The sequence below is a fragment of the Rhodosalinus sp. K401 genome (assembly GCF_041365735.1).
Taxonomy (GTDB): domain Bacteria; phylum Pseudomonadota; class Alphaproteobacteria; order Rhodobacterales; family Rhodobacteraceae; genus Rhodosalinus.
The window spans coordinates 161842-270641 of the sequence record NZ_JBGFSI010000004.1 but is presented as its reverse complement, the minus strand read 5'-3'; the positions used below and the strand labels follow the sequence as shown (position 1 = coordinate 270641).

The 108800-nt window shown below is 69.9% G+C and carries 103 protein-coding genes, 1 tRNA gene, 1 pseudogene and 1 riboswitch (2 of these 106 only partly in view); of the genes and pseudogenes, 54 read left to right on the top strand and 51 right to left on the bottom strand.

From position 1 onward, the window contains the following. Positions 1 to 1531, bottom strand: partial view of a transglycosylase SLT domain-containing protein gene (locus tag AB6A66_RS07225; RefSeq protein ID WP_371055354.1) — the 5' portion only. It extends 422 nt beyond the left edge of the window; only the first 1531 of its 1953 coding nucleotides appear in the window; it begins with the start codon at positions 1529 to 1531; its stop codon lies beyond the left edge, outside the window. A gap of 108 nt (positions 1532 to 1639) precedes the next feature. On the opposite strand from AB6A66_RS07225, the gene dapA reads away from it, so the two are divergent. Then, positions 1640 to 2515, top strand: a complete 876-nt coding sequence (gene dapA / locus AB6A66_RS07220; RefSeq protein WP_371055353.1) for a 4-hydroxy-tetrahydrodipicolinate synthase — start codon at positions 1640 to 1642, stop codon at positions 2513 to 2515. A 37-nt stretch (positions 2516 to 2552) separates the two neighbouring features. Here dapA and AB6A66_RS07215 read toward each other — a convergent pair whose 3' ends face one another. From AB6A66_RS07215 to AB6A66_RS07185, 7 genes are all read right to left on the bottom strand, one after another. Further along, positions 2553 to 3869, bottom strand: coding sequence for a M16 family metallopeptidase (locus AB6A66_RS07215; protein ID WP_371055352.1), 1317 nt, complete (start codon positions 3867 to 3869; stop codon positions 2553 to 2555). Continuing rightward, the gene (locus AB6A66_RS07210) at positions 3866 to 5224 is read right to left on the bottom strand and encodes a M16 family metallopeptidase (protein ID WP_371055351.1); all 1359 of its coding nucleotides are present in this window, start codon (positions 5222 to 5224) and stop codon (positions 3866 to 3868) included. Before AB6A66_RS07210 ends, AB6A66_RS07215 begins: the two co-directional genes overlap by 4 nt. A gap of 89 nt (positions 5225 to 5313) precedes the next feature. Then, positions 5314 to 5850 (bottom strand): DUF3035 domain-containing protein, encoded by a 537-nt coding sequence (locus AB6A66_RS07205; protein ID WP_371055350.1) that lies wholly within the window; start codon positions 5848 to 5850, stop codon positions 5314 to 5316. Positions 5851 to 5882: 32 nt separating this feature from the next. After that, entirely contained in the window at positions 5883 to 6371 is a 489-nt protein-coding gene (gene lspA / locus AB6A66_RS07200) for a signal peptidase II (RefSeq protein WP_371038023.1), read from the bottom strand. A gap of 30 nt (positions 6372 to 6401) precedes the next feature. Further along, a complete protein-coding gene (purH, locus tag AB6A66_RS07195; RefSeq protein ID WP_371055349.1) occupies positions 6402 to 7991 on the bottom strand; it encodes a bifunctional phosphoribosylaminoimidazolecarboxamide formyltransferase/IMP cyclohydrolase in 1590 nt (529 codons plus the stop codon). A gap of 34 nt (positions 7992 to 8025) precedes the next feature. After that, positions 8026 to 9777 carry a heparinase II/III family protein gene (locus AB6A66_RS07190; RefSeq protein WP_371055348.1) on the bottom strand — a complete coding sequence of 584 codons (1752 nt, stop codon included), beginning with the start codon at positions 9775 to 9777 and terminating at the stop codon, positions 8026 to 8028. A gap of 105 nt (positions 9778 to 9882) precedes the next feature. Further along, on the bottom strand, positions 9883 to 11184 hold the full coding sequence (locus tag AB6A66_RS07185) for an RsmB/NOP family class I SAM-dependent RNA methyltransferase (protein ID WP_371055347.1): 1302 nt from the start codon (positions 11182 to 11184) through the stop codon (positions 9883 to 9885). Positions 11185 to 11250: 66 nt separating this feature from the next. On the opposite strand from AB6A66_RS07185, the gene AB6A66_RS07180 reads away from it, so the two are divergent. Continuing rightward, positions 11251 to 11454: a DUF1674 domain-containing protein gene (locus tag AB6A66_RS07180; protein ID WP_371038027.1), complete on the top strand. Its 204-nt coding sequence runs from the start codon at positions 11251 to 11253 to the stop codon at positions 11452 to 11454. An 86-nt stretch (positions 11455 to 11540) separates the two neighbouring features. Then, positions 11541 to 12536 carry a type I glyceraldehyde-3-phosphate dehydrogenase gene (locus AB6A66_RS07175; RefSeq protein WP_371055346.1) on the top strand — a complete coding sequence of 332 codons (996 nt, stop codon included), beginning with the start codon at positions 11541 to 11543 and terminating at the stop codon, positions 12534 to 12536. A 6-nt stretch (positions 12537 to 12542) separates the two neighbouring features. Here AB6A66_RS07175 and AB6A66_RS07170 read toward each other — a convergent pair whose 3' ends face one another. Continuing rightward, positions 12543 to 12896: a dihydrodipicolinate reductase gene (locus AB6A66_RS07170; protein ID WP_371038029.1), complete on the bottom strand. Its 354-nt coding sequence runs from the start codon at positions 12894 to 12896 to the stop codon at positions 12543 to 12545. A 52-nt stretch (positions 12897 to 12948) separates the two neighbouring features. Further along, entirely contained in the window at positions 12949 to 13776 is an 828-nt protein-coding gene (gene dapB, locus AB6A66_RS07165) for a 4-hydroxy-tetrahydrodipicolinate reductase (protein ID WP_371055345.1), read from the bottom strand. Positions 13777 to 13861: 85 nt separating this feature from the next. Between dapB and rbfA the strand changes: the two genes are divergently transcribed. Both rbfA and AB6A66_RS07155 read left to right on the top strand, forming a co-directional pair. Then, complete coding sequence (rbfA, locus tag AB6A66_RS07160) at positions 13862 to 14257, top strand: 30S ribosome-binding factor RbfA (protein ID WP_371038031.1); 396 nt, start codon at positions 13862 to 13864, stop codon at positions 14255 to 14257. After that, positions 14254 to 14997 (top strand): phosphodiester glycosidase family protein, encoded by a 744-nt coding sequence (locus tag AB6A66_RS07155; protein ID WP_371055344.1) that lies wholly within the window; start codon positions 14254 to 14256, stop codon positions 14995 to 14997. Before rbfA ends, AB6A66_RS07155 begins: the two co-directional genes overlap by 4 nt. A gap of 115 nt (positions 14998 to 15112) precedes the next feature. Here the strand turns inward: AB6A66_RS07155 and AB6A66_RS07150 are convergent, their stop codons facing one another. From AB6A66_RS07150 to thiB, 6 genes are all read right to left on the bottom strand, one after another. Then, positions 15113 to 16018, bottom strand: coding sequence for a LysR family transcriptional regulator (locus AB6A66_RS07150; protein WP_371055343.1), 906 nt, complete (start codon positions 16016 to 16018; stop codon positions 15113 to 15115). Between the two features lie 140 nt (positions 16019 to 16158). Then, the gene (locus AB6A66_RS07145; protein WP_371055342.1) at positions 16159 to 16857 is read right to left on the bottom strand and encodes an aspartate/glutamate racemase family protein; all 699 of its coding nucleotides are present in this window, start codon (positions 16855 to 16857) and stop codon (positions 16159 to 16161) included. Beyond that, positions 16857 to 18875, bottom strand: a complete 2019-nt coding sequence (locus tag AB6A66_RS07140) for an FAD-dependent oxidoreductase (protein ID WP_371055341.1) — start codon at positions 18873 to 18875, stop codon at positions 16857 to 16859. Before AB6A66_RS07140 ends, AB6A66_RS07145 begins: the two co-directional genes overlap by 1 nt. Positions 18876 to 18956: 81 nt before the next feature. Further along, on the bottom strand, positions 18957 to 19652 hold the full coding sequence (locus AB6A66_RS07135; protein WP_371055340.1) for an ATP-binding cassette domain-containing protein: 696 nt from the start codon (positions 19650 to 19652) through the stop codon (positions 18957 to 18959). Beyond that, positions 19639 to 21180: a thiamine/thiamine pyrophosphate ABC transporter permease ThiP gene (locus tag AB6A66_RS07130; protein WP_371055339.1), complete on the bottom strand. Its 1542-nt coding sequence runs from the start codon at positions 21178 to 21180 to the stop codon at positions 19639 to 19641. Before AB6A66_RS07130 ends, AB6A66_RS07135 begins: the two co-directional genes overlap by 14 nt. After that, positions 21156 to 22136, bottom strand: a complete 981-nt coding sequence (gene thiB, locus AB6A66_RS07125) for a thiamine ABC transporter substrate binding subunit (RefSeq protein WP_371055338.1) — start codon at positions 22134 to 22136, stop codon at positions 21156 to 21158. The genes AB6A66_RS07130 and thiB overlap by 25 nt, the downstream gene beginning before the upstream one ends. A 57-nt stretch (positions 22137 to 22193) precedes the next feature. Next, positions 22194 to 22302: riboswitch (TPP riboswitch) on the bottom strand. Between the two features lie 94 nt (positions 22303 to 22396). Between thiB and aroC the strand changes: the two genes are divergently transcribed. Both aroC and AB6A66_RS07115 read left to right on the top strand, forming a co-directional pair. Continuing rightward, positions 22397 to 23500, top strand: a complete 1104-nt coding sequence (gene aroC, locus AB6A66_RS07120) for a chorismate synthase (protein WP_371055337.1) — start codon at positions 22397 to 22399, stop codon at positions 23498 to 23500. 5 nt (positions 23501 to 23505) lie between these two features. After that, positions 23506 to 24450, top strand: coding sequence for an AEC family transporter (locus AB6A66_RS07115; RefSeq protein WP_371055336.1), 945 nt, complete (start codon positions 23506 to 23508; stop codon positions 24448 to 24450). Here the strand turns inward: AB6A66_RS07115 and AB6A66_RS07110 are convergent. From AB6A66_RS07110 to AB6A66_RS07100, 3 genes are all read right to left on the bottom strand, one after another. Further along, positions 24447 to 25337 (bottom strand): DMT family transporter, encoded by an 891-nt coding sequence (locus AB6A66_RS07110; protein ID WP_371038041.1) that lies wholly within the window; start codon positions 25335 to 25337, stop codon positions 24447 to 24449. The genes AB6A66_RS07115 and AB6A66_RS07110 overlap by 4 nt on opposite strands. A gap of 173 nt (positions 25338 to 25510) precedes the next feature. Then, on the bottom strand, positions 25511 to 25798 hold the full coding sequence (locus AB6A66_RS07105; protein ID WP_371038042.1) for an HU family DNA-binding protein: 288 nt from the start codon (positions 25796 to 25798) through the stop codon (positions 25511 to 25513). Between the two features lie 140 nt (positions 25799 to 25938). Next, positions 25939 to 27417, bottom strand: coding sequence for an AMP nucleosidase (locus AB6A66_RS07100; protein ID WP_371055335.1), 1479 nt, complete (start codon positions 27415 to 27417; stop codon positions 25939 to 25941). Between the two features lie 93 nt (positions 27418 to 27510). Between AB6A66_RS07100 and AB6A66_RS07095 the strand changes: the two genes are divergently transcribed. Both AB6A66_RS07095 and AB6A66_RS07090 read left to right on the top strand, forming a co-directional pair. After that, the gene (locus AB6A66_RS07095; RefSeq protein ID WP_371055334.1) at positions 27511 to 27954 is read left to right on the top strand and encodes a VOC family protein; all 444 of its coding nucleotides are present in this window, start codon (positions 27511 to 27513) and stop codon (positions 27952 to 27954) included. Then, on the top strand, positions 27951 to 28703 hold the full coding sequence (locus AB6A66_RS07090; RefSeq protein ID WP_371055333.1) for a class II aldolase and adducin N-terminal domain-containing protein: 753 nt from the start codon (positions 27951 to 27953) through the stop codon (positions 28701 to 28703). The genes AB6A66_RS07095 and AB6A66_RS07090 overlap by 4 nt, the downstream gene beginning before the upstream one ends. Before the next feature lie 7 nt (positions 28704 to 28710). Here the strand turns inward: AB6A66_RS07090 and AB6A66_RS07085 are convergent, their stop codons facing one another. Both AB6A66_RS07085 and AB6A66_RS07080 read right to left on the bottom strand, forming a co-directional pair. Next, positions 28711 to 29643 (bottom strand): calcium/sodium antiporter, encoded by a 933-nt coding sequence (locus AB6A66_RS07085; RefSeq protein WP_371055332.1) that lies wholly within the window; start codon positions 29641 to 29643, stop codon positions 28711 to 28713. Between the two features lie 129 nt (positions 29644 to 29772). Continuing rightward, entirely contained in the window at positions 29773 to 30411 is a 639-nt protein-coding gene (locus AB6A66_RS07080; RefSeq protein WP_371055331.1) for a class I SAM-dependent methyltransferase, read from the bottom strand. A gap of 445 nt (positions 30412 to 30856) precedes the next feature. On the opposite strand from AB6A66_RS07080, the gene AB6A66_RS07075 reads away from it, so the two are divergent. The 5 genes from AB6A66_RS07075 to infB all read left to right on the top strand — a co-directional run bounded on the left by AB6A66_RS07075 (position 30857) and on the right by infB (position 37919). Then, positions 30857 to 32134: an MFS transporter gene (locus AB6A66_RS07075; RefSeq protein ID WP_371055401.1), complete on the top strand. Its 1278-nt coding sequence runs from the start codon at positions 30857 to 30859 to the stop codon at positions 32132 to 32134. A gap of 353 nt (positions 32135 to 32487) precedes the next feature. Beyond that, positions 32488 to 33060 (top strand): ribosome maturation factor RimP, encoded by a 573-nt coding sequence (rimP, locus tag AB6A66_RS07070; protein WP_371055330.1) that lies wholly within the window; start codon positions 32488 to 32490, stop codon positions 33058 to 33060. Between the two features lie 6 nt (positions 33061 to 33066). Beyond that, entirely contained in the window at positions 33067 to 34779 is a 1713-nt protein-coding gene (gene nusA, locus AB6A66_RS07065; RefSeq protein WP_371055329.1) for a transcription termination factor NusA, read from the top strand. Between the two features lie 23 nt (positions 34780 to 34802). Further along, the gene (locus tag AB6A66_RS07060; RefSeq protein WP_371055328.1) at positions 34803 to 35423 is read left to right on the top strand and encodes an RNA-binding protein; all 621 of its coding nucleotides are present in this window, start codon (positions 34803 to 34805) and stop codon (positions 35421 to 35423) included. 9 nt (positions 35424 to 35432) lie between these two features. After that, complete coding sequence (infB, locus tag AB6A66_RS07055; protein ID WP_371055327.1) at positions 35433 to 37919, top strand: translation initiation factor IF-2; 2487 nt, start codon at positions 35433 to 35435, stop codon at positions 37917 to 37919. A 264-nt stretch (positions 37920 to 38183) separates the two neighbouring features. On the opposite strand, the gene mutT is transcribed toward infB, so the two are convergent. Genes mutT through AB6A66_RS07040 form a run of 3 tightly spaced genes read right to left on the bottom strand, consistent with a single transcriptional unit; the run spans position 38184 to position 40672 of the window. Next, a complete protein-coding gene (gene mutT, locus AB6A66_RS07050) occupies positions 38184 to 38585 on the bottom strand; it encodes an 8-oxo-dGTP diphosphatase MutT (RefSeq protein ID WP_371038053.1) in 402 nt (133 codons plus the stop codon). Continuing rightward, complete coding sequence (gene argJ / locus AB6A66_RS07045) at positions 38582 to 39811, bottom strand: bifunctional glutamate N-acetyltransferase/amino-acid acetyltransferase ArgJ (protein ID WP_371055326.1); 1230 nt, start codon at positions 39809 to 39811, stop codon at positions 38582 to 38584. The genes mutT and argJ overlap by 4 nt, the downstream gene beginning before the upstream one ends. A gap of 3 nt (positions 39812 to 39814) precedes the next feature. Beyond that, a complete protein-coding gene (locus AB6A66_RS07040; protein ID WP_371055325.1) occupies positions 39815 to 40672 on the bottom strand; it encodes a peptidylprolyl isomerase in 858 nt (285 codons plus the stop codon). Positions 40673 to 40849: 177 nt separating this feature from the next. On the opposite strand from AB6A66_RS07040, the gene secA reads away from it, so the two are divergent. From secA to AB6A66_RS07020, 4 genes are all read left to right on the top strand, one after another. Next, entirely contained in the window at positions 40850 to 43615 is a 2766-nt protein-coding gene (secA, locus tag AB6A66_RS07035) for a preprotein translocase subunit SecA (RefSeq protein ID WP_371055324.1), read from the top strand. Positions 43616 to 43753: 138 nt separating this feature from the next. After that, positions 43754 to 44788 carry a hypothetical protein gene (locus AB6A66_RS07030; protein WP_371055323.1) on the top strand — a complete coding sequence of 345 codons (1035 nt, stop codon included), beginning with the start codon at positions 43754 to 43756 and terminating at the stop codon, positions 44786 to 44788. Between the two features lie 22 nt (positions 44789 to 44810). Then, positions 44811 to 46376, top strand: a complete 1566-nt coding sequence (locus tag AB6A66_RS07025; RefSeq protein WP_371055322.1) for a substrate-binding domain-containing protein — start codon at positions 44811 to 44813, stop codon at positions 46374 to 46376. 126 nt (positions 46377 to 46502) lie between these two features. Beyond that, entirely contained in the window at positions 46503 to 49082 is a 2580-nt protein-coding gene (locus AB6A66_RS07020) for a response regulator (RefSeq protein ID WP_371055321.1), read from the top strand. 57 nt (positions 49083 to 49139) lie between these two features. On the opposite strand, the gene yaaA is transcribed toward AB6A66_RS07020, so the two are convergent. From yaaA to AB6A66_RS07005, 3 genes are all read right to left on the bottom strand, one after another. Then, the gene (gene yaaA / locus AB6A66_RS07015) at positions 49140 to 49922 is read right to left on the bottom strand and encodes a peroxide stress protein YaaA (RefSeq protein WP_371055320.1); all 783 of its coding nucleotides are present in this window, start codon (positions 49920 to 49922) and stop codon (positions 49140 to 49142) included. A gap of 31 nt (positions 49923 to 49953) precedes the next feature. Next, complete coding sequence (recQ, locus tag AB6A66_RS07010) at positions 49954 to 51999, bottom strand: DNA helicase RecQ (protein ID WP_371055319.1); 2046 nt, start codon at positions 51997 to 51999, stop codon at positions 49954 to 49956. Between the two features lie 93 nt (positions 52000 to 52092). Next, entirely contained in the window at positions 52093 to 52380 is a 288-nt protein-coding gene (locus AB6A66_RS07005) for a YggT family protein (protein ID WP_371038062.1), read from the bottom strand. 129 nt (positions 52381 to 52509) lie between these two features. Here AB6A66_RS07005 and AB6A66_RS07000 point away from each other — a divergent pair, with 129 nt between their 5' ends. From AB6A66_RS07000 to arfB, 5 genes and pseudogenes are all read left to right on the top strand, one after another. After that, on the top strand, positions 52510 to 53082 hold the full coding sequence (locus AB6A66_RS07000; protein WP_371055318.1) for an acyl-CoA thioesterase: 573 nt from the start codon (positions 52510 to 52512) through the stop codon (positions 53080 to 53082). Positions 53083 to 53115: 33 nt separating this feature from the next. Continuing rightward, positions 53116 to 54480 carry an MFS transporter gene (locus tag AB6A66_RS06995; protein ID WP_371055317.1) on the top strand — a complete coding sequence of 455 codons (1365 nt, stop codon included), beginning with the start codon at positions 53116 to 53118 and terminating at the stop codon, positions 54478 to 54480. Then, positions 54450 to 55364 (top strand): penicillin-insensitive murein endopeptidase, encoded by a 915-nt coding sequence (gene mepA / locus AB6A66_RS06990; protein ID WP_371055316.1) that lies wholly within the window; start codon positions 54450 to 54452, stop codon positions 55362 to 55364. The genes AB6A66_RS06995 and mepA overlap by 31 nt, the downstream gene beginning before the upstream one ends. Positions 55365 to 55456: 92 nt before the next feature. Next, positions 55457 to 56154: pseudogene (locus tag AB6A66_RS06985) on the top strand (VUT family protein). Between the two features lie 258 nt (positions 56155 to 56412). Next, positions 56413 to 56823 carry an alternative ribosome rescue aminoacyl-tRNA hydrolase ArfB gene (gene arfB / locus AB6A66_RS06980; protein WP_371055315.1) on the top strand — a complete coding sequence of 137 codons (411 nt, stop codon included), beginning with the start codon at positions 56413 to 56415 and terminating at the stop codon, positions 56821 to 56823. A gap of 6 nt (positions 56824 to 56829) precedes the next feature. Here arfB and AB6A66_RS06975 read toward each other — a convergent pair whose 3' ends face one another. From AB6A66_RS06975 to pncA, 5 genes are read right to left on the bottom strand one after another with little or no spacing between them, the layout of a single operon-like run. Beyond that, complete coding sequence (locus AB6A66_RS06975) at positions 56830 to 57873, bottom strand: phosphoadenosine phosphosulfate reductase family protein (RefSeq protein WP_371055314.1); 1044 nt, start codon at positions 57871 to 57873, stop codon at positions 56830 to 56832. After that, positions 57845 to 58492, bottom strand: a complete 648-nt coding sequence (locus tag AB6A66_RS06970; RefSeq protein ID WP_371055313.1) for a hypothetical protein — start codon at positions 58490 to 58492, stop codon at positions 57845 to 57847. The genes AB6A66_RS06975 and AB6A66_RS06970 overlap by 29 nt, the downstream gene beginning before the upstream one ends. A 56-nt stretch (positions 58493 to 58548) precedes the next feature. Beyond that, positions 58549 to 59841: a nicotinate phosphoribosyltransferase gene (gene pncB / locus AB6A66_RS06965; protein ID WP_371055312.1), complete on the bottom strand. Its 1293-nt coding sequence runs from the start codon at positions 59839 to 59841 to the stop codon at positions 58549 to 58551. A gap of 53 nt (positions 59842 to 59894) precedes the next feature. Beyond that, the gene (locus AB6A66_RS06960) at positions 59895 to 60614 is read right to left on the bottom strand and encodes a YkgJ family cysteine cluster protein (protein ID WP_371038071.1); all 720 of its coding nucleotides are present in this window, start codon (positions 60612 to 60614) and stop codon (positions 59895 to 59897) included. Beyond that, on the bottom strand, positions 60611 to 61216 hold the full coding sequence (gene pncA, locus AB6A66_RS06955) for a bifunctional nicotinamidase/pyrazinamidase (protein ID WP_371055311.1): 606 nt from the start codon (positions 61214 to 61216) through the stop codon (positions 60611 to 60613). Before pncA ends, AB6A66_RS06960 begins: the two co-directional genes overlap by 4 nt. Before the next feature lie 107 nt (positions 61217 to 61323). Between pncA and AB6A66_RS06950 the strand changes: the two genes are divergently transcribed. The 5 genes from AB6A66_RS06950 (at position 61324) to AB6A66_RS06930 (ending at position 66337) form a co-directional block, all read left to right on the top strand. Then, positions 61324 to 62304, top strand: a complete 981-nt coding sequence (locus AB6A66_RS06950) for a rhodanese-related sulfurtransferase (protein ID WP_371055400.1) — start codon at positions 61324 to 61326, stop codon at positions 62302 to 62304. Next, the gene (locus tag AB6A66_RS06945) at positions 62304 to 63419 is read left to right on the top strand and encodes a DUF4147 domain-containing protein (protein WP_371055310.1); all 1116 of its coding nucleotides are present in this window, start codon (positions 62304 to 62306) and stop codon (positions 63417 to 63419) included. Before AB6A66_RS06950 ends, AB6A66_RS06945 begins: the two co-directional genes overlap by 1 nt. Before the next feature lie 6 nt (positions 63420 to 63425). Continuing rightward, positions 63426 to 63968 (top strand): RNA 2',3'-cyclic phosphodiesterase, encoded by a 543-nt coding sequence (gene thpR / locus AB6A66_RS06940; RefSeq protein WP_371055309.1) that lies wholly within the window; start codon positions 63426 to 63428, stop codon positions 63966 to 63968. A 177-nt stretch (positions 63969 to 64145) separates the two neighbouring features. Continuing rightward, complete coding sequence (locus AB6A66_RS06935; protein WP_371055308.1) at positions 64146 to 65606, top strand: amidohydrolase family protein; 1461 nt, start codon at positions 64146 to 64148, stop codon at positions 65604 to 65606. Then, positions 65606 to 66337, top strand: coding sequence for a hypothetical protein (locus AB6A66_RS06930; protein ID WP_371055307.1), 732 nt, complete (start codon positions 65606 to 65608; stop codon positions 66335 to 66337). Before AB6A66_RS06935 ends, AB6A66_RS06930 begins: the two co-directional genes overlap by 1 nt. A gap of 159 nt (positions 66338 to 66496) precedes the next feature. Here the strand turns inward: AB6A66_RS06930 and gyrB are convergent, their stop codons facing one another. The 6 genes from gyrB to AB6A66_RS06900 all read right to left on the bottom strand — a co-directional run bounded on the left by gyrB (position 66497) and on the right by AB6A66_RS06900 (position 73858). Then, positions 66497 to 68914, bottom strand: coding sequence for a DNA topoisomerase (ATP-hydrolyzing) subunit B (gene gyrB / locus AB6A66_RS06925; protein WP_371055306.1), 2418 nt, complete (start codon positions 68912 to 68914; stop codon positions 66497 to 66499). Positions 68915 to 69000: 86 nt separating this feature from the next. Beyond that, positions 69001 to 69621: a LysE family translocator gene (locus AB6A66_RS06920; protein ID WP_371038078.1), complete on the bottom strand. Its 621-nt coding sequence runs from the start codon at positions 69619 to 69621 to the stop codon at positions 69001 to 69003. Between the two features lie 37 nt (positions 69622 to 69658). Further along, entirely contained in the window at positions 69659 to 70762 is a 1104-nt protein-coding gene (gene recF / locus AB6A66_RS06915) for a DNA replication/repair protein RecF (RefSeq protein ID WP_371055305.1), read from the bottom strand. Positions 70763 to 70861: 99 nt separating this feature from the next. Next, positions 70862 to 71518 carry a GntR family transcriptional regulator gene (locus AB6A66_RS06910; RefSeq protein WP_371055304.1) on the bottom strand — a complete coding sequence of 219 codons (657 nt, stop codon included), beginning with the start codon at positions 71516 to 71518 and terminating at the stop codon, positions 70862 to 70864. Next, on the bottom strand, positions 71515 to 72645 hold the full coding sequence (gene argE, locus AB6A66_RS06905) for an acetylornithine deacetylase (RefSeq protein WP_371055399.1): 1131 nt from the start codon (positions 72643 to 72645) through the stop codon (positions 71515 to 71517). The genes AB6A66_RS06910 and argE overlap by 4 nt, the downstream gene beginning before the upstream one ends. After that, positions 72545 to 73858, bottom strand: coding sequence for a M24 family metallopeptidase (locus tag AB6A66_RS06900; RefSeq protein ID WP_371055303.1), 1314 nt, complete (start codon positions 73856 to 73858; stop codon positions 72545 to 72547). Before AB6A66_RS06900 ends, argE begins: the two co-directional genes overlap by 101 nt. Positions 73859 to 74042: 184 nt before the next feature. On the opposite strand from AB6A66_RS06900, the gene AB6A66_RS06895 reads away from it, so the two are divergent. The 9 genes from AB6A66_RS06895 (at position 74043) to AB6A66_RS06855 (ending at position 83732) form a co-directional block, all read left to right on the top strand. Further along, positions 74043 to 74324 (top strand): hypothetical protein, encoded by a 282-nt coding sequence (locus AB6A66_RS06895; RefSeq protein WP_371055302.1) that lies wholly within the window; start codon positions 74043 to 74045, stop codon positions 74322 to 74324. After that, entirely contained in the window at positions 74314 to 74544 is a 231-nt protein-coding gene (locus tag AB6A66_RS06890) for a hypothetical protein (protein ID WP_371038083.1), read from the top strand. The genes AB6A66_RS06895 and AB6A66_RS06890 overlap by 11 nt, the downstream gene beginning before the upstream one ends. Beyond that, entirely contained in the window at positions 74544 to 75023 is a 480-nt protein-coding gene (locus AB6A66_RS06885; protein WP_371055398.1) for an Lrp/AsnC family transcriptional regulator, read from the top strand. Before AB6A66_RS06890 ends, AB6A66_RS06885 begins: the two co-directional genes overlap by 1 nt. A 107-nt stretch (positions 75024 to 75130) precedes the next feature. Then, positions 75131 to 76615, top strand: coding sequence for an NAD-dependent succinate-semialdehyde dehydrogenase (locus AB6A66_RS06880; RefSeq protein WP_371055301.1), 1485 nt, complete (start codon positions 75131 to 75133; stop codon positions 76613 to 76615). A gap of 156 nt (positions 76616 to 76771) precedes the next feature. Next, positions 76772 to 78142: an aspartate aminotransferase family protein gene (locus AB6A66_RS06875; protein ID WP_371055300.1), complete on the top strand. Its 1371-nt coding sequence runs from the start codon at positions 76772 to 76774 to the stop codon at positions 78140 to 78142. 154 nt (positions 78143 to 78296) lie between these two features. Further along, positions 78297 to 79433 (top strand): ABC transporter ATP-binding protein, encoded by a 1137-nt coding sequence (locus AB6A66_RS06870; RefSeq protein WP_371038086.1) that lies wholly within the window; start codon positions 78297 to 78299, stop codon positions 79431 to 79433. 150 nt (positions 79434 to 79583) lie between these two features. After that, on the top strand, positions 79584 to 80723 hold the full coding sequence (locus AB6A66_RS06865) for an extracellular solute-binding protein (protein ID WP_371055299.1): 1140 nt from the start codon (positions 79584 to 79586) through the stop codon (positions 80721 to 80723). Positions 80724 to 80837: 114 nt separating this feature from the next. After that, entirely contained in the window at positions 80838 to 82535 is a 1698-nt protein-coding gene (locus AB6A66_RS06860) for an ABC transporter permease (protein WP_371055298.1), read from the top strand. A 3-nt stretch (positions 82536 to 82538) separates the two neighbouring features. After that, complete coding sequence (locus tag AB6A66_RS06855) at positions 82539 to 83732, top strand: ABC transporter permease (protein WP_371038089.1); 1194 nt, start codon at positions 82539 to 82541, stop codon at positions 83730 to 83732. A 298-nt stretch (positions 83733 to 84030) separates the two neighbouring features. On the opposite strand, the gene AB6A66_RS06850 is transcribed toward AB6A66_RS06855, so the two are convergent. Beyond that, positions 84031 to 84897: a branched-chain amino acid aminotransferase gene (locus tag AB6A66_RS06850; protein ID WP_371055297.1), complete on the bottom strand. Its 867-nt coding sequence runs from the start codon at positions 84895 to 84897 to the stop codon at positions 84031 to 84033. Between the two features lie 169 nt (positions 84898 to 85066). On the opposite strand from AB6A66_RS06850, the gene AB6A66_RS06845 reads away from it, so the two are divergent. The 6 genes from AB6A66_RS06845 to dxs are packed head-to-tail and all read left to right on the top strand — an operon-like array spanning position 85067 to position 90340. Continuing rightward, entirely contained in the window at positions 85067 to 85579 is a 513-nt protein-coding gene (locus AB6A66_RS06845; RefSeq protein ID WP_371038091.1) for a MarR family winged helix-turn-helix transcriptional regulator, read from the top strand. Next, positions 85579 to 86292, top strand: a complete 714-nt coding sequence (locus AB6A66_RS06840) for a response regulator (RefSeq protein ID WP_371038092.1) — start codon at positions 85579 to 85581, stop codon at positions 86290 to 86292. Before AB6A66_RS06845 ends, AB6A66_RS06840 begins: the two co-directional genes overlap by 1 nt. 51 nt (positions 86293 to 86343) lie before the next feature. Further along, on the top strand, positions 86344 to 87273 hold the full coding sequence (locus tag AB6A66_RS06835; protein WP_371055296.1) for a histone deacetylase family protein: 930 nt from the start codon (positions 86344 to 86346) through the stop codon (positions 87271 to 87273). After that, positions 87270 to 87515, top strand: a complete 246-nt coding sequence (locus AB6A66_RS06830) for an exodeoxyribonuclease VII small subunit (RefSeq protein ID WP_371055295.1) — start codon at positions 87270 to 87272, stop codon at positions 87513 to 87515. The genes AB6A66_RS06835 and AB6A66_RS06830 overlap by 4 nt, the downstream gene beginning before the upstream one ends. Next, positions 87515 to 88384: a polyprenyl synthetase family protein gene (locus AB6A66_RS06825; protein WP_371055294.1), complete on the top strand. Its 870-nt coding sequence runs from the start codon at positions 87515 to 87517 to the stop codon at positions 88382 to 88384. Before AB6A66_RS06830 ends, AB6A66_RS06825 begins: the two co-directional genes overlap by 1 nt. Before the next feature lie 27 nt (positions 88385 to 88411). After that, positions 88412 to 90340: a 1-deoxy-D-xylulose-5-phosphate synthase gene (dxs, locus tag AB6A66_RS06820; protein WP_371055293.1), complete on the top strand. Its 1929-nt coding sequence runs from the start codon at positions 88412 to 88414 to the stop codon at positions 90338 to 90340. Positions 90341 to 90434: 94 nt separating this feature from the next. Here the strand turns inward: dxs and AB6A66_RS06815 are convergent, their stop codons facing one another. After that, the gene (locus tag AB6A66_RS06815; RefSeq protein ID WP_371055292.1) at positions 90435 to 91295 is read right to left on the bottom strand and encodes an SDR family oxidoreductase; all 861 of its coding nucleotides are present in this window, start codon (positions 91293 to 91295) and stop codon (positions 90435 to 90437) included. 108 nt (positions 91296 to 91403) lie between these two features. On the opposite strand from AB6A66_RS06815, the gene paaA reads away from it, so the two are divergent. The 5 genes from paaA to AB6A66_RS06790 all read left to right on the top strand — a co-directional run bounded on the left by paaA (position 91404) and on the right by AB6A66_RS06790 (position 95040). Beyond that, positions 91404 to 92402, top strand: a complete 999-nt coding sequence (gene paaA / locus AB6A66_RS06810; protein ID WP_371055291.1) for a 1,2-phenylacetyl-CoA epoxidase subunit PaaA — start codon at positions 91404 to 91406, stop codon at positions 92400 to 92402. 64 nt (positions 92403 to 92466) lie between these two features. Beyond that, complete coding sequence (paaB, locus tag AB6A66_RS06805; protein WP_371038099.1) at positions 92467 to 92751, top strand: 1,2-phenylacetyl-CoA epoxidase subunit PaaB; 285 nt, start codon at positions 92467 to 92469, stop codon at positions 92749 to 92751. Further along, positions 92751 to 93488, top strand: a complete 738-nt coding sequence (paaC, locus tag AB6A66_RS06800) for a 1,2-phenylacetyl-CoA epoxidase subunit PaaC (protein ID WP_371055290.1) — start codon at positions 92751 to 92753, stop codon at positions 93486 to 93488. Before paaB ends, paaC begins: the two co-directional genes overlap by 1 nt. Then, entirely contained in the window at positions 93488 to 93979 is a 492-nt protein-coding gene (gene paaD / locus AB6A66_RS06795; protein WP_371038101.1) for a 1,2-phenylacetyl-CoA epoxidase subunit PaaD, read from the top strand. Before paaC ends, paaD begins: the two co-directional genes overlap by 1 nt. Positions 93980 to 93990: 11 nt before the next feature. Next, positions 93991 to 95040: a 2Fe-2S iron-sulfur cluster-binding protein gene (locus AB6A66_RS06790; RefSeq protein WP_371055289.1), complete on the top strand. Its 1050-nt coding sequence runs from the start codon at positions 93991 to 93993 to the stop codon at positions 95038 to 95040. A 91-nt stretch (positions 95041 to 95131) separates the two neighbouring features. On the opposite strand, the gene AB6A66_RS06785 is transcribed toward AB6A66_RS06790, so the two are convergent. From AB6A66_RS06785 to AB6A66_RS06775, 3 genes are all read right to left on the bottom strand, one after another. Next, complete coding sequence (locus tag AB6A66_RS06785) at positions 95132 to 95791, bottom strand: hypothetical protein (protein ID WP_371055288.1); 660 nt, start codon at positions 95789 to 95791, stop codon at positions 95132 to 95134. Positions 95792 to 95794: 3 nt separating this feature from the next. Next, on the bottom strand, positions 95795 to 97195 hold the full coding sequence (locus AB6A66_RS06780) for a selenium-binding protein SBP56-related protein (RefSeq protein ID WP_371055287.1): 1401 nt from the start codon (positions 97193 to 97195) through the stop codon (positions 95795 to 95797). Between the two features lie 146 nt (positions 97196 to 97341). After that, a tRNA-Arg gene (locus AB6A66_RS06775) sits at positions 97342 to 97418 on the bottom strand. Positions 97419 to 97539: 121 nt separating this feature from the next. Between AB6A66_RS06775 and AB6A66_RS06770 the strand changes: the two genes are divergently transcribed. After that, positions 97540 to 98556 carry a LacI family DNA-binding transcriptional regulator gene (locus AB6A66_RS06770; protein WP_371055286.1) on the top strand — a complete coding sequence of 339 codons (1017 nt, stop codon included), beginning with the start codon at positions 97540 to 97542 and terminating at the stop codon, positions 98554 to 98556. Between the two features lie 91 nt (positions 98557 to 98647). Continuing rightward, on the top strand, positions 98648 to 99871 hold the full coding sequence (locus tag AB6A66_RS06765) for a histidine kinase (RefSeq protein ID WP_371055285.1): 1224 nt from the start codon (positions 98648 to 98650) through the stop codon (positions 99869 to 99871). Positions 99872 to 99880: 9 nt separating this feature from the next. Here the strand turns inward: AB6A66_RS06765 and AB6A66_RS06760 are convergent, their stop codons facing one another. Beyond that, positions 99881 to 101023, bottom strand: coding sequence for an alpha-D-ribose 1-methylphosphonate 5-triphosphate diphosphatase (locus AB6A66_RS06760; RefSeq protein WP_371055284.1), 1143 nt, complete (start codon positions 101021 to 101023; stop codon positions 99881 to 99883). Between the two features lie 35 nt (positions 101024 to 101058). On the opposite strand from AB6A66_RS06760, the gene AB6A66_RS06755 reads away from it, so the two are divergent. After that, a complete protein-coding gene (locus tag AB6A66_RS06755) occupies positions 101059 to 101742 on the top strand; it encodes a DUF1045 domain-containing protein (protein WP_371055283.1) in 684 nt (227 codons plus the stop codon). On the opposite strand, the gene phnN is transcribed toward AB6A66_RS06755, so the two are convergent. The 4 genes from phnN to AB6A66_RS06735 are packed head-to-tail and all read right to left on the bottom strand — an operon-like array spanning position 101724 to position 104656. Then, on the bottom strand, positions 101724 to 102266 hold the full coding sequence (gene phnN / locus AB6A66_RS06750) for a phosphonate metabolism protein/1,5-bisphosphokinase (PRPP-forming) PhnN (protein WP_371055282.1): 543 nt from the start codon (positions 102264 to 102266) through the stop codon (positions 101724 to 101726). The genes AB6A66_RS06755 and phnN overlap by 19 nt on opposite strands. Continuing rightward, positions 102263 to 102952 carry a phosphonate C-P lyase system protein PhnL gene (gene phnL / locus AB6A66_RS06745; protein WP_371055281.1) on the bottom strand — a complete coding sequence of 230 codons (690 nt, stop codon included), beginning with the start codon at positions 102950 to 102952 and terminating at the stop codon, positions 102263 to 102265. The genes phnN and phnL overlap by 4 nt, the downstream gene beginning before the upstream one ends. A 25-nt stretch (positions 102953 to 102977) precedes the next feature. Continuing rightward, positions 102978 to 103811 carry a phosphonate C-P lyase system protein PhnK gene (gene phnK, locus AB6A66_RS06740; RefSeq protein ID WP_371055280.1) on the bottom strand — a complete coding sequence of 278 codons (834 nt, stop codon included), beginning with the start codon at positions 103809 to 103811 and terminating at the stop codon, positions 102978 to 102980. Next, complete coding sequence (locus AB6A66_RS06735) at positions 103808 to 104656, bottom strand: alpha-D-ribose 1-methylphosphonate 5-phosphate C-P-lyase PhnJ (RefSeq protein ID WP_371055279.1); 849 nt, start codon at positions 104654 to 104656, stop codon at positions 103808 to 103810. The genes phnK and AB6A66_RS06735 overlap by 4 nt, the downstream gene beginning before the upstream one ends. A gap of 101 nt (positions 104657 to 104757) precedes the next feature. Between AB6A66_RS06735 and AB6A66_RS06730 the strand changes: the two genes are divergently transcribed. After that, entirely contained in the window at positions 104758 to 104916 is a 159-nt protein-coding gene (locus AB6A66_RS06730; RefSeq protein ID WP_371038114.1) for a hypothetical protein, read from the top strand. Between the two features lie 2 nt (positions 104917 to 104918). Here the strand turns inward: AB6A66_RS06730 and AB6A66_RS06725 are convergent, their stop codons facing one another. Genes AB6A66_RS06725 through phnG form a run of 3 tightly spaced genes read right to left on the bottom strand, consistent with a single transcriptional unit; the run spans position 104919 to position 107076 of the window. After that, on the bottom strand, positions 104919 to 106028 hold the full coding sequence (locus tag AB6A66_RS06725; protein ID WP_371055278.1) for a carbon-phosphorus lyase complex subunit PhnI: 1110 nt from the start codon (positions 106026 to 106028) through the stop codon (positions 104919 to 104921). Beyond that, positions 106028 to 106603 (bottom strand): phosphonate C-P lyase system protein PhnH, encoded by a 576-nt coding sequence (phnH, locus tag AB6A66_RS06720; RefSeq protein ID WP_371038116.1) that lies wholly within the window; start codon positions 106601 to 106603, stop codon positions 106028 to 106030. Before phnH ends, AB6A66_RS06725 begins: the two co-directional genes overlap by 1 nt. Then, positions 106603 to 107076: a phosphonate C-P lyase system protein PhnG gene (phnG, locus tag AB6A66_RS06715; protein WP_371038117.1), complete on the bottom strand. Its 474-nt coding sequence runs from the start codon at positions 107074 to 107076 to the stop codon at positions 106603 to 106605. Before phnG ends, phnH begins: the two co-directional genes overlap by 1 nt. Before the next feature lie 107 nt (positions 107077 to 107183). On the opposite strand from phnG, the gene phnF reads away from it, so the two are divergent. Both phnF and AB6A66_RS06705 read left to right on the top strand, forming a co-directional pair. Next, positions 107184 to 107894: a phosphonate metabolism transcriptional regulator PhnF gene (phnF, locus tag AB6A66_RS06710; protein WP_371055277.1), complete on the top strand. Its 711-nt coding sequence runs from the start codon at positions 107184 to 107186 to the stop codon at positions 107892 to 107894. 113 nt (positions 107895 to 108007) lie between these two features. Continuing rightward, positions 108008 to 108800 carry the 5' portion of an alpha-D-ribose 1-methylphosphonate 5-triphosphate diphosphatase gene (locus tag AB6A66_RS06705; RefSeq protein ID WP_371038118.1) on the top strand. The gene runs 389 nt beyond the window's last position, so 793 of the gene's 1182 nt are visible here — the first part of the coding sequence; its start codon is at positions 108008 to 108010; the stop codon falls past the right edge of the window.

Sequence of the window (108800 nt, the reverse complement as noted above, 5' to 3'; positions counted from 1 at the left end):
AGATCACCTCGGGGTCGAATTCGCTTTCGCGCCGCGCGATGGCGAGGGCGAGCTCGGTGGGCACCGGCCAGTCGCCGTCCGCCATCGGGTGCAGCGGGTAGTAGGGCGCCGGGATCGTGAACCCGGCCCGCGCCGCCCGCTTGCCGAGCATCACCGCGACATGGGGCTGGTCGATCTCTGCGAGCATCGCGCCCATGCGGTTGAGATCCGGCTCGTCGAGGCTTTCGGCGAGATGGGTCAGGAAGCGCTCGCCGAGCGAGAGCTCGTCTGCGGCGAGCAGCAGGCGTCCCGCCTCGTAGACCGAGCTTTCGGTGAAGCCGGCGCTCGGCCAGTCGGGGTAGGGCTGTCGCCCGCCGAGCCGCCCGTCGAAGGGGAATCCGCCGCGCTCCGCCGCGAGCAGTCCGTAGAAGCTCGTCTGGTGGTCTGCGGCCGCCGCGTAGGCCGCGCGCGCGCCGGTGGCGTCGCCGGACGCTTCCCGCGCCCGCCCGAGCCAGTAGCCGGCGCGACCAAGGGAAATGGGCGTGCTGACATTGGCGCCGAGGCGCTCGAAATGTTCGGCCGCCCTTTCGCCGTTGCCGAGCTTGAGCGCGGCATAGCCCGAAATCCATTCGAGATCGGCGTAGGCATAGTCGTCGGTGGGGGCGATGTGATGCGCCGAGGCGATGCGGTAGGCGAGGATCGCATCGCCCTCCTGCACGGCGTCCCGTGCGAGACGGCGGCGCAGGTCGGCCCAGGCCATGGGCTCGCCCAGCGCCTCCGCCGAGGTCGAAACGCGCAGCAGGAGATCGAGGGCGTCGAGCGTGCGCCCCTTGCGAACGCGCCACGCGAAACGCTCGTAGGCGAGCCCGGGGTGGCTTGCCAGCGATTCGGGAACCCGCGCGATCAGGGCGTCGACCCCGGGCGCCTCGGCCATCAGGGCAAGGCGCGCCTCGGCGAGCGCCCGCCAGGCGTCCGGGACGAGAGGAAGCATGGCCTCCGCATTGCGCTCCCACCCCTTCCAGAGCGTCATGTCGAGGCGCGCCTCGTGGTGCGGGGCGAGAAGATCGCCGTAGCGCTCCAAGAACTCCGCCTGCTCTCCCGCCCCGAGCGGGAGCGTGCGCCACGCAAGCACGATGCCCGCTTGCGCGGCGCCGATGTCGCCCGCCCGCTCGAGCGCGGCGGCCTGGACGAGCGCGCCCGCTCCGGTCTGCGGAAGGTCTTCGGCGAAGAAGGAGAGGACGGTGGCGTCATCTGCGTCCGCGATGGCCGGCTCGCTCTTGCGCCGCAGCCAGTCGAGGCCCGGCCAGTCCGGGTTGCGTTCGAGGAACGCCATCACCTCCTCGGGCGCGCCCAGACCGGCGCGCAGGCGATGCCACGTCACGATGTCCTGCGCCACGGGTCCGGCGGCGCGCGCGTCCCGGGCGGCCTCTTCCCAATCGCCGGCGCGCAGCGCGTCCATGGCGCCGGCCACCGCTTCGGGCCCGGCGACAGCCGCGCGCGCCGCCGTGAGGACGATCACGATCACTGCCGCGAGACGCGTGGCCGCTTGCATTTTCCGCTCCGGCAAAGGATAGACACGCGGAAAATAGACCGCGCGCGCCCCTCTCGCCACTCACAAAGCCGGGAATTGGCGGCGCACCGCCAGAAGGACCCGGGTGCCATGTTCCACGGATCGATCCCCGCCCTCGTGACGCCGTTCCGGAACGGAGCGGTCGATCTCGAGACGTTGCGCAATCTCGTGGACTGGCATGTGGCGCAGGGCAGCCACGGGCTCGTGCCCGTCGGCACCACGGGCGAGAGCCCCACGCTGAGCCACGCGGAACACGAAACGGTGGTCGAGGAGGTCGTGCGCGCCGCGCGCGGCCGCATCCCGGTGATCGCGGGGGCGGGCTCCAATAACACCGCAGAGGCGGTGCGCTTCATCCAGCAGGCCGAGAAGGTGGGCGCCGACGCGGCGCTCGTCGTGACGCCCTACTACAACAAGCCCACGCAGGCGGGGCTCATCGCGCATTTCACGCTTCTGCACGATTGCTGCGAACTTCCGATCATCATCTACAACATCCCCGGCCGCTCGGCCGTGGACATGATGCCCGACACCATGGCGGAACTCGCGAGGCTTCCGCGCATCGTCGGCGTAAAGGATGCCACGGGCGATCTGGACCGGGTCTGCCGCCAGCGCATGCTCTGCGGGGCGGACTTTCTCCAGCTTTCCGGCGAGGACGCGACCGCCCACGGCTTCAACGCACAAGGGGGGCGGGGCTGCATCTCCGTCACCGCCAATGTGGCGCCGCGCCTTTGCGCGGACATGCAGGAGGCGTGCCTCGCCGGCGATTACGGCAAGGCGCTGGAACTCCAGGACCGGCTGATGCCGTTGCACAAGGCGATTTTTGCAGAGCCGGGCCTGGTCGGCGCGAAATACGGGCTTTCCGTGCTGGGCCTCTGCTCGGACGAGGTGCGCACGCCGCTCGTGCCGCTGACCGAGGGCACGAAGGCGCGCGTCGAGGAGGGCATGCGCCACGCGGGGCTCATCAACTGAGCGCCCGCGCGACCGGCGGCGTGCACTCTCTGCCGGCCTACTGGCCCGGCGTCGTCTCCAGCCCCTCGGGCTGACCGGCCACCACGAAGTGCAGCCGTTCGGGCTTCAGCAGCTCCGCGGCCACGCGGTTCACGTCCTCGAGCGTGATCGCCGCCAGCTGGTCGTTGCGCGTCTGCGGGTAGGTGATCGGCAGACCGTCCATCTGCATCCCCACCAGGATGCGGGCGATCGGCCCGTTCCCGTCGAAGCGCAGCGGGTAGGCGCCGGTCAGGTAGGTCCGGGCGGCCTCGAGCTCGGCTTCGGTCACGCCGTCCCGGGCGATGCGCGCCCACTCGCCGCGGATCACCTCGATCGCCTCGGCGATGCGGTCGTTGGCCGACGCCACGCGGCCCATGTAGAGCGCGGCGTGATCCTTCGGCGCGAGATAGCTGTAAACGCCGTAGGTCAGCCCGCGCTTCTCGCGCACCTCCTGCATCAGGCGGCTCTCGAAGCCGCCGCCGCCCAGGATCTGGTTGAGCACGAAGGCGGCGAAGAAATCCTCGTCGTCGCGCGGCAGGCCCTCGTGGCCGAACACGGCGACGGACTGGGGCGTGGCGAATTCGACCACCGAAATGCCGCCGGGCAGCGCCACCGCCACGTCCCCGGGGCGCGCGCCGCCTGTCTCCGGCAGGCCGCCCAGAAGCTCGTCGAGCAGCCCCCCCAACTCCTCCGCGGTGATGTCTCCGGCGGCCGCGACGAAGACGCGGTCGCGGGCAAGCGCATCGGCATGTGCGGCCACGAGGTCGTCGCGGGTCAGGGCGCCGACGCTCTCGATCGTGCCGTCGGACGCGCGGCCATAGGGATGATCCCCGAAGGCGAGGCGGGCGAACTCGCGGCTTGCGATGGCACCGGGATCGTTCAGGTCCGACCGGATCGCGGAAAGTGCCTGCGAGCGCACGCGCGCGATCGCGTCCTCGTCGAATCGCGGCTCCATGAGTGAGGCGCGCAGAAGCTCCACCGCCTCGTCGCGCGTCTCGGTCAGGAAGCGTGCCGAGACGGACACCGCGTCGTTGCGGGCGTCGTAGTCGAAATCGGCCGCGATCGTCTCGGTCGCCGCCGCGAAGGCCTGCGCGTCACGCTCCCCCGCGCCTTCTTCGAGAAGCGCGGCCATAAGGCGCACGGCGCCTTCCTTGCCCGGCGCGTCGAGCGAGGTTCCGCCCTGGAATCTCAGCTCCAGCGCGGTGAAGGGGATGTTGTGGTCCTCGACAAGCCAGGCGGTGATGCCGCCGGGGCTCGTGACTTCCTCGATCTCGATCTCGGCGCGCGCGGGCAGCGCGGCGAAAACCGCAAGCGCGAGGGGGGCCAGCCACTTCATTGCATCACCTCCGTGTTCGCAGTCTTGTCGGCCTCGGGCGCCCGGAGCCAGCCGGTGACCGAGCGTTCGGGCACCAGAACGTCGCGCGCCACGGCCATGATCTCTTCCCCGGTGATCGAATCGAGGATCCCGGACCAGGCCGCGATGTCCTCGAGCGCGAGCCCGCTGGTCAGCGCGCGGCCGTAGCGCTGGGCCACCGACTGCACGTTGTCCTGCTGGTAGATGCGGCTGGCCTTCAGGCCGAACTTGATCCGCTCGAGCGCCTCGGCATCCACGCCCGTCTCGAGGAAGCGGGCGATCTCGGCATCGAGCGCGGCCTCGGCCTCGGCAAGGCCGACGCCTTGGGCCGGCACCACGACCACGCCGAACCGCGTCCGGTCCAGCGAGGTCGCGCCGTAGAAGGCGCTGGTGAACACGGCGACGGGATTGTCGTACTGAAGCGCCGTGGTCAGGACCGAGGTCTGCCCGCCGCCCAGAAGCTCGGACAGCAGCACGAGGGCCGCGGCCTGCCGCTGGTCGCCCGGATCGCGCTCGGGCGCGAGCCAGCTTCGGGTGACGTAGGGTTGCGCCACGCGGGCGTCCTCCATCGTCACGCGGCGGGGCGCGCGCTGCGGCGGCTCCTGCGGGCGGGCACGCTCCGTGACCGCGGGGTTCGCCGGGATCGGGCCGTAATGGGTTTCGGCAAGACGCCGCACCTCGTCCGGCGTGACGTCGCCCGCAACGATCAGGATCGCGTTGTTGGGCGCGTAATGCCGGGTGTAATACGCGTTCAGGTCCTCGCGGCTCAGCGCCTCGATCTCGTGGCGCCATCCGATGATCGGCGCGCCGTAGGGATGGTTGAGGAATTGCGCGGCCGAGGTCTGCTCGCGGAAGAGCGAGCCGGGCTCGTTCTCCACGCGCTGGTTGCGCTCTTCGAGGATGACGCCCCGCTCGGTCTCGACCAGCTCGGGCCGGAGCAGGAGGTTGGCCATGCGGTCGGCCTCCATCTCCATCATCAGTCCCAGGCGGTCGGCGGCGACGCGCTGGAAATAGGCGGTGTAATCGTAGCTCGTGAAAGCGTTGTCGTTGCCGCCGTTCGCCGCCACGCGTTCCGAGAACTCGCCGGGGGCGCGCGTCTCGGTGCCGCGGAACATCATGTGTTCGAGGAAATGCGCAGCCCCCGAGGCGCCCGGCCGCTCGTCGGCGGAGCCGGCGCGATACCAGACCATGTGCACCGCGAGCGGCGCCCGGTGATCCTCGATCACGACGACCTGCATCCCGTTGTTGAGGACGAAGTCGGTGACGTTCTCGGTCGCGAGCGCGGGCCGGGCGATGAATGTGAGGGCAAGGGCGAGGAAAAGCGCGGCACGGCGCATCGGGGCACCTCCTGTCATGGGCACAATGCTAAGCTACGCGGCGCCCGCGACCGTTCAAGCGTCGTTGACGGGTTTGTGAGGCGGACGCCTCACTGTGGCGGGGCGGATGGCGTGCGCAGGCCGGCGCGGCGGTAGGCCTCGAGCGCGGCGTTCGGGTCGAGCGCCTGCCGGCGATACGCCTGGCGGTACCGGTCGTTGCGGATGAGCTGGAAGGTGAAAAGCCCGAAGCGCTGGCGGTATTCCGCGTCCTCCGCCGCAAGGCGCGCGCGCAGGCCCGCCGGAACGCCGTAGCGCGACGCGTGCGAGACCAGCGCGCCGTCGGGTGCGGGCACCCCGCGCTCCGACAGGGCCGCGGGATCGCCCCCCAGCGCGGCCACCGCGTCGGCATTGGGGGTCAGTTCCACCCGGTTGCGCGCCCCCGGCGTCGGCGTCGGCAACTCGGCGAAGCTCTGCGGTGTCTCCAGCGGCTTGAACGGCACCACGGCGAACTCTTCGGGGCCTTGCTGAAGGCTGTAGGGAAACTGCCTGAGATCGCGTTCGCCGCGCGCGCCACAGCCCGCGAGCGTCACCGCAACCAGAGCCACGAGCACAAGCCGCGCCCACCGCATCGCACCCTCCTCGATCATCGCCACAGCCTTAGCCCATCCCGCAGCCCGCGTCACGGGGCCTTTTTCGTGTCCCGGCGTCCGTCGCCGCCCGTGAAGAAGACGAGGCCGAGCGCCCCCGCGAAGATCGCGATGTCGGCCACGTTGAAGGCGTAGGGGTTTTCGATGCCGCAACAGGACATGTTGAGGAAATCCGCCACCGCGCCGTAAAGGACCCGGTCCACCACGTTGCCGAGCGCACCGCCGACGAGAAGGCCCGCCGAGACGCGCCCGGCGACGCCGGGCGGCTCGCGCCACATCCAGACCGTGACGGCGGCCGTGATCGCCAGCGCGACGACGATCAGGACCCAGCGCGCGGTTTCGGACCCGCCTGCGAAGAGGCCGAAATTGATCCCGGTGTTCCACGCCATGCGCAGGTTCAGGAAGGGCGGCAGCACGTCGATGGCACCCAGCCGCGCCAGCCCGAGCCAGTGGACGACGTAATATTTCAGCGCCTGGTCCAGCACGAAGACCGCCGCCGCCACCTGTATCACCAGCCGCATCGGGGCTCCTTTCGGGACCATGCCGGCCATTCAGTGACGGAAGTGGCGCTGGCCGGTGAAGACCATGGCAAGCCCGGCCTCGTCGGCGGCCGCGATCACCTCGTCGTCGCGCATCGAACCGCCCGGCTGGATGAGCGCGGTCGCCCCGGCCTCCGCCGCGGCCAGCACGCCGTCGGCGAAGGGAAAGAACGCGTCCGAGGCCACGGCCGATCCCTGCGTCGGCAGAACGGACAGGCCCAGCGTCTCGGCCATGTCGGCGGCCTTTCGCGCGGCGATGCGGGTGCTGTCCACGCGGCTCATCTGCCCCGCGCCGATGCCCACCGTCGCGCCGCCTTTCGCGTAGACGATGGCGTTGGACTTCACGTGCTTGGCCACCGTCCACGCGAAGAGCATGTCGCGCATCTCGCCCTCGCCGGGCGCGCGTTTCGTCACGACCCGCAGATCCTCCTGCCGCACGACCGCGGCGTCGCGGTCCTGCACGAGCCAGCCGCCCGACACCTGCCGCACGGCGAGGCCCGCCTCCGCGGAGTCGGCCAGCCCATGCGCGAGCAGCAGGCGCAGATTGGGCTTCGTCGCGAAAAGATCCCGCGCCGCCTGATCGATGGCGGGCGCGATGACGACCTCGGTGAAAAGCTCGAGAATCGCCTCGGCGGTCCCGGCGTCCAGCCGCGTGTTGAGCGCCACGATGCCGCCGAAGGCGCTGGTGCGGTCGCAGTCGCGCGCGCGCAGATACGCCTCGCGGAGCGTCTCCCCGCGCGCCACGCCGCAGGGGTTCGCGTGCTTCACGATCACGCAGGCGGCCCCGTCGCGCGGCATGAATTCCGCGCAGAGCTCGGCCGCCGCGTCGGTGTCGTTGATGTTGTTGTAGCTGAGTTCCTTGCCCTGAAGCTGCTCGGCAGCGGCCACGCCCGGGCGGTGGGAGCCGTCGCCGTAGAAGGCCGCGCGCTGGTGCGGGTTCTCGCCGTAGCGCAGCGTCTGGGCGAGCCTGCCCGCGAAGACCCGGCGCCGCGGGGCGTCTTCCTCCAGCGCCCCGGCCAGCCAGCCCGACACCGCCGCGTCGTAGGCCCCGGTGCGGCCGTAGGCGGTCAGCGCGAGGCGCTGGCGGAACGGATAGCGCGTGGCGCCGTCATTCGCGTCGAGCTCCGCCAGAAGAGCCGGGTAGTCCTCGACGTCCACGACGGTCGCCACATGGGCGTGGTTTTTCGCCGCGGCGCGGATCATCGCCGGGCCGCCGATGTCGATGTTCTCGATCGTCTCGTTGTAGCCTGCGCCGCGGGCCACCGTCTCCTCGAACGGGTAGAGGTTGACCACCAGAAGGTCGATGGGCGCGATGTCGTGCTCCTCCATCGCGGCGCGGTGCTCCGGCACGTCGCGCAGCGCGAGAAGCCCGCCATGCACCGCCGGGTGCAGCGTCTTGACGCGCCCGTCCATCATCTCGGCGAAACCGGTGAGGTCGGACACGTCCCGCACGGCAAGCCCCGCCTGCCGCAGCGTCGCCGCGCTGCCGCCGGTGGACACGAGCTCGACGCCCCGTGCCGCGAGCGCCTTTCCGAGCTCCGCGAGGCCCGTCTTGTCGGAGACGGACAGCAGCGCGCGGCGGACGGGAACGAGATCGGGCATGGGCTGGGGGCCTTTCCTGTCGGGAAAACGGGTCTCAGGGTTCGTATTCGGGCATGGCGTGGACCAGGTCGCGGACGGCCGTCGCGGTCTCCTGGGTCTTGGCCACGGACCATCGCACGCGCGTCGCATACTCGAAAGCGCGGCCGGACAAAACGATCTGTTGCGCGGCGCGCGGCCGCAACCGGCCACGCTCGAGGTAGACGCCCCGTTCGAGCGACAGCCGCGCCGCGCCGTCGTGGCGAAACACCCAGATCTCTCCCGAGGGCGCTGCGAGCGAGACCGCGGCCCCGCCCATGTCGAGCTCGGCGTCCACCTCCGGGTGCAGGTGGAACCGGATCTGGTAGGGCAGGCCGCGCAGCCTGGCGGCGTCGAGCGCGGCATCGAAGCGTCGCTTGTCGTGGGCTTCGAGCGCGAGCAGCAGATCCTCGCCCGAAAGCCCGCGCCCGTCGAGCGACAGGGCCAGCATCCGCGCATGGGTCACTCCCCAGCCCGGGCGGTACCCGTCATGCGCGCCCTCGAAACGATGCGCCTCGGCGTCCCGGTCGAGGTCCGCCGGGACGTCGGTGGGCGCCGCTTCCAGCATCTCGCGCCGCATGCCCGCCACGATCACAGGCTTTCCGAGCCGCGCGCTCGACCGGCCTTCGAGGCAAAGCGTGGAATGGGAGGGCGTGGCGCGGCCCGCCCGCCGCCACTCCGCGCCGAAGCTGCCCCCCGCGCCGCAGTTGACGATGACGGGCCGGCGTCCGGAGGTCAGTTCGAAGGCGAGGGTCGAGGCATGGGCGTCGAAAGAGCCGCGGCCCCCGGGCGGGCGGGCCGCGTCCACGATCAGGGTCGTGCGGCCGGCGCGCAGCCGCGCATATCCCATGGCCAGCCCCGCGGGCGGCCTGCGCCGCGCGTCCGTCGCCGCGAGCGCCTGGTCCAGCCGGCCCTCCACCCCCCGCCCGCCACCGTGAAAGCGCGGCAGGCCGCCGTCGGCATGGCGCAGACCGCGCAGCGTCGGGGCCACCCGCGCGATCGCCGCGGCCAGCTCCGGCCCCGGATCGCGGCCCGCGTCGCGCAGCACGGCGACGATCCAGGTGAGAAGCGTCAGCACCTCCATCAGCTCTTCGGGGTTGCGCGTGGGAATCGCGCCGCCCGCGTCGATCTCGTCGCGGCAAACCCTCTCGAGCGCGGCGAGGCCGGCGTCGAGCCGGTGCTCCAGCCCCTCCAGCATGAGCCCGGCCAGAACGACGCCCGACACGGCCTCGAAACGCTCCAGCCCGGGCGGGGCGGCGCGCCAGCGCCGGGCGGCGAAGGCGGCCTGCACGGCGAGGGCGCGAAAGAACGCCGCCTGCGTCGCCGCGTCCCGTCCCATCGTCAGGAAGAGCGCGTGCTCTATCCAGCGCGTGAGGCGCCGCCCCGCGAGGTCCGCCGTCCATCCCGGACCGCGCCCGGCCCCGTAGCGCCCGATCCAGTCCCAGAGCCAGTCCTGCGCCAGCGAGCGCGCCGGGGCGGTGCCCACCGCGGCGAGGTCATCGAGCCAGCCGAACCCGTGCAACTCGGCCGTGAAGGCGGGGTCGGGGGGCGCGATGCCCCAGGGCCGGGTGCCGGGCGGCGTTTCGACGAGATGGCCCGCGAACATCAGGTTCCCCGCGAGAAGCTGCCGCCCGCGCGTGACAAGCCCGAAGGTGCGCGGCTCGGGCGGGGTGCGGAACCCCGTGGCCGGCCGTGCCCGGGCCGCGCGCCACGCCGCCCAGCCGTCCAGAAGGCGCGCGCTGCGCGCCGGCCAGCCCTGCCCGTCTGCCATTCCGATCTGCCCCGGTTCCGCGCCTTTCGGGCGTGCGCGATCGCGCGCAGTATAGGCGCGTGGAAAGGCCAAGTCACCTTCGGCGACGCGCAAGGCGCGTGCCTGTCAGGCGCGGCGCAGCACTGCCATGTAGAACCCGTCCATGCCGCCCGACGCCGCCCAGTAGTCGGGGCGCAGACGCAGACCGCCCTCGGCGCTTCGCCAGGCCGGGTCGAGGCCCGGGCGATCCAGCGCCGCCCGGTCCGCGACCAGCCCGGGATGACGGGCGAGGGCCGCGGTGACCTGCCCCTCGCCCTCTTCGGGCAGAAGCGAACAGGTGCAGAAGACGAGGCGCCCCCCGGGGGCGAGCCGGGTCAGGGCGTGATCCAGCATCTCGGCCTGAAGCGCGACGAGCGCGTCGATGCCTGAGCCGTCCCGCACATGGGGCAGGTCGGGATGGCGGCGGATCGTGCCCGTGGCCGAACAGGGCGCGTCCAGAAGCACCGCGTCGTAGGGTCCGCCGGCGTGGGCGCGCGCGTCTTCGGCGCAGAGCGTGGCCGACAGACCGGTGCGCGCGAGGTTGCTGGACACCCGCGCGAGGCGCTCTGGCGACATGTCGACCGCGGTCACCTCGGCCCCGGCCGCGGCAAGCTGAAGCGCCTTGCCCCCCGGCGCGGCGCAGAGGTCCAGCACCCGCTCGCCGGGCCGGGGCGCGAGAAGGCGGACCGGCAGCGCGGCCGCCGCGTCCTGAACCCACCAGTCGCCTTCCGCGTAGCCGGGCAGGGCCGATACCCGGGTGTTGCCCGACACCCGCACCGAGCCGGTGGGCAGCAGCTCCGCGGCGAGCCGCGCGGCCAGATCGCGCGGATCGCCCCGCGCCGTCAGGTCGAGCGGCGCGCCGGCGAGATGCGCGGCCTCCATCGCCGCCACCGCGTCGGCGCCCCATGCGTCCAGAAGCGGATCGCGAAGCCATGCCGGCAGCTCGGGCACGGGCAGCGCGTCCCAGCGGCCCGGCGCCTCGGTCGCCATCTTGCGCAGCACGGCGTTCACCATCCCGCGTGCGGGCGCGGCCTTGCGGCCCAGCGTGCCCACGATCGTCACCCAGTCGTTCACCGCGCCATGCGCGGCCGCCCCCTTGGCAAGTTCCGTCGTGCCGAGCCGAAGCGCGTTGCGCACGATCCGGGGCGGCGCGCGGCGCAGATGCGGCGCAAGCAGCGCGTCGGCCCGGGCAAGCCCGCGCAGCGTGTCGCGGGCGAGACGAAGCGCACGCGCGCGATCGGGCGGCGCAAGCTGCGCGATGCGGCCATCGGCCTCGGACAGCGTCTGCGCCTCGCCGGTCACGGCGTCGAGCAGCGCGAGCGCGCCGCGCCGGGCGGCGCGTCCGTGCCCCGGATCGGGCGCGACGGGATCGGGCGCGGTGGCTGTCATGGGGGCCTCGGCTTGGCGGTGGCGAAGGCGCGGTCTATATCAGCGGCGAGACCGCGAGGGAAGAAGATGGCCGACGACACGCCCGAAACAACCGCAGACCACGCGCGGCGCGACCTTCCGCCCGCCGCGCAGCGCGCCCTGGCCGAGGCCGAGGAGCGCCGCCGCAAGGCGAAATCCCTGGAGCTTCCGCCCGAGCTCGGGGGCCGCGACGGCCCCGAGCCCGTGCGCTACGGCGACTGGGAGCGCAAGGGGCTGGCGATCGACTTCTGAAACGTCCAGCCCGGCGCGTGCAGGGCTGGGCGCGCGCGCGCCGCTCTGATAGCGAGCGTTTCGACGACGCGGCGAGGATGACGGAAATGACAGGCAGACCCGTTCGGGTAGCGATCAACGGCTTCGGGCGCATCGGGCGCACGCTCATGCGCCTGATCCTGTCGGAGGCGCACGACATCGAGCTTGTCCTGGTGAACGACATCGCCGAGCCCGATCTCATGGCCTATCTTTTCGGGTATGACAGTGTCTTCGGGCCATGGCCCGAGCCGGTGACGGCCCGCAACGGCGCCTTGCAGGCCGGCCGCCACAGCGTCCCGCTGCACCAGGCGGAGGATCTGCGCGCGCTCGACCTGTCCGGCGTCGACGTGGTGCTGGAATGCACCGGGCTTGCCACATCCCGGCCCGTGGCCGAGGCGGGCCTCGATGCCGGGGCGCGGCGGGTGCTGATCTCGGGTCCGTCGCCCGCGGCGGACGTCACGCTCGTGCTGGGTGCCAACGACGAGCGGCTGGCCGGGCAGCCCGTCGTCTCGAACGCGTCCTGCACGACGAACGCGCTCGCCCCGCTGCTACGTCTGCTGGACGCCAGCTGGGGCGTGGAGAGCGGGCAGATGACCACGGTGCATTGCTACACGGGCAGCCAGCCCACCGTGGACAAGCCCCGCGGTACGCCGGAACGCTCGCGCGCCGCCGCGCTGTCGATGGTCCCCACCACGACAAGCGCGGGCGCGCTCATCGGCGAGGTGCTGCCGTCCCTCCGGGGCCGGGTGGAGGCGCGGGCGCTGCGTGTGCCCACGGCGAGCGTCTCGTCCATCGACCTGACGGTAAGACTGAGACGTCCGGCCCCGCCGGAGGACGTCAACGCGGCGCTGCGGGATGCGGCCGAAGGCTCAGATGTCTTCGGCTGGATCGAGGCGCCACTCGTCTCCACCGACCTGCGCGGACGGTGCGAGTCCATCATCATGAGCGGGCCGGGCACGTCCGTCGCCGGCGATCTGACCCGGCTCTTCGGGTGGTACGACAACGAGTGGGGCTTCTCTTGCCGGATGCTGGACATGGCACGCCGGATGGCGGCCGAGGGGTGACGACCCTCAGCGAACGCGGAAATCCGCGTGGTCGCCCTGCCCCTGATCGGCGGTGAAGCGTACGGTGTTTCCGCTCATCTCGACGGTCTGGCAATTGTAACCCAGATCCCGTTCGCCCCAGTAGAGGTCGCGGCAGAACAACCCGCTCTGCCATTTCCAGGCGCCCCTGACCTCGCGCAGCGCGCCGGTGCCGCGGATGGCGCCGTCGGGCTCGACCTGGAGGCGGACGAGCGGGCGAGTGAGTTCCTTGCCCACGACGAGGTCCATGAACTGGGACCGGTCGGTGATCTGCGCGAAATCCGCCCGGACCGGAAGCGTCCCGAGGACGAGCGCGAGCGTGGCTGCAACAAGTATACGCATGGTCGGCATCCTCTTCGTTTGAAGGGGACTACGGTGTTACAGCCGGGCCGGATCAGTCTTTGCGTTCCTCCGCGAGGCCCAGCACGTCGATCATGTCGTATTCGCCCGGCCCCTTGTCCAGACCCCAGAGCGCCGCGCGAAGCGCGCCCCGCGCGAACACGGACCGGTCGCTGGCCACGTGGCGCAGCGAGACGCGCTCGCCTTCGCCGGCGAAGATCACCTCGTGCTCGCCCACGATGTCCCCGCCGCGCACGGCGTGAAACCCGATGGCCCCGCGCCTGCGCGCACCGGTCATCCCGTCGCGGGCACGGTCCGCCACCTCCGACAAGGCGACCCCGCGGCCCTCTGCCGCCGCCGCGCCCAGCATCAGCGCGGTGCCCGAGGGCGCGTCGGCCTTGTGGCGGTGGTGCGCCTCGACGATCTCGATGTCGTAATCGTCGTCGAGCGCCTCCGCGACCTTGCGGGCCAGCAGCGTCAGAAGATTGACGCCAAGGCTCATGTTGCCGGCACGCACCATCGTCGCGTGGCGCGCCGCGGCGCGCAGTTTCGCGAGATGCGCGTCGTCGAATCCGGTGGTCCCGACCACGTGAACGAGGCGCGCCTGCGCGGCGATCTCGGCGAAGGCGACAGTGGCGTCGGGGCTGGTGAAATCGAGAACCGCGCGCGCGGACGCGAAGGCCTCCAGCGGATCGTCGCTCACCGTGACGCCGAGGGGCGCACCGCCCATCGCCTCGCCCAGGTCGCACCCGATCCAGGGGTGTCCCGGCCGTTCCACCGCGCGGGACAGGCGCGCGCGCTCCGAGTCGCGCACCGTTTGAACCAGCATCCGTCCCATGCGCCCCGAGGCGCCTGTCACCACGATCCCCGGCAGATCGGCCATCCCGTATTCCTCCCGACAAGGCGCGGCCTCCTTAGCGCCTCCGGCACCGCTTGGCAAAGCCCGCGGGAGGGCATATCTGTCGGCCATGTCGCGATCCCGCAATCATGCCGAACAGGGCCCCAGCCAGCGCCAGCTTCGCGTCGGAGAACTGATCCGGCGCACCCTTTCCGACGTTCTGAACCGTGGCGATATCCACGACCCGGAGCTCAACCGGCTGTCGCTGACCGTCGCGGAAGTGCGGGCTTCGCCCGACCTGAAGGTGGCGACCGTCTACGTCATGCCGCTTGGCGGGCGCGGACAGGAGGACGCCATCGCGCTTCTGGACCGCAACCGTGGCGAATTGCGGCGCGCCGTGTCGCGCGAGCTCACGCTGAAATACGCGCCGGAGCTGCGCTTCGTGATCGACGAGACATTCGACAGGATGGACGAGACGCGGCGCCTTTTCGAGCAGCCCTCGGTGCGGCGGGATCTGGAAGAGTGATCCGCGGCCTTGCCGCGCTCGCCTTCACGCTGGCTCTCGCCGGCGGGGCACACGGCGCGGAATGCCGGGATCTGACGCATGACGGCATCACCTACACGGTCTGCGAGGTGGATCCGGCGCGGGAAGAGCTGAGGCTCTTTCACGCCGGCGCGGATGGCGTGCCCTACGGGCATTTCTCGACGCTGGAGCGTGCGCTGGGCGCGCGCGGACGGCATCTCGCCTTCGCCATGAACGCGGGCATGTATCACCAGGACCGCGCGCCCGTCGGCCTTTACGTCGAGGACGGCGAGCAGACGATGTCTCTCGTCACATCGGCCGGACCGGGCAATTTCGGGCTTCTGCCGAACGGCGTTCTGTGCATAGAGGCCGCACGCGCGCGGGTGATCGAGACCCGGCGCTTCGCCGAGACCGGGCCGGAGTGTCGCCACGCCACGCAATCGGGCCCCATGCTGGTGATCGACGGCGCGCTGCACCCCAGGTTTCTCGCCGACAGCACGTCGCGCTTCGTGCGCAACGGCGTCGGCGCGACCGAGGCGGGAGACCGCGTCGTCTTCGCCATCTCGGGGCGCCCCGTCACCTTTCACGAGTTCGGGCGGCTTTTCCGCGACCGCCTGGGCCTGCCCCAGGCGCTTTACCTCGACGGCAACGTCTCGCGCCTGCACGCCCCCGGGCTTGGTCGCTCCGATATCGGAAGGTGGATGGGTCCGATCGTGGCCGTCGTGGAGCCGGCCGCCGATTGAGCGGGCGCGGCCCGCCGCCCTCGTTTCGAACCCGCGGCCGCTGCTCCGGATCGCCTCGCGCGCGAGCCGATGCGGCAGCCCCGCCGCGCGCCCGGCTGCGGGCGCGGCGGCGCGCTTACCACGTCGTCGGACCCTTCTCCGCGAACTGGTGGACGAGGAAATCGATGAAGGCGCGCACCTTGGGCTGGGTGAAGCGGCCCGGCGGGTAGACAGCGTAGATGCCGTGGGATTCCGCCGGCAGATCGGGGATCGCGTCCTCGACCAGCCCCTGCGCCATCGCGTCGGCGTAAAGGTAGGACGGCAGGTAGGCGATCCCGAGCCCGGCGATGCAGGCGTTCAGAAGCGACTGCCCGTCATTCACCGAAAGCCAGCCCGCGGTGCGCACCTGGCGCTTTTCGCCCGAGGGTGCGGTCACGCGCCAGACACTGCCCGAGGACTGGCTCGAATAGTGCAGGAGCTTGTGCTCGTTCAGGTCGTCGATCCGCTGCGGGCGTCCGAATTTCTGGAAGTAGGACGGCGAGCCGATCATGCGCTTGGTCGTTTCTGTGAGCTTGCGCGCCCGCAGGCTCGAGTCTTCCAGTTCGCCGATCCGCACCGCCATGTCGAAGCCTTCGGAAATCAGCTCCACGTAGCGGTTGCTCAGAACCATGTTGACCGTGATGTCGGGAAATTCCTGAAGGAAGTCCCCGAGCACGGGAGAGAGATGGTTCACACCGAAATCGGTGGCCACCGAGACCCGCAGCAGCCCCGACGGGGCCGACTGCATCGAGGTCACCAGCGCGTCGGCCTCGCCGGCGTCGTTGAGCACGCGCCGCGCGCGGTCATAGTAGACAAGCCCGATCTCAGTCGGGCTGACCCGGCGCGTCGTGCGGTTGAGAAGACGCGCCCCCAGACGCGCTTCCAGCGACGAAACATGCTTGGAGACGGCGGATTTAGAAATCCCCAGCTTCTTCGCCGCGTCCGTGAACCCCCCCTGGTCCACGACGGTGGCGAACGCCTCCATTTCCGTGAGCCGATCCATACGATTTACCCTTTCAACACTATATTTGGCAGCAGGGTCGGGTATCGGTGGAAAATCCGGCGGTTTTTGGACTCTGGGCCGACAATACGGCGGTTTGAGTGTGCCAGTTCAACGGTAGGAAACGATCAAACCTGCGACATTCAACTCAGAGGTGTAATTGCCGCCTCGAGGATCGCATCGGCATGAAGCGCGGTCGTGTCGAAAAGGGGAAGGTCCGTGTCGCCCGGGCCGATCAGCAGACCGATCTCGGTGCAGCCCAGGATGACCCCGTCCGCGCCCGCCCGGGCGGCGTCTTTGATGGCGGCCACGTAGCGCGCACGGGATTCGGGGCGCACTTGGCCGCGGCAAAGCTCCTCGTAGATCACGCTGTGCACCTCCGAGCGCGCGGGCTCGGGCGGGATCGCGGTGTCCACCCCGAGCTCGGCGAGGCGGCCGCGGTAGAAATCCTGCTCCATCGTGTAGCGCGTGGCCAGAAGGAGCGGCCGCTTGCAGCCCGCATGGCGCACCGCCGCGGCCGTGGCGTCGGCGATATGGACGAGCGGCACGCGCACCGCGCCGGCTACCTCGCCCGCGACCTTGTGCATGGTGTTGGTGCAGATCGCGATGCAGCCCGCCCCGGCCGCCTCCAGGCGCCGCACGATCGCGGCGAGCTCCTCTCCCGCCCGCGCCCAGTCGCCGTCGGCCTGCATCCGCTCGATCCGGGCGAAATCCACGGACCAGAGGAGGATCTCCGCCGAGTGCAGGCCACCGAACCGCTCGCGCGCGCGCTCGTTCAGGAGGCGGTAATAGACCGCCGTGCTTTCCCAGCTCATCCCGCCGATGAGACCTATGGGCCGCATCAGAGCGCCGCCGCGAGCCGCGTGCCCTGGTCGATGGCGCGCTTAGCGTCGAGTTCCGCGGCCACGTCCGCGCCGCCGATCACATGCGCGCGAACGCCCGATGCCTCGAGCGCCTCGGCAAGGGCGCGCTCGCTCTCCTGCCCGGCGCAAAGAACGATGGTGTCGGCCTCGATGCGGGTGGGCTGCTCGCGCGCCTCCCCGAAGGAGACATGCAGGCCGCCCGCGTCGATGCCCTCGTAGTTGACGCCCGAGAGCATCTCGACGCCCTTCATCCTGAGGCTCGCGCGGTGAATCCAGCCCGTCGTCTTGCCGAGGCGGCGGCCCGGCTTTTCCGGCTTGCGCTGCAGCAGCGTGACCTTCCGCGCCGCGGGGTGCGGATGCGGCTCGGCCAGGCCGCCGCGGCGGTCCTCCGGGTCTCCGACGCCCCATTCCTCGCGCCAGAGGGCAAGGTTCTCGGTGGGGCTTTCACCCGCGTGGACGAGGAACTCGGCGACGTCGAAGCCGATGCCGCCCGCGCCCACGACAGCCACGCGCGGCCCGACCTCGGCGCCGCGCAGCACCTCGGCGTAGCCCAGCACGTTGGGCCCGTCCTGTCCCGGGATGCCCGGATCGCGGGGATTGACCCCGGTGGCCACGATCACCTCGTCGAATGCGGCGAGATCGGCCGCCGTCGCCGCCCGGCCCAGCCGAAGCGCGACGCCGTGCACGTCGAGCATCCGCGCATACCACTCCACGAGGCCGTGGAACTCTTCCTTGCCGGGGATGACTCGCGCCAGGTTGAGCTGCCCGCCGATCACCGCGTCCCGCTCGAACAGCGTGACATCGTGGCCCCGCTCCGCCGCGGTGATCGCCGCGGAGAGCCCCGCGGGCCCGGCGCCCACGACCGCGACGCGCTTCGGGGCTGCGGCGGGCGCGATCACCAGCTCGGTCTCGTGGCAAGCGCGCGGGTTCACGAGGCAGGAGGAGACCTTGAGGCTGAAGGTGTGGTCGAGGCAGGCCTGGTTGCAGGCGATGCAGGGCGCGATCTCGTCGGCGCGGCCCTCGGCGGCCTTCTTCACGAACTGCCCGTCCGCGAGGAACGGCCGGGCCATGCTCACCAAATCGGCGCAGCCCTCGGCCAGCACCTTCTCGGCCACCTCCGGCGTGTTGATCCGGTTCGACGTCACCAGCGGCACGCCGACCTTGCCCATGAGCTTCTTCGTCACCCAGGCGAAGCCCGCGCGCGGCACCGAGGTGGCGATGGTGGGCACGCGAGCCTCGTGCCAGCCGATGCCGGTGTTGATGATGTCGGCGCCGGCCTCCTCCACCGCGCGGGCGAGTTCGACCACCTCCTCGTGGGTGGAGCCCTCGGGCACGAGGTCGATCATCGAGAGGCGGTAGATCACGATGAAGTCGCGCCCCACGGCCGCGCGCACGCGCCGCAGGATCTCGACCGGCAGGCGCATCCGGTTCTCGTAGGGCCCGCCCCAGCGGTCGGTGCGCTTGTTGGTGTGGGTCACGAGGAACTGGTTGATGAAATAGCCCTCGCTTCCCATGATCTCGACGCCGTCGTAGCCCGCCTCCCGCGACCGCGCGGCGGTGGCGGCGAAGTCGGCGATCTGCTTCTCGATGCCCGCCTCGTCGAGCTCGCGCGGGACGAAGGGAGAGATGGGCGACTTGATCGCGCTCGGCGCCACGCAGTCCTTGCCGTAGGCGTAGCGGCCGGCATGCAGGATCTGCATCGCGATCCGCCCGCCCGCCTCATGGACGCCCTCGGTCACGATCCGGTGGTGGGCCACGTCCTCGTCGCTGGCCAGCGCCGAGGCGCCGGGAAAGACCGCGCCCTCGGGGTTGGGGGCGATGCCGCCCGTCACCATGAGGCCCACGCCCCCGCGGGCGCGCTCGGCGTAGAACTCCGCGATACGGTTCCAGTCGCCGAGCTCCTCGAGGTTGGTGTGCATGGAGCCCATGAGCACCCGGTTGGGAAGCTGCGTGAAGCCCAGGTCCAGCGGTTCCAGAAGTCTCGGATAGGCGGTCATCGGCGGGTCCTCCTCACACCGGATCAACCTGCCTTCGGGCGCGGGGGATGTCACCCGAGAACGCGGCGTCACGCCGCCCCCTCAGTCCCCGAGATAGGCCCGCAGCGCGGGCGGCGGCGCGGCGAGGATCTCTGCCGTGGGCACCGGCGCGGCGGCCCGGCCTTCCGCCACCAGCAGGATGTCGTCCGCGATGCGGCGGGCGTCCGCGGGGTCGTGGCTGACCAGAAGGACGGTGGCGCCGGTCTCCTCCGCGATCTCGCGGACCAGGTCGAGCATTCCGCCGCGCAGGGCGGGGCCGAGCGCGGAAAAGGGCTCGTCCAGCAGCAGAAGCGGCTTCGATTGCAAGAGCGCCCGGGCCAGCGCCACGCGCCCCTGCTGGCCGCCCGAAAGCTGCGCCGGGCGCCGTTCGCCGAGCCCGGAAAGGCCCACCCTGTCGAGCGCCCGTTCCACCGCCGCGGCCTCGGCTCGCGAGAGCCGCGCCCGCGGCGTGAGGGCAAGCGCCACGTTCTGGGCGGCCGTGAGATGGGGAAAGAGATTCGCCTCCTGGAAGAGCATGGCGACGGGCCGCCGGGCCGGGGGCAGGCCGGTGATGTCGCGCCCGTCCCAGAGCACGCGCCCGGCGCTCGGCGGGAAGAACCCCGCGATCACGTTGAGCAGGGTGGACTTGCCCGCGCCGGAAGGGCCGATCACGCCCACGATGCGGCCCCCCGGGACGGTAAGATCCGCCTCCAGCCGGAACGTGTCCTGCGTGACGACGAGCCGCTCAAGCGCGAGCATCGATACGCCCCCCGCGGTCGAAGGCCCAGAAGAGCGCGAGGCTGAGCAGCAGCAAAAGAAGCGCGGCGCCGGCCGCGTCCGACGTGCGGTAGGCCCCCATGAGCCGATACATCTGCAAGGGCAGCGTCGCGCGCTCCGGGTCGGCGAAGAGCGCGATCACGCCGAGATCCCCCATGGAGAGCGCCGCGGCGAGCCCCGCCGCGAAACCGAGCGGGCGGCGCAGCCGAGGCAGCGCGACCCGCGTCCAGAACCGCCGCCCGGTCAGGCCGAGCGACAGGCAGAGGCGGCCGTAATCGGCCCGCACCGCCTCGAGCTCGGGGCGGATCGCGCGGAGCGCGAAGGGCAGCGCCATCAGCGCGTTGACGAGGGCGGTCACCGGAAGCGCCACGTCACCCGGCGCGGCCACGGGTCGGAGGATCAGGAAAAGGCCGGTCCCGAGCACGAGCGGCGAGACGGCGATGGCGAGCACCGCCAGCAACTCGCCCCGCCGGCTCGCCAGCGCGAGGGCGAGCGCGATGGCGAGCGCGGTGGAGACGAGCGCGACGGCGACAGAGCGCCCCGCCGCCGTCCACACGCTGCCCGGCAGCCGCGCCAGCCCCGGCACCCCGTCGATCACGATCATGGCGAGCGGCACCAGCAGGAAACCGGCGGCCGCCCCGATCCACAGCGCGTCCTGCACCCGCAGACCCGGGCGGTCGGCGTCCCAGCGCGGCACCACCCGGTCCAGCCCGGCGCCCATGGCCGGCGGCAGGGCGAGGCGCGCGGCAAGCATCGCCGCGCCGCCCGCGAGCGCCAGCTGGACGAGCGCGAGGGCCGCCGCCTTGCCGAGATCGAACTCGAAGCGGAACGCCTGGTAGATGGCGAGTTCCACGGTGGTGGCCGCCGGCCCGCCCCCGAGGATCAGCGCCACGGCGAAGCTGGACAGGCAGATGACGAAGATCACCACCGCCGCGCCGGGCAGCACGCGCACCAGCATGGGAAGCTCGAGCAGGCGGAACACAGTCCCCGGCGGCAGGGCGAGCGCGGCGGCGAGGCGGAACCGCTCGCCCGGGATGGCGAGCCAGCCCTGAAGCAGAAGCCGCGTGGCCAGCGGCAGGTTGAAGAAGACATGGGCGAGCACCACGCCGTGCAGGCCGTAGATCGACAGCGGCTCCTGCCCCGCGAGGTCCAGCAGGTTGCTGGCGATGCCGTTGCGCCCGAACACGGCGAGAAGCCCGAAGACGGCCACCACCACCGGCAGGATGAAGGGCGCGCCCAGCAGCGTGACGAGCGCGCCGCGCCCCGGGAACCGGCGGCGCGCCAGCGCCCGCGCCACGGGCACGGCGAGCGCGGCCGACAGAAGCGCCGAGAGCGCGGCCTGGGTGAGCGAGAAACGCACCGCGGCCCAGTCGCCCGGGCCGAGCCGCCCCGCCGCGCCAGCGGTCCAGATCACCGCGATCACGGGGGCGAGGACGAGCGCGGCGACGAAAAGCGCCGCGCCCGCCGCCGCCCAGGGCGGCGCGCCTAGCGCGCCAGCGCCGCGCGCCATTCCTCGAGCGCCGGGCCGCGAAGCGCCGCGGCCTCCGCCGGCGGCAGCAGAAGGGCCGTCTCGGGCGCGATCAGCGTCTCGAAGCCCTCGGGCAGACCCTCGGGCGGGATGACCGCCGGGTACATCCAGTTCGTGGTCGGGATCACGGACTGGAAGCCGGGACCGGTCATGAACTCGAGGAACTGCCGGGCGAGGTCGGGCTGCTCGGTGCCGGCGAGCATGCCCGCCACCTCGACCTGCATGTAGTGCCCCTCCTCGAAGGGCGCGGCGGCCTTGGAGGGATCGTCCTCGGCGATCAGGTGATAGGCCGGGGAGGTGGTGTAGGAGAGGACCATGTCCGCCTCGCCGTCGAGGAAGAGCCCGTAGGCCTCCGACCAGCCGGGCGTGACGGTGACCACGTTGTCGGAGAGCCCTTCCCAGATCGCGCCCGCCTCGTCGCCATAGGCCGCCTTCACCCACATCAGAAGCCCGAGGCCGGGCGTGGAGGAGCGCGGATCCTGGATCAGGATGTCGAGATCGCTTTCCGCCAGCGCGCGGAAAGAGGTCGGCGCGTCGAGGCCTGCCTCGTGGACGAAGGCGAAATAGCCCCAGTCGAAGGGCAGGAAATGCGGATCGTCCCAGGCCACCGGCAGGTCGAATTCCGCCGCGATCCCGTGCTCGGCGAAAAGTCCCGTCTCGCGGGCGGCATGGGTCAGGTTCGTGTCGAGTCCCAGCACCACGTCGGCCTGCGTCCTCTCGCCCTCGAGCCGCAGCCGGGACAGGAGCGCGGCGCCGTCGCCGGCGCCCACGAAGCGCAGGTCGCAGCCGCAAACCTCCTCGAAGGCCGCCTCGATCTGCGGGCCGGGGCCCCAGTCGGAGACGAAGCTGTCGTAGGTATAGACTGTCAGTTCGGGGGTCTGGCCCGCCGCGCCCGTGGCGGCGGCGACGAGACCCGTGGCAATCATCGAAGCGCGCATCGTCTTGCTCCTTTCTTGCGACGGGCGGAGCAAGTCAGGGGAGGCGGGCGATCTGCCCCGTGGGTCCTGTCCCTTCCCTCCGCCGGTCCTAACCGGTTCAGGTTCAACGGGTTCGCCGTCCGGCATCTCAGGCCCGCGCGCGTGCGGGCCACCCCGAGGTGAGCGTGACGGTAGACCGCCGCCCTTGGCCCTTCAAGGCGAAACCGCTTGAGAGGAGGGGGTGCGCGGGCTAGACCGCCCAGTCAGGAGGACCATCTCGCATGAGCCTGAACAGCTTCGGCCACGTCTTTCGCGTGACCACCTGGGGCGAAAGCCACGGCCCCGCCCTCGGTGCCGTGGTGGACGGCTGCCCGCCCGGCGTCGCGCTCGACGAGGCCGCGCTCCAGCTCTGGCTCGACCGGCGCAAGCCGGGACAAAGCCGGTACGTGACCCAGCGGCGGGAGCCCGACGCGGTGGAGATCCTGTCGGGCGTCTTCGAGGGGCAGAGCACCGGCACCCCGATCCAGCTTCTGATCCGCAACGCCGACCAGCGCTCCAAGGACTATTCCGAGATCGCCAAGACCTTCCGCCCCGGCCATGCCGACATCGCCTACTGGCAGAAATACGGCATCCGCGACTATCGTGGCGGCGGGCGCTCCTCCGCGCGGGAGACGGCGGCGCGGGTCGCCGCCGGCGGCGTGGCGCGCGCCGCGCTGGCCGCGCTGGCGCCGGGCCTGGAAATCCGCGGCTACATGACCCGCATCGGCCCGCACGCCATCGACCGCGCGCGCTTCGACGCGGCGGCGATCGACGGGAACCCCTTCTGGTGCCCCGACCCGCAGGCCGCCGAGGACTGGGCCGCCTATCTCGACGCTCTGCGCAAGTCCGGCGACAGCGCGGGCGCCGTGATCGAGGTGGTCGCGTCGGGCGTGCCGCCCGGCCTCGGCGCACCGGTCTACGGCAAGCTCGACACCGATCTCGCCGCCGCGATGATGAGCATCAACGCCGTGAAGGGCGTGGAGATCGGCGAGGGCATGGCGGCGGCCGAACTGACCGGCAGCCAGAACGCCGACGAGATATTCATGGGCAATGACGGCAAGCCGGTCTATTCCTCCAACCACGCGGGCGGGGTGCTGGGCGGCATCTCCACCGGGCAGGACGTGGTGGTGCGCTTCGCGGTGAAGCCCACCTCGTCGATCCTGACGCCGCGGCGCACCGTCACCCTCTCTGGCGAGGCGACCGAGATCGTCACCAAGGGCCGCCACGATCCCTGCGTCGGCATCCGCGCGGTGCCGGTGGGCGAGGCGATGATGGCCTGCGTCCTGCTCGATCACCTGCTTCTCGACCGTGCGCAGACCGGCGGCGCGCGGGGGCCGATCGGCTAGACCCCGTGCTCGACATCCTGGCGATCACCTTTCCCATCTTCGCGCTGGTGGGGCTCGGATACGGCTCGGTGCGCTTCGGGGCCTTCCGTCCCGAGGACATGCGCGTTCTGGGCCTTTTCGTGATGAACGTGGCGCTGCCCGCGCTGCTCTTTTCCGCGGTGGCGGGCCGCAAGCTCACCGAAAGCGTGAGCCCCAACTACATGGCGGTCTTTCTCGCGGGCGGGCTGGCCACCATCGCGCTCGCCTGGACCTGGCACACGCTGCGCGGCACAGGCCCGGCGCGCAAGGCCATCGCGGTGATGGGGTCGAGCTGTCCGAACTCGGGCTATGTGGGCTACCCGCTGATGCTGCTGCTGCTGCCGGAGGACGCGGGGCGCATCCTCGCGATGAACCTCGTGGTCGAGAATTTCGTGCTCATTCCCCTCACGCTGTTGTTGCTGGAAGGCTCGCGCCCCTCGCATGTCGGCAGCATCTGGCCGCGGCTGAAGGCCCTCATCTGGGGCGTGGTGCGGCGGCCCATGGTGCTGGGGCTGCTCGCAGGGCTCGCGGTATCTCTGGCCGGGCTCTCGGTGCCCTCCGGCGTGGCGCGGCTGCTCGACCTTCTGGCGTCCTCCACCGGGGCGATCGCGCTTTTCGTGATCGGCGGCTCGCTCGTCGGGCTGCCGGTGCGCGGCAACCGGATGCTCGCCGCGGAAATCGTCGCCGGAAAGCTCCTGCTGCATCCGGCGATGACCGCGCTCGCGCTGGTGGCGCTGCCGCTCATCGGGTTCCACGTCGCCGACCCGGATCTCCGCCTCGCCGTCGTGCTGTCGGCGGCCATGCCGATGTTCGGGATCTACGCGCTCTTCGCCCAGGATTACGGCCACGAGGGCATCGCCTCGCTCGCGCTCCTCGGCGCCACGACGGGCGCCTTCTTCACGCTGACGGGTCTTCTGGCGATCCTCGGCTAGCCGCGCCGCGCCGCGGCCGGCACGCGCTGCTGGCGCGACAGTTGCACCGCCAGGATGCCGAAGGCGATCACGGTGACGCCCACGATATCGAGCGGACCCAACGCCTCGCCCAGCAGAAGCGCCGCGATCGCCACGCCGAGAAACGGGTTGAGAAAGTGGAAGGTGGCCGCCTTCACCGCGCCCACGCGATCCACCAGCAGGAACCACACCAGCGTGGCGGCGAGGCCCGGGACGAGGATCGTGTAGGCGTAGGCCAGCCCCAGCCGCCACGACCAGTCGACCTCGATCGTCTCCAGCATGGCCGCGGGCACGGCCAGTGCCGCCGAGCCCACGAGCATCTGAAGCCCGACGACCATCAGGAAGTTGCCCCCCGACGAGGCGCCCCGCACCGAGAGCGTCGCCACGGTCAGCGCCCCCACCCCGACGACGCAAAGGGCCAGGCCGTAGGGATCGACCCCGCCCTGGAAGCGTGCGCCCATGATGAGCGTGACGCCCACGAAACCCGCCACGAGGCCGGCAAGGCCGAGCGGCCGGATCCGCTCGCCGAGGAAGACCCGCCCGGACAGCGCCACCAGAAGCGGCATGGTCGAGGCGATGATCGCGGCAAGTGAGGCCTCCACCGTCTGCATGGCGATCCAGTAAAGCCCCAGGTAGAGCGCGTTCTGGCAGACGCCGAAAACGACGGTGGCGCGCCACTGCGCCGGCGTCAGCCGCCAGGACTGCCCGAGATACCGGGCCACGGCGACGCCGATCAGACCCGAGATCAGGAACCGCAGCGAAAGCGACGAAAGCGGCGGCGCCGAGGCCACGATGATCCGCGCCGCGCTGAAGGCCGAGGACCACATCACCGCGAAGGCCAGCCCCAGAACGATCGCGCGAATGTCCAAGCCGCCGGCCCCCTCCCATCGCGGGCGACCCCCCTTCCGAAGGGAAGCCTCGCAAACCCCGCGCCATGCCCGCCCTGCCATGGGGCGGGCCGGTCCCTCGCATGTGCCACGGGGGCGCGGCAAAGAAAAGGGCCGCCCCCCGGGCGGCCCCTGTCACCGGGACGAGGCGGGCGTCAGCCGTTCGCGCTGTCCTTGAGCGCCTTGGCGATGGTGACCTTCACCTGCTTGTCGGCGGGCTTCTTGAACTGCTCGCCGGTGGCGGGGTTGCGCACCATGCGCTCGGGACGTTCGCGCAGGTAGAACTTGCCGACACCGGGAAGCGTCACCGCGCCGCCATCCGCCACCTCGCGGGTGATCAGCCCGCATACCGCGTCGAGCGCGGCGCCGGCGGTTTTCTTGTCGCTGCCCATTTCCTCGGCCAGCGCGGCCACAAGCTGGGTCTTGGTCATCGGTTTGGCCATTTCCTGGTCTCCTTCCACTGCCCGCAATCTTGGGCCTCGCTTCGATCATATAACTTCATGTGGGCAACAAACACAACAAATGGTGGCCGCATACAAGCGGGATTCATGGTATTACGGCAACGTTTCGCGCGTTTTCCCGCTCAAAGGAAGGCGGTTTCGTCGAAACTGCGCAGTTTCCGGCTGTGGATCCGCTCCAGCGGCATCGCCGCGATGAGTTCCATCGCCCGGATCCCGATGCGCAGATGCCGCGCCACCTGGGTCTTGTAGAAGTCCGAGGCCATGCCCGGCAGCTTGAGTTCGCCGTGAAGCGGCTTGTCCGAGACGCACAGAAGCGTGCCGTAGGGCACGCGGAACCGGTAGCCGTTGGCGGCGATGGTGGCGGATTCCATGTCGAGCGCGATGGCGCGGGACTGGCTCAGCCGCTGCACCGGCCCGGTGTGCTCGCGCAGTTCCCAGTTGCGGTTGTCGACGCTGGCCACGGTGCCCGTGCGCATGATCCGCTTGAGGTCGTAGCCGGCCATCTCGGTCTCGGTGGCGACCGCCTCCTGAAGCGCGATCTGGATCTCGGCGAGTGCCGGGATCGGCACCCAGACCGGCAGATCGTCGTCGAGCACCCGGTCCTCGCGCAGGTAGGCGTGGGCGAGGACAAAATCGCCCAGCTTCTGGTTGGTCCGCAGGCCGGCGCAATGGCCCACCATGATCCAGGCATGCGGCCGCAGCACCGCGATGTGATCCGTCGCCGTCTTCGCGTTGGACGGTCCGACGCCGATGTTGACGAGCGTGACGCCCTGCCCGTCGGGCCGCTTGAGGTGATAGGCGGGCATCTGCGGCAGTTTCGGCAAGAGCGGGATCTCTGCGTCAGGGCTGGTGATCTCGACGTCGCCGGTGGCGACGAAGCTGGTGTAGCCGCTGCCGCGATCGGCGAGCTTCGCCCGCGCCACCGCTTCGAACTCCTCGACGTAGAACTGGTAGTTGGTGAACAGGACGTGGTTCTGGAAATGCGCGGGATCCGTCGCGGTGTAGTGGCGCAGCCGCGCGAGCGAATAGTCCACGCGCTGCGCCGTGAACGGCGCGAGGGGCGCGGGTTGCGCGCCGCTCGCCCAGGCGAGGCCGTTGACGATGTCGTCGTTCGTCGTGAAGAGGTCCGGAACGTCGAAGACGTCGCGCAGCGTGAAGCTCGCCGCGCCTTCCTGGGGGACGCCCAGAAGGGATTGCTGCGCCACCGCGAAATGGATCGGGATCGGCGTGTCCGAGGGGCCGATCATCACCGGCACGCCGTGGTTCTCGACGATCAGACCGATCTGCTGCCGCAGGTAGTTCGCGAAGAGGTCGGGCCGCGTCACCGTGGCGGCATAGGTTCCGGGCTCGGCGACGTGGCCGAAGCTCAGGCGGCTGTCGACCTGGGCGAAAGTGGTCGTGGTCAGCCGGATCTCGGGATAGAAGGCGCGGTAGCGCACGCCCGGATCGCCATCGCGCATCGCCACCTCGAACCGCTCGTGAAGAAAGGCGCAGGCCCCATCGTAAAGCGCTTTCAGGTGCTCCACCGCCGCATCGGGGTCGTGGAAATCCCGTGGCGCGGGCTGGTCCGGGCTGACGACGCGCGGCGGGGAACTGTGCATGAGGGATCCTGACTGGTGGGACGGTCGGGGGAACAGGGGCCAAGTTGACACCTCCGCGGGGGGCGATCAAGCTCCGCTCCCGGGAGGCGCGCGATGGATTTCGAGACGGTCAGCCCCGACGTGTTCGGCCGGTCGCTGCGCGGCCTCGGCCTCAATCTGCTCGTGCGCGACGTGGCCCGCAGCGCGGCGTTCCTGCGCCACGTGTTCGGGATCGCGACCCACCGCGAGAGCGCCGATTTCGCCATCGCGGCCTATGGCGCGCAGCTCTTCCAGCTCCATGCCGACGCGACCTACGGCAGCCATCCGCTGCCCGGCCTGCTGCCCGAGGCGGGCGCGCGGGGCGCGGGGCTCGAAATCCGTCTTTACGACACCGACCCCGACATTGCCGCCGCGCGCGCCGAAGCCGCGGGCGGCGTCGTGCTCCAGCCCGCCACCGACAAGCCGCACGGGCTGCGCGAGGCCTGCATCCTCGACCCGGACGGATACGCCTGGGTCCCGTCGCGCCCCATCCACCCTGCCAAGGAGGACACGCCATGAACGCCCCCGCATCCCGACCGAACCTCGATCACTGGACCGAGCGCTGCGACCTCGCGGCGGCGCTGCGCTGGACCGCGCGGCTCGGCATGCACGAGGCGGTGGCCAACCACTTCTCGCTTTCCGTCAACGAGGACGGCACGCGGTTCCTGATCAACCCGCAGAAGCACTTCGCCCGGGTACGCGCCTCGGATCTCCTGCTCGTGGACGCGAACGATCCCGCGACGCTGAAGCGTCCGGGCGCGCCGGACCCCACCGCCTGGGGCCTGCACGGGGCGCTGCACCGGCGCGTGCCCAATGCGCGCTGTGCCATGCACGTCCACTCGATCCACGCCACCGTGCTCGCCTGCCTGGAGGATCCGCGCCTGCCGCCCATCGACCAGAATACCGCCGCCTTTTACGACCGGACGGTGATCGACACCGGCTATGGCGGGCTGGCCTTCGAGGCGGAGGGCGAGCGCTGCGCCGGGCTTTTCGACGACCCGAAGCGCAAGGTGATGATCATGGGCAACCACGGGGTCATGGTGATCGGGGACACGGTGGCCGAGACCTTCGACCGGCTCTACTACTTCGAACGGGCGGCCGAGACCTACATCCGCGCGCTGCAGACCGGCCAGCCGCTCAAGGTGCTGTCCGACGACGTCGCCGAGACGACCGCCCGCCAGATCGAGCAGTACGAAAGCGGCGGCGAGCTGCATCTCGCGGAGCTTCGGGCGATCCTCGACGAGGAAGGCGCCGACTACGCGTCCTGACCCGGCCTCAGACGAGGCCGAGCTGGAGCGCCATCACGCCCGCGTAGGCGGCCAGAAAGGCCGCGCCCTCGCGGCGGTCGATACGCCACCCGGTCACCCCCGCCGCGGCGAGGGCGAGAGCCGCGGCGAGCATGACCCACACGTCGCGGCCCGCGATCTCGGGCGGCACGGGAAGCGGCGTCACCATCGCCGTGACGCCCGCGATGCCGAGGATGTTGAACAGGTTGCTCCCGAGGACATTGCCGAGCGCCAGCGCGCTCTGGCGCCGCAGCGCCGCGACGACGGAGGTGGCGAGCTCGGGGAGCGAGGTGCCGACCGCCACCAGCGTGAGGCCGATCACGGTCTCGGAAACGCCGAAGCCGCGGGCGAGCACGAGGGCCGAGCGCACGAGGAACTCCGCGCCGACGACGACGCCCGCGATGCCGAGCGCGGCCAGCCCGAGCCCGCGCCAGAGCCTGCCCTGGGGCGTGTCTTCTTCCGTCGCCACCTCCTGCCAGCCGGTGCGCTCGGAGCGCAGCGTGTTCAGCGTGTAAAGCGCGAGCGCCACCAGAAGCGCCGCGCCGGCGAGGCGCCCGACCGTGCCGTGGAGCGCGAGCGCCGCGAGGGCGAGGCTCGCGCCCACCACCGCGGCGCCGTCGCGCAGGAAGGCGCCCCGCGACACGGCGACCGGCGCGATGACGGCCGCGAGGCCGAGGATCAGGAGCACGTTGGCGATGTTGCTTCCGACGACGTTGCCGAGCGCGAGCCCCGGCGCGCCCGCCGCTGCGGCCTGAAGGCTCGCCACCAGCTCGGGCGTCGAGGTGCCGAAGCCCACGAGGGTGAGCCCGATCACCAGCGGCGATACGCCGAGGCGCGTGGCGGCGAGCACGGCGCCGCGCACCAGCGCCTCGCCTCCCGCCAGAAGCAGGACAAGTCCCGATGCCAGAAGAAGCCATGTCATGGTCGCGTCTCCCGGGGGGCGGCACGGCGATGTCGCCGCCGGTGCGCAGCCCCCGAAGGCGTCCGGCAGCGCCTCACATCGTGTCGCGCGGTCCGCGTTCAAGACGGCCGTGCCGGCGGGGGCGAAAAATCAACCCGGGCGCTTGCGAAAGCTCAGCACGCGCGCCGTGTCGCCGGCGTGGGCGCCCGTGGCGCCGGGGCCATAGATCGGCTCCTCCACCGTGGCGAGATCCTCGATCGCGGGCGCGAGCGCCGCCATCTTCGCCGCGAAGCCGTCGCTCTCGAAGGCGCGCGCGTTGACCGAGATCACCAGCAGGGCGCCCGGCGCGGCCACGCGCAGGAGTTCGTCGAAGCCCGCGGGCCCGACATGGCCCAGCGTGAACGTCCCGGCGCTGACGACCCCGGCATAGGCGCCGTCCGCGATGGGAAGCCCGGCGAGGATGTCGCCCTCGACGAGGGCGCGGTAGACGCGCTTGCGCTCTGCCACCGCGAGCATCTCGGGCGAGAGGTCCACCGCGTCCACGGGTCCGATCCCGTGCGCGGCGAGGGCGACCCCGCCGAGCCCGGTTCCGGCGCCGGCGTCGAGGACAGGCCCCGTTCCGCCGGCCTCCGCGAAGAGCCGCGCCACCACCTCTGGCGGGCGGTAGTCGTTCGCCTCGGCGAAGGCGGCGTCGTAGGTGTCCGCCCAGTCGGCGTATAGCCGGCGGGCGTCCTCGGCCCCGGAGAGCGCATAGGCGTCGCCGAGGCCCGGTTGCTTGCTGTCCGACATGGCCGCCATGAAACCGCGCCGGGCGCGCGAATGCAATCGCGTTGACCGGCTGAAGCGAATCGGGTTGGCGTCTTGGGGCCGGACCGCCCGGATGAACGGGGGCCGCCCGTCGAAGGAGAGCGCGATGCTTCAGGTTCTGGGCGGCGTCTGGGCGCTACTGCTCGGCATCACGCTCATCATGATCGGCAACGGCATGCAGTCCACGCTGATCGGCGTGCGCGGCGGGCTGGAGGGCTTCTCGGCCTCCGCGCTCGCGGTCGTGACCTCGGGCTATTTCGCGGGCTTTCTCGCAGGCGCGCGGCTCGCGCCGCGCCTGATCCGGAACGTGGGCCATGTCCGGGTGTTCGCCGCGCTCGGCTCCTTCATGTCCGCGGGGCTCATCGCCTTTCCGCTGCTGACGGAGCCCTGGGCCTGGACGCTTTTTCGCCTCGCGCTCGGCTTCTGCATGTCGGGCGTCTACGTCACCGCGGAAAGCTGGCTCAACAACGCCGNCATCACGCTCATCATGATCGGCAACGGCATGCAGTCCACGCTGATCGGCGTGCGCGGCGGGCTGGAGGGCTTCTCGGCCTCCGCGCTCGCGGTCGTGACCTCGGGCTATTTCGCGGGCTTTCTCGCAGGCGCGCGGCTCGCGCCGCGCCTGATCCGGAACGTGGGCCATGTCCGGGTGTTCGCCGCGCTCGGCTCCTTCATGTCCGCGGGGCTCATCGCCTTTCCGCTGCTGACGGAGCCCTGGGCCTGGACGCTTTTTCGCCTCGCGCTCGGCTTCTGCATGTCGGGCGTCTACGTCACCGCGGAAAGCTGGCTCAACAACGCCGCCACGAACGAGAACCGCGGCAAGCTGCTTTCGGCCTACATGCTGGCGCAGACGCTGGGCATGATCGCGGCCCAGGGGCTTCTGACGCGCGCGGACGCGGGCGGCGCCACGCTTTTCATCGCGGCCTCCATCCTCGTGTCGCTTTCCTTCGGGCCGATCCTCCTGTCGGCCACGCCGGTGCCCGCGGCCGAGATCACCAAGCCGATGAGCCTGCGGCGGCTCTACGAGGCCTCGCCGCTCGGAACGGTGGGCATCTTCCTGCTCGGCGGCGTCTTCGCGGCGCAGGCCGGGATGGGGGCGGTCTACGGGTCGCAGGCGGGCCTCACGGTGGATCAGGTGGCGCTTTTCGTCGCGATGCTCTTCGCGGGCAGCCTCGTGCTGCAATACCCGATCGGCTGGGTCTCGGACCGCATGGACAGGCGGCTTTTGATCCTTTCGCTCGCGGCGATCGGCGCGGCCTCCTGCCTGCTCGGCTACCTCTCGGACCTTGCGCTCTGGCCGCTCATGGCGGCGGCCTTCGTGATGGGCGGCATGGCCTCGCCGCTCTATTCGCTCTTCGTCGCCTACACGAACGACTACCTCGAGGTGGAGGACATGCCGGCCGCCTCCGGCGGGCTCGTCTTCGTCTACGGGCTGGGCGCGATCTCGGGGCCGCTGATCGCCGGGTGGGCGATGCAGGCGGCGGGGCCGCAGGCGTTCTGGCTGTTCCTGATCGCGCTCTTCGCCGCGATCTCCGGTTATGCGGGCTGGCGCATGACGCGCCGCCCGTCGCTGCCCGCCGGGGAGGCCGGCGCCTATGTGGGCGTCATGCCGACATCGTCGCCCATGGCGCTGGAAGCGGCGCAGGAATGGTCCCACGAACTCGCCGAGCAGGAGGAGGCGAAATCGGAAAGCGGCGCGCCCTGAGCGCGGGTCGCGCCGCCGTGGCGGAACGTCGTGTCGGAGGCCGGGCGCGGCGAAAGCCCCCCGGCACGAACGGGACCGAGGCGGCATGAGCAGGCCGCCGGTCGCAACGCCGGGCGCGGTGCGATGCCGGCCGGTCCAGAAACCCGGGCGACGTGACAGGGGGCGGTCGGGCAGCGCTTGCCGGGGCCGACCGGCGCCCCGGTCGTTCCGCGCGTCCGGCCGACGCGTCGGCCCTTGCATCCCCTGCCGGCCGCGCGTATATGCGGTGCCAACAGCGGCTCGTCGGGCATCGCACGGCGAACCACCGGGAAAGATCGACGGGCCGCGCGCCCGTTTTTTTGTTCCGGAGGCCCATGTCCACCCTCGTCGCCAAATCCCCCATCGACCGGCGCATCGCCGAGATCGTCCAGCCCGTGATCGAGGGGCTGGGATACGAACTCGTGCGCGTGCGCCTGATGGCGGGCAAGACGCAGACGCTGCAGATCATGGCCGAAAGGCCCGGGGGCGGCATCGAGGTGGACGACTGCGCGGCGATATCCAACGCGGTGAGCGCGGTGCTCGACGTGGAGGATCCGATCCTCGACGCCTACACGCTCGAGGTCTCGAGCCCCGGGATCGACCGGCCGCTCACGCGGCTGAAGGATTTCGCCGATTACGAGGGCTACGAGGCGAAACTCGAGACCGCCGAACTCATCGACGGGCGCCGCCGCTTCAAGGGCGTGCTCGCCGGCGTCGAGGGCGACGAAATACTGGTGAACCTGGACGAGGGCACGGTCGGCCTGCGCTTCGACTGGCTGTCCGACGCCAAGCTGGTGCTTACCGACGAGTTGATCCGCGACATGCTGAAGGCGCGCAAGGCGCAGCCGGTGGACGCGGACGCGTATGACGAGATCCGGTCGGACATGTCCGACCCCGAAGAGGACTGAAGACAGATGGCGATTACTTCTGCGAACCAGCTCGAGCTCTTGCAGACCGCGGAAGCGGTAGCCCGCGAGAAGATGATCGATCCCCTGCTCGTGGTCGAGGCGATGGAAGAAAGCCTCTCGCGGGCGGCGAAGTCGCGCTACGGCTCCGAGATGGACATCCGCGTGAGGATCGACCGCAAGACCGGCCGCGCGGACTTCACCCGCGTGCGCACCGTGGTAGCCGAGGAAGAACTCGAGAACTACCAGGCCGAGATGACCGCCGAGCAGGCGAAGCCCTATTTCGCCCCGGCGAAGCCCGGGCGCGACGAGTTCTGGATCCGCGAGGGCCAGCGCATCGACCCCGCCGAGGCCGGCGCGCCGCAGGTCGGCGACGAGTTCCACGAGGCCGTCCCGCCGGTGGAGATGGGCCGCATCGCCGCGCAGTCGGCGAAGCAGGTGATTCTCCAGAAGGTGCGGGAGGCCGAGCGCGACCGCCAGTACGAGGAATTCCAGGACCGCGTCGGCACGATCATCAACGGGATCGTCAAGCGCGAGGAATACGGCAACATCATCGTGGACGTGGGCCGCGGAGAGGCGATCCTGCGCCGCAACGAGAAGATCGGCCGGGAAAGCTACCGCAACGGCGACCGCATCCGCTGCTACATCAAGGACGTGCGCCGCGAGGCGCGGGGCCCGCAGATCTTCCTGTCGCGCACGGCGCCCGAGTTCATGGCCGAGCTCTTCAAGATGGAGGTGCCGGAGATCTACGACGGCATCATCGAGATCAAGGCCGTGGCCCGCGACCCCGGAAGCCGTGCCAAGATCGCCGTGATCTCCTACGATTCGTCGATCGACCCCGTCGGCGCCTGCGTCGGCATGCGCGGCTCGCGCGTGCAGGCCGTGGTCAACGAGCTTCAGGGCGAGAAGATCGACATCATCCCGTGGAACGAGGATCAGGCGACCTTCCTCGTCAACGCGCTTCAGCCCGCCGAGGTCTCCAAGGTCGTGATCGACGAGGAGGCGCAGCGCATCGAGGTGGTGGTGCCCGACGAGCAGCTTTCGCTGGCGATCGGCCGGCGCGGTCAGAACGTCCGCCTGGCGAGCCAGCTGACCGGGCTCGACATCGACATCCTCACCGAGGAGGAGGAGAGCCGCCGCCGCCAGAAGGAGTTCGAGGAGCGCACCCAGCTCTTCATGGAGACGCTGGACCTCGACGAGTTCTTCGCGCAGCTCCTCGTCTCCGAGGGGTTCACCAACCTCGAGGAGGTCGCCTATGTCGAGCTCGACGAGCTTCTGGTGATCGATGGCGTCGACGAGGACACGGCGACCGAGCTTCAGACCAGGGCCCGCGAATACCTCGACGAGCAGGCGCGCCAGGCCCTCGAGCGCGCCCGCGCGCTCGGTGTGGAGGACAGCCTGATTGACTTCGAGGGCCTGACACCCCAAATGATCGAGGCGTTGGCGCAGGACGGCGTGAAGACGCTCGACGATTTCGCGACCTGCGCCGACTGGGAGCTTGCCGGCGGCTGGACGACGGTGAACGGCGAGCGCGTCAAGGACGACGGTGTCCTGGAGCCTTTCGACGTATCGCTCGAAGAGGCGCAGAACATGGTCATGACCGCACGGGTCATGCTGGGCTGGGTGGATCCCGAAGAGATGCTCGGCACCGCGTCCGAAGAGGGTGACGGCGAAGAGATCGTTTCCGACGAGGCCGCCGCCACCGACGAGGCGCGCCCCTGAGCCGGTCGCCGGAGATCCGCGAGATGCCGCGCGGCGGGCGTGAGAAGACGCGGGGCGACGGGCCCGAGCGCAAGTGCATCGCGACGGGCAAGGTGCTGCCGGCCGCCTGCATGGTGCGCTTCGTGGTGAGCCCCGACGGCGTGGTGGTGCCCGACATTCTGGGCAAGCTGCCCGGTCGGGGGATCTGGGTCGCGGCCGATCGCGCGGCGCTGGAGCGCGCGGCGTCCAAGGGGCTTTTCGCCCGGGCGGCCAAGGCCCCGGTGACGGTGCCGGAAGGGCTCGTCGACGAGGTGGAGCGCCAGCTCGCGCAGCGCGTGATCGGGCTCGTCAGCCTGGCCCGGAAATCCGGGGCGGCCGTGACGGGCTACGAAAAGGTGAAGGCCTGGCTGGCGAACGGCGAGGCCGAGGTCCTGATCCAGGCCAGCGACGGCTCGGAGCGGGGCAAGACGAAGCTGAGCACGCCGCATGACGGAAGCTGGCTCGGCTGGATGACGGCGTCCGAATTGGGTTTGGCCTTCGGACGTGAAACTGTGGTACATGGCGCGCTGGCGTCTGGCGGTCTGACGAAGCGTGTTGTAGAGGAGGCCGCAAGACTTAAAGGCTTGCGCGCCAGCGACGGTGGCACCGGCCACCGGAAAGGATAAGACGGCTTTATGAGCGAGAACGACGGCAAGAAGACCCTCGGGCTGCGGAGCGGCCCGCGTTCGGGCAGCGTGAAACAGAGCTTCAGCCACGGCAGGACGAAGAACGTCGTGGTGGAGACGAAGCGCAAGCGCGTGGTCGTGCCGAAACCCTCCGCGGCCAAGAGCGGCGGCGCCGGCGGCGCCGGCGGCAGCGGCACCACGCCGTCCGCCGGCGGCGCGAAACGTCCGGGCGGCATTTCCGAAGCGGAAATGGACCGTCGTCTCAAGGCGTTGCAGGCCGCCAAGGCGCGCGAAACCGAAGAGGCGAAGGAGCGCGAGGAAGAAGAGCGCCGCCGCGCCGAGGAGCGTGAGCGCCGCCGCGCGGAACAGGAGGCCAAGGAGCGCGAGCAGCGCGAGGCCGAGGAGCGCGCGCGCCAGAAGGCCGAGGAGGAAGAACAGCGCCGGGCCGAGGCGGAGCGCGCGAAGCAGCCGCAACCGCCTGCCGAGCCCGGCGACGTGGCCAAGCCCGCCAAGGCGGTCCCGCCGGTCGCCCGCAAGAAGGAGCGGGAAGAGCCCCGAGAGGCGAAGAATCGCAAGAGCGAACGCGACAGCGCGCGCCGCTCCGGCAAGCTGACCCTGAACCAGGCGCTGGCCGGCGGAGAGGGCGGGCGCCAGAAATCGCTCGCCGCGATGAAGCGCAAGCAGGAGCGCGCCCGCCAGAAGGCGATGGGCCAGCAGGCCCCGCGCGAGAAGGTGGTGCGCGACGTCCAGCTTCCCGAGACGATCGTCGTGTCGGAACTCGCCAACCGCATGGCCGAGCGCGTGGCCGACGTGGTCAAGGCGCTCATGCAGAATGGCATGATGGTCACGCAGAACCAGGTGATCGACGCCGACACCGCCGAACTCATCATCGAGGAGTTCGGCCACAAGGTCGTGCGCGTTTCGGACGCCGACGTGGAGGACGTGATCAAGGAGGTGGAGGACAAGTCCGCCGACCTGAAACCGCGCCCGCCGGTCATCACCGTGATGGGGCACGTCGATCACGGCAAGACCTCGCTGCTCGACGCGATTCGCGAGGCCAAGGTCGTCTCCGGCGAAGCGGGGGGAATCACCCAGCACATCGGCGCCTACCAGGTCGAGGCGCCCAACGGCGACGCGCTGACCTTCCTCGACACGCCGGGCCACGCGGCCTTCACCTCGATGCGCTCGCGCGGCGCACATGTGACCGACATCGTGGTCCTGGTGGTGGCGGCCGACGACGCGGTGATGCCGCAGACCATCGAGGCCATCAACCACGCCAAGGCGGCGAAGGTGCCGATGATCGTCGCCATCAACAAGTGCGACAAGCCGGAGGCGAACCCGGACAAGGTGCGGACCGATCTTCTCCAGCACGAGGTGATCGTCGAGAAGCTGTCCGGCGACGTGCAGGACGTCGAAGTCTCCGCCATCACCGGCAAGGGCCTCGGCACGCTGCTCGAGGCGATCGCGCTGCAAGCGGAGATCCTGGAGCTTCAGGCGAACCCGGACCGCGCCGCCGAAGGCGCGGTGATCGAGGCCCAGCTCGACGTCGGCCGCGGGCCGGTGGCGACGGTGCTCGTCCAGAAAGGCACCCTGCGCCAGGGCGACATCTTCGTCGTCGGCGAGCAGTGGGGCAAGGTGCGCGCGCTCGTGAACGACAAGGGCGAGCGCGTGAAGGAGGCCGGCCCCTCCGTGCCGGTCGAAGTGCTCGGCATCAACGGCACCCCGGAAGCCGGCGACGTGCTCAACGTCGTAGAGGCCGAGGCGCAGGCGCGCGAGATCGCCGAGTACCGCCAGGAGAAGGCGAAGGAGAAGCGCGCCGCCGCCGGTGCCGCGACCTCTCTCGAGCAGCTTCTGGCCAAGGCCAAGGAAGACGAGAACGTCACCGAGCTTCCGGTGATCGTGAAGGCCGACGTGCAGGGCTCTGCCGAGGCGATCGTCCAAGCGCTGGAGAAGGTCGGCAACGAAGAGGTGCGCGTGCGCGTGCTGCACTCGGGCGTCGGCGCCATCACCGAAACCGATGTCGGCCTCGCGGAAGCCTCCGGCGCGCCGGTGATCGGCTTCAACGTGCGCGCCAACGCGCCGGCGCGCAACTCCGCCAACCAGAAGGGCGTGGAGATCCGCTACTACTCGGTGATCTACGACCTGGTGGACGACGTGAAGGCGGCAGCGTCCGGACTTCTTTCGGCCGAGGTGCGCGAGAACTTCATCGGCTACGCGGAGATCCGGCAGGTCTTCAAGGTGTCGGGCGTCGGCAAGGTGGCGGGCTGCCTCGTCACCGAGGGCGTGGCGCGCCGGTCCGCCGGTGTGCGCCTCCTGCGCGACGACGTGGTGATCCACGAGGGCACGCTGAAGACGCTCAAGCGCTTCAAGGACGAGGTGCCGGAAGTTCAGTCGGGTCAGGAGTGCGGCATGGCCTTCGAGAAATACGAGGACATCCGCGAAGGCGACGTCATCGAGATCTTCGAGCGCACCGAAGTCGAGCGCAAGCTGGACTGAGCCGCGGAAGAAAACGCGTAAGGGAGCGCCCGGCCGTATCATCGGCCGGGCGTTTTCGTGTCGGCATCGCGGGCCTTGGGTGTTTGTGTTGCGCAAGCGCGGTGAGTCCGCCACCGCCCATTCTCGGCAGGTTACGCCCAAAGGCGCGGCGGCATCGCCGTTGTGCTTGTCCGGCGCGCACGACCTGGCGGGGTCGTCCCGACACCGCTATTGACCTGCCACGGGATTTTCGCGCCGTCCGTGTCGCGCGAGCGTCAGCGGCCGCTAGAGCCAGTCGCGGAGAATCGGTATCAGCGGGACATCGGCGGGCGGCATGGGATAGTCCCGCAGCTCCGCCGCGCGTGCCCAGGAAAGGCGCTGCCCCTCCTGGCCGACGGGCACGCCCTCCCATTTCCGGCACGCGAAGAGCGGCATGAGCAGGTGAAAATCGGCATAGCCGTGGCTGGCGAAGGTCAGAGGCGCGAGACAGCTTTCTTCCGTGTCGATGGCGATCTCCTCGCGCAGCTCCCGGATGAGCGCGGCCTCGGGCGTCTCGCCTGGTTCCACCTTGCCGCCCGGAAATTCCCAGAGCCCCGCCATCGGCTTGCCCTCGGGGCGTTGGGTGAGCAGCACACGGCCGTCCCGGTCCACCAGCGCCACGGCGGCGACGAGCACGACCGTCGTCACGAGCGGTAATCCGCGTTGATGTCGATGTAGCCGTGGGTCAGGTCGCAGGTCCACACCGTGGCGCGGCCTTCCCCCAGGCCGAGATCCACGGAGATCCGCAATTCCTGCCCTTTCATGTACTCCGCCGCGGCGGCCTCGTCGTAGCTTTCGGCCACCCAGCCCTTCTCGGCCACGAGGATGTCGCCGAAGCGGATCGCCAGAAGGTCGCGGTCGGCCGGGGCGCCCGATTTCCCGACGGCCATCACCACGCGCCCCCAGTTCGCGTCCTCGCCCGCGATCGCGGTCTTCACCAGCGGAGAGTTGGCGATCGACATGGCGTGGCGCCGCGCGTCGCTGCGCGAGGTGGCGCCGGTCACCGTGACCTCGACGAATTTCGTCGCGCCCTCGCCGTCGCGCACGACCTGCTGCGCGAGGTCGAGCATCACCATCCCGAGCGCTTCGCGGAAGGCGTGGGTGTCGGCCCAGACCCGCGCCCCGCTCGCCCCGGTGGCGCCCATCAGCAGCGTGTCCGAGGTGGAGGTGTCGCCGTCCACCGTGATGCAGTTGAAGGTCCGGTCAGTCAGTTCGGCCACGATGGATTGCAGCACGGGCCGGTCCACCGCCGCGTCGGTGAACAGGAAGACGAGCATCGTGGCCATGTCGGGGGCGATCATGCCCGAGCCTTTCGCGATCCCCGAGATGGAGACCGTCCGCCCGTCGACCTCGACCTGCGCGCCCGCGCCCTTGGGGAAGGTGTCGGTCGTCATGATCGCGCGGGCCGCGGCCTCCCAGCCGCCCGGGGCCAGGGCGTCGGTCAGCGTGTCGAGCCGGGCGCGGATGCGCTCGTGCGGGAGCGGCTCGCCGATCACGCCGGTGGAGGCGGTGAAGACGCGGCGCGCGGGAAGTCCCGCCGCCTCGGCCACTGCGCCGGTCAGGGCGTCCACCGCGGCCGCGCCGGCCTTCCCGGTGAAGGCATTGGCGTTGCCCGCGTTGACGAGGAAGGCCGCGCCGGCCCGGTCGTCCCCGGCGATCTTCGCCTCACAGTCGAGGACCGGCGCGGCGCGCGTCGCGGAGCGCGTGAAGACGCCCGCCACGGTGCTGCCGGACGCGAGGCGCGCAAGCATCACGTCGTCGCGCCCGGCGTAACGGACGCCGGCCGAGGCGACGGCAAGCTCCACGCCCGCGACATCGGGCAGGTCCGGGAAACGGTCGGGCGCAAGCGGCGAGCGCGGCGGCGTGGCGCCCATCCGTCAGTTCTCCAGCATCGAGGTGTCGCTCAGCGCGGAGGGATCCATCGCCCCCTCGTCGGGCATCGTGATCTCGGCCTCGGCGCGCAGCGCCTCCAGCCGTTCGGTCACCGCGGCCTGGCGGATCTCCTCGGCCAGTTCCTCGCGGACCTCGTCGAGCGGCGGCGCCGCCTGGCTCCGCGTGTCGTTGAGCGTGATGACGTGCCAGCCGAACTGCGTCTCGACGGGCTCGGACACCGCGCCCACCTCCATCGCCATCACGGCTTCCTCGAAGGGCGGCACCATCATCCCGGGTCCGAACCAGCCAAGCTCGCCGCCCGACGGGCCGGAGGGGCCGGTGGAATGCGCCATGGCCAGTTCGCCGAAATCCACGCCCTGCTCGAGCTGGCGGACGAGATCGCGGGCCTCCTCTTCCGTCTCCACCAGAATGTGCGAGGCGTTGTACTCGGTGCCGAGATCGGCATCGGCGAAGCGCGCCTCGTAGGCGGCGCGCAGCGCCTCGTCGGTCACGACCTCGCCGATGATGGTTTCGACCGCGTCGCCGGCCCTGAGCAGGCGGCGCTCGTTCTCGAGCGCGACTCGCGCCCGCGTCGACAGGGTGTCGCCGGTCTGCTGGGCCAGAAGCGTCTGCTGGATCATCTGGTCGAGGATCCCCTCGAAGAGCACGTCGTCGGGAAGTTGCCGATACTGCTGCGGCAGGGACGTCCGCGCGACCACCATGTGCCCCAGCGTGATCTCCTGGCCGTTGACGGTGGCGACGACGGTGTCGGCGTCCGGCGTCGCGGCGGTGTCCTGGGCCGTGGCGGGCAGCGCGACGGCGAGCGCGAGCGTGGCGGCGAGAGAGCGAATCGGAGCGATCATGGGGTTTCCTTCCGGGCGGGCCGCGGGGGGCGGCGTTGACACTCAAACAGGCGCCGCTTACATCCGATGGCCAAGGCCAGTCGGCGCCGTCTTCCCCCAACACCTATGGGCTCCGGATCGGACGGGCAAGCCGATGCGGCGCCACCAGAACGTCAGCCAAGGACGGAGACATCACGCATGGGCCTCGGACGTATCGCCAGAAAGGTGTTCGGCACGCCGAACGACCGGAAGATCAAGGCGACCCGCCCGCTGATCGACAGGATCAACGCGCTGGAACCCGAGATGCAGGCGCTTTCCGACGACGCGCTCACCGCGAAGACCGCCGAATTCAAGAAGCGCCATGGCGATGGCGAGTCGCTCGACGACCTGCTGCCCGAGGCGTTCGCCGCCTGCCGCGAGGCGGGCCGGCGCGCGTTGGGTCTGCGCGCCTTCGACGTCCAGCTCATGGGCGGCATCTTCCTGCACCAGGGCAACATCGCCGAGATGAAGACCGGCGAGGGCAAGACGCTGGTCGCGACCCTGCCCGCCTACCTGAACGCGCTGACGGGGCGCGGCGTGCACATCGTCACCGTGAACGACTACCTCGCCCGGCGCGACGCGGAGTGGATGGGCAAGGTCTACGGCGCGCTGGGCCTGACCACCGGCGTGGTCGTGCCGATGCAGGATCACGAGGAGAAGCGCGCCGCCTACGAGGCCGACATCACCTATGCCACCAACAACGAGCTGGGCTTCGACTATCTGCGCGACAACATGAAGTCGTCGCTCAAGGAGATGTACCAGCGCGGCCACTATTACGCGATCGTCGACGAGGTCGACTCGATCCTGATCGACGAGGCGCGGACGCCCCTCATCATCTCGGGCCCGAGCCAGGACCGGTCCGAGCTCTACGTCTCGGTCGACCGGCTGATCCCCGACCTCAAGGACGAGCATTTCTCGATCGACGAGAAGACGCGCACCGTCACCTTCACCGACGAGGGCAACGAGTTCCTCGAGGAGTTGCTCCACGAACGCGGCCTGCTCGAGGAGGGCCGCTCGCTCTACGACCCCGAGAGCACGACGGTCGTTCACCACGTCAACCAGGGCCTGCGCGCGCACAAGCTCTACACCAGGGACAAGGACTACATCGTCCGCGATGGCGAAGTGGTGCTCATCGACGAGTTCACGGGGCGGATGATGCCGGGCCGGCGCCTGTCAGACGGTCTGCACCAAGCGATCGAAGCCAAGGAAGGCTGCGAGATCCGGCCGGAGAACGTCACCCTCGCCTCGATCACCTTCCAGAACTATTTCCGCCTTTACGACAAGCTCTCCGGCATGACCGGCACCGCCTCGACCGAGGCCGAGGAGTTCGGAGAGATCTACGGGCTTGGCGTCGTCGAGGTCCCGACGAACAAGCCGATCGCGCGGACGGACGAGGACGATCAGGTCTACCGCACCGGCCGCGAAAAGTATGCCGCCATCGTCGAGGAGATCCGCAAGGCGCACGAGAAGGGGCAGCCGGTCCTCGTCGGCACGACGTCGATCGAGAAGTCCGAGGCGCTTTCGACGCTGCTGGAGAAAGAGAAGATCCCGCACAACGTGCTGAACGCGCGCCAGCACGAGAAGGAGGCGCAGATCGTCGCGGACGCGGGCCGCCTCGGCGCGGTCACCATCGCGACGAACATGGCCGGCCGGGGCACCGACATCCAGCTCGGCGGCAATGTCGACATGCAGGTCATGGAGGAACTCGCCGCGGATCCGGAGGCGGAGCCCGACGCGCTGCGCGCCCGCATCGCGGCCAAGCACGCCGAGGAGAAGCGCAAGGTCATCGAGGCGGGCGGCCTTTACGTCCTGGCCACCGAGCGCCACGAGAGCCGCCGGATCGACAACCAGCTGCGCGGCCGGTCCGGCCGCCAGGGCGATCCCGGGCGGTCCTCCTTCTTCCTCAGCCTCGAGGATGACCTGCTGCGCATCTTCGGCTCCGAACGGCTGGAAAAGATGCTTGCCCGGCTCGGGCTTCAGGAGGGCGAGGCCATCATCCACCCCTGGGTGAACAAGAGCCTCGAGCGGGCGCAGGCGAAGGTCGAGGGGCGCAACTTCGACATCCGCAAGCAGCTGCTGAAGTTCGACGACGTGATGAACGACCAGCGCAAGGTCATCTTCAGCCAGCGGCGCGAGATCATGGAGGCGGAGGATCTGTCCGACGTGGTGCGCGACATGCGCCACCAGGTCGTGGACGATCTCGTCGACACCTACCTGCCGCCCAAGACCTACGCCGACCAGTGGGACGCCGAGGGGCTTTACGCGGCGGCGATCGAAAAGCTCGGCATCGATGTGCCCGTGATGGAGTGGGCCGAGGAGGACGGGGTCGACCAGGAGGTCATGCGCGAGCGGCTCGAAAAGGCGGCGGACGAGCATATCGCCCGGAAGGCGACGGAATTCGGCGCCGAGAACATGCGCCAGATCGAGAAGCAGATCCTGCTTCAGACCATCGACGGAAAGTGGCGCGACCACCTCCTGACGCTCGAGCACCTGCGCTCCGTCGTCGGGTTCCGCGGCTACGCGCAGCGCGATCCGCTCAACGAGTACAAGTCCGAGGCGTTCCAGCTTTTCGAAAGCATGCTCGACAGTCTGCGCGCCGACGTCACCCAGAAACTCGGCCAGATCCGCCCGCTCACGGAGGAGGAGCAGCGCCAGATGGTCGACGAGATCCGCGCGCAACGCGCGGCGATGGCGCAGGCGGCGCAGGCGGCCCATCCCGACGCCCCCGCGCCCCAGCCGGAGATGGCCGGCGCGGACGCGCCGCCACGACCGGCTGCGTCCGGTGCCGCCCCCCAGCTTGCCGCGGAGCCGGCGGCCGGCTTCGACGAGGCCGATCCGTCCACCTGGGGCGATCCGGGACGGAATCAGCTCTGCCCCTGCGGCTCGGGCAAGAAGTTCAAGCACTGCCACGGCCGCCTCGCCTGACGGCGCAGGCGACCCCCGGTTGCGTAAAAACGCCCCAATCTATCCCCCCGCTCGCCTCATGGGTGCCCCGATTGGACGGAAACATGACCCAAGATTGCACAGGGCGTGGTATGTCTGCCGCGGGCCGAGGAGGCGAATATGCTGATGTCGAACCGCTTCATACTGTCAGGCGCGACGGTTCTCGTCGCTCTGGGGATTGGCGCCGTCATGCAGTGGGGCGGCTTGCCCGCGCAGATATCCGAGCGCGATGGCGCACGAACGGGGGGCGACGGCCTCGCCGACGGGTCCGGGCCAGCGGGTGAAGGGCCCCGCGCCCTCAGCGCCCCCGACCTGACGGATGCCCCGAGCCTGAGCGGCATCACCTTCACCTCCGCGCCCCCGGTCGCGCGCGACGCGGTCCGGCCGCTTCCCGTGCCGGGCCTGCCCGAAAAGGCGGTCGCGCCCCAGCCGGACAAGGCGCCGGTCATCGACGCGCGGGAGCAGGAAGAAAGCGCCGTCGCCGGGACCGGCTGCGAGATCGGCTTCGCCGCCACGCCGGCCGAGGGCGGCGTGGTCCGGCTCGACCTCGACGCGCCGTGCCTGCCGGGAGAGCGTGTCACCCTGCACCACAACGGCCTGATGACGACGGCGGTGACCGACGAGGCCGGGGCCCTCGCGCTCGACATGCCGGCCTTCGCGCCGGCGGCAGTCTTCATCGCGGCCTTCGCGAACGGCGATGGTGCGGTCGCGCAGGCCAGGGTCGACGGCATGGAGGACCGCGCGCGCGTGGCGCTTCAGTGGCGCGGCGATACGGGCATCGCGCTCCATGCCCGCGAGAACGGCGCGCGCTACGGCGAAGAGGGGCACGTCCACGCGGACCGCGCGGGTGTGCCGGGGTCCGAAGGGTTCCTGGTGCGGCTCGCGCGGGACACGATGCCCGCGGCGCTGGGCGCGGAAGTGTACACCTTCCCCGAAGGTGTCGCGCCCGGCGATCCGTCCGTCCTCGTGACCATCGAGGCCGAGGTGACGGAGGCGAACTGCGGCAAGGACCTCGACGCGCAGCTCCTCGTGCGGCGTGACGGGGTGCTGGAGGTCCGCGACATCGCCCTTTTCATGCCGGCCTGCAGCGCCGTGGGCGACTTTCTGGTGTTGAAAAACCCCTTCGCAGACCTGAAACTCGCCCGAAACGACTGACGCGTTTCGGCCGAGGGAAAACATGAAGGCATGGCGTGCGGCGGGTTTCGTCGCACTTTTTCTAGCGGCTGCCGTGATGCCGCATGGCGGGGCCGCGCAGGACGTGACGCTGAGCTCGCCAGACGGCGCGGTGGAAATCTCGGGCACGTTGCTCGGCTTCGACGGGGAGTTCTACCGGGTCGAAACCGTTTACGGCGAACTGACGGTCGACGGCTCGGGTGTCCGCTGCGAGGGGCCGGGGTGCCCCAACCTGGAGGCTTTCGTGGCCGAGCTGCGCCTGTCGGGCGCGTCCTCCGCCGGCGACGTGCTGCTTCCCGCGCTGATCGAGGCGTTCGCCCTGCGCTCCGGTTACGGCATCCGGACAGAGCGCTCCGACGAAGACCAGGTCACACATGTCCTGACAGAGGGCGAGGACGGGACACCTGTGGCCCGCTTTCGCATCCGTGCCACCACCACCGACGAGGGGTTCGCCGATCTGCTTGCGGACGAGGCGGACATCGCCATGGCGGTCCGCGAGATCCGGGGCGCCGAGGCGCGGCTCGCCGCGGCGGCGGGCCTTGGCGATCTGGACGCGGCGGGCCGCTCGCGCGTGCTCGCCCTCGACGCGCTGGTGCCGGTGGTGGCGCCCGGGAATCCGCTGCGGGCGATTTCGATGCGCCAGCTCGCCCGCGTCTTCGGCGGGATCATCGACAACTGGAAGGATCTGGGCGGGCCCGATGCGCCCATCGTGCTGCATCTTCGCGATGCCGGGTCGGGACTGGCGCAGGCCGCCGAAGACCGCCTTCTCGCGAATGCGGGCCTGTTGCTGTCCAGCACGGCGTTGCGCCATGCATCGGACGCCGATCTGGCCCGCGCGGTCGCGGACGACCCGCTGGCGCTCGGCCTCGCCAGCCTGGCCGAGACGGGCAACACGCAGCCCCTGGCGGTCCGGGGGGCCTGCGGCTTCACGCTGCGGGCCGAGCGCCGCACCATCAAGACCGAGGATTACCCGCTCACCGCGCCGCTCTTTCTCTACCTTCCCGCGCGGCGCCTGCCGAAGATCGGGCGCGATTTCCTGGGCTATCTGGGAAGCGGGCCGGCGCAGATCGTCATCCGCCGCGCGGGCTTCGTGGACCAGGCCCCCGAGGAGGTGCCGGTGGCCGAACAGGGCGACCGCTTCCTGAACGCCATCGTTCAGGCCGGCCCCGAGGTGGGCCTCGACGAGTTGCAGCGCATGGCCGAGACGCTCGCGCTGATGCGCCGTCTCACCACGTCCTTCCGGTTTCGCCCGGGCTCCGCCCGTCTCGACGCGCAGTCGCTTTCGAACGTGGAACAGCTCGCCCGGGCGCTGGAAGAGGGGCGCTACGACGCGCGCCGCATCGTCTTCGTGGGCTTCAGCGACGGGCAGGGGCCGGCCGCCGGGAACCGCCGGATCGGGATGGATCGCGCGGAGGCCGTGCGCGCCGCGGTGGTCGCCGCCGCCGACGGCGCCGACCTCGACCGGGTGGCGCTGGACGTCGAGGCCTTCGGAGAGGCGCTGCCGATGGCCTGCGACGACAGCGCCTGGGGCCGGCAGGTGAACCGCCGCGTCGAAGTCTGGGTGCGCTGAGGGCCGGTGCAGGCCCACCCCGGATCCGGTCGGCGCGTCGGCCGCGCGCAACGCGCGCGTTAAGCGGCGATTCACCCCGCCGCGCCATCCTCCCGCCCGAAGAACGGGGTCGGGAGACAGGCGCCGATGGATCTGACCGGCAAGCTTGCCGAGGAACGCCGCGCGCGGCTCGCCGCCGAGCGGCTTCTGGAACAGAAGCAGACGGAACTCTTCGCGGCCAACCGCAAGCTGGCCCGGCAGGCGCGGCAGCTTTCCGCCGAGATCGTGGAAACCCGCGCCGAGGTCGCGACCATGCGCGACGAGAATCGGCGCGTCAGGTCGGATCTGACCCGGGCCAACGAAAAGATCGCCATCGTCGAAACGCAGCTCTGGAGCGCGCTCGAGACGGTCCGGGACGGCTTCGCCATGTTCGACGCCGACGGGTGCCTGGTTCTCGCCAACGCCGCCTATCTGTCTGTCTTTGACGGGCGCGAATCGATCGCCGCGGGGACAAGTTTCACCCATCTCGTGGACGTCATGATCGCGGACGGCATCGTCGATCTCCGGGACGAGCCGCCGGCCCGCTGGCGTGAAAGGATGTTGGGCCGCTGGGAGATGGACGAGATCCCGCCCGAGACCATCCGGCTATGGAACGGCCAGTTCGTGCAGCTCATGGACCGGCGCATGCCCGATGGCGGGCTCGTCACGCTCGCGGTCAACATCACCGACCTGATGCGGATGTGGTCCGCCGTCGAGGAGCTGCCCGACGGTTTCGTCGTCTATGACGCGCAGGACCGGCTTGTCACCTGCAACGCGCGGTACCGGGAACTCTACGCCAGAAGCGCGCCCGCGATGGTGCCCGGCGCGCGGTTCGAGGATATCCTGCGCTACGGTCTTGCCCGTGGACAGTACGCCGACGCCATCGGCCGCGAGGAGGCGTGGCTCGAGGAACGCCTGGAGCATCACCGCAACGCGCCGGGGGAGATCGAGCAGCAACTCGACGACGGGCGCTGGCTCAGGATCTTCGAGACCCTGACCTCCGACGGCGGGCGCGTCGGCCTGCGGGTGGACATCACCCAGTTCAAGGAACAGCAGCGCGCGCTCGAGGTGGCGACGGAACGCGCCGAGGCGGCAAATCGCGCCAAGTCGGCGTTCCTGGCCAACCTGACCCACGAGATCCGGACGCCGATGAACGGGGTCGTGGGAATGGCCGAGCTTCTGTCGGACACCGAGTTGACCGAAGAGCAGCATCTCTACGTGGGCACCATCCGGCGCTCGGGCGAGGCTCTTCTCGTCATCATCAACGACGTGCTGGATTTCTCCAAGATCGAGGCGGACAAGCTGACGCTTCACCCCGAGCCCTTCGACCTGGAACGCTGCATCCACGAGATCGTGATACTTCTGCAGCCCGCGGCCCGCGACAAGGGGCTGGCCGTTCTCGTGGACTACGACCTCTTCATGCCCACCCGCCTCGTCGGGGATCCGGGCCGCATGCGGCAGGTTCTCACGAACCTCGTCGGCAACGCGGTGAAGTTCACGGACGCCGGCCATGTCCTGGTGCGGGTCACCGGATTTCAGGACGGGGAGGGCGCGGCCGCCGTGCACGTCACGGTCGAGGATACCGGTATCGGGATCGCCGCGGAAAAGGTCGATCACATCTTCGGCGAATTCAACCAGATCGAGCAGGGCCGCGACCGCCGCTTCGAGGGCACCGGGCTGGGCCTGTCGATCACGAAACGGCTGATCGGTCTGATGGGCGGCGAGATCTGGGTGCACAGCGAACGGGGCAAGGGCGCCTGTTTCGGCTTCCGCGTGACGTTGCCGATCGCGGCGCCGGCCGTGGGCGCCCCGGAATTGCCGCCCATGCTCCGCACGGCGCTCGTGGTGGATGACCTCGACGTGAACCGCGAGATCCTCGTCAGGCAGCTCTCCGCCCTCGGGCTCGAACTGCGCGCGGCCGCAAGCGCCGAGGCGGCGCTTGCGCTGCTCGACCCGCCGCCCGATCTCGTGCTCGCGGATCACCGGATGCCCGGGCTCGACGGGCTCGCCTTCGCCCGCCGGCTCCGCGAACTCGGGCACGACATGCCGGTGCTGTTGCTGTCCTCGGAGGTGGGCGTGGACGAGGCCGAGATGGCGCAAGCCGGGCTTCAGGGCGTGCTTCAGAAACCGGTGCCGCGGCATGCGTTGTTCGAGCGGCTCTGCGCCCTCGGCACGCCCGCGCCGGTGCAGGCCGCGCCCGGGCGCGCGATGCGCGTCCTCGTCGCGGAGGACAACGGCACCAACCGGCTCGTGCTGTCCAAGATGCTGAAGAACCTCGACCTCGACCTCGAATTCGCGGTGAACGGAACCGAGGCGCTGGAAGCGCACGGGCGTTTCGCGCCCGATCTGATCCTGATGGACATCTCGATGCCGGAGATGGACGGCCGCGACGCCGCGCGGGAAATCCGCCGCAGGGAGGACGGCAAGGACCGCCGCGTTCCCATCGTGGCGGTGACGGCCCACGCGCTCCGGGACGATCGGGATTCGATCCTGGAGGCGGGCATCGACGGCTACCTCACGAAGCCGATCCGGAAAGCGGCGCTGGTCGAGACGATCCTCGCCCACTGCCCCGAGGAGGCGCGCCGCCCCGAAGCGCCGCGCGGGGACATGCGCGCCGGCGAGACCACGAAGAACGGGCAGGCCGCCCGCCAGCCCCGGCCCGAGTGTCCGACCTGCCGGGGCGGGTGAACGGCCTTCGTCCCCCGCGCGGCGTCCGGCGCGATTCGAAACCGCTTGACCTGCGGGTCAGGCGGACCGCTTTCGGGCCTCCGCCTCGGCGCCGCGCAGGAAGGCGGGCTGCCCCGGCTTCGACAGCTCCGGCGCGAAGGCGTAGCCGCCGCTGTCGAACTCCGCCAGCGCCTCGGGATCGGTCAGCCGGTTCTCCACGATGAAGCGGGCCATCGCACCGCGCGCCTGCTTCGCGTAGAAGCTCACGACCTTCGGGCCCCCCTCGCGGTCCTCCAGGAAGACCGGCGTGATGACGGGCAGGCCGAGCGCGTCCGTATCCACCGCGCCGAAATATTCCTGGCTCGCGCAGTTCACCAGCGCGACGGCGCCCACGTCGCGCGCAGTATCCTTCAGAGCGTGCCCGAGGCGCGCGCCCCACCAGTCGTAGAGCGTGCGGCCCCGCTCGGTCGCAAGGCGGCTGCCCATCTCCAGCCGGTAGGGTTCGATGAGGTCGAGCGGGCGCAGCAGCCCGTAAAGCCCGGACAGGATGCGCAGATGCCCCTGGGCCCAGCGCAACGCATCCGCGTCGAGCGTGCCCGCCTCGAGCCCGCGATAGGTGTCGCCCGCGAAGGCAAGCGCGGCGGGCTTGCGGGGCTGTTCCCCGAATTCCGCGAACCGGTCCCGGTTGAGCCGGGCGAGATCGTCGCTGATGCCCATGAGCTTTTTCAGCCCGGTCACGTCGAGGCCGCGCGCCACCTTGGCGAGCTGCGCCGCGTCCTCGGCGAAGGCGGGTTCCGTGGTCCCGGCGACCTCCACCGGGGTCATATCCATCTTCTTTGCGGGCGATATCACGGTGAGCATGGGATGTCCTCTTCCGCTGCGCCCCGCCGATCTAGTCCGCCGCGCGCAGAACGTCCAGAAAGGCCGGTCCGAAGCGTTCCACCTTCTGCTCGCCCATGCCGGGGATCCGGGCGAGCGCCTCGAGCGTTTCCGGACGCCGCTCGGCGATGTGGCGCAGCGTGCTGTTGGTGCAGGAAAGCGGCTTCTCCACGCCGTCGGCCCCGCGGGCGAGACGGTTCTGCGTCTCGGCCAGCCGGTCGTAGAGCGTGCCGGCGGCCCGCCCCGCGAGCTTGCGGCGGGTCGGATGCATCGCCTGCACCTCGCCCGCGATCACCTCGAGGAAGGCCGCGCCGTAGCTTTCGAGCTTCTTCGCGCCCACGCCCGGCACGCCCGCCATCTCGTCCAGCGTCGAGGGGCGGCGTTCGGCCATCTCGATCAGCGTGCGGTCGGGAAAGACGATGTAGGCGGGCACACCCGCGGCCTCGGCAAGCGCGCGCCGCCGGGCCTTGAGCGCGGCCAGAAGCCCTGCGTCCTCCTCGGCCACGAGTGCGCGCGGCGCCGGCCTGGGGCGCGTTTCGCGCAACGTGTCGCGGCGCAATTCGACGGCTTCCTCCCCGCGCAGCACGGGCCTTGCGGCCTCCGTCATCACCAGTGCGCCGTGGCGCTCGGGATCGGGGCGCAGCAGGTCGCGCCCCATGAGTTGCCGGAAGATCGCCTGCCATTCGGGTTTCGAGAATTCGCGCCCGACGCCGTATGTGGGCAGCCGGTCGTGCCCGCGCTGCCGGATCCTGTCGTTTTCGGCGCCGAGGAGGATGTCGATCAGGTGGCCCGCGCCGAAGCGTTCGTCGGTGCGCAGCGCGGCCGAGAGCGCCTTGCGCGCGGCCTCCGTGCCGTCGAAGCGCTCGGGTGGCGTGTCGCAGAGATCGCAATGGCCGCACGGGGCGGCCTCCTCCCCGAAATAGGCCAGCAGCCTCTGCCGCCGGCAGCCGAGCGCCTCGGCGAGTCCCAGCAGCGCGTTGAGCCGCCCGTGATCGGCGGCGCGCCGCTCGGGCGGGGCGAGCCCCTCGTCGATCTGTGCGCGGCGCAGGCGGATGTCGTCGGGGCCGTAGAGGGTGAGCGTCTCGGCCGGCGCGCCGTCGCGCCCGGCGCGGCCGATTTCCTGGTAGTAGGCTTCGATGGATTTCGGCAGGTCGGCGTGGGCCACCCAGCGGATGTCGGGCTTGTCCACCCCCATGCCGAAGGCGACCGTGGCCACCACGATCAGCCCGTCCTCGTTCGCGAAGCGCGCCTCCACCGCGCGGCGGGCCTCCGCCTCCATCCCGCCGTGATAGGCCGCCGCGGCATGACCCGCCTCGCCGAGCGCGGCGGCGAGGCTTTCGGTCTTCGTCCGCGTGCCGCAATAGACGATCCCCGAAAGTCCGCGCCGGGCATCGGCGAAATCGAGGATCTGCCGGCGCGGCTGGTTCTTCGGGCGGAAGGCGAGGTGGATGTTGGGCCGGTCGAAGCCGCGCAGGAAGATGTCCGGCACGGCATCGTCGAAGAGTCGGGAGACGATCTCGGCTTGCGTTTCCTCGTCCGCGGTGGCCGTGAAGGCGGCTAGCGGGACGCCGAGATCGCGCCGAAGCGTGCCGATCCGCAGGTAGTCGGGCCGGAAGTCGTGACCCCACTGGCTGACGCAGTGGGCTTCGTCCACGGCGATGGCGATGGCGTTCGCCCGGCGCAGCATCCGCAGTGTTCCGGACGATGCGAGACGTTCGGGCGCGAGGTAGAGCAGCCGAAGCCGCCCCTCCTCCAGCGCCTCGTGGACGGCGCGGGTCTCTTCCTCGGTGTTGCCGGAGGTGAGCGCCCCCGCGCTGACGCCTGCGGCGCGAAGCCCGCGCACCTGGTCGCGCATCAGTGCGATGAGGGGCGAGATGACCACCGTCAGCCCGTCCCGCATGAGCGCGGGAAGCTGGAAGCAAAGCGACTTGCCGCCGCCGGTGGGCATGATGGCCAGCACGTCGCGTCCCGACGCGACCGCTTCCACGATTTCCGCCTGGCCGGGGCGGAACGCGTCGAATCCGAATACCTCGCGCAGGAGCGCTGTGGGGTCCGTCATTGGGCCTGTCGTGGTTTTTTGCGGCTGCTCTTGCAGGTGATCGTAACCCCGTGCCTCGCGGGCGGGCAAGGCGGGATCACGACCCGTCGCGCGCTAGTAGAACACGGCGGCGTTGTTCACCAGGATGATGCGGAGCGCATAGACGCCGATCAGCGTCACGAGGGGGGCGAAGTCGATCCCGCCCATGGGGGGGAGGATCCGCCGGATCGGCTGGTAGATCGGCTCCATGATGCGGTTGAGGCCGTCCCAGATCTGCGCGACGAGCTGCTGGCGCAGGTTGAGCACCTGGAAATTGATGAGCCAGCTCATGATGACATGCGCCAGGACGAGGAACCACAGCACGTCGAGCAGAAGCATCAGGATCTGGAAGAGCGATTGCATGGAATCCGTCCTTGGGCCGCGTCAGCGCAAGACCTAGCGGCCCGGCGCCCGGGGGGCAAGAGTGCCGCGCCGTCGAGGGTTGACGCCGTCGCCGCAGCGCGGCATCCCGGCCCTTGAACGGAGGCCCGAATGTATCCTTTCTTCCGCCTCGCCCTCGAATACCGGACGCATCGCGGCGCCGCGCCTCTGCCGCTGACCGGAACGCATGTCTCGCATCATCGCTGCTGGCCCTGGGATCTCGACATGTGGGCCGAGCTCAACAACGGGCGCACGCTTACGCTCTACGATCTCGGCCGCATCCCGCTCGCCATGCGCACGGGCCTCGTGATGGCGATGCGGGAGCAGGGCTGGGGCCTGACGATCGCGGGGTCGTCGGTGCGCTACCGCCGCCGCGTGCGCGCGTTCGAACGCCTCGAGATGCGGTCCCGCGTCGTCTGCTGGGATGCGCGTTTCATCTACCTCGAGCAGTCGATGTGGCGGCGCGACGGCGAGTGCACGAGCCATGCGCTCTATCGCTCCGCGGTGACCTCGGCGGACGGCATCGTGCCGCCCGAAAAGGTGCTCTCGGCGATGCGGCAGACGGCGACCTCGCCGCCGATGCCCGACTGGGTCGCGGCCTGGAGCGCGGCCGAGGCCCTGCGCCCCTGGCCGCCCATGCAGGACGAGACGCCGGAAGCGCTTGCCAGACGGGCACACGCATAGTCTTGTGAGCCCGCAGGCGGGAACGGGGCGGCCATGGGGCAGATATCGGCGCGCAAGCGCATCTGGGGCTGGTTCTTCTTCGACTGGGCGAGCCAGCCCTACAACACGCTTCTCATCACCTTCATCTTCGCGCCATACGTCAAGGAACTGATGGGCGACGGCAGCGCGGCGCAGACGGCCTGGGGCTTCGGGATCGGGCTCGCGGGCATCGTGATCGCGCTGCTCGCCCCCTTGCTGGGCGCGATGGCCGACACCGCGGGCGACCGCCTGCGCTGGATCTGGGGCTTCTCGGCCATGTATGTCGTGGGCTCCGCGGCGCTCTGGTTCGCGGTGCCGGGCGATTTCAGCATCTACCTCATCCTCTTCTTCTTCGCGGTCGGCATGATCGGGATGGAGTTCGCGACGATCTTCACCAACTCCATGCTGCCCGACCTCGGCCCGCGCGAGACGATCGGCCGCATCTCGGGCAATGGCTGGGCGTTCGGGTATCTGGGGGGGCTGACGGCGCTCGTGATCATGCTGGGGTTCTTCGCGGAAAGCGGCGAGACGGGGCGCACGCTTCTCGGCCTCGCCCCGGCTTTCGGGCTCGATCCCGCGATGCGCGAGGGCACCCGCTTCGTGGGGCCGCTCACCGCGCTCTGGTACATGGCCTTCATGGTGCCTTTCTTCCTGTGGGTCCGCGATCCGAAGCCGGTGGGCACGCCGCCCGGCGCGGTGCGGCGCGCGCTGGGAGAGGTGGTGTCCACCCTCCGCAGCCTGCCGCGCAACCGCTCGCTCTTCGCCTACCTCGCCAGCTCCATGTTCTACCGCGACGCGCTGAACGGCATGTACACCTTCGGCGGCATCTACGCCGCGGGCGTGCTCGGCTGGACGGTGGTGGACGTGGGCATCTTCGGCATCCTCGCCATCGTCACCGGCGCGGTCTTCTGCTGGATCGGGGGGATGGCGGACACGCGGTTCGGGCCGAAGCCGGTGATCGCCGCCTGCATTCTCGCGCTGACCCTCGTCGCGGTCTCCATCCTCTTCATCGCGCCGGGCTCGCTTTTCGGCATCGCGCTGCCCGAGGGCTCCGCCCTGCCCGACATCGCGTTCTACCTCTGCGGCGCGGTGATCGGCGCGGCGGGGGGCGTTCTGCAGGCGGCGAGCCGCACGATGATGGTGCGCCAGGCCGACCCCGCGAAGATGGCCGAGTCCTTCGGGCTCTACGCGCTCGCAGGCAAGGCCACCTCTTTCATCGCGCCGCTCTCCATCGGGGTCGCCACCTGGGCCACGGGCAGCCAGCAATTGGGGGTTACGCCGCTCATCGCGCTTTTCCTGTTGGGGCTGTTGCTGCTACGCTGGGTGAGACCTGAGGGAGACAGCACGCCATGGCACGCCTCGCAGCCAGCCTCTGCCTGATCCTCGGCCTCGCCGCCTGCGGCGACGGGCGCGACATCCCGACCAGCGGCGCGGACCTTCCCGTCTATGACGGCGTGCTCTCGACCCGCGAGGCGAAGCATCTTTTCGGCGCCGAACGCGGTGCATCGCCGCAATCCCCGCAGGTGATCGGCGGCTACGCGAAGGGCTGCCTCGCCGGCGGCGTGGAACTGCCCGAGACCGGCCCGACCTGGCAGGCCATGCGCCTTTCGCGGAACCGGAACTGGGCGCATCCTGTCACCGTGGATTTCGTGCAGGCTCTCTCGCGCGCGGCGGCGCGCCAGCCGGGATGGCAGGGCCTCTACGTGGGCGACATGAGCCAGCCCCGCGGCGGGCCGATGCTCACGGGCCACCGGAGCCACCAGTCGGGCCTCGACGTGGACATCTGGATGCGGCCGGCGGACCGGCTGACCCTCTCCCGCGCCGAGCGCGAGCGCCTCTCCTCGATCTCGCTCCGGCGCGCCAACGGCGCCTACACCAACGGCAGCTGGAGCCGGGCGCATCACGAGATCATCAAGGCCGCCGCCTCGGACCCGCGGGTGGCGCGGATCTTCGTCTTCCCCGGCGCCAAGGCGCGCATGTGCGCCGACGAGACGGGCGACCGGGCGTGGCTGCGCAAGGTGCGCCCGTGGTGGGGGCACCACTACCATTTCCACGTCCGCCTCGAATGTCCGAGGGGCGAGGCCACCTGCGTCGCGCAGGATCCGCCGCCGCCCGGCGACGGCTGCGCCGAGGCGGAAGAGTGGGTGCAGAACATCCTGAACCCGCCGCCGCCCGACCCCGACGCGCCGCCGCCCACGCCCCGGCGCGAGCTCACCATGGGCGACCTGCCGGCGCAGTGCGCCGCGGTGCTGGCCGCGCGCTGAGCCTTGCATCCCGGCCCGCGGGGCTGTATCCGCCACGCGTCCGCCATGGGGGCGGGCCAAGTCCCCGCAACCTTGCCAAAACGGGATAACCCATGACTCGCGCGCATCTGCCCGGCATCGCCGCCATGGCCGCCATCGTGGTGGCCTCGAACATCCTCGTGCAGGTCCTCTTCGGCCAGTGGCTGACCTGGGGGGCCTTCACCTACCCGCTCGCCTTCCTCGTCACCGACGTGATGAACCGCGTCTACGGCGTCGCCGCCGCCCGGCGCGTCGTCTTCGCGGGCTTCGTCGTGGGCGTGCTCTGCTCCCTCGTGGCCTCGGCCTTCGACGCCACGACCTTCCGCATCGCGCTGGGCTCGGGGCTGGCCTTCCTCGCCGCGCAGATGCTCGACGTGGCGGTGTTCGACCGGCTGCGCGGCGGGCGCTGGTGGCGCGCGCCGCTCGTCTCCACCCTCGCGGGCTCCACGCTCGACACGGCGATCTTCTTCTCGGTGGCCTTNTGCGCGGCGGGCGCTGGTGGCGCGCGCCGCTCGTCTCCACCCTCGCGGGCTCCACGCTCGACACGGCGATCTTCTTCTCGGTGGCCTTCGCGGCGGGGCTCTCCTTCCTCCAGCCCTCGGCCGATGTGGGCTGGGCGAACGAGGCGCTGCCGCTCCTGGGCCAGGGGCCCGTGGCGCCGCTCTGGGTCTCGCTCGCGGTGGCGGACTGGATGGTGAAACTGTCGCTCGCGCTCCTGGCGCTGGTGCCCTTCCGCCTGCTCGTGAAGCGGCTTTCGCCACAACCTGTATGATTTCGCTTTGCGCGGCGCACAAACTGTGCCACGCTCACCTCAGGTCGCAACAGAATTGAAAGGAGGTGGTCCAGTGTCGAGAGAAACATTGGAGCGAGGTGTCGGGACAGTCCGGGAGGCGCGCCTCTGAGGCAGCCCTGAGGGGCGAGGCCACCGGATTGGCGCCAGCCTGAACCGGCGCCACCTCCGAAGTTCTCGAAAGGGCCGCCCGCACGGGCGGCCCTTTTTCGTGGCGCAATTGCGCCCCATACTGGTCCCATGTTGCGGATCACCGATCAGATCGAACTGGAAGAGTGGGAGCTCACCGAGCAGTTCACCCGCTCGGGCGGGCCCGGCGGGCAGAACGTGAACAAGGTGAGCTCGGCGGTGGAGCTCCGCTTCGAGGCCGCGCGCTCGCCCAACCTCCCCGAGCCGGTGAAGCGGCGGCTCCGGCGGCTGGCGGGCGCGCGCTGGACGAAGGAGGGCGCGGTGGTGATCCGCGCCGAGGACACCCGCCACCAGTCCCGCAACCGAGAGATCGCCCGCGAACGCCTGGCCGAGCTGGTGCGCAAGGCCACGGTGGCCCCGAAGAAACGCAAGCCCACCCGGCCCACCCTCGCCTCCAAGCGCCGCCGGCTGGAGGCGAAGAGGAAGCGCGGGGAGGTGAAGGCCCTCAGGGGGCGGGTTTAGTTCGACCTAAGAATTGCTGATTTCACACTCATGCTCTTTATCAAGCTCCCAAAGGCGAGTGATCTCCGTTAGCTCGTCAGGTCCGATGATCGGTACATTGATAGTGCTCTCAAGCTCTCGCACGCGGTCAAGTATTAAACGCCTCCCTCTCAATGAGAAGGGACCGGGAAAACGAGCACCATTTCTTCTCTGGCTCCATCTCATATCGTGTCTATTTCGGAACTCCGCGAGCCAGTTCCGAAGCTCTAAGAATGGCTTCAGCTCAGTTCTGCCTGATTTGATGAGTTGTTCCGCTGAATGATCTCGCCTTACGACTGTACAGGTCCAACAACCGAACCTTCCTGAGGCGCAGGGCGACTCATTCGGCGAGCGAATTATTGGACACTCTTCGGATGCACCCCAGTAAATCTCCTCAAGCTCCCGGCAGTCGATTGACTCTGGTTTGTTAATAGCGAAGATTGAGTCCCAGACATCTGAGACCGTGAAATCGAGAATCGGCAAGTAGATGTCATATTCTCCTTTCCCTTCGCGCTGCTTCTGCCACCTTGAGGCATTGGCGCCGCCCATTGAGCGCTTTCTCTGTTCACTTTCGTCGAGCCTACTTCCAATGACCACGATTGCGTCATCTACCAATTTCTCTCGAATGAAGCTAGCAACGGGTTTTATTCGGAGTTCTTTCGTGCACCACCTAAAACTATTTGTGGGTGTTGGATAGCCCCTACCGATGACCTTGACAAAGAAGCGCTGTTGAACCGGCGCGCGTAGCAGGCTGACATTTAATGAGATCTCAGATTCCGAGCATTCCTGAGAAAGACGCTCCAGCGTCGACTTAACATAAGAATCAACAATTGGATTTTCGACACCTGTATCACAATATATGAGATCAAAGGTCGGGGCGTCCTGTCCTAGCTTGCGAGCTGCCGCGACCATGATTTTCAACGCGGCTGTCGAGTCCTTGCCGCCTGAAAAAGCAATTATCCAAGGTCTTTCTCTGTTCTCGCTTAATGCGCGACAGGCTTCATCAAGTGCCGGCTGTATTCTCTCTACCATGCAATGCATCCAGCTTTTTTACTAATCTGATTTTGTGTGTAGATTCAATAAGAGTAAGCTGCTCATCACCTATCTCCATATGCTTCTTCGTCAGCTCATTTGATATTGGGTAGGTTACAAGAGATATGGCGGAGAAGCTAATAAACGCCAAAAGCGCTCCGGTGTTGCCTAGCAAAACGAAGAGCACAAGAGAAATCACGGCATAGATCCACGAGATTATTCGAACATCAGCAACTGTCGTCCAAATAGCGCCGTTAAAATAGGCAATCTTTGCTTTCTCCCTAAGTGATTCATCGGAATCTATGAGTTGAAAAAAGACGACGCGAACTCTCGCCCAGTCCTCTGGGTTAATGTCATCTCGCCCATAGATTCGGTATAAGCCTTGTCGGATATTCTCACTAACCCGTTCAAAGTACTTCCTATTTGACCGATCCCTGAGCGGAGTTACATAGTATATCACTCCGACGACGAACACTGGGAGGATCTTCGGTAAATCCTCGAAGGATAATTCATCTGGCTGACTCCACCATCCGGTAAATTCGCCGAGGATGAAGTATCCCAGCGCCGCGATAACCCCGGGGGCAAAAAAGCGAAGCTTCTTCAACGCGCTAATGCTCACACTCTTTCTCCCAGGTACTTGATTCACTTCGAAGCATAGCGACCTTTCAAGTCTTCCTAAACCACCACCTCTCGCCTAACCTGCTCCCCCACCCCGAACACCCGCTTGTAGCGGGCGATCTCTTCCGCCGGGCCCATGGCCTTCTCGGGGTTGTCGGAGAGCTTGACGGTCGGGCGGCCCTCGGCGGCGGCGGCCTTGCAGACGAGGGAGAAGGGGGCGAGGCGGTCGCCCTCCACCAGCCCGCGGAAGTCGTTGGTCAGGAAGGTCCCCCAGCCGAAGCTTACCCGCACCCGGCCCGAGAAGCGCTGGTAAAGGTCGATGATCACGTCGGTGTCCAGCCCGTCGGAGAAGATCACCAGCTTTTCGCGGGGATCCTCGCCCATCTTCTCCCACCAGCGGATGGCGATCTCCGCCCCCTCCGCCGGGTCGCCCGAGTCCACCCGCACCCCCGTCCAGCCGGCAAGCCAGGCGGGCGCGTTGTCGAAGAAGGACTGCGAGCCGTAGGTGTCGGGCAGGATGATGCGGAGGTTGCCGTCATGCTCCTCGTGCCAGTCCGAGAGCACCTTGTAGGGCGCGCGGGCCAACGCCTCGTCGGTGTCGGCCAGCGCGGCGTAGACCATGGGCAGCTCGTGGGCGTTGGTGCCGATCGCCTCCACCTCGCGGCGCATGGCGATGAGGCAGTTGGAGGTGCCGACGAAGCGCTTGCCCAGCCCCTCGAGCATCGCCTGCACGCACCAGTCCTGCCAGAGGAAGGAATGGCGCCGCCGCGTGCCGAAATCGGCGATGCGCAGGCCCTCGTGCGGGCGCAGGCGCTCGATCTTCTCCCAGAGCTTTGTCATGGCGCGGGCGTAGAGCACCTGGAGCTCGAAGCGGCCCATGTCGCCCAGCACGGCGCGGCCGCGCAGTTCCATCAGCACGGCGAGGGCGGGGATCTCCCACAGCATGACCTCGGGCCACTTGCCCTCGAAGGTCAGCTCGTACTGGTCGCCCACGCGCTCCAGGTGGTAGGGCGGCAGGCGCAGGTTCTCGAACCACTCCATGAAATCCGGGCGGAACATCTGACGCTTGCCGTAGAACATGTTGCCGCGCAGCCAGGTGGATTCCCCGCGCGACAGGCCGAGGGAGCGGATGTGGTCGAGCTGTTCGCGCAGCTCGCCCTCGTCCACGAGCCTGGCCAGCGGCACCTCGGTGGAGCGGTTGATCAGGCTGAAGGTGACGGTCGTCTCCGGCTTGTTGCGGAAGATCGACTGGCACATCAGCAGCTTGTAGAAATCCGTGTCGATCAATGACCGCACGATCGGATCGATCTTCCACTTGTGGTTGTAGACGCGCGTGGCGATGTCGACCATGAGGCCGCGCTCCTTCCCTACGAGGCGTCACCGGTTAGAGCAAGCACGCCCCCTCAGGGCAACCCCGCACGGCTCCGGTCGCGCCGGGACCGCGACAGTTCCGCGTCGAGCGCGCCGGGCTTGTGGCGCGATGCGGCGAGCGCGTCCTCGAGGCTCGCGCCCTCCACCGCCGCGGCGGCGAGGCGCGAGAGCGCATGGGTGGAAACGCGGCGCACGCCCCGGAGCGCCGCGCGGCTCAGCCCCAGCGCGGCGAGATAGGTGTGATAGGGGCCGAGCGTGCCCGGCCCCTGCGCCGGAATGCCGCCGGCCACCCGCTCGCAGGCGGCGGCGTCGGTGGAGACGTAGCTGCGGCAGATCACCGGCCGTGCGTCATAGGCCCGGCAGGCGCGCGTTTCGGGATCGAGCGCCGGGCAGGCCCGGGGATGCCAGGCGCGCCCGTCCGGCTGACCCGCCAGCGGGCGAAGCGCCGCGTGGAGCGCGCGCGCCTCGGCTTCGGTGATCGTGGCGCCATCCTCGCCGCCCAGGATGCAGCAGAAGGCGCAGCCCCGGGTGCAGGCGAGGCCCGCGGGGGCCGCCGTGGCCGACAGTGCGACGCGGGCGATCCCCGTCGCCGCCTTTCCCTCCGCGATCTCGGCCAGAGCGGTCTCGGGCGCGGCGCCCTGCGCGGCCATCCCGTCGACATAGGCGAAGAGGCCCGCCCGCGCCCGTTCCGCCACGGCCGACGGCGCGGCGACACGGGCCGCACCGATGCGCGCGCGGAGCGACCTTTTCATGCGAGCGTGACGCCCGCGGCGCGCATCCTCGCGATCGCGTCGGACAGCGACCCGTCGAGGTCGATGGCCCGGCAGAGATCCTGGCGCACCTCCACCGCGACGCCGAGCCGTGCCGCGTCGAGCGCCGACCACGTCACGCAGAAGTCCGTGGCGAGGCCGGCGAGGACGATCCGTTCGATCCCGCGCGTGCGCAGGTAGCCCTCGAGCCCGGTGGGCGTCTCGTGGTCGTTCTCGAAAAAGGCGGAGTAGCTGTCGATCTCGCGGCGGAACCCCTTGCGCAGGATCATGTCGGCCGGATCGGTGCGGAGATCGGGGTGGAACGCCGCGCCCGCGCTGTTCTGGATGCAGTGGTCGGGCCAGAGGACCTGCTCGCCATAGGGCATCCGCGTCGTCTCGAAGGGCGCCTTGCCCTCGTGCTCGCTGGCGAAGGAGGAATGGCGCGGCGGGTGCCAGTCCTGGGTGAGGATCACCGCGCGGAACTCGTCCATCAGCGCGTTGACGCCGGGAACGATCTCGTCACCGCCCTCCACGGCGAGCGCGCCGCCCGGGCAGAAATCGTTCTGCAGGTCGATGACGACCAAGGCTTCGGTTGCAGGGCGCATCGGTGCTCCTCCGGCCGCTTCCGCGATGAAGGCGTAGGCCGCGGGGCCGCTCCCGTCAACGTCCGCGCCTCTTGCGCTTGCACCGGTGGCGCCCCTAGATGCGCGCCATGTTCACCGTGGCCACGCTATACCGTTTCACGCCTTTCGACGATCCCGGAGCGATCCGCGCACCCCTCGAGCGGGTCTGCGCCGCGCACGGCGTCACCGGCACGCTTCTGCTGGCGCGTGAAGGGATCAACGGCACGATCGCGGGCTGCCGCGAGGGGATCGACGCGGTGCTCGCCCATATCCGCGCGCTGCCCGGCTGCGCCGGGCTCGAATGGAAGGAAAGCGCCGCCTCGGCGGCGCCATTCGGCAAGCTCAAGGTCCGGGTGAAGCGCGAGATCGTGACCATGGGCCAGCCCGACGTGGATCCGCGCGCGCGCTCCGGACGCTACGTGGAGGCGCGGGACTGGAACGACCTGATCCGCCGGCCCGACGTCGCGGTGATCGACACGCGCAACGACTACGAGGTGGAGATCGGCACCTTCGAGGGCGCGGTGGATCCCGGCACGGCCAGTTTCCGCGAATTCCCGGAATGGTGGGAAAGGAACCGGCACCGCTTTCACAACAAGCGCATCGCCATGTTCTGCACCGGCGGCATCCGCTGCGAGAAATCCACCAACTGGCTGCTGTCGCAGGGGGTGGAGGAGGTCTATCACCTCAAGGGCGGCGTGCTGAAATACCTCGAGGAGGTGCACGAGGCGGAAAGCCTCTGGCGCGGGGCCTGCTTCGTCTTCGACGAGCGGGTTTCCGTGGGCCACGGCCTCGTCGAGGGACCGCACGAGCTCTGTCATGCCTGCCGGCGGCCAATCCTTCCGGAGGATCGCGCGCGTCCCGGTTTCGAGGAAGGCGTCAGCTGCCACCATTGCATCGGGGAGACGAGCGGGGAGGACAAGGCGCGTTTCCGCGAGCGCCAGCGCCAGATCGCGCTCGCCCGGGCGCGGGGGGCGCGGCATCTGGGCCGTCACGGCGCGACCGGACCGGGCGCCGGCACGGAACTCGCGGACGCCGCGCCGGGCGCGGACCGCGCGGAAGGCGGCGACTGATGGAGGCGCGGGCACGCCTGGAACGCATCTGGCGGGCCGGGGTCGCCGCCGTGGGCGGGCATGCCGCCGTCGCGCGCGCGCTGGGCTCCGAGGACGTGCCGCGGCCCGACCGGATCCTCGCCGTGGGCAAGGCCGCCGTCGAGATGGCGCGCGCCGCGCTCGACCGGTACGGCGCGGTTCCGGCCCTTGCGGTGACGAAGCACGGCCATGGCCAGCCCGTTCCCGGCCTCGACGTCATCGAGGCGGGCCATCCCGTCCCCGACGCCACGAGCCTGAAGGGCGGCGCGGCGCTGATTGCGGCCGTGAACGACTGCGGCCCGGAGGATCATCTGCTTCTGCTGGTCTCCGGCGGCGCCTCCGCGCTTGCCGAGGCGCCCGAGGACGGGCTCTCCCTGAGCGACGTGGTGGCCGAAACCCGGCGCCTTCTCGCCTCCGGGGCGGATATCGCCACCATGAACGCCCGCCGCCGGGAGTTTTCCCGCATCAAGGGCGGGCGGCTTCTGGAAGGCTTTGCCGGCGCGCGGGTCACGGTGCTTGCTATCTCGGACGTCGAGGGCGACGGGATCGGGGTGATCGGGTCAGGGATCGGGCGGGTTCCCGACGGCGCGCGCTTCGCGTCGCTGACGCGGATCGTGGCGTCGAACGCCCACGCCCGGGCCGCCTGCGCCCGGGCGGCGCGCGCCGAGGGCCTGGCCGTCGTGACCGACGAGGAAAGCCTTTACGCCGATGTCGCCGATTGCGCGGCGCGGATCGGCGCGACGCTTCGGGCCGGGCCGGCCGGTCTGCACATCTGGGGCGGGGAGCCGACGGTGGTGCTGCCCGATGCGCCGGGTGAAGGCGGGCGGAACCAGGCGCTCGCCCTCATGCTGGCCCGAGAGATCGCGGGCCGCCCCGACCTTGCCGTGCTCGTGGCCGGGACGGACGGCACGGACGGGCCCACCGACGCCGCCGGAGGCTTCGTCGATGGCCGAAGCTGGGAGGCGGGCGCTGACGCGGCCCTGGCCGCGGCCGACAGCGCGCGCTGGCTCGCGGCGCGCGGTCTGACCTTCGCGCCCGGGCCCACCGGCACGAACGTGATGGACCTGGTGCTCGCGCTTAAGTCGGACACGGGCTGAGGCGGCATGCGGCTCTTCCTGGCCCTCGACCTGCCGGAGCCCGCGCGCGACGCGCTGGAGGCGCTTCAGGCCGAGATGCCGGCCGGACGCCCGGTCGACCCCGAGACCATGCACCTGACCATGGTCTTTCTGGGCGATCTCGACGAGGAGACGGCCGAGGCCGCGCACACCGCGCTCGAGGGGCTGCGCCACCCGCCGGTCGAGGTGACGCTTCGCGGGCTCGGCACGTTCGGCGCGCGGCGGCCGCAGGTGCTTTTCGCGGGCGTCCGGGACGCCCGGCCGCTCGCCGCGCTGCGGGCGAAACTTCTCGCGCGGCTGCGCGCGGCCGGTATCGCGCCCGAGCGCCGGCGCTTCCGGCCCCACGTCACCCTCGCCCGCTTTCCCGGGCGCCTGCCGGCCTTCGATCTGGACCGGCTGCGGGATTTCCTCGAAGCGCGCGCTGATGTGGCGTTCGCGCCGTTCACCGCCGAGGAGGTGCTGCTTTTCCGTTCGCATCTGCGACCCGGCGGGGCGGAGCACGAGGCGCTGGCAGCCTACCCGCTGGCGTAAGGCGTGACCTGCTCCCCTTGAAATCCGCCCGGGCGTGGCGCCTCCCGCTTTCGCATGCTTTTCCCGCGCCCCGAGTTTCCGTTTTCCTTCGTTTTGCGCGGCAAGTCGTGTAGGGTTTCTGCAAGTATTGCGTGTCGCGCCCCGATACGCGGAACCGGGGACGGGAGATCAGGTTTCATGTGTCTTTCCTGCGTTCAGGCAGATCCCGCGACGGGCGGGGCCGCGATCGATTGTTGCCTTTGCGGCGCGCCCACCACCCAGGCCGCATTCGCCCGGATCGAGGCCGATCTCAAGCGGCGTGAACTGATCGGTGGCGCTGCGGCGGTGCTGGGCATGTTCGCGGGGTTCGGGCTTCAGCCGTCCGAGGGGCGCGCCCAGACGCCGGGGCGGCCGCTTCTGCTGACCAATCTTCGCTATTTCGACGGCATCACCTTCTCCATGCAGGAGGGGCGCGACATCCTGATCGAGGGCGGCCGCATCTCGGCGCTTCCGCCGGCGGGCGAGGGGCCCGAGGACGCCCAGCGCGTCGATTGCGGCGGGCGCGCCGTGATTCCCGGCCTGATCGACGCGCACTGGCACTCCACCCTTGTCGCCGTCACCCAGACGCAGGCGATGGCCGCCGATATCGGCTTCGTGCACCTCATGGCGGGGCGCGAGGCGGGGGCGACGCTGATGCGCGGCTTCACCACGGTACGCGACACCGGCGGACCGGCCTTCGGGCTGAAGCTCGCCATCGACCGTGGGGCACTGCCCGGCCCCCGCATCTTTCCCTCCGGGGCGATGATCTCGCAGACCTCGGGCCACGGTGATTTCCGGTTCCTGAACGAGTTGCCCCGCGCCGACGGCGACCTGTCCTACGCCGAGCACATGGGGGTCGCGGCCATCGCCGACGGGCGCGCAGAGGTGCTGCGCCGCGCCCGCGAGCAGCTGATGAAGGGCGCGAGCCAGATCAAGATCATGGCGGGCGGCGGCGTCTCCTCGCTCTACGATCCGCTGGAATCGCTCCAGTTCCTCGAGGAGGAGATGGAGGCCGCCGTGCGCGCCGCCGCCGACTGGGGCACCTATGTCTGCGCCCATGTCTACACCTCCGAGGGCATCCAGCGGGCGTTGCGCGCGGGCGTGAAATCGATCGAGCACGGGCAGCTGGCCGATACTGCGACGATCCGCATGATGCGCGAAGAGGGCGCGTGGTGGTCGATCCAGCCCTTCCTGGCCGACGAGGACGCGAATCCGAAATCCGATCCGCGCCAGCAGGCCAAGCAGATCGAGGTTGCCGAGGGGACGGTCCGCGCCTTCGAGGAGGGCCGCGCAGAGGGCGTGCAGATGGCCTTCGGCACCGACATCCTGATGAACCCGGCCGGAACCGCCAGCCATGGTCGCCAGCTCGGTAAGCTCACGCGCTTCATGCCCCCGCTCGAGGCGCTTCACCTCGCAACCGGCGCGGCAGGCGAACTGCTCGCGCTCTCGGGCGCGCGCGCGCCCTATGACGGGCGTCTGGGGGTGATCGCGGAGGGCGCGCTGGCCGATCTTCTGGTCGTGGACGACGACCCCGAGGCGGGGCTCGACTGGCTCGACACGCCGGAGACGAGCCTGCCGCTCATCATGAAGGGCGGCGCGATCGTGAAGGACCGGCTGTGATGCTGGGTCGGGTCAAGGCGGCCCTCGCCCTTCTCGCCATCGGGGCAGCCCCGGCTGCGGCGCAGGACTGGAACGTGCAGATCACGCCCTATGCCTGGGGCACCGGGGTGGGCGGTGACGTGCGGCCCGTGCCCGGCGGGCCGACGCTCTCGTTCGATCAGGGCCTGTCGGAGGTGCTCGAGGATCTCGACGCCGCGTTCTTCCTCACGGGATACATGCGCAGCGGCCGGTTCGTGTTCCTGGGCGACTACTCCCGCTCTGTCAGTTCGCGCTCCGGCCGGGTGCCGGTGCTGGGCCTGCCCGCGCGCGGCGAGGTCGAGCAGAGCTCCATCACGCTCGCGGCCGGCTACCGGGCCTATAGCGGGCCCGAGCTGACCCTCGATGTGCTGGCCGGCATCCGCCACTGGTCGATCGAGGCGGAGGCGACGACCCCGGTCGTCCCGGGCCTCTCGGCGGGCGTGGACATCGACTTCACCGATCCGATCCTCGCATTGCGCACCAACATCCCGCTGTCCGAGCGCTGGTCGCTTATCGCCTACGGCGATCTGGGCGGCTTCGGGGCAGGGTCCGAATGGACGGGACAGGTCGTCGCCACCGTGAACTGGCAAGCGAACGACTCGCTTTACCTGTCCGCGGGCTACCGCCACCTGTTCGTCGATTACGACGATGGCGGCCCGGCGGTCGATGTCTCCTTCTCGGGGCCGCTTCTGGGCCTGACCTACAGGTTCTGAAGCGCGCCTCGGGCCGGCCTCGCCGGCAGAAACGGCAGGGCCACGGACCTGCCGCCGGGTGCAGCGAAAGCCCGAGACCGCCAGCGTGAACGCCCCCGGAAGGATCCCCGTCGGGGCCAGCCCGGCGGCACCCGACGCGCAGCCCGGACGCCCCCTCGCTTAGAAATCCAGGTTCTCGACGCTCAGCGCGTTTTTCTGGATGAATTCCCGGCGCGGCTCGACCACGTCGCCCATCAGCTTGGTGAAGAGGTCGTCCGTCTCGGCCACATCGTCCACCTGGACCTGCAGCAGCGTGCGCGCCTCGGGATCCAGCGTCGTTTCCCAGAGCTGGTTCGGGTTCATTTCGCCGAGACCCTTGTAGCGCTGCAGCGTCAGGCCCTTCTCGCCCTCCTCGAGGATCGCCTTCAGCAAGTCTAGCGGGCCGTAGATGTCGGTGCCGCGCTCCTTGCGCATCAGCCGGGCGGGACCGCGATAGACCTCCTGCAACGGCTGCGTCATGCGGCCGAGCTTGCGCGCCTCGCCCGAGCGCAGCGCCTGCCCGTCGAGCGTGCGCGCCTCCTCGACGCCGCGCACGATCCGCGACAGCCGGATGCCGCGGTCCTGCGTGGGCCGCCCCTGCCAGCCGCGCTCGTATTCCGGGGCGATGAGGTCGAGCCGCTCCGCCACGCGCTCGGCCACGCCGTGCAGATCGATGTCGGCCTGCCCCTCGAGGAAGGCGCCGGCGATGGCGGCCTGCTCGAGGATGTGCCTGGGGTAATGGGTCGGGAAGGCGTCCAGGATCCGGCGGACCTGTCGGGCCTCCTCGACCACCCGGACAAGGTCGGGGCCGGCGATCTCTTCCCCGTCGGCGAGCCGGAGCATGGCGCCATCGGTGCCCTGGTCGATCAGGTAGTCGTTGAGCGCGCTCTCGTCCTTCAGGTAGACCTCGGACTTGCCGCGCGCGACCTTGTAGAGCGGCGGCTGCGCGATATAGAGGTGCCCGTGTTCGACCAGCTCGGGCATCTGCCGGTAGAAGAAGGTCAGCAGCAGCGTGCGGATGTGGGCGCCGTCCACGTCTGCGTCCGTCATGATGACGATCTTGTGGTACCGCAGCTTCGACAGGTCGAACTCGTCGCGCCCGATCCCTGTGCCCAGCGCCATGACGAGGTTGCCGATCTCCTGGCTGGAGAGCATCCGGTCGAAGCGCGCGCGCTCCACGTTGAGGATCTTGCCGCGCAGCGGCAGCACGGCCTGCGTGCGCCGGTCGCGGCCGGACTGCGCCGATCCGCCGGCGCTGTCGCCTTCGACGAGGAACAGCTCGGTCTTGGAAGGATCCTTCTCGGAGCAGTCCTTGAGCTTGCCGGCGAGGTAGTTCACGTCCATCGCCGTCTTGCGCCGGGTGAGTTCGCGGGCCTTGCGCGCCGCCTCTCGGGCGAGCGCGGCCTCGACGATCTTGCCGACGATGGTCCGCGCCTCGTTCGGGTGCTCCTCGAACCACTCGTTGAGCCGCTCGTTCATCATGCCCTCGACCGCCGGGCGCACCTCGGAACTGACCAGCTTGTCCTTGGTCTGGGACGAGAATTTCGGGTCCGGCACCTTGACCGAAAGCACGCAGGTCAGCCCCTCGCGCGCGTCGTCGCCGGTGAAGCTCACCTTCTCGCGCTTGGCGATGCCGCTGTCGGCGGCGTATTTCTGCAGCGTCCGCGTCAGCGCGCCGCGAAAGCCGGCCATGTGGCTGCCGCCGTCGCGCTGGGGGATGTTGTTGGTGAAGGGCAGCACCGTCTCGTGGTAGCTGTCGTTCCACCACATCGCGATCTCGACGCCGATGCCGTCTCGCTCGCCGGTCATGTAGATCGGCTCGTCTATCAGCGGATGCTTGGAGCGATCGAGGTAGCGCACGAACTCGCGCACCCCGCCCTCGTAGAACAATTCGCTGCGCAGCGCCTCCGCGGGGCGTTCGTCCTCGAGGATGATGCGCACGCCCGAATTCAGGAAGGCCAGTTCGCGCAGGCGCTTTTCCAGCGTCTCGAAGGAGTAGTCGAGATTCGAGAAGGTCTCGAGCGAGGCGAGAAAGCGCACCTCGGTGCCGGTGCGGTCCCCGGCGTCGCCCACCTCGTGCAGATGCACCACCGTGTCGCCCCTCTCGAAGCGGGCGTGATACGCCTTTCCGCCGCGCCAGATCCTGAGCTCCAGCCAGTCGGAAAGCGCGTTCACGACCGAAACGCCGACGCCGTGCAGGCCGCCCGACACCTTGTAGGAGTTCTGGTCGAACTTCCCGCCCGCGTGAAGCTGGGTCATGATGACCTCGGCCGCGCTGACCCCTTCGCCGGCATGGATGTCGACGGGGATCCCGCGACCGTTGTCGGCGACCGAAACGGAGCTGTCGGCGTGGATCTTGACGTGCACATGGTCGGCATGGCCCGCGAGGGCCTCGTCGATGCCGTTGTCGACGACCTCGTAGACCATGTGATGCAGGCCCGAGCCGTCATCGGTGTCACCGATATACATGCCGGGCCGCTTCCGCACGGCATCCAGACCCTTGAGAACCTTGATGGATTCCGCGCCGTATTCCTGCGGCGCCCCAGCGTTTGCGGCCATGCCTGCGAACCTCTTGTTTTGCCCGCGGGTTATAGGCCCTCCGGGCCGGAATGTCACGCGCATGACACGGTTTTCGGCGGATGCGCTCAGGCGAAGGGAATCGCGACGCCGACCGCGACCAGAAGCCCGCCTGCCACCAGGTTCGTGCGCCGCAGCGCGCCGGGGGAGGTGAGCCGCTGCTTCACGCGATCGACCAGGAGCGCGAAGCCCAGGTTGCAGACGAACGGCACCGCCATGGAGATGAAGACGATCGCCGCGATGTCGGGCGCGCGCACCGCCGCCAGGTCGAAGAAGCCCGGGAGCATGCCCATGTAGAACAGGATCGCCTTGGGGTTGCCGAGAATGGCCGCCAGCCCGGCGAGGAAGCCCGCCCACATCCCGGGCCGGACCAGGCGGCTGTCGGCGCCGATGGTGCGGTCCGCGTTGCGCAGCACCGTGACGCCCAGCCAGACGAAGACGGCTGCGGCGACCCAGCGCAGCACCGTCATCGCGGCGCCGTAGGTGGACACGACCCAGGCGAGGCCGAGCAGCGCGAGGAGCGACCAGAGCGCGTCGCCGATCACCACGCCCGCCGCGAGCGGCCACGCGGCCTGCACGCCGCCCGCGAGCGTGCGCGCGGTCAGCGCCATCCAGACCGGCCCCGGCGTCATGAAGAGCACGAAGACGGCGGCGGTGTATAGGGTGAGCTCAGCGGCGGTGACGGTCATCTTGCGGACTCCGGTGACCGGGCGAGCCTACGTCGCTTCAGTGCGCGCGCAAGCGGCTTTCTCCGGCCGCGTCCGTCACCTCGATCCGTTGCGCCCGCTCCCCCAGCGCGGTGAAGAGTTCGGGGCCGGTCCCGGTCATCCACGCCTGCGCGCCAAGGGCGCAGAGCTCGTCGTAAAGCGCGGCGCGCCGGTCCGCGTCCAGATGCGCGGCGACCTCGTCCAGCAGAAGGATCGGCGGCGCGCCCAGCTCGTCCGCGAGCGCACGGGCATTGGCGAGGATGAGCGAGATGAGCAGCGCCTTCTGCTCGCCGGTGGAGCAGTCCTGCGCCGGCATGGATTTCGGGGCGTAGACCGCGGCGAGATCCGCGCGGTGCGGGCCGGCAAGCGTGCGCCCGGCCTGAAGGTCCCGCCCGCGGCCGCGGGCGAGCGCCTCGGCGAGCGCGGTCTCGTCCTCCGGCATGTCTTCCTCGCCGTAGGCCACCGACAGCTCGGCCGCCGGAAAGGCGGTCCGGGCGTCCGCCTGCGCCGCCATCACCCGGTCGATCGCGGCGCGCCGCCCGGCGGCGATCGCGGCGCCCGACCTCGCCATTTGCGCCTCCAGCGCGGCATACCACCTCGCGTCGCGCACCTGCTCCTTCAACAGGCGGTTGCGCTCGCGCATCGCCTTCTCGTAGCCCAGCGCGGCGTCGGCATGTTCGGGAAAGAAGCTGAGCGCCACCCGGTCGAGAAAGCGCCGCCGGCCCTCCGCCCCCTCGATCCACAGCCGGTCCATCGAGGGCACCAGCCAGAGCACCCGCGCGAGCCGGCCCAGCGCGACCTGCGGCGCGGGCTTGCCGTCGATGCGCAGCTCGCGGGGACCGCCGGCCTCGCAGCGCATCTCGATCCCGTGGCCAATGCCGAAGCTCTCGAGCCGGCCCTCGACCTTCCAGCCCAGCGCCTCGGGCTTGCGCGCCATGTCCGCCGCGGCGGCCCGCCTGAGTCCGCGCCCCGGCGAGAAGAGCGAGACCGCCTCGAGAAGGTTGGTCTTGCCCGCGCCGTTTGGCCCGAAGATCGCGACGGGCCGCGCGTCCGCCTCGACCACCGCGCGGCGGTGCGAGCGGAAATGCGACAGGGCGAGATGGGTGAGATGGAGGCCGGGCACGCCCAGTCCTTCTGTTGTCTAAGCCGCTGCGTCCGACGGCGCGCCCCTCGTATGATAGGGGCAGGGACAGGCGCGCAACCCCCGCCGGGCGCGGTTCCCTCAGAAGCGGCTGAGTCGCGCGAAGCTCATCGACAGATGCGCCCGGCGCAGCAGCGCCGCGGCCTGAAGGTCGCCGGCGCGGAGCGCCTCCGCCGTCCCGGACATCTCCGCGCGGAAATGCGCGATCTCGGCGGCGAGGTCCATGCGCGGGATCGCCTGCAGCCAGATCCGCGCGGTGCGGTAGTAAAGCCGCTCGGAAACTTCGCGCAGCGGCTCGTTCCGCGTCAGGGCGAGGCCGAAGCCGAAGAAGGCCATGTTGAGCCGCGCGAAGCCGCGCGGGTCGGGCGCGGCGGCGAGACGGTCGCCGTCGGCCACGAGCGTATCGAGAGCGTCGAGCGTCGCCTGCGTCACCGGCGCGGGGTCGAGCATGCCGACGAGTTGCGCGAGTTCCAGCCGCAGCGCGTAGGTCTGGCCCATCTCCGAGATGTCGACGTCCGTCACCAGCGTGCCCACGCCGTGGACCGCGCGCACCAGCCCCTCGTCCTCCAGCCGTGCCAGCGCCCGGCGCAGCGGCGTGCGCGAGGTGCCGTGCTCTGCGGCCAGCGCCTCCTCCGAGAGCTTCGCGCCGGGCGGGTAGTCGAGAAGGCAGATGCGCTCGCGCAGTTCGGCATGCAGGCGGGCGAGGCGTGCGGCGGCGTCGGAAACCGCCTCGTTCATGCCGCCAGGCGCCCGCCCAGCCGGTCCAGCATGTCGAGGCAGGCGGAAAGCTGGTCGAGGCTCACGTATTCGTCGGGCTTGTGCGCCTGCTCGATGCTGCCCGGCCCGCAGACCACGGCGGCGAGACCCAGCTTCTGGAAGAGGCCGGCCTCGGTGCCGAAGGACACGACCTCGGCGCCGTTGGCGCCGGTGAGTTCGGCGACGAGCCGTCGCGCCGCGTTCTCGGTCATGGGCTCGAGCCCCTCCACCTCGCCGATGGTCTGGGTGGAGATGTCGGCGCCGGGCCAGACCGACCGCATCGCCGGAAGAAGCTCCTCCTCGACATAGGCGGCCATGGTCCGTTTCACGAAGGCCTGGTCGGCCGCGCTGACGGGGCGCGTCTCCCATTCGACATGGGCGTGCGCCGCGATCACGTTGTGCGCCACGCCGCCCTCGATCCGGCCCACGTTCACGGTGCTCCAGGGCGGATCGAAGGGGCTGCCCTCGGGCGCGCGCGCCACTAGGTCGCGGCGCAGCTGCAGCAGCCGCCCGACATAGGCCGCAGCGTATTCCGCGGCGTTGACGCCCCGTTCGGGTTGCGATCCGTGCCCGGCGCAGCCCCGGAAATGGGTCGTATACTCGCAGCAGCCCTTGTGCCCTTCCACGATCCGCATGGAGGTGGGTTCGCCGATGATCGCTGTCGCGGGGTGGACCTCGCGCCGCGCCAGCTCCTCGACGAGGGCCCGGGCGCCGAGGCAGCCCACCTCCTCGTCGTAGGTGAAGGCGAAATGCACCGGCCGGGTCAGGGCGGCGGCGTCCAGCCCCTCCGCCGCCGCGAGCGTGGCGGCGATGAACCCCTTCATGTCGCAGGCGCCGCGACCGTAGAGCCGGCCCTCGCGCTCCACCATCTCGAACGGGTCCGAGCTCCAGTCCTCGGCCACGGCCGGCACGACGTCGGAATGGCCAGAAAGCACCACGCCGCCCTCGCGATCCGGCCCGAGCGTGGCGAAGAGATTGGCCTTGTGCCCGGTCTCGTCGTGGAAGAGGTCAGTTCTGGCGCCGAGGTGGCTCAGCCTGTTCGCCAGGTAGACCATCATCTCCAGGTTCGAGTCCGACGAAACCGTCGGGAAGGCGATCAGGTCGGCCAATGTCTGCCGGGCGCGGGATAGCTTGTTCATGCTCTTTCACGAACATCTTTCTGGGTCGGTTGCAAAGGGTCTCGGCCGGGCCGTCCTCGCGGATCGTGATGGATTCGGTGATTTCCATCCCCCAGTCGCGCATCCAGAGACCGGGCATGAAGTGGAAGGTCATGCCCGGCATCAGCACCGTCTGGTCCTCGGGGCGCAGCGACACCGTCCGTTCGCCCCAGTCCGGCGGGTAGCTCAGACCGATGGCGTAGCCGCAGCGCGCGCCGCGCTCGATGCCCGCCCGCTCCAGCGGCAGGGCGAGCGCGTTGGCCACGTCGCAGGCGCGGTTGCCCGCGCGCGCAGCGTCGAGCCCGTCCTCGAGCCCTTCGATCAGCGCGGCCTCGGCGTGGCGGATCTCGTCGGGCGGCGTTCCCAGGAAGATCGTCCGGCAGAGCGGCGCATGGTAGCGCCGGTAGCAGCCCGAGACCTCGAAGAAGGTGGCCTCGCCGCCGGCGAACGGGCGCCCGTTCCAGGTCAGGTGGGGCGCGGCGGCGTCGGAGCCCGACGGCAGCAGCGGCACGATGGCCGGGTAGTCGCCCCAGTGGCCGTCCGCGCCGCGGATCGCGTCGCCGTAGGCCTCCGCCACGATCTCGTTCTTGGGCACGCCCGCGCTCACGCGTTCCACCAACCCGTCGATGATGCGCTCGGAGATGCGCGCGGCGCGGCGCATGAAGACCAGTTCCTCTTCCGACTTCACCGCGCGCTGCCAGTTCACGAGCGCGGTGGCGTCCTCGATCGTGGCGCGGGGCAGGGCTTCGGTCAGCGCGTGGTGCGCCTTTGCGGTATAGTAGTAATTCTCCATCTCGACGCCGATCCGGGCCTCGCCCTGCCCGAGTTCGGCGAGCTTCGCGGCAAGGTCCTGCATCGGGTGACGTTCGATCGACTGGACGTAGTTGTCGGCGTAATCGAGGACATGCGCGTCCTCCATCCAGACGGTGCGCAGCGCGCCCTGCGCGTCCTGCCCGCGGCCCCACCAGAAGGGGTCGGCGTCCTTGAGCACGATCACGCCCTGGTGCACGTAGAAGGACCAGCCGTCATAGCCCGTGAGCCATGCCATGTTGGACGGGTCGGTGACGAAGAGTGCGTCGAGACCCGAGGCCTCCATCGCGATGCGCGTCCGGTTGAGCCGACGTTCGTATTCGGCGGCGCTGAAGGGAATGTCCTTGCGAATCACTGGCGCACCTCCTGGATCGAAGCAACTGTGCAATCCTGCGGCAGTTGTGCACAACAGGTCAGGTCAAAGAGCGACATGCAGCATGCCGCTTTCAGGATATTCATTGAATGTCTTAAGTTTGTGCGGCCGCGCCCCGGGCAGAGACGAATTGTTGTGCACAACTGAAACGATCCTGGGGGAGATCATGATCGAGCCCTGCGATATCCCCGCCGCCGCACGCCGGATCCGGCGCGTTGCGGACGGCACGCCACCGGTGCCGCTCCGCCGGCAGGACCGCATGGTGGCAGAATGTGCCGGCGTGATCGGGATCGCGGCGGTGCTGGCGGGAAACTGCCCGCGCTTGCCGTCCCGTAGCGACCCTCCTGGCCGGCCGCAACCCGACATGGCCTTGTTAATACGCGTCGTCACCGGGCAGGATATCGTCCTTGGCGATACCGTCGTGAAGGGACGACCCCATGCCGCATGACAGTCACATCACGACGGAGGCCGGGCCGCGCGCGCCGGTGCAGCTCGTGCCGGCGGTCTTTCTCGACAACGGATGCCTGACCGGCCTCCAAGCGCCGGGCCGGCGCACGGAGGAGGAGATCCCCCGCGCCGACCTCACCGGCACGGGCGCGCAGGATGCGGCGATCGTCGTCCACGCCGCCCGGGCGATCGGGACGGCGGGCCCGGGCGCGCGGGCATGATCCGGCTGGACGCGCGCGATATCGAGATCCTGCGCACGCTCGTGGCGGAGGGGCGGATCACCAAGGCCGAGCTCGCCGAGAAGGTGGGGCTCTCGCCGACCCCCGCCTGGGAGCGGATGAAAAAGCTGGAGCGCGCGGGCGTGATCGAGGGCTACGGGGCGCGCGTCGCGGCCCGGGCGCTCGGCCCGCATGTCAACGTCTTCGTGGCCGTGGAGCTCTCGCACCACACCGCTGCGAGCTTCCAGACCTTCGAGCGCGCGGTGCAGGGCTACGAGGAGGTGTCCGCCGTCTGGGCGCTCGGCGGCGGCTTCGATTACCTCATGCAGGTGGTCGCGCGTGACATCGACGCCTACCAGCGCCTCATCGACGGGATGCTGGCGGCGCGGATCGGCATGGCGCGCTATTACACCTACATCGTGACGAAGCCGGTGAAGGGGCCGCCCGCGCCGCCGCTCTGGCTTCTCGGGCAGACCGATTGATCCCGCCCGGCGGGTGCGGGCAGACGGATCTTCTGCCAGGGCGGCGCATTTCAGACCCCACCCCCGCCGTCGTGGCGCCATGATGGCGGGGAAAGGAGGGCCCGCCCATGTCCCTGCATCAGCACCTCGCCGCCTCGCCGCTCGACGGTCTCGCCGACCCGCGCCTCGCGCGGAGCTTTTCCTACGTGAATGGAAAGTGGGTCGGCGGCGACCGCGCGGCCATCGCCGTGACCGACCCCGCGACGGGGGCGCGGCTGGGCGAAGTGGTCAGCCTGGACGCGGCGCAGTCGCGGGCCGCCGTTGACGCCGCCGCGGCGGCGTTTCCGCACTGGTCGGTCGCGCTGCCGCAGGAGCGCGCGGCGGTGTTGCGGCGCTGTTACGAGCTGATGATCGCGCATCGCGAGGACCTCGCCCGGATCATGGTCATGGAGCAGGGCAAGCCGCTCTCGGAAGCCCGCGGCGAGATCGACTATGCCGCGAGCTTCGTGGAGTTCTACGCCGAGGAGACACGCCGGCCCAACATCGAGGGCGTCACCAGCCACCTCCCCGACGCCGAGGTGGAGCTCTGGCGCGAGCCGGTGGGCGTCGCCGCGCTGGTCACACCGTGGAACTTCCCTTCCGCGATGCTGACGCGCAAGGCCGCCGCCGCGCTGGCCGCCGGATGCACCGTCGTGGCGCATCCCTCCGCCGAGACGCCCTTCTCGGCGCTGGCGCTTGCCGAACTCGCCGACCGGTCGGGCATGCCCGCGGGCGTCTTCAACGTGGTGACGGGCGAGGCGCCGGTCGTCGTCGGCCCCTGGACGGAGGACGCGCGGGTGCGGGCGCTCTCCTTCACCGGCTCGACGGAGGTGGGGCGGCTCCTTTACCGCCAGTGCGCGGACACGGTGAAGCGGCTGGTCCTGGAACTGGGCGGCCATGCGCCGGTTCTCGTCTTCGCCGACGCCGATCTCGACAAGGCCGTGGCGGAGACGATGAAGGCCAAGTTCGCGACCTCGGGTCAGGACTGCCTCGCCGCGAACCGGATCTACGTGGAGCGCCCCGTCTACGAGGCGTTCTGTTCGCGGCTCGCGGCCGCGACCGAGGCGCTGGGCGTCGGGCCGGGGATGGAGGATCCCGACATCGGGCCGCTGACCAACGCGGCGGCGCTCGCCAAGCAGGAGGCGCATGTCGCCGACGCGGTGGCGCGTGGCGCGCGGGTGCTCGCCGGCGGCGGGCGCCGGGCGGATCTGGGCGATCTCTTCTTCGCGCCGACGATCCTGGCGGATGTCCCGGACGCGGCGACGATCATGGCCGAGGAAACCTTCGGGCCGGTCGCGGCGGTCGCGCCCTTCGACACCGAGGACGAGGTGGTGGCGCGCGCGAACGCGACCGAATACGGTCTCGTCGCCTATCTTCACAGCCAGGACCCGCGCCGCATCTACCGTATCACGCGGGCGCTGCAGTTCGGCATGGTGGCGGTGAACCGGACCAAGGTGACCGGCGCGCCCATCCCCTTCGGCGGCATGAAGCAGTCCGGGATCGGACGCGAAGGGGCCCGGCAGGGGATGGAGGCCTTCACCGAGATCAAGTACGTCTGCCGCGACTGGGGGTGAGGCGCAAGACGCTTCGAAGCGTCTTGCCAAGGGGTTTCGAAACCCCTTGGCCCCTTCGACCGGGCGTCGCGGCCGAATGGCCGGCGCGCCGCGGCGGACGGGGTCCGACAGGAAAAGGCAGCGGGGGTGCGACCCCGCGCAAGCAAGAGGACGAAGATGCTGAAGAACGACATGCTCGACCAGTGGGACCGGGAGAATTTCTTCCATCCCTCCACCCATCTCGCGCAATTCGCGCGGGGCGAGGCGCCGAACCGCGTCATCCGGACCGGCGAGGGCAGCCATATCGTGGACCGCGAGGGCAATCGCCTGCTCGACGCCTTCGCCGGGCTCTACTGCGTGAATGTCGGCTACGGCCGGACCGAGATCGCCGACGCCATCGCCGAGCAGGCGCGCGAACTCGCCTACTACCACGCCTATGCCGGGCACGGCACGGAAGTCTCGATCCGTCTCGCCAAGATGGTTCTCGACCGTGCGCCCGCCAACATGAGCAAGGTCTATTTCGGTCTCTCGGGATCGGACGCCAACGAGACCAACGTGAAGCTCGTCTGGTACTACAACAACGTGCGGGGCCGTCCTGAGAAGAAGAAGATCATCTCGCGCTGGCGCGGCTATCACGGTTCGGGGCTGATGACCGGCTCGCTCACCGGGCTGGAGCTTTTCCACAAAGCCTTCGACCTGCCGCTCGTGCAACTGCTGCACACCGAGGCGCCCTACTACTACCGCCGTGCGGACCCGGCGATGAGCGAGACGGATTTCGTGGCGCACTGCGCGGCCGAACTCGAGGCGCTGATCGAGCGCGAGGGCGCCGACACGATCGCCGCCTTCTGGGCCGAGCCCGTGCTGGGCACGGGCGGCATCGTGCCCCCGCCGGCAGGCTACTGGGAGGCGATCCAGCCGATCCTCGAACGGCACGACATCCTGCTCGTGGCCGACGAGGTGGTCACCGGCTTCGGCCGGCTCGGGACGATGTTCGGGTCCGAGCATTACGGTCTGCGGCCGGATCTCATCACCATCGCCAAGGGGCTGACCTCGGCCTACGCGCCGCTGTCGGGCTCCATCGTGTCCGAGCGCGTGTGGAAGGTGCTCGAGGAGGGGACCGACGCGATGGGGCCCATCGGGCACGGCTGGACCTATTCGGCGCACCCGGTGGGCGCGGCGGCGGGCGTGGCCAACCTCGAACTCATCGACAAGCTCGATCTCGTCAGCGCCGCGGGCGAGACCGGCGCCCATTTGAACGCCGCGCTGCGCGACGCGCTGGCTGCGCACCCGCATGTCGGGGAGGTGCGCGGCGAGGGGATGCTGGCCGCGGTGGAGCTCGTCGAGGACCGCGACGCGCGGCGTTTCTTCGACCCCGCCCGGAAGGTCGGTCCGACCGTCGCGGCCGCGCTTCTGAAGCATGGCGTGATCGCTCGGGCGATGCCGCAGGGCGACATCCTGGGCTTCGCACCGCCCTTCTGCCTGAGCCGCGCGGAGGCCGAAGAGATCGCCGCCAAGACCGCGAGGGCGGTGGCCGACGTTCTCGGTTGACCCGCCGCCGCCCGGGCCATGGCAGTCCGATCGACTGCCATGGCCCGAAAATTAAGCCGATCGGGCCTGAAAATCGGGGTTGGCTTGGGAAACCGCTAGGCTATGCTTGAAACACCATCGGCGTCGCGGTTTTAATCGTCGCCGACAAAGCAGGATGCAAAACCTGCGAAACAACAACGGGGAGCCAGACTTGGCCGAGTCGCAGAACGACGAAGCGTTCGTCGCATTCGAGCGCGTGCAGAAGAGCTATGACGGCGAAACGCTCGTCGTCAAAGACCTGAACCTCAGCATGCCCAAGGGCGAGTTCCTGACCATGCTGGGGCCCTCGGGATCCGGCAAGACGACGTGTCTGATGATGTTGGCGGGCTTCGAGACCGCCACGCATGGCGAGATCAAGCTGGACGGCGTATCCATAAACAACATCCCGCCGCACAAGCGCGGCATCGGCATGGTGTTCCAGAACTACGCGCTGTTCCCCCACATGACCGTGGCGGAGAACCTGGCCTTCCCGCTGGAGGTGCGCGGGATCGGCAAGTCCGACCGGGAGGCGAAAGTCCGCCGCGCCCTCGACATGGTACAGATGGGCGACTTCGGCGGCCGCCGCCCCGCGCAGCTTTCGGGCGGGCAGCAGCAGCGGATCGCCCTTGCGCGCGCGCTCGTCTTCGAGCCGGAGCTGGTGCTCATGGACGAGCCGCTCGGCGCGCTCGACAAGCAGCTGCGCGAACACATGCAGTTCGAGATTACCAACCTCGCCCACGATCTCGGGATCACCACGGTCTACGTCACCCACGACCAGACCGAGGCGCTGACGATGTCGGACCGGGTCGCGGTCTTCAACGACGGCAAGATCCAGCAGCTCGCACCGCCCGACGAGCTTTACGAAAGCCCGGAAAACAGCTTCGTCGCGCAGTTCATCGGCGAGAACAACACGCTTCTCGGCACGATCAAGGAGTTGCGCCAGGGCTACGCGCTCGTGGAGCTCGACGATGGCGAGGTGATCGACGCGAAGCCGGTCAACGTGGCCAAGCCGGGCGAACGCACCCTCGTTTCGATTCGCCCCGAGCGGGTGGAGATCGACAAGAACCGCCTGAAGCCGGACGCGCACACGCTTCCCGCGGAAGTGCTGGAGTTCATCTACATGGGCGACATCTTCCGCACGCGGCTGCGCGTCGCCGGCAAGGACGACTTCATCATCAAGACGCGCAACGCGCCGGACCAGCGAAGGATGAAGCCGGGCGAGAAGATCGAGATCGGTTGGCTGCCAGAGGACTGCCGTGCGCTCGACGCGTGATCCGCAGAACCGCTTTTCCGAAACACGCGCCGCAACGGCGCGGCAACATCGTCGCGGCCCGATGGGCTCGCCGACGCACCGAGGGCCAGGCCGTCCCGCCCGTGACGCCGGCCCCGTCAACGCAAGACGGGCGTTACAAGGGAGTATCCAATGAAACTCGCGAAGACATTTCTGGCCACGACGGCGCTGACCGTCGCCGCCGGCGGTCTTGCCGCACAGGACATGGAAAGCCCGGTCGCGGGTGAGCCGATGACCGACAGCATGACGCTCGTCTCCTGGGGCGGCGCGTATCAGAACTCGCAGCAGAAGGCCTACGTCGAGCCCTATCTCGAGATGAACCCCGGCGTCTCCGCGACCTGGGACGAAAGCTCGAACGAGGCCGTCGCCAAGCTGCGCGCCATGGACGAGGCCGGCAACATCACCTGGGACCTCGTGGACGTGGTGGCCTCCGACGCCATCCGCCTCTGCGACGAGGGCCTCGCGATGGAAGTCGATCACGACGACATCCTCCAGCCCGCGCCGGACGGCACCGATGCCTCCGACGATTTCGGCGACCTGATCGTGTCGGACTGCTTCATCCCGCAGATCGTCTATTCGACGACCTTCGGCTACCGCACCGACATGGTGCCGGAAGGCGTCGATGCGCCGAGCAGCGTCTGCGATGTCTGGGACACCGAGACCTACCCGGGCAAGCGCAGCCTCGAGCGCCGTCCGATCAACAACATGGAATGGGCGCTCTACTGCGACGGCGTGGCCAAGGACGAGATCTACGACGTTCTCGCCACCCCGGAGGGCCAGGATCGCGCGCTCGCCAAGCTCGGCGAGATCAAGGACGACGTGATCTGGTGGTCGGCCGGCGCCGACACGCCGCAGCTTCTGGCCGACGGCGAGATCTTCATGGGCTCGACCTACAACGGCCGCCTCTTCTCGGTCATCGAGGAGCAGGACCAGCCCGTGGGCATGATGTGGGACATGCAGGTGTTCGACCTGGATGGCTGGATCATCCCCGAAGGTCTGGAAGATGAAGAGCTGAACCGCGTCATGGATTTCCTGTGGTTCGCCACGGATACCCAGCGTCTCGCGGATCAGGCGAAGTACATTTCCTACGGCCCGGCACGCGACTCCTCGGCGCCGCTGGTGGACAAGCATGCCGAGCTCGGCATCGAGATGGCACCGCACATGCCGACCGATCCGGACAACGCGTCGAACACCCTGCTCTACAACTACGAGTTCTGGGCGGACTTCCGCGACGACATCGACGCGAAGTTCCAGTCGTGGCTCGCGCAGTAAGCGCCGTACGACCGTGACACCGCGAGGGAGCGCAACCGCGCTCCTTCGCTTCCGGGCACCGGACCAGACCGGCCGGTGCCCGGTTTCCCCAGGGCGCAGGGCACAGGGCGACACATGACCGACGTGACGGACACCACAACGGGCAAGCGCGCACCGACACCGGACGACGCGCTTCGAATCGCCTCGAGCGACGATTCGGGGCCGGTGCTTGCCGCCGACGGCACGCCGCTCAAGAAAAGCCTGCAACGCGCGCTGCGCGCGCAGAAGCTCAGGGCGCTCGCGCTGATCGCGCCGCTGCTGATCTTCGTGCTCATCACCTTCATCGCGCCGATCGTGGACATGCTGTTCCGGTCGGTCGAGAACCAGATCGTATCCGAGACGCTGCCGCGCACCACCGCGGAGCTCCAGGACTGGACGGCCGACAGTGGCGAGCTGCCGCCCGAAAGCACGTTCGAGGCGCTTTACGCCGACCTCTTCCTCGCCGCCGAGCGCAAGGAGCACACCCGGCTCGGCAGCCGGCTCAACTACGAAAGCACCGGCATGTCGTCGCTCTTCCGGCGGTCGGGACGCGGGGTGGACGACCTTGGCGAGCTCTATCAGGACCAGTTCGAGGATCTGAACGAAGCCTGGGACGAGGCGTCGACCTGGATCGACATCATGGCGGATCCCGGCTGGGTGGAGCGCGACGCCGGCGTCGATTACGACGAAGAGAGCCCGCCGCCCTTCGAGCTGCGCGACGGCATCGCGGAGGTGCTGCCCCGCACCGCCGAGGCGTACCGCCTCTATGCGGAGTTCATGCAGGCCGAGGAGGAAGAGAGCCCCGCCGAGGACGAACCGTGGAGCTACGTCTACACGCAGCTCTACGAGGATCTGACGGGCGGCGCCGACGTCGCCGCCTATGACGGGCCGCACGCCGACCTCCTGCGCGCCGCGGCCGAGGCCGCGCCCGGGTTCGAGACGATGACCTACCGCGAGGCGATGATCGAAACCCATGAGGGGTGGGGCACGATCGAGCCCTGGCGGACGATCCAGACCTACTCTCCGCCCTACACGATGGGGTATTTCCTGAACGCGGTGGACATGCAGAAGAGCCCCGACGGCCCCGAGCTTCGTCCCGAGAACGAGCGGATCTACGGGCTGCTCTTCCAGCGCACGATGTTCATGAGCCTGATGATCACCTTCTCGTGCATTCTGCTCGGCTACCCGGTGGCTTGGATCCTGGCCAACCTGCCGATGCGGCAGGCCAACCTGCTTCTCATTCTGGTGCTTCTTCCCTTCTGGACGTCGCTGCTGGTCCGAACCTCGGCCTGGAAGGTGATGCTTCAGCAGCAGGGCGTGATCAACGACACGCTGGTCTGGCTGGGCCTCGTGGCCGACGAGTCGCGTCTCATCATGATCAACAACCAGTTCGGCACCATCGTGGCGATGACCCACATCCTGCTGCCCTTCATGATCCTGCCGATGTACTCGGTGATGCAGACGATCCCGCCCAGCTACCTGCGCGCCGCCAAATCGCTCGGCGCGACGGACTGGACCGCATTCTGGCGGGTCTACTTTCCGCAGACCGTGCCGGGGATCGGGGCGGGGTCCATCCTCGTCTTCATCCTGGCCATCGGCTACTACATCACGCCCGAGATCGTCGGCGGCACCACCGGCACGTTCATCTCGAACCGGATCGCCTATCACATCTCCAGTTCGCTCAACTGGGGCCTCGCGGCCGCGCTGGGCTCGATCCTGCTGGTCGTGGTTCTGGTACTCTACTGGGCCTACGACAAGATCGTGGGCATCGACAACGTGAAGCTTGGGGGCTGACAGATGTCCGACGGGGTCGTCATCACCGAAACGAAGACGCTGCCATTCTCGTTCACGCTGCCCGTCGTGGCCGCCGCGGGGGCGTTCTTCGGGATCTTCGTGGGCACGGCGCAGGGCTCCACGCTTCTGGGCATCGTCGTCGGCGCGGCGGTCTGCGCGGCGCTGGCCTACGCGGCCCTCGCGGTTGCCGGGGTCGAGCGGGAACGCAGCCTCAGGTGGGGGCTGATCGCGCTCTTCGGCGTGGCCGGCTTCGCGGTCGGTGCCATACCCGGCGCGATCGTCGGTGCGCTTTTCGGGTGGTTCATCGGCTGGTTCATCTACTGGATCGGCCGCGGCCGCTACCGCATGTTCCTGCCACCCTACCTGACCGCGGGACAGGTGCTCTGGTACTACACCTTCCGCGTGATCTGCGGCGCGGTCTTCGTTTTCCTGATCACGCCGATTCTCGTCGTGATGCCGCTGAGCTTCAACGCCGAGAACTTCTTCACCTTCACGCCCGAGATGCTGGCCTTCGATCCCGAGGGTTACAGCCTCAAGCACTACCGCGACTTCTTCACCTCGTCGGACTGGCAGCAAGCGCTGCGCAACTCGCTTCTGATCGCGCCCGTCGCCACGCTGCTCGCGGTGAGCTTCGGCACGCTGGCGGCGATCGGCCTTTCCTCCGAGCATGTGCCGTTCCGCCAGGCGATCATGGCGATCCTGATCTCGCCGATGATCGTGCCGCTGATCATCTCGGCGGCAGGGATGTACTTCTTCTACTCGCGGGTCGGCTTGCAGGGCACCTATCTGGGCGTGGTTCTGGCCCATGCCGCGCTCGGCATTCCCTTTGTGATCATCACCGTGACGGCGACGCTCGTGGGCTTCGACCGCTCGCTGACGCGGGCCGCGGCCAATCTCGGGGCGGACCCGGTGACGACCTTCCGGCGCGTGCAGATGCCGCTCATCCTGCCGGGCGTGATCTCCGGCGGGCTCTTCGCCTTCATCACCAGCTTCGACGAGGTGGTGGTTGTGATCTTCGTCGGGTCCGCGAACCAGCAGACGCTGCCCTGGCAGATGTTCACGGGCCTGCGCGAGCAGATTTCGCCCACGATCCTCGCGGTGGCGACGATCCTCGTCTGCATCTCGATCGCGCTTCTGACGACGGTGGAAGTGCTGAGGCGCCGGTCGGAGAAGCTGCGCGGGATGTCGCCGGGCTGACGTCGCGCCGGCCGGCCCGGCGCGGCCCGCAAACCGCGCGCATCCTCCCGAGTCCCGGGCGCGGAGACGGCCGGTCCGTCGACCGGCCGCCGTACCCGAACTGCGCCGCGGCGCAAGGCCACTCTTTACCCGACACCCGTATCGCATGCGCTGCGGATACACGCTGCACCCTGTCCGGAAATCCTGACCAAATGATGAGCGTGGCGGGTTGTTTTCGCGCAAGTGTCGGGCGGATCGCCGGGGTCGCGCGGGTGCGCCGTGGCGAAGGCCCGCCCATGTCCGGACGGGCCGCCGAGCCCTAGCTGCGGACCAGCGCCTCGTAGGCTTCGGCGATCTCGCGCGTCAGCGCACCCACCTCGAAACCATAGTCGCCGATCTGGCCCACGGGCGTGACCTCGGCCGCCGTGCCCGTCAGCCAGCATTGCTGGAAGCTCTCGAGTTCCGCCGGCTCGATATGCCGTTCGTGCACGGGCACCTGCCGGTCCTTCAGCATCCTGATCACGGTCTGCCGGGTGATCCCGTTCAGAAAGCAGTCGGGAAGCGGCGTGTGCACCTCGCCATTCTTGACGAAGAAGATGTTGGCGCCGGTCGCCTCGGCCACGTAGCCGCGATAGTCGAACATCATCGCGTCGGCGCAGCCCTTCGCCTCGGCCGAGTGCTTCGACATGGTGCAGATCATGTAAAGGCCCGCCGCCTTGGCGTGGGACGGAATCGTCTCGGGGCTGGGCCGCTTCCACTTGGAAATGTCCAGTTTCGCGCCCTTCATCTTCGAGGCGCCGTAATACGCCCCCCATTCCCACGCCGCCACGGCCAGGCGCACCGGGTTGCGCGCGGAACTGACCCCCATGTCCTCGCCCGCGCCGCGCCAGGCCACCGCGCGGACGTAGGCGTCTGACAACCCGTTCGCCTCCATCACGGCGGACTTGGCCGCCTCGATCTCGTCCGCGGTCCAGGGCAGCGGCATGTCGATCGCCGCGCCCGACGCGATCAGCCGTTCGGAATGCTTGCGGCTTTCGAAAATCCGGCCGCCATAGGCGCGCTCGCCCTCGAAGACGGAGCTTGCATAATGCAGCGCGTGGCTGAGGACATGAACTTTCGCGTCGCGCCAGTCCACGAGCGTCCCGTCCATCCAGATCTTGCCGTCGCGATCGTCGTAGCCTGCCATGTCGGATCCTTTCCCAGACGAGCCTTCACGAATGTTGCGCCGGATATGTCCGCAGCGGACACAAAATTGCGCAAAAATCGGGAATCGCTACCAGCCACCCCTTGGAATGTCAATAAGGCTGACGTAAGCTGCCATGGAAGACGGCCCCTTGCGAGCGTGGGAGGGCGGCATGAACGACGGACGCGGCGGCGCGGGCCACGGCGGGGGGGAAACGCTCCTCTTCCTGACCGATGATCAACTCCGGCAGGGGATCGAGGCGATGTTCTTCGCCTATCGCGGCTTCACGGCCGACCCGGACCGGATACTCGCCGACTACGACTATGGCCGGGCGCATCACCGGGCGATGCATTTCATCGGCGTCGCGCCCGGAACGACCGTGAACAACCTGCTGACCATTCTCGGCATCACCAAGCAATCGCTGAACCGCGTGCTCAGGCGGCTGATTTCCGACGGTCTCGTGCAAAGCCGCGTCGGCCGGTCCGACAAGCGCGAGCGTCACCTCTACCTGACGGACAAGGGCGCCGCGCTGGAGCGCGAGCTTTCCGACGCCCAGCGCGCGCGGATGCGCGCCGCCTATCGCGCCGCGGGCCCCGAGGCGGTGGCCGGTTTCCGTCAGGTGCTGGAGGCGATGATGGACCCCGAGATGCGGCGCCTTTATCACCGCCTGCGGGAGGGCCGCTGATGGGAGACGCCGCGCCGCATCTGCTGGTGGTGGATGACGACGAGCGCATCCGCGGCCTTTTGCAGAAGTTCCTCATCCGGCACGGGTTCCTCGTCACGGCGGCGCGCGACGCGGCGCATGCGCGGCGCCTTCTTTCGGGGCTCGACTTCGATCTCGTGGTGCTGGACGTGATGATGCCTGGCGAGGACGGCGTCTCCTTCACCGCCTGGCTGCGCGAGAGCCGGGCGACCCCGGTGCTTCTGCTGACCGCCCTGGGCGAGACCGAGCACCGGATCGCCGGGCTCGAGGCCGGGGCGGACGACTACCTGTCCAAGCCGTTCGAGCCCAAGGAACTGCTCTTGCGGATCAACGCGATCCTGCGGCGCATGCCGGAAACGCCCGCCGATGTCGCGATGCCCAAGCTGCTGCAGCTGGGGCCGCTGCGCTACGACATCGAGCGCGGCGAACTCTGGCGCGGCGACGAACCGGTGCGCCTGACCGCGACCGAGGACCAGCTCATGCGGATCTTCGCCGCCGCGCCCGGCGAGCCCATCGGCCGCGCCCGCCTCGTGGAGGAACTTGGCCGCGTCGCGGGGCGCGACGGGGCGCAGGCGCAGGAACGCGCGGTGGACGTGCAGATCACGCGGCTGCGGCGCAAGCTGGAGGCCGACCCGAAACAGCCGCGCTACCTGCAGACCGTGCGCGGCTCGGGCTACATGCTCGCCCCCGACTGACCGGGCGCGGCCGGCTTGTGTCCGCCGGGCGGCTGGGGTTTAGATGCGCCCATGACAACCGCCCTTCTCACCCATGACGACGGTTTTCGTCACGTCACGCCGCCGGGCCACCCCGAACAGGTCGCCCGGCTGGAGCATGTGCTGCACGCCCTCGCACCGATGAGCGACCTGAAGCGCGTTTCGGCCCCGATGGCCAGCGAAAGCGACCTGCTGCGGCTTCACCCGCGCAGCTACCTCGACATGCTGCGATCCGCACTGCCCGAAGAAGGCTTCGCGCAGCTCGACGCCGACACGTTCCTGTCGCCCGGCTCGCTCGACGCGGCGTTCCGCGGCGCCGGCGCCGCGGTCAAGGCCGTGGACATGGTGGTCGCGGGCGAGGCCGGGAACGCGTTCTGCGCGATGCGTCCGCCGGGGCATCATGCCGAGACCGAGACGCCGATGGGGTTTTGCCTCTTCGGCAACGCGGCGCTCGCCGCGCGCCACGCCCTCGACCATCACGGGATGGAGCGTGTGGCGGTGGTGGATTTCGACGTGCATCACGGAAACGGCACGCAGGACCTTCTGTGGGACGAGCGGCGCGCCCTTTTCATATCGTCCCACCAGATGCCGCTCTGGCCCGGCACTGGCGCGCCGGACGAACGCGGCGCCTTCGACAACGTTGTGAACCTTCCGCTCGCGCCCGGAACGGGCGGCGCGGAGATGCGCGCGCTTTACGAGGCGCAGGTGTTCCCCCGGCTGCGCGCCTTCGCGCCGGAACTGGTCGTCGTCTCGGCCGGCTTCGACGCGCATGCCGCCGACCCGCTCGCCAATCTCGAATGGCGGACGGAGGATTTCGCCTGGGTGACGCGGGAACTCTGCGCGTTCGCGGCGGAGCTCTGCGGCGGGCGGCTCGTCTCGGTCATGGAGGGGGGCTATGATCTGGAGGCGCTGGCCGCGAGCGTGGCGGCGCATGTCACCGAACTGAGGGAGGCCGCGGCATGAGCGAGGAAACGCCCGTCGAGAAGATGAGTTTCGAGGAGGCCATGGCCGAACTCGAGAAGCTGGTGACCCAGCTCGAGCGTGGCGACGTCGCGCTCGAACAGTCGATCCGGCTCTACGAACGGGGCGCCGCGCTCAAGGCGCGCTGCGAGCAGAAGCTCAGGGAAGCCGAGGACAAGGTCGAGCAGATCCGCCTCGACGCCGAAGGCAAGCCCACCGGCACCGCGCCCGCCGACGGACTTTGATGTTCCGCGTCCGGCTGGAGGCCGCCGCCGGGGCGGTGGAAACGCATCTCGCCGCGGCGCTTGCGGGCTACGGCGATCTTCCGGTGGCGCGGGCCATGGCCTACGCGGCGGCGGGGGGCAAGCGGCTGCGGGGGTTCCTCGCGCTGGAGGGCGCGCGGCTTCACCGGGTGGAAGAGGCGCGCGCGCTCTGGCCTGCCGCCGCGATCGAGGCGGTCCACGCCTACAGCCTCGTGCACGACGACCTGCCCTGCATGGACGACGACGACCTGCGCCGCGGCCAGCCCACGGTGCATGTCAAATGGGACGAGGCGACGGCCGTGCTGGCAGGTGACGCGCTGCAAAGCGCGGCGTTCGAGATGGTCCTTCGCGAGGAGTGCCACCCGGACCCGGCGGTCCGCGCCGCGCTCGCCCTGACCCTCGCCCGCGCGGCAGGCGCGGCGGGCATGGTGCGCGGGCAGGCTCTCGACATCGCGGCGGAAAGCGCCGAGCGGCCGCTCGGACTTCGGGAGATCGAGGCGCTGCAGGCCGACAAGACCGGCGCGCTCTTCGGCTGGGCGGCCGAGGCCGGACCGCGCATGGCGGGCGCGGATGCCGCGCCGATGGCCGCCTATGCCCGCGCGCTGGGCCTGGCCTTCCAGATCGCCGACGACGTGCTCGACGTCGAGGGCGACGCGCGGAAGGCCGGAAAACGGCTTCAGAAGGACGCGGCGGCGGGCAAGGCGACCTTCGTGTCGCTCATGGGGCTCGCCCCCGCCAAGGCCCGCGCCGCCGCGCTTGCCGAAGAGGCGTGCGACGCCGTGGCGCCCTATGGCGCGGAGGCCCGAACCTTGCGGGAGCTTGCGCGCTTCGTTATCTCCCGCGAAAGTTGACGGCCCGGCCGAGGAGGCCCGACACCCATGACGTCCGTTCCAGCGACCCCGCTTCTCGATCGCGTCGAAAGCCCGGCAGACCTCAAGCGGTTCAGCGATGCCGAGCTGACCCGTCTCGCCCACGAACTGCGCGAGGAGACCATCGCGCAGGTCAGCCGGACGGGCGGCCATCTCGGCGCCGGGCTCGGCGTGGTGGAACTCACCGTCGCGCTGCACGCGATCTTCGACGCGCCGCGCGACAAGATCATCTGGGACGTCTCCCACCAGTCCTACCCGCACAAGATCCTGACGGGGCGGCGCGACCGGATGCGGACGATCCGCCAGAAGGGCGGGTTGTCGGGCTTCACCAAGCGCTCGGAAAGCCCCTACGATCCCTTCGGCGCGGCGCATTCCTCCACCTCGATCTCCGCCGCGCTCGGCTTCAAGGTGGCCGCCGATCTCGGTGGTGCGTGCCCGACCGGCCACGGCGACTCGATCGCCGTGATCGGCGACGGCGCGATGAGCGCGGGCATGGCCTATGAGGCGATGAACAACGCCGGCCATCTCGGCCGCCGTCTCATCGTCATCCTGAACGACAACGAGATGTCGATCGCGCCCCCCGTCGGCGCGATGTCGAGCTACCTCTCGCGGCTTTACGCCGAGGCGCCGTTCCAGGACCTGAAGGCGGCGGCCAAGGGGGCGGTGAGCCTCCTGCCCGAGCCGTTCCGCGAGGGCGCGAAGCGCGCCAAGGACCTGCTCAAGGGCATGGCGGTGGGCGGCACGCTCTTCGAGGCGCTGGGCTTTTCCTACATCGGGCCGATCGACGGGCACGACATGGACCAGCTCCTGCCCGTCCTGCGCACGGTGAAGGCGCGCGCCACCGGGCCGGTGCTGATCCACGCGATCACCCGCAAGGGCAAGGGCTATCACCCGGCCGAGACCGCGCCCGACAAGGGCCACGCGCGTGCGACCTTCGACGTGGTGACCGGCGAGCAGAAGAAGGCGCCCTCGAACGCGCCGTCCTACACCAAGGTCTTCGCGCGCGCGCTCATCGACGAGGCGGGCCGCGACCCGCGCATCTGCGCGGTGACCGCGGCGATGCCCGACGGCACCGGCCTCGACCTCTTCGGCGAGCGCTACCCCTCGCGCTGCTTCGACGTGGGCATCGCCGAGCAGCACGGCGTGACCTTCTGCGCGGGCCTCGCCGCCGGGGGCATGCGGCCCTTCGCGGCGATCTATTCGACCTTCCTGCAACGCGGCTACGACCAGGTGGTGCACGACGTGGCGATCCAGCGCCTGCCGGTGCGCTTCGCCATCGATCGCGCCGGGCTCGTGGGGGCGGACGGCGCGACCCATGCGGGCAGCTACGACATCGCCTATCTCGCCAACCTTCCGGGCTTCACCGTGATGGCGGCGGCCGACGAGGCGGAGCTCGTGCACATGGTCGCGACGGCGGCCGCGCATGACGAGGGGCCCATCGCCTTCCGGTATCCGCGCGGCGAGGGCATGGGCGTGGAGATGCCCGAGCGCGGCGTGCCGCTGGAGATCGGCCGGGGCCGGATGATCCGCGAAGGCGGGCGCGTGGCGCTCCTGTCTTTCGGCGCGCGCCTGAAGGAGGTGCTGGAGGCCGCCGAGGCGCTGGAGGCGCGCGGCGTCGCGCCCACGGTCGCCGACGCGCGCTTCGCCAAGCCCCTCGACCGGGAGCTGATCCTGGCGCTTGCCCGCGGGCACGAGGCGCTCATCACCATCGAGGAAGGCGCCGTGGGCGGTTTCGGGTCCCACGTGGCGCAGCTTCTGGCCGAGGAAGGCGTCTTCGACACCGGGCTCAAGTATCGCTCGATGGTGCTGCCCGACATCTTCATCGACCAGGCGAGCCCGCGCGAGATGTACGAGGTGGCGGGCATGAACGCGACCGACATCGAGGCAAAGGTACTGGAGACCCTCGGCGTCGCACGGGTGGCCGGCCAACGCGCCTGAGGACAACGCCGGCGCGCGATGCACATCCCCGCGGCTGGGCTTCGCCTCTGGCGGGCGTCCGGGCAAGAGGTTTGGAAACCTCTTGCCGCGCCGCTCAGTCGCCGTGCTCTGCGTCAAGCAGCGCGCGCAGCCCCGACCTGTAATCTGGATGAAGGAGCGACACGCCCAGATCCTCCTTGATGCGGTCGTTCCGGACGCGCTTCGAGTCGGAGTAGAAGCTGGCGGCCATGGGCGAAAGCTCGGCCTCCTCGAAGGGGATGGCGGGGGGAACCGGCAGGCCCAGCAGTTCGGCGGCGTGTTCTATCACGTCCTGCGGCGGGGCCGGCAGGTCATCGCAGACATTGTAGACCGCGCCGGGCGCCGGCCTCTGCATGGACGCGGCGAGGACCTGCGCGATGTCGTCGACATGGATGCGGCTGAAGACCTGTCCGGGCTTCACGATCCGCCGCGCCGTCCCGGCGCGGAGCCGGTCGAGGGCGCTGCGGCCGGGGCCGTAGATGCCGGCCAGCCGGAAGACGTGGATCGGCAGGCCCGGGATCGCGCGCCATGCCGCCTCGGCCTCGGCGCGGCGGTACCCGCGCTCGGTCGCGGGCGCGACCGGTGTCGTTTCGTCCACCCAGCCACCGCCCCGATCGCCGTAGACACCGGTCGTGGAGAGGTATCCCGCCCATTCGAGCCCCGGCGCCGCCTCGGCGATGGCCGCCCCGAGCGCCGAGAGCACCGGGTCGCCATCCGCGTCGGGCGAGACCGAGCTGAGAAGATGCGTGGCCTCGGCGAGCGCCGGGCCGAGGTCGTCGCCGGGCCACACGCGCGCGTCGATCCCGTCTTCGGCGAGGTCCCGCGCCTTGTCCGCGCTGCGCGTCGTCCCGATGATTCGCCAGCCGGCGCCGTGCAGCCGCCGTGCCAGGGCCTGCGCCGTGTAGCCGTGCCCGATGGAAAGAAGCGTTTTCTGCATGGCCACTTGATGGGCGCCGGATGGGCGCGATGCAAGTATTACAAAAATCTCTTGGGAGACGCGGTTTCGTAATATATACTGAAAGTGTTCATTTGGAGGAGGCGTGGCATGTACGCACAGGGTCTGATCGGCGCCGACGCGCGCACGGAGGAAAGCCCGGAATTCCTGGCGGCGTTCCAGAAACGGATCGACGCGGAAGAGAAGATCGAGCCCAACGACGCGATGCCCGAGGGCTACCGCAAGACGCTGGTCCGCCAGATCGGTCAGCACGCGCATTCCGAGATCGTCGGGATGCTGCCCGAGGGCAACTGGATCACGCGCGCGCCCTCGCTCAAGCGCAAGGCGGCGCTGCTGGCCAAGGTGCAGGACGAGGGCGGCCACGGGCTCTATCTCTACTCGGCGGCCGAGACGCTGGGCGTCTCGCGCGAGGAGATGACCGAGGAGCTGCACTCCGGCAAGGCGAAGTATTCGTCGATCTTCAACTACCCCACGCTCACCTGGGCCGATATCGGCATCATCGGCTGGCTCGTGGACGGCGCGGCGATCATGAACCAGATCCCGCTCTGCCGCTGTTCCTACGGGCCCTACGCCCGCGCGATGATCCGCGTCTGCAAGGAAGAGAGCTTTCACCAGCGCCAGGGCTACGAGATCGTCATGACGCTGGCGCGGGGCACGCCTGCGCAGCGCGAGATGGTGCAGGAGGCACTGAATCGCTGGTGGTGGCCGGTTCTGATGATGTTCGGGCCTCATGACAGCGAGAGCCAGCACTCGGACCAGAACATGGCGTGGAAGATCAAGCGCTTCTCGAACGACGCGCTGCGCCAGAAGTTCGTGGACGCCACCGTGCCGCAGGGCGAGTACCTCGGCCTCACATTCCCGGACACCGACCTGACGTGGAACGCGGAGAAGGGCGGCTACGATTTCGGAACCATCGACTGGGACGAGTTCTGGCGCGTGGTGAAGGGCGGCGGCGTGATGAACCGGGACCGCGTGAAGGCACGCAAGGCGGCCTGGGAGAACGGCGCTTGGGTCCGCGAGGCGGCTCTCGCCCATGCCGAGAAGCGGCGGCAGAGGGCGGCCGAGGCGGCCCCGATCGCGGCAGAGTGATGCGCTCGGGCGACGGGGCTGGCCCCCCGGGAGTATTTTCATCCAAGAAGAAGGAGTGGGCGCGATGAGCGGTGAAGTGCCTCTTTGGGAAGTGTTCATCCGGCCCCGCAACGGGCTTTCGCACAAGCATGTCGGCAGCCTTCACGCGACGGACGAGGTCATGGCGCTCGACGCCGCACGGGACGTCTACACGCGCCGCGGCGAGGGCACCTCGATCTGGGTGGTGCCGTCGAAGGCGATCACCGCCTCCGACCCCGACCAGGCGGCGGAGAATTTCGAGCCGACAGCGGGCAAGGTCTATCGCCACCCGACCTTCTACGACATCCCCGAAGACGTGGGGCACATGTGATGGCGCTGTTCGAGGCCCTGCTGGAGCTTGCCGACGATCACCTGGTGCTGGGCCACCGGGTGAGCGAGTGGTGCGGCCATGCGCCGATGCTGGAGGAGGACCTGGCGCTGCCCAACATGGCGCTCGATCTGATCGGCTCGGCGCGCTCGCTCTACACCTACGCGGGCGAGGTCGAGGGGGCGGGGCGCGACGAGGACGCGCTGGCCTATCTTCGCGACGAGACGGACTATCGCAACTGCCTGCTGGTGGAGCGGCCGAACGGCGACTTCGCCCAGACCATGCTGCGCCAGTTCTATTTCGCGGCCTTCATGGAGCCCTACTGGAAAGCCGCGCTGGAGAGCCCGGACGAGACCGTTCGGGGCATCGCCGGCAAGGCGGTGAAGGAGATGGCCTATCACATCCGTCATTCCGGCGAATGGGTGATCCGCCTCGGCGACGGCACGGAGGAGAGCGCGCGGCGCATGGCCGAGGCGGTCGAGGAGCTGCACCGCTACACCGACGAGCTCTTTCATACCTCCGAAGCCGCGAGCGGCGTGGCGGCGCTCCCTGACCGGGCTGCGATGCGCCCCGAATGGGATCGCGTGATCGGCGATATCTTCGCCGAGGCGAAGCTGACGATCCCGGAGGTGCGGTTCCCGCAGCAGGGCGGGCGCGAGATGCGCCATGGCGAGGCGCTGGGCCACATGCTGGCCGAGATGCAGGTCACGCATCGCGCGCATCCGGGGGCGGTCTGGTGATGGCCGAGGCGGCGACGATGGAAGAGGCCCGTGCCTGGGAGGCCGCGGCGGCCGTGCCCGACCCGGAGGTGCCCTGCGTCACGGTGGCCGATCTGGGTATCCTGCGCTGGGTCAGGATCGAGAACGGGGCCGCGGTGGCGGGTGTCACGCCCACCTATTCCGGCTGTCCCGCGACGCTCGCCATCGAGTTCGCGATCGAGCAGGCCCTGCGCGAGGCGGGGTTCGAGGCGCGCGTCGAGCGGGTGATGAGCCCGCCCTGGACCACCGACTGGATCACCGAGGAGGGGCGCGAGAAACTGCGCGATTACGGCATCGCGCCGCCCGTGGAAAGCGGCGGCAAGGCCACGCTTTTCGGCGCGCCCACGGTCGCCTGTCCGCGCTGCGGCGCCACGGACACCGAGCGGCTGTCGGAGTTCGGCTCCACCCCCTGCAAGGCGCATTACCGCTGCCGGTCCTGCGCCGAGCCCTTCGACTATTTCAAGTGCCTCTGAGGAGGAGCCCGATGTTTCACGAACTGACCATCGCCGAGGTACGACACGAGACCCCCGACAGTGTCGCGCTGAGCTTCGCGGTGCCCGACGAGCTGAAGGACGCCTTCGCCTGGCAGCCGGGGCAGTACCTGACCCTGCGCGCGGAGGTCGGGGGGCGCGACGAGCGCCGGTCCTATTCCATCGCGTCGGCCCCCGGGGCGCCGCTTACCGTAGGCGTGAAGCATGTCGAGGGCGGGGTCTTCTCCACCTTCTGCCAGGATCTCGCGCCGGGTCAGCCCATCCGCGTGATGCCGCCCGAGGGGCGTTTCGTGACCCGGGACGAAGGCAGCGTGGTGCTGATCGCCGCGGGCTCCGGCGTGACCCCGATGGTATCCATCGCGGCCGAGCGGCTGGCGGCCGGCGCCGAGGTGACCCTGATCTACGGCAACCGTGACACGGCGCACATCATGTTCCGCGATGCGCTCGAGGCGCTCAAGGACCGTTACGTGGACCGTTTCACGCTGATCCACGTGCTCTCCCGCGAGCCGCAGGACGTGGAGCTTCTGAACGGGCGCGTGACGGGGGAGCGCGTCACCCGCCTCGCCAATGCGGGGGCCGTGGACATCGACGGGGCCGACGGGATCTTTCTCTGCGGGCCGGGCGGCATGATCGACGACGTGTCCGAGGCGCTGACCGCCCGCGGCGTGCCCGCGGAGCGCATCCATTTCGAGCGTTTCTTCACCGAGGGCGAAGGGCCACGGCCCACCCGCTCGGAGGCCGCACAGGCCGCGGCCGAGAAGGGCGTTCAGGTCGAGGTCGTGCTCGACGGCGCCCGGCGGCTTTTCAGCGTGGACGCCGAGGACGACACCGTGCTCGAGGCGGCGGAGCGGCAGGGGCTGGAACTGCCCTATTCCTGCCGGGGGGGCATGTGCTGCACCTGCCGGTGCAAGGTCGAGGAGGGCAGCGCCGAGATGGCCGTGAACTACTCGCTCGAGCCATGGGAGATCGAGGCCGGCTTCGTCCTGGCCTGCCAGTCGCGCCCGACCTCCGACAAGCTGGTCCTCGACTTCGACGCGGCGTGACGCACGCCCGGCGCGCGGGTCCGCCCGCGCGCCCCGCGCACAGGCCCCGGCCATGCCGGGGTGCCGCCTGCCCGACCGGGGCCGGGCAGCCCTAGTGCGCGACGGCCAGCGATATCGTTCCCACCATGAGCAGGCTCGACGCCCAGACCATGTCGAGGTTGAACCAGCTTCTGGAAAGAAAGCGCAATCCGAGCCAGCGGTGGACGCCGACGGCAAGCAGTCCGCCCGAAAGCGTCATGGCCATCGTGTGCGCTGCCGCGACGAGCACCGCGAGACCGGCATTGCCCGCCATGAGGTCCGACGCGGCGGCGTGGCCGGCATCCGTTTCCACCGTGCGGCAGATCCCTAGGTAGATCGGCACCAGCATGAGGCCCGCGCCATGCGCCATGGCCGACAGGAATGACCAGAGCGCCAGCCGCGACGGCGGCACGCGGGCGAGAAAGCGCGGATGCCTGCGATTGACGAGCAGGTAGATCCCCAGCCCGATCAGAAGGCAGGCGGCGCCGATCTGTATCTCCCGTTGCCATTCCGCGAGGAACAGAAGCGCCGTGAAGGGAAAAAGGATCGCCGCCATGGCGACCAGGTGCCCTGCCGCGAGCGCCGTCAATGCCCGGTAGAGGCTGCCGTGCGACCGCTCCATCAGGGCGGCGGACACGGCCAGGGGCCACCCCATGCCCGGGTTGACCCCGTGGTAGACGCCGGAAGCGACAACGGCCCACCAAAGGGCCGTTGCTGTATCGAGGCCGTCCACGCCTCAGACGGAGGGGTAGCAGAAACTGTCGGTCGAACAGTCGCCGCCTTCGAGCCTGATCTGATGGCTGCGGTACCCCTTGGGAAACGCGATGTAGAACGCTTCGTCGAGCTCCAGCCCGCCCTGCTCACCGACATTCGCCATCACCATCTGGCCGCCCTCGTCGTCGGGATAGAACTGGTCGTCCCAGGTCGAGTAGAGCGAGTTGGTCCAGTAGACGCGCTTTCCGTCGCGGCTGATCTCCACCATCTGCGGGCCATAGGCGAAGGGTTTGCCGTTGGGATGCTTCGTGCCCCGGGCGATGCCGCCGATCTCGACCTTGCCGGCGAGCGTGGGGTTCATCGGGTCCGAGACATCGTACTGGTGCATCTCGCCCAGGCCCCAGCAGGCGACGTAGAGGTACTTGTCGTCGAGGCTCAGATCGATGTCGGTGACAAGCGGAGGGACCGCTTCGAACCCCTTCAGCAGCGGCGGCAGGTTCTCGGGTTTCTCGGGGCGCGGGTCGATGGTGAGCGTCTTTTTCGCCTCGAAGGTCCCATCCTCCTTCTGCCACCAGGTGAAGATCGCGCCCTGAAGGTTGGTGGTGTCCACCACCACGCCGCAGAAACCGTAATCCTTGGCCGGGTCATGCGCGGGCCGGATTTCCAGCGCCATCTGGTGATTCTCGCCAAGGTCGATGGTCTGGACGTTGCGGCGCTCGCGCAGGTTCCAGAAATGGATCGAATGTCCGTACTTGTTGGACAGGAGGTCCTCGGCCACGAGGCCGTTCTCGAATTGCGGCGGCAGGCCCCATTCGGAGCTCACCATGTAGTCGCGCGGCAGGTTCCACCAGAAATCGTAATGCTTGTCTTGGCGGCCGCGATCCATCTCGTAGCGGCCGAGGATCTCGAAGGTCTCGCAATCCATGATGAAGATGCCGGGGGGGCCGTCCGTGCCGTCCTCTCCGCCGCCGCCGAGCGTCGAGACGTAGATGCCTTCGGGACCGCAATGGATCGTGTGAGGCCGCGAATAGCCGGTTTTGGCGAACACCTCCTCGGGCTCGATGATCTTGTGGATCTTCGCCTCTCGCGGCTCCTTCACGTCGATGACGTAGATCCGCGAAGACCGGATGCCGGGAATGATCAGATAGCGCCGCTCGAGAAAGGCATGGCCCGTCAGAGGCGACAGTGCCGAGGAACAGGCGTTCCAGCCGAAATGGTGAAACTCGTCGCCCTTGTTCGGCATGATGAGCTGGTGGACGATCTGGCCGTAGCTGTCGGACGTCGGGTCGACGTCGATCACCGCCAGCCCGTCCGGCTGCGAGCCGTCCGGGCTCAGCATGAGCGTGAAGGCGAGCGTCTCCGCCGGCGCCTCCATGGCGAGTTTCGGGGTCGCGTGGAATGTCGGATCGGGTCTCAGGTTCATCTTCGGCTCCTCCCAGGTCTCGAGCGCCCCCGCGCGATTTAAATCTTTTCAGGGCGCTCTCGGGAAACTCTGCCACATCTCGCAGGGAGTCGGGGCATGGAATCTGCCACGGACGGTCATCTGCGATCCGGCGGTAAAGGGGGTTTTGGCGACCCCGGCAGGATTCGAACCTGCAACCTGCCCCTTAGGAGGGGGCTGCTCTATCCGGTTGAGCCACGGGGCCGTGGCGTCTGTTTAGCGCGCCCGTCGGGCTTTGTCACCGCCTCGCGCCACCCCTTCCAGCCCCCGGCGAATGGGGATACCCTGCGCCGGTTCCGAACCGCGACGCGAGGGCGCCGACCCGCATGACCGACCAGCCCCGACCGCTCACGCTGCGCGACGTGTCCGAGGCCGCGGGCGTGTCCGAAATGACGGTGAGCCGGGTCCTGCGCAACCGCGGCGACGTGTCCGAGGCCACGCGCGAGAAGGTGCTGCGCGCGGCGAAGCGGCTTGGCTACGTGCCCAACAAGATCGCCGGCGCACTGGCCAGCCAGCAGGTGAACCTCGTCGCCGTGATCATTCCGAGCCTCGGCAACATGGTCTTTCCCGAGGTGCTTTCGGGCATCTCTTCCGTGCTCGACGGGGCCGGGCTTCAGCCCGTGGTGGGCGTGACCGACTATCTTCCCGAAAAGGAAGAGCGGGTGCTTTACGAGATGCTCTCGTGGCGGCCGTCCGGGGCGATCGTGGCGGGGCTCGAACACTCCGACGCGTCCCGCGCGATGCTGCGTGCCGCCGGCATCCCGGTGGTCGAGATCATGGATCTTGACGGCACGCCGGTGGATGCGATGGTGGGCATGTCGCATCGTCGCGCGGGCCGCGAGATGGGCCGCGCCATCCTGTCGGAGGGCTACCGGCGGATCGGCTTTCTCGGGACGAAGATGCCGCTCGACCACCGCGCGCGCAAACGCTTCGAGGGGTTCGTCGAGGCCCTGGCCAAGGGCGGCGTCGAACTGGCCGACCACGAGTTCTACTCGGGCGGCTCGGCGCTCGCCAAGGGGCAGGATATGACGCGGGCCATGCTCGCACGCACGCCGGACCTGGATTTCCTGTATTACTCCAATGACATGATCGCGGCGGGCGGGCTGCTCTGGCTGCTGGGCGAGGGCATCGACGTCCCCGGCCGCATCGGTCTTGCGGGGTTCAACCGCGTCGATCTTCTGGACGGGCTGCCACGGCGGATCGCGACGATGGATTCCTGCCGCCGCGAGATCGGCCGCCGCGCCGCCGAGATCGTGCTGGCGCGGATGGAGGGCCGCGCGATCGAGCGCATCGTCGCGCTGGAGCCCCGTATCGACCCGGGCGACACGCTCCACCGCGGCTGAGCCGCGCGGGATCCGGAAAACCGCCGGGGCGACTTCCCCGGCGGCACGGGCGCGCTATCTCCTGACGCGGCGTCAATCCGGGGGCAGTCCGATGCTCGACCAGAACAGCGCGGCGATCGGCCGGTTCGACAAGTCCTTTCTCATCCACATGATCCGCGACTTCTTCGTGATCCTCCTGCTCGTCACGGTGGCGGAGTTCGTGATCAAGGCGGGCCTCGTCTGGACGAACTACATGACGAACGGCGAGGACGAGGCGCGCGCCGTGGCCGACGATCTTGCCGAGAACGTGCGCGAGATCATGCGCAACGAAGGCGGGCCGGTCGCCGCCCGCACCGTCTATCCGATCCTCGAGCGCAACTGGGACGATCTGGGCTACCTCATCGCCATAGAGCCGTCGCCGGTCACCGTGCGTTCCATCGAGGCGGGCTTCGGCTTCACGCCGAAGGGCATCCCGGCGGGCGACTGGCCCGAGGGCGCCGCCCGCGCCGCGAGCCTCGACATCGAGGCGGAAAGCTTCTGCCTCGCCTGCCACACGGAGGCACGGGTGGGCGAAGTGCTGGGAACGGTCACGGTACGCAACTACCTCGCCCGGGATTTCGCGCTCTGGTTCGAGGACGTGCAGCTGACGGCCGGCTTCGCGGTGGGCAAGATCGTTCTGCACTCGGTCCTTCTTTTCCTGATCCTGCGCGCGCGGCTCGAACCTCTCATGGGGCTGCGCTCGGTCGTGAGCAATCTCGCGCGCGCCTATGGCGGGCTCGACCACCGCGCCGAAATCCGCACGGCGGACGAGTTCGGCGCGCTGGCCCGCGACCTCAATCTCTTCCTCGACCGCGTGACCCGCCTCGTGGCTGAGCTCGATGCGGTGCTGCAGCGCGTCTCGGCAGTGAACGATGATATCCTTAAGGTCCAGGGGGATCTGCGCGACCGGATCGACGGGGTCGTGGGACGTGTCAGGCGGCTCGAGCGCGAGGCGATGCTCGCGGCCAAGCGCGAGCCACGTCTCTCGAACGCCTGGTTCGACGCCATGCGCGGCACGGTGAGCGACCTCGAGGCCGCGCTTCAGGAGGCCGACGGGCGCCCCGGTGCCGGCGCGCTGCTGGAGGATCTGCGGGCGGTCGTCGCCAACGCCGAGGCGCAGATCGCCACCAGCGAGAAGGTTTTCGAAGGTCTCGCCGAGCTTGGCGATGAAAGTGAGCGTCTGAAGGGCGCGATGGCAGAGATGACCCGGCTCGAGGAGCGCATGAAAAGCATCGTGGAGACCTGCGGCGGGCTCGTACGCCGCATCCGTCCCGGGACGGGCGCCGCTGCCGAGTGACCCGCGCGCTCAGGCCACGCGCACGCCCCTGCACCAGACCCCGCCGAGGCGCGGCGTGTCGCCGTCCAGCGCGAACCGGATCACGTCCGCCCGCTGCCCGGGGGCAAGGCGCCCCCGGTCCCCGAGGCCCACGGCCCGCGCCGGCGCCGCCGTCACCGTCGCCATGCCGCGGGCCATGTCGCCCCAGAGCGCGCCGAGCCGGACCGCGGCGAGCAGAAGCGCCGCGGGCACGTAGTCCGAGGACAGGATATCGAGAAGCCTGGCCTCGGCCAGCGATGCCGCCGCGACGTTGCCGGAATGGGAGCCGCCGCGGATGAGGTTCGGCGCGCCCATCATCACCGCGATGTCGTGGCGTCGGCACGCCGCCGCGGCCTCCTCGGTCGTGGGGAACTCGGCGAGGCGCGCCCCGTGGCCGGCCGAGACCGCGACATGCGCCGCGGTCGTGTCGTCGTGGCTAGCCAGAACGGCGCCGTAGCGGCGCGCCTCGGCGACGGCCCGCGCCTCGTGCGCCGCCCCGTGGCGTGCCTGGAGCGCGGCCAGCCGGTCCACATGCTCTTCGAACTCGCGTTCGGAAAGACCCTGCTTGCCCATCACGTAGCCCTTCAGTTTCTCGAGGTCGCGGAACTGGCGCTGCCCCGGCGTGTGGTCCATCAGGCTCACGATCCCGACCCGGTCCTCGGGGCCGAAGGCCGCCATCTCCTCGGGCAGCGTTTCCGAGCAGACCTCGGCGCGAAGGTGCAGGAAGTGGCTGATGCGCAGCCCGCCCGTCTCGCGCAGTGCCCAGAGTTCCGAGGCGAGGCCGCGGGCATAGGCGTCGTAGCGCGCCTTGCCCCCGGGGATGGAGCCCACGCGCATGGCGTCGAAGACGGTGGTGATTCCGCATCCGGCGAGTTCGGCGTCGTGGGCGAGGATCGCGGCGGCGTGGGGCCAGTCCACGCCCGGGCGCGGCTGGATGTGGCGCTCCAGGTTGTCGGTGTGAAGCTCGACGAGCCCCGGCGCGACGAAATCGCCCTCGCAGTTCACCGCGCCGGGCGGCACGGTGGCCCCGCTGTCGATCGCGGCGATCTCGCCGCCCGAGAGGCGCAGGCTTCCGCGCACCGTCTCGTCCGTCAGCACGAGCGTGGCGTTGGCGAGCACGGTATCCTGTGTCATGACGCGCCTCGCGGTCTCGGGGGAAAGGGGTGGTGATGGGCTGGCGACGCTACGCGATCTACTTCACGCCGGAAGGCGCGCTCGCCGAACGGGGCGCGGCGTGGCTCGGCTGGGATGCCGCGGCGGGCGCGGCGCGGGCGCATCCGGGCCTCTCCGGCCTGCCGCGGCCGGTGGACGAGATCACCGCGCGGCCGCGCGCATACGGCTTCCACGCCACGCTGAAGCCGCCCTTCCGGCTGGCCGCGGGGTGCAGCGAGGCCGATCTCGGCGCCGCGCTCGAAGCCTTCGCCGCGGGCCGTCCGGCCGTCGTCCTCGACGGGCTCGAGGTTGCGCGGCTGGGGCGCTTCCTGGCGCTTCGGCCTGCCGGGGACGCGGCCGCGCTGAGCGCGCTCGCCGCCGCCGTGGTGGAAGGTCTCGATCCCTTCCGCGCGCCCCCCGCCGACGACGAGATCGCGCGCCGCCGCGCCGCCCGCCTCACGCCGCGGCAGGAGGCGCTGCTGGCGCGCTGGGGGTATCCTTACGTGATGGAGGAGTTCCGCTTTCACATGACTCTCACCGGGCCGCTCGGGCCGGACGAGCTTGCGCAAACCGAGACGGTCCTCGCCCGGCATTTCGCGCCGGTGCTGCCGGCGCCCTTCGTCGCGGACGCGGTGACGCTTCTGGCCGAGGACGACGCCGGCCGCTTCCATCACCTCCATCGCTACACCCTCACCGGGTAGAGCCACGCGAGGGCGGCGTCGGCCGCCTGCCCGACGGGCCCGGAATTGTCGATTTCGACGGCCTCGATCCCGTCGGGCAAGGTCCGGTCGGCCCGCGCGAGCCGCGCGGCGATCTCGGTTTCCGACTCGCGCCCGCGACCGGCAAGGCGCGCGGCCAGAACCTCGGGCGGCGCGGTGAGGTGCAGCACGACGAACCCCGCAAACCGCGCCCGCGCCGTGGCCAGCGCCCCGCGCGAAAGGTTGGCGAGCGCGTCGCGGCCATCGGCGAGACAGGCGATCTCGGCCGTGGGGATGGCGTAGGCGAGCCCGTGGGCGCGCCAGGCGAGGGCGAAATCGCCGGCCGCCTCGCGGCGGTCGAACTCGGCCTCGCTCACCGGTTCGTGGCGCTCCGCGCCGGGAAGGGCGGGCCGCGTGATCACCCGTCGCACGGCATGAAGCCCCGCGCGCCGCGCGGCGAGCGCCGCGATCACGGTGTCCTTGCCCACGCCCGAGGGGCCGACCACCGCGACGAGCCGCCCGCTCATGCGGCCTCCGGCGTGAAGGCCGAAACGTCCACCTCCCGGTCGGCCACCTGCGCGCGTGCCCCGGCGTCGTGGAAAATGCCGAGGATCGCCGCGCCCCGCGCCTTCGCCTCGTCGATCATGGCCAGCACCACCGCGCGGTTCCTTGCGTCGAGGCTCGCCGTGGGCTCGTCGAGCAGTAGCGCCGGGTAGGGATGGGCGAAGCCGCGGGCGATGTTCACGCGCTGCTGCTCGCCCCCCGAGAAGGTCGTTGGCGAGAGGCCCCAGAGCCGCTGGGGCAGGTTGAGCCGCGCGAGAAGCGCCGCGGCCCGGTCGCGCGCGGCCTCCCGCGGCAGTCCCGTGGCAAGCAGCGGCTCGGCCACCACGTCCAGGGTGGGCACCCGCGGCACGACGCGGAGGAACTGGCTGACATAGCCGAGACGGTCGCGGCGGAGCGCGAGGATATCGCGCGGCGCGGCGCGCGCCACATCCACCCCGCAGACCGAAATCCGGCCGGACCCGGCGAGGTAGTTGCCGTGGATCATCCGCATCAGCGTCGACTTGCCCGCCCCCGAGGCGCCGGTGAGCGCCACGCATTCGCCCGCCGCGACCGAAAGCCGTGCGCCGGCCATCACCGGGATCACCGCGCCGCCCTGGTTGTGAAGCGTGAACGCCTTGTGGACGTCCTCGATATCGATAATCGCCGTCATCCCGCGCCGTCCCTGCCCCCGTCCGTCATGCCTGCAGCACCGAGCTGACCAGAAGCTGCGTGTAGCCGTGCTGCGGGTCGTCGAGTACCTGGTCTGTGAGCCCCTGCTCCACCACGCGCCCGTCCTTCATCACCATGAGCCGGTCCGCGAGCAGCCGCACCACGGCGAGGTCGTGGGTCACGATCACCGCCGAGAGACCCATTTCGCGCACGAGGCCGCGGAGAAGGTCGAGAAGCCGCGCCTGCACGCTCACGTCGAGCCCGCCGGTGGGTTCGTCCATGAAGACAAGGCGCGGGCCGGTCACGAGGTTCCGCGCGATCTGGAGCCGCTGCTGCATGCCGCCGGAGAACTGCGCCGGCCGGTCGTCGATCCGGTCGGCGCCGATCTCGACGCGGCCCAGCCAGTCGAGCGCGGCGTCACGGATGCGCCCGTAATGCCGCGCGCCCACGCCCATCAGCCGCTCGCCCACATTGCCGCCCGCGCTCACGTTCATGCGCAGCCCGTCGCGCGCGTGCTGGTGCACGAACGCCCAGTCGGTCCGGGCGAGGCGGCGGCGCGCGGGCTCGGGCAGGGCGAGCGTGTCGGCAAGCCGTCCCTCCATCTCGAAGAGCACGCGCCCCGCGTCGGGGGCGAGCTGGCCCGCGAGGCAGCCGAGCAGCGTGGACTTGCCCGACCCGCTCTCGCCGACGACGCCCATGACCTCGCCCGGCCAGAGTTCGAAGGACACCTCGGCGCAGCCGATCCGCGCGCCGTAGCGCTTCGTGAGCCCGTCGACCCGCAGAAGCGGCGTGTCCGGGGCGGGGCCAAGGGTCTTGGAAGACCCTTGGCAAGCGTCTTGCAAGACGCTTGCGCCGCTCATGCCGCCGCCTCCCCGCGATGACCCGACGCGCGGCGCGCGCGGCAGTAGTCCGTGTCCGAACAGACGAACATCCGTCCCCCCGTATCGTCGGTGATGACCTCGTCGAGGTAGCTGTCGGCCGCCCCGCAGAGCGCGCAGGGGTGATCCGCCTTCGAGGGATCGAAGGGGTGGTCTTCGAAGTCGAGGCTTTCGACCCGGGTCCAGGGGGGCAGCGCGTAGATCCGCTGCTCGCGCCCGGCACCGAAAAGCTGGATCGCCGCGCTTTCGAGCTTCGGGTTGTCGAATTTCGGGATCGGCGAGGGATCCATCACGTAGCGCCCCTCCACCTTCACCGGATAGGCGTAGGAGGTGGCGATCGCACCGTGGCGGGCGATGTCCTCGTAAAGTTTCACGTGCATGAGCCCGTATTCCTCCAGAGCGTGCATCTTCCGCGTCTCCGCCTCGGATGGCTCAAGAAAGCGCAAAGGCTCTGGAATCGGCACCTGGTAGACGAGGATCTGGTCCTCGTCGAGCGGCGTTTCGGGCACGCGGTGGCGGGTCTGGATCACCGTGGCGCGCGCCGTCTCCTCGGTCGTCTCGACGCCGGCGACGCGCTGGAAGAAGCGCCGGATCGAGACCGCGTTCGTGGTGTCGTCGGCGCCCTGGTCGATCACCTTGAGCCGGTCCTCGGGCGTGAGCGTCGCCGCCGTGACCTGCACGCCGCCGGTGCCCCAGCCGTAGGGCATCGGCATTTCCCGACTGGCGAAGGGCACCTGGTAGCCCGGCACCGCGAGCGCCTTGAGGAGCGCGCGGCGGATCATGCGCTTCGTCTGCTCGTCGAGATAGGCGAAATTGTAGTCCTTCATGGCGCAGCTTCCCCGGAATCGGCCGAACAGGGCCCTCTCACGGTCAAGGATTCGCCCCGCCCGGCGGCGAGGATCGGGACGACGCCACCAGGGAGCCCGTCATGGATCTCTTCGCCTTTCTGCTCGGCACGCCCGCGGGAACGGTCCTGATGCTCGTGGGTGTCGCGCTGGTGGCCCGCGCCATTCTCTTCGGCGGCCCGGCGGACACCGGCGGCGGCGACGGATGGGGCGGCGACGGCGATTGCGACGGCGGCGATTGAGGTCATTCCGCGGCCTCCCCGTCGCGGGCCGCGCTCTGCGCCTCTGCCCGCAGCCGCCGCACGAGTTCCAGTTCGGACTGGAAATCCACGTAGTGCGGCAGCTTGATATGCTCTAGGAAGCCCGTCGCCTGGATGTTGTCGGCGTGGTAGAGGACGAACTCCGCGTCCTGCGCCGGCGCGCCGCTGTTCTCCTCGCCCAGCTCCTCCCAGCGCAGGCTCCGGTCCACGAGCGCCATGGAGATCGCCTTGCGTTCGGCATGACCGAAGGCCAGGCCGTAGCCGCGGGTGAACTGGGCGGGCTCGGTCCTCGAGCCGGTGAACTGGTTCACGGTTTCGCACTCGGTCAGCTCCACCTCGCCGATCTCGACGGCGAAGCCCAGTTCGGGAATGTCGAGGCTGACCGGGACCGTGCCGACACGCAGCTCGCCGACGAAGGGGTGCGTGCGCCCGTAGCCACGCTGGCTGGAATAGGCCAGCCCGAGCAGGAAACCTTCATCGCCGCGCGCGAGGGCCTGCAGCCGAAGCGCGCGCCCGGCGGGCAGTTCGAGCGGCTCGCGGGTCAGGTCCGGCGGGTCGTCCGGGCCGGAGTGTTCCTGCTGCAAGAGCCCTTCGCGCCCCAGAAAGCCCGAGACATGGGGAAGCTCCGCCGGCGCCGCGTCGGCGGCCGCGCCGCCATGCTCGGGACGGGCTGGCGGTGCCGTGCCTTCGGCGGCGAGCGTGAAATCCAGCAGGCGATGCGTGTAGTCGAAGGTGGGGCCGAGGATCTGCCCCCCGGGCAGGTCCTTGAAGGTGGCCGAGATCCGGCGGGAGACCTGCATCGCCGCCGTCTCCACGGGCCGGCTGGCGCCGAAGCGGGGCAGGGTGGTGCGGTAGGCGCGGATGAGGAAGATCGCCTCGATCAGGTCGCCGCGCGCCTGCTTGATCGCGAGTGCGGCGAGGTCGGGATCGTAAAGCGACCCTTCCGCCATCACCCGGTTGACGGAAAGCGCTAGCTGCTCGCGGATTTGCGCGAGCGACAGTTCCGGCACCGCCGGATCCCCGCGCCGCGCGGCGCCGAGCCAGTCATGGGCCGCGTCGATCGCGCGCTCGCCGCCCTTCACCGCGACGTACATCAGCCCTCCTCCCCGTGGATGCGGGTGGAGCGTGGCACCGCCGCGAGGTGGTGACCCGCCGTCAGGAAGACGTCCCGGCCCAGCGGGTAGAGCGCGGCGTTGGCGCGGAACGCCGCCGGATCGGGCAGCGGCAGGGCCGCGCGCTCGCGGATGCCCGGCCCGGTGAGGGGCGTGCCGCGGGGCTCGAGCCCGTCCAGCTCCACGATCAGGGTCGCCGAGCGATCGGGATATTCCGGCGTTCCAACCGCGAAACGCTCCACCGGGACGAGCGCGTCCCAGGATCCCAGCGCGAAGACTGCCGCCTCCGCGGGGACCAGCGGCGCGCCGGTGTGAAAGCGGATCCAGTCGCGCGCATCTGCGGTGTCGTGGCGACCGGCAAGGTGCAGCGGCGTCTCGCCGTCGCAAAGCGTCAGGACGAGTGCCGCCGCCGCCGGGGAAAGCGGGCCGGGCGGCGTGGGCCCGGCCACGCGCTCGATCCGGCCCGGTCGCGCCATGGCGTTGAGCGCGGCGCGAAACGCGCGCGCGGCGTCCACCGCCGGGTCGGCGAAGCCGCCGGACAGGGCCACGGCGCCCATCAGTCCTCTCCCCGCGCCACGGTGAAGAACTCCACCTTCGTGGCGGCGGCCCGCGCGGCGGTGTCCCGGTGGCGGCGGGTTTCCGCCTCGGCGAGCGGGTCCAGCAGTTGCGCGCGGATCGTCGGGGCCGCGGCGGTCTGCATCAGCGCATCAACGAGCGCGGCGATCCGCGCCTTCTCGCGGTCGCGGCCCTGCACGTAGGCGTGGCCCGTCTCGCCGCTGTCCAGCTGGAGGGCGCAGCGCGTCACCGTCATCTCGCCGAGGTTGAACGGCGCCCCGGTGCCGCCCGCGCGGCCGCGCACCATGACCGATCCGGTTTCCGGCGCGCGGAGCCAGGCGTGCCCGGGCTCTTGCCCCGTCGCCGCCCAAAGCTCGGCGAGCGCCTGCTCCGGGGCGCGCGCCAGAAGCCCCATCCAGCCTTGCCGGTCCGTCGGCGGCGCCGGGGTTGCGGTGTCGTGCGGCATTGCTGACATCTTGCGGGTTTGTCCATGTTACTATACAACTATACAAATCAATACATCGCGGCCGGCGCGAACGCAACCGCTCTCGGCCCGCGCGACTGTGAAGGTTTCTTGACGCCATGCCCCGCACCGCCATCTGGACCTCGATCGCGGAGGCGCTGACCGCGGACATCGGCGCGGGGCGCTACGGTCCCGGTGACAAGCTTCCGACGGAGGCCGAACTCTCGGTGCGCTTCGGGGTGAACCGGCACACCGTCCGACGCGCGCTCGCCGCGCTGGCCGATGACGGGCTCGTGCATTCGCGCCGCGGCTCGGGCGTGTTCGTCACCCATTCCCCCACCGACTATCCCATCGGGCAGCGGGTCAGGTTCCACCGCTCGCTGCAGGCCGCGGGCAGGATCCCGGGCCGGGACATCCAGCTTCTGGAAACGCGCATGGCGGACGCGCGCGAGGCCCGCGCGCTCGACCTGTCCGAGGGCGCGCCAGTGCATGTCTGCGAGGGGATCTCGCTGGCCGACGATCATCCGATCGCACTCTTCCGGAGCGTCTTTCCGGCCGAATGGCTGCCCGCCCTGCCCGGGGCCTTGCGGCGGACGGGATCGGTGACGCAGGCGCTCGCGGCATGCGGTTTGCCCGATTATGTCCGCGTCTCGACCCGGATTTCGGCGCGTCCGGCGACGGCCGCGCAGGCACACAAGCTGCGGATGCCGGAGGGCGCGCCGATCCTGCGCACCGTCGGTCTGAACGCCTGTCCCGAGGGCCGGCCGGTGGAGTTCGGCACCGCCTGGTTCGCGGCCGACAGGGTCACGCTCACCGTTGCGGGGCCTTGACCCCGTACCGGCCTGCCGGCGCGGCGGGACTTGTCACGGGTGCGACACAAACCCCTGATATCAATTCGGGAACTATCCACAGGCCAAGCATTGACCCCGCGGGACACCGTGCCATGAGCGCATCGCTTCCTTCCTTCCGCCTCACCGGCGCCACCGTCCTGCGGGACGGCGCGTTGCAGCGCCGCTCCGTGGCCGTGGCCGAGGGACGGATCACCAAGGGACCGCTGCCCGCCGTGGACCTGACGGGCTACCTGATCCTGCCGGGGATCGTCGATCTGCACGGGGACGCGTTCGAACGGCATCTCGCGCCGCGGCCCTCGGCCCCGTTCCGGCTCGACATCGCCCTGCGCGCCACCGACCGCGACGCCGCCGCGAACGGCGTGACGACCGCCTGGCTGGCGCATGGCTGGTCCTGGGAAGGCGGGCGGCGCGGCCCGGACCATGCCGAGGCCTTCCTCGCCGCGCTCGACGCCTACCGGCCGCAGGCGCTGGTGGACCTGCGGGTGCAGCTGCGTTGCGAGACGCATACCGTCGAGACCGCGGACCGCCTGCTCGCCGCGGTGCGCCGGCACGGTGTCGATTACGTCGTGTTCAACAACCACCTCGACGAGGCGCTGATCGAGGCCGAGCGGTCCGGCCCGGACTTCGCCCTCTGGGCGCGGCAGGCCGGGCGCAGCCTCGAGGATCATCTCGAGGCGCTGAAGGCGGCGCGGGCGCAGGCGAGGACCGTGCCGCGCTACCTGTGCCGCCTGGCGGAAGCGTTCGACACGCTGGGCGTGAGTTACGGCAGCCACGACGACGCCGACGGAGAGACCCGCGAGATGTTCTCGATGATCGGGGCGAAGATCTGCGAGTTTCCCACCCGCCGCTCGGCCGCGGCGCTTGCCCGCGCGGTGGGCGACCCCG

What these genes read in the sequence shown, in the direction of transcription:
- AB6A66_RS06920 (WP_371038078.1), bottom strand. Translation starts at nt 69,621, where the DNA reads ATGACCGTCACCGCCGCTGAGCTCACCCTATACACCGCCGCCGTCTTC.
- thiB (WP_371055338.1), bottom strand. Translation starts at nt 22,136, where the DNA reads ATGCGCGCTTCGATGATTGCCACGGGTCTCGTCGCCGCCGCCACGGGC.
- AB6A66_RS06830 (WP_371055295.1), top strand. Translation starts at nt 87,270, where the DNA reads ATGAGCGAGGAAACGCCCGTCGAGAAGATGAGTTTCGAGGAGGCCATG.
- paaB (WP_371038099.1), top strand. Translation starts at nt 92,467, where the DNA reads ATGAGCGGTGAAGTGCCTCTTTGGGAAGTGTTCATCCGGCCCCGCAAC.
- AB6A66_RS07085 (WP_371055332.1), bottom strand. Translation starts at nt 29,643, where the DNA reads ATGACATGGCTTCTTCTGGCATCGGGACTTGTCCTGCTTCTGGCGGGA.
- AB6A66_RS07100 (WP_371055335.1), bottom strand. Translation starts at nt 27,417, where the DNA reads ATGCACAGTTCCCCGCCGCGCGTCGTCAGCCCGGACCAGCCCGCGCCA.
- AB6A66_RS07020 (WP_371055321.1), top strand. Translation starts at nt 46,503, where the DNA reads ATGGATCTGACCGGCAAGCTTGCCGAGGAACGCCGCGCGCGGCTCGCC.
- yaaA (WP_371055320.1), bottom strand. Translation starts at nt 49,922, where the DNA reads ATGCTCACCGTGATATCGCCCGCAAAGAAGATGGATATGACCCCGGTG.
- AB6A66_RS07180 (WP_371038027.1), top strand. Translation starts at nt 11,251, where the DNA reads ATGGCCGACGACACGCCCGAAACAACCGCAGACCACGCGCGGCGCGAC.
- rimP (WP_371055330.1), top strand. Translation starts at nt 32,488, where the DNA reads ATGTCCACCCTCGTCGCCAAATCCCCCATCGACCGGCGCATCGCCGAG.
- infB (WP_371055327.1), top strand. Translation starts at nt 35,433, where the DNA reads ATGAGCGAGAACGACGGCAAGAAGACCCTCGGGCTGCGGAGCGGCCCG.
- AB6A66_RS07185 (WP_371055347.1), bottom strand. Translation starts at nt 11,184, where the DNA reads ATGACAGCCACCGCGCCCGATCCCGTCGCGCCCGATCCGGGGCACGGA.
- AB6A66_RS06910 (WP_371055304.1), bottom strand. Translation starts at nt 71,518, where the DNA reads ATGAACGAGGCGGTTTCCGACGCCGCCGCACGCCTCGCCCGCCTGCAT.
- AB6A66_RS06880 (WP_371055301.1), top strand. Translation starts at nt 75,131, where the DNA reads ATGTCCCTGCATCAGCACCTCGCCGCCTCGCCGCTCGACGGTCTCGCC.
- phnN (WP_371055282.1), bottom strand. Translation starts at nt 102,266, where the DNA reads ATGAGCGGGCGGCTCGTCGCGGTGGTCGGCCCCTCGGGCGTGGGCAAG.
- AB6A66_RS06935 (WP_371055308.1), top strand. Translation starts at nt 64,146, where the DNA reads ATGTGTCTTTCCTGCGTTCAGGCAGATCCCGCGACGGGCGGGGCCGCG.
- phnF (WP_371055277.1), top strand. Translation starts at nt 107,184, where the DNA reads ATGCCCCGCACCGCCATCTGGACCTCGATCGCGGAGGCGCTGACCGCG.
- phnH (WP_371038116.1), bottom strand. Translation starts at nt 106,603, where the DNA reads ATGGGCGCCGTGGCCCTGTCCGGCGGCTTCGCCGACCCGGCGGTGGAC.
- AB6A66_RS06895 (WP_371055302.1), top strand. Translation starts at nt 74,043, where the DNA reads ATGATCGAGCCCTGCGATATCCCCGCCGCCGCACGCCGGATCCGGCGC.
- AB6A66_RS07000 (WP_371055318.1), top strand. Translation starts at nt 52,510, where the DNA reads ATGTATCCTTTCTTCCGCCTCGCCCTCGAATACCGGACGCATCGCGGC.
- AB6A66_RS07205 (WP_371055350.1), bottom strand. Translation starts at nt 5,850, where the DNA reads ATGATCGAGGAGGGTGCGATGCGGTGGGCGCGGCTTGTGCTCGTGGCT.
- AB6A66_RS06855 (WP_371038089.1), top strand. Translation starts at nt 82,539, where the DNA reads ATGTCCGACGGGGTCGTCATCACCGAAACGAAGACGCTGCCATTCTCG.
- phnL (WP_371055281.1), bottom strand. Translation starts at nt 102,952, where the DNA reads ATGACGGCGATTATCGATATCGAGGACGTCCACAAGGCGTTCACGCTT.
- AB6A66_RS06755 (WP_371055283.1), top strand. Translation starts at nt 101,059, where the DNA reads ATGGGCTGGCGACGCTACGCGATCTACTTCACGCCGGAAGGCGCGCTC.
- AB6A66_RS07095 (WP_371055334.1), top strand. Translation starts at nt 27,511, where the DNA reads ATGGATTTCGAGACGGTCAGCCCCGACGTGTTCGGCCGGTCGCTGCGC.
- phnK (WP_371055280.1), bottom strand. Translation starts at nt 103,811, where the DNA reads ATGAGCGGCGCAAGCGTCTTGCAAGACGCTTGCCAAGGGTCTTCCAAG.
- AB6A66_RS06765 (WP_371055285.1), top strand. Translation starts at nt 98,648, where the DNA reads ATGCTCGACCAGAACAGCGCGGCGATCGGCCGGTTCGACAAGTCCTTT.
- AB6A66_RS07105 (WP_371038042.1), bottom strand. Translation starts at nt 25,798, where the DNA reads ATGGCCAAACCGATGACCAAGACCCAGCTTGTGGCCGCGCTGGCCGAG.
- AB6A66_RS06735 (WP_371055279.1), bottom strand. Translation starts at nt 104,656, where the DNA reads ATGAAGGACTACAATTTCGCCTATCTCGACGAGCAGACGAAGCGCATG.
- AB6A66_RS07175 (WP_371055346.1), top strand. Translation starts at nt 11,541, where the DNA reads ATGACAGGCAGACCCGTTCGGGTAGCGATCAACGGCTTCGGGCGCATC.
- AB6A66_RS07210 (WP_371055351.1), bottom strand. Translation starts at nt 5,224, where the DNA reads ATGCGCCGTGCCGCGCTTTTCCTCGCCCTTGCCCTCACATTCATCGCC.
- dapB (WP_371055345.1), bottom strand. Translation starts at nt 13,776, where the DNA reads ATGGCCGATCTGCCGGGGATCGTGGTGACAGGCGCCTCGGGGCGCATG.
- AB6A66_RS06850 (WP_371055297.1), bottom strand. Translation starts at nt 84,897, where the DNA reads ATGGCAGGCTACGACGATCGCGACGGCAAGATCTGGATGGACGGGACG.
- rbfA (WP_371038031.1), top strand. Translation starts at nt 13,862, where the DNA reads ATGTCGCGATCCCGCAATCATGCCGAACAGGGCCCCAGCCAGCGCCAG.
- AB6A66_RS07090 (WP_371055333.1), top strand. Translation starts at nt 27,951, where the DNA reads ATGAACGCCCCCGCATCCCGACCGAACCTCGATCACTGGACCGAGCGC.
- AB6A66_RS07135 (WP_371055340.1), bottom strand. Translation starts at nt 19,652, where the DNA reads ATGCTCGCGCTTGAGCGGCTCGTCGTCACGCAGGACACGTTCCGGCTG.
- paaA (WP_371055291.1), top strand. Translation starts at nt 91,404, where the DNA reads ATGTACGCACAGGGTCTGATCGGCGCCGACGCGCGCACGGAGGAAAGC.
- AB6A66_RS06770 (WP_371055286.1), top strand. Translation starts at nt 97,540, where the DNA reads ATGACCGACCAGCCCCGACCGCTCACGCTGCGCGACGTGTCCGAGGCC.
- dxs (WP_371055293.1), top strand. Translation starts at nt 88,412, where the DNA reads ATGACGTCCGTTCCAGCGACCCCGCTTCTCGATCGCGTCGAAAGCCCG.
- AB6A66_RS06860 (WP_371055298.1), top strand. Translation starts at nt 80,838, where the DNA reads ATGACCGACGTGACGGACACCACAACGGGCAAGCGCGCACCGACACCG.
- thpR (WP_371055309.1), top strand. Translation starts at nt 63,426, where the DNA reads ATGCGGCTCTTCCTGGCCCTCGACCTGCCGGAGCCCGCGCGCGACGCG.
- nusA (WP_371055329.1), top strand. Translation starts at nt 33,067, where the DNA reads ATGGCGATTACTTCTGCGAACCAGCTCGAGCTCTTGCAGACCGCGGAA.
- AB6A66_RS06870 (WP_371038086.1), top strand. Translation starts at nt 78,297, where the DNA reads ATGCAAAACCTGCGAAACAACAACGGGGAGCCAGACTTGGCCGAGTCG.
- AB6A66_RS06865 (WP_371055299.1), top strand. Translation starts at nt 79,584, where the DNA reads ATGAAACTCGCGAAGACATTTCTGGCCACGACGGCGCTGACCGTCGCC.
- AB6A66_RS06780 (WP_371055287.1), bottom strand. Translation starts at nt 97,195, where the DNA reads ATGAACCTGAGACCCGATCCGACATTCCACGCGACCCCGAAACTCGCC.
- AB6A66_RS07060 (WP_371055328.1), top strand. Translation starts at nt 34,803, where the DNA reads ATGCCGCGCGGCGGGCGTGAGAAGACGCGGGGCGACGGGCCCGAGCGC.
- purH (WP_371055349.1), bottom strand. Translation starts at nt 7,991, where the DNA reads ATGCCCGATCTCGTTCCCGTCCGCCGCGCGCTGCTGTCCGTCTCCGAC.
- AB6A66_RS06730 (WP_371038114.1), top strand. Translation starts at nt 104,758, where the DNA reads ATGGATCTCTTCGCCTTTCTGCTCGGCACGCCCGCGGGAACGGTCCTG.
- AB6A66_RS06975 (WP_371055314.1), bottom strand. Translation starts at nt 57,873, where the DNA reads ATGGTAGAGAGAATACAGCCGGCACTTGATGAAGCCTGTCGCGCATTA.
- AB6A66_RS06835 (WP_371055296.1), top strand. Translation starts at nt 86,344, where the DNA reads ATGACAACCGCCCTTCTCACCCATGACGACGGTTTTCGTCACGTCACG.
- AB6A66_RS06875 (WP_371055300.1), top strand. Translation starts at nt 76,772, where the DNA reads ATGCTGAAGAACGACATGCTCGACCAGTGGGACCGGGAGAATTTCTTC.
- paaC (WP_371055290.1), top strand. Translation starts at nt 92,751, where the DNA reads ATGGCGCTGTTCGAGGCCCTGCTGGAGCTTGCCGACGATCACCTGGTG.
- AB6A66_RS07040 (WP_371055325.1), bottom strand. Translation starts at nt 40,672, where the DNA reads ATGATCGCTCCGATTCGCTCTCTCGCCGCCACGCTCGCGCTCGCCGTC.
- AB6A66_RS07130 (WP_371055339.1), bottom strand. Translation starts at nt 21,180, where the DNA reads ATGGCGCGCGGCGCTGGCGCGCTAGGCGCGCCGCCCTGGGCGGCGGCG.
- AB6A66_RS07025 (WP_371055322.1), top strand. Translation starts at nt 44,811, where the DNA reads ATGAAGGCATGGCGTGCGGCGGGTTTCGTCGCACTTTTTCTAGCGGCT.
- aroC (WP_371055337.1), top strand. Translation starts at nt 22,397, where the DNA reads ATGAGCCTGAACAGCTTCGGCCACGTCTTTCGCGTGACCACCTGGGGC.
- AB6A66_RS06760 (WP_371055284.1), bottom strand. Translation starts at nt 101,023, where the DNA reads ATGACACAGGATACCGTGCTCGCCAACGCCACGCTCGTGCTGACGGAC.
- AB6A66_RS06845 (WP_371038091.1), top strand. Translation starts at nt 85,067, where the DNA reads ATGAACGACGGACGCGGCGGCGCGGGCCACGGCGGGGGGGAAACGCTC.
- AB6A66_RS06995 (WP_371055317.1), top strand. Translation starts at nt 53,116, where the DNA reads ATGGGGCAGATATCGGCGCGCAAGCGCATCTGGGGCTGGTTCTTCTTC.
- mepA (WP_371055316.1), top strand. Translation starts at nt 54,450, where the DNA reads ATGGCACGCCTCGCAGCCAGCCTCTGCCTGATCCTCGGCCTCGCCGCC.
- AB6A66_RS07190 (WP_371055348.1), bottom strand. Translation starts at nt 9,777, where the DNA reads ATGGCAGACGGGCAGGGCTGGCCGGCGCGCAGCGCGCGCCTTCTGGAC.
- pncA (WP_371055311.1), bottom strand. Translation starts at nt 61,216, where the DNA reads ATGCGCCCTGCAACCGAAGCCTTGGTCGTCATCGACCTGCAGAACGAT.
- argJ (WP_371055326.1), bottom strand. Translation starts at nt 39,811, where the DNA reads ATGGGCGCCACGCCGCCGCGCTCGCCGCTTGCGCCCGACCGTTTCCCG.
- AB6A66_RS07215 (WP_371055352.1), bottom strand. Translation starts at nt 3,869, where the DNA reads ATGAAGTGGCTGGCCCCCCTCGCGCTTGCGGTTTTCGCCGCGCTGCCC.
- AB6A66_RS07030 (WP_371055323.1), top strand. Translation starts at nt 43,754, where the DNA reads ATGCTGATGTCGAACCGCTTCATACTGTCAGGCGCGACGGTTCTCGTC.
- AB6A66_RS07170 (WP_371038029.1), bottom strand. Translation starts at nt 12,896, where the DNA reads ATGCGTATACTTGTTGCAGCCACGCTCGCGCTCGTCCTCGGGACGCTT.
- AB6A66_RS06790 (WP_371055289.1), top strand. Translation starts at nt 93,991, where the DNA reads ATGTTTCACGAACTGACCATCGCCGAGGTACGACACGAGACCCCCGAC.
- dapA (WP_371055353.1), top strand. Translation starts at nt 1,640, where the DNA reads ATGTTCCACGGATCGATCCCCGCCCTCGTGACGCCGTTCCGGAACGGA.
- AB6A66_RS06930 (WP_371055307.1), top strand. Translation starts at nt 65,606, where the DNA reads ATGCTGGGTCGGGTCAAGGCGGCCCTCGCCCTTCTCGCCATCGGGGCA.
- lspA (WP_371038023.1), bottom strand. Translation starts at nt 6,371, where the DNA reads ATGCGGCTGGTGATACAGGTGGCGGCGGCGGTCTTCGTGCTGGACCAG.
- AB6A66_RS06725 (WP_371055278.1), bottom strand. Translation starts at nt 106,028, where the DNA reads ATGTACGTCGCGGTGAAGGGCGGCGAGCGCGCGATCGACGCGGCCCAT.
- arfB (WP_371055315.1), top strand. Translation starts at nt 56,413, where the DNA reads ATGTTGCGGATCACCGATCAGATCGAACTGGAAGAGTGGGAGCTCACC.
- AB6A66_RS06825 (WP_371055294.1), top strand. Translation starts at nt 87,515, where the DNA reads ATGTTCCGCGTCCGGCTGGAGGCCGCCGCCGGGGCGGTGGAAACGCAT.
- gyrB (WP_371055306.1), bottom strand. Translation starts at nt 68,914, where the DNA reads ATGGCCGCAAACGCTGGGGCGCCGCAGGAATACGGCGCGGAATCCATC.
- paaD (WP_371038101.1), top strand. Translation starts at nt 93,488, where the DNA reads ATGGCCGAGGCGGCGACGATGGAAGAGGCCCGTGCCTGGGAGGCCGCG.
- AB6A66_RS07080 (WP_371055331.1), bottom strand. Translation starts at nt 30,411, where the DNA reads ATGTCGGACAGCAAGCAACCGGGCCTCGGCGACGCCTATGCGCTCTCC.
- recQ (WP_371055319.1), bottom strand. Translation starts at nt 51,999, where the DNA reads ATGACGGACCCCACAGCGCTCCTGCGCGAGGTATTCGGATTCGACGCG.
- AB6A66_RS07145 (WP_371055342.1), bottom strand. Translation starts at nt 16,857, where the DNA reads ATGCGGCCCATAGGTCTCATCGGCGGGATGAGCTGGGAAAGCACGGCG.
- phnG (WP_371038117.1), bottom strand. Translation starts at nt 107,076, where the DNA reads ATGTCAGCAATGCCGCACGACACCGCAACCCCGGCGCCGCCGACGGAC.
- AB6A66_RS06950 (WP_371055400.1), top strand. Translation starts at nt 61,324, where the DNA reads ATGTTCACCGTGGCCACGCTATACCGTTTCACGCCTTTCGACGATCCC.
- AB6A66_RS06960 (WP_371038071.1), bottom strand. Translation starts at nt 60,614, where the DNA reads ATGAAAAGGTCGCTCCGCGCGCGCATCGGTGCGGCCCGTGTCGCCGCG.
- AB6A66_RS07150 (WP_371055343.1), bottom strand. Translation starts at nt 16,018, where the DNA reads ATGGATCGGCTCACGGAAATGGAGGCGTTCGCCACCGTCGTGGACCAG.
- AB6A66_RS07005 (WP_371038062.1), bottom strand. Translation starts at nt 52,380, where the DNA reads ATGCAATCGCTCTTCCAGATCCTGATGCTTCTGCTCGACGTGCTGTGG.
- AB6A66_RS06815 (WP_371055292.1), bottom strand. Translation starts at nt 91,295, where the DNA reads ATGCAGAAAACGCTTCTTTCCATCGGGCACGGCTACACGGCGCAGGCC.
- AB6A66_RS06890 (WP_371038083.1), top strand. Translation starts at nt 74,314, where the DNA reads ATGCCGCATGACAGTCACATCACGACGGAGGCCGGGCCGCGCGCGCCG.
- AB6A66_RS06945 (WP_371055310.1), top strand. Translation starts at nt 62,304, where the DNA reads ATGGAGGCGCGGGCACGCCTGGAACGCATCTGGCGGGCCGGGGTCGCC.
- secA (WP_371055324.1), top strand. Translation starts at nt 40,850, where the DNA reads ATGGGCCTCGGACGTATCGCCAGAAAGGTGTTCGGCACGCCGAACGAC.
- pncB (WP_371055312.1), bottom strand. Translation starts at nt 59,841, where the DNA reads ATGGTCGACATCGCCACGCGCGTCTACAACCACAAGTGGAAGATCGAT.
- AB6A66_RS07140 (WP_371055341.1), bottom strand. Translation starts at nt 18,875, where the DNA reads ATGACCGCCTATCCGAGACTTCTGGAACCGCTGGACCTGGGCTTCACG.
- AB6A66_RS06840 (WP_371038092.1), top strand. Translation starts at nt 85,579, where the DNA reads ATGGGAGACGCCGCGCCGCATCTGCTGGTGGTGGATGACGACGAGCGC.